We start from the raw sequence: 115343 nt of genomic DNA, 5'->3' as shown, positions 1-115343 counted from the left end.
CGAGCGAGCATGACGCGACGCCGACGCGCAGCCGCGCCATCGCCACCGCACTGGCCCCGGCCGATCGCACGCATCACTGGATCGACGTGCCCGCCGCCGACCGCCGCCTGTCCGGCGTGCGGATGGTCGAGCTGGCGACCCCGGCGGAGGAAGCACAGGCGATCGCCATCGCGCTGCGCGAGGCGCTGGAAACGCCGGGCCGTACCGCCGCGCTGGTCACGCCCGACCGTGCGCTGGCCCGCCGGGTCGCGGCGCATTGTGCGCGGTGGGACATTCGGGTCGACGATTCGGCGGGGCAGGCGCTGTCGGTGCTGGCGCCCGGCACGCTGTTGCTCGCGCTGGTCGAGGCGGCGGCACAGGGGTTCGCGCCGGTCGCGCTGCTGGCGCTGCTCAAGCATCCGCTGGTCCGCAGCGGCGACGCCCGCGTCGCATGGCTCGACGGCGTGCGGCGGCTGGACCGGGCGTTGCGCGGCCCGCGGCCCGCGCCGGGGCTGGCCGGGATCGACCGGCATCTGCGCGAAGGCGAGATGCGCGACGCGGCGGTGCGGGAACAGGCGCGGCCGTTCTGGGAGGAAGCGCGCGCGCTGCTCGAACCGCTGGCGGCAGGCTTTGCTGCGGGATCGCAGCCCCCCGCCGCCCTGCTGGCGCTGGTGCGGGAGACGGCGACCGCGCTGGCGGGCGATGCCGCATGGAGCCGGCCGGAAGGGCGCGCGGCAGCCGAATTGATCGCGACGCTGGAGGCCGAGTCCCCGGCGGGTCCGCCGAGCGTCGATCCGCAGAACCTGCCCGCGATGCTGCGCACGCTGCTGGACGAGGTCGCGGTGCGTCCGCCGCAGGGCGAGCATCCGCGCCTTGCGATCCTCGGCCTGCTGGAAGCACGGTTGCAGACCGCCGACCTGATGATTCTGGGCGGGCTGAACGAAGGCGTGTGGCCGGCATTGCCCGCGCCTGATCCGTGGCTCGCCCCGCGCATCCGGCAGGAACTGGGCCTGCCGGGGCTGGAGCGGCGCATCGGGCTGTCGGCGCATGATTTCGCCAGCGCGCTGGGCGGGCGGGAGGTCGTGCTGACGCGTGCGGCGCGCGACGCGACCGCACCGACGATCGCATCGCGGCTGTGGTTGCGGTTGCAGGCGCTGGACGACGGGCTGGAACGGGTCGGCAGCCTGCGCGACTGGGCGCGGGCGATCGATACGCCGGAGGCCTACCGTGCGGCGTCGCGGCCCGCGCCGAAACCGCCGGTGGCGTTGCGCCCGCGTCGCATCTCCGTGACCGAGGTCGACCGGCTGAAGGCCGATCCCTATGCTTTTTATGCACGGCGCATGTTGCGGCTGTCGCCGATGGATGCGGTCGATGCCGATCCGACCGCCGCGTGGCGCGGGACGGCGGTGCATGGCGTGCTGGAACGCTGGGCGGTCGAGGATGGGCTGGACCCGGTGAAGTTGCAGCGGCGGCTGGATGCATTGCGCGACGATCCACGCACGCATCCGTTGCTGCGCGCGCTGTGGGTGCCGCGCCTGCGCGAGGCGATCGACTGGGTCGCCGGTTTCACGCAGGAAAAGCTGGGGGAAGGGCGCAGCGTCATCGGCGTGGAGAGCGACGGCGTGTTGCAGATCGCCGGGGTCGAACTGCGCGGCAAGGCCGACCGGATCGATCGCGCTGCCGACGGGACGCTGGCGATCATCGATTACAAGACCGGCAAGGCACCGAGCGCCAAGGCGGTGGCGGCCGGGTACAGCCTGCAACTGGGGCTGCTGGGCCTGATCGCGGAGCGCGGCGGGTTCCCGGCGATCGCGGGTATTGCGGGGGCGTTCGAATATTGGTCGCTGACCAAGGATGGCGACAGTTTCGGCAAGATGACGACGCCGGTATCGCCCGACGGGTCGCGCGGCCGGGTGCCGACCGCCGAATTCGTCGCGCGCGCCAAGGCGCATTTCGAGGATGCGGTCGCGCGGTTCCTGACCGGGGACGAAGCCTTTACCGCCAAGCTGGTGCCCGAATACGCCCCCTATGCCGAGTATGACCAGTTGATGCGCCGCGACGAATGGTATGGCCGTGAGTGAGGTCCGCCCGCTCCAGCGGTTGAAGAACGATCAGGCGCTTGCCAGCGACCCCGCGCGGCATGTGTGGCTGTCGGCGTCGGCGGGGACCGGCAAGACGCACGTATTGTCGGCGCGGGTGTTCCGGCTGTTGCTGCGCGGCGTCGATCCGGCGGCGATCCTGTGCCTGACCTTTACCAAGGCGGGAGCGGCCGAAATGGCCGAACGCACCGCATCGCGGCTGGCGCGATGGGTGCGGTTGCCGCGCGACGACCTGAAACTGGACCTGTTCGCGCTGGGCGAGGATGTGAACGACGAGGCGCTGCTGGCACGCGCGCGCACCCTGTTCGCCCGCGTGCTCGACGCGCCGGGCGGCGGCGTGCGTATTCAGACGATCCACGGTTTCTGCCAAAGCCTGCTCGCCGGGTTCCCGGTCGAGGCAGGGCTGGTCCCCGGCTTCCGTCCGCTGGAGGCGCGCGAGGAAGCCGGCACCGCGCGCGAGGCGCTGGCCGAACTGCTGGTCGAGGAACAGCGCAACGGATCGACCCGCATCGGCGACGCCATCGCCGCGCTCAGCCTGCGCATGGGCGAAGGCGCGGCGGAGGCGTTCCTGCGCGAATGTGCGCGCAGTCCGCAGGCGATGACGGAGTTGCCCGCCGGGGTGCAGCCGTTCCTGCGCCGCGCATTCGACCTGCCGTCGGGCGATATCGAGGCGCGCATCGCCGACGAATGCGGCGACGATTCGTTCGATTGCGATGCGCTGGAACGGCTGGCGGCGGCGAACCGCGCATGGGGCACGGCGACGGGGCAGAAGCTGCACGACGCCATCATGGGCTGGCTGGCGGCGATCCCCGGCGACCGGGCGCGGCGGCTGGACGAATTGCGCGCGATGTTCTTCACGCAGAAGGATACGCTCAAGAAGGCGTCGGCCAAGCTGGTCGCCGCCGAACCGGACTATGACGAACTGGCCGACGCGGTCGGCACGCGCGCCGCCGAACTGATGGCCATCCGCGCGCACGCCGGATACGCCGATGCGCTGGCCGGGGCGCTGGAGGCGGGGCGGGCCTATGCCGATGCCTATGCGCGGGCCAAACGGCGTGCAGGCGCGGTCGATTTCGACGATCTGATCCGCGAGACGCTGCGGCTGCTGGCGCAACCGGGTATCGGCGACTGGGTACGGTTCAAGCTGGACCAGTCGACCGAACATGTCCTGATCGACGAGGCGCAGGACACCAATCCGCAGCAATGGAAAATCGTCCAGTCGCTGGTCGAAGAATTCTTCGCCGGCGACGCAGTACGCGCGGCGGGGGTGCGGACGCTGTTCGTCGTCGGCGATTACAAGCAGGCCATCTTTGGGTTTCAAAAGACCGATCCGATCTATTTCCGGGCCGCGCATATCAATTTCACCCGCCGCGCGGCGCTGCCGCCCGAATATCGCGGACCGGCGCGCGAGCTGGATACGCTGTCGCTGACGCACAGCTTTCGCACCACGCGCCCGGTGCTGGAATTCGTCGATGCCGCCATCGCCGCGCTGCCGGGCGACGGCATGGGCATCGAAGCCCCCGAAACGCATGACAGCGAGGTGCCCGGTCCCGGCACCGTCACGCTGTGGGCGCCGACCGTGGTCGAGGCGGCGGGCGAGGACGAGGAAGGCTGGGTCGACGATGCCACCCGGATGATCGCGCGCGATATCGCCCGCGCCATCAAGGGCTGGATCGGCACGCTGCCGCTGGAATCCAAGGGGCGGATGCTTGCAGCGGGCGATATCATGGTGCTGGTCAAGCGGCGCGGCGACCTGGCGTCGCTGGTCGTCGCGCGGCTCTATGCCGAAGGGGTGCCGGTCGCCGGCGTCGACCGGTTGCGGCTCGACGCGCCGCTGGCGGTGCAGGATCTGCTAGCCGCGATCCGGTTCGCGCTGCAACCCGACGACGACCTGTCGCTCGCCAATTTGCTGGTATCGCCGCTGATCGGGTGGACGCAGGAACGGTTGCTGGCCGGTGCGCTGCGTGAGGGCGGAAGCCTGTGGCGGCATCTGCGCCAGACGAACAGCGACGCGGTCGCCCCGCTGGCCACGATCCTGCGCCGCGCGGACTTCGCAACGCCATACCGCTTCCTCGAGGAAATCCTGTCGGGCGAACTCGACGGGCGGCGCAGGCTGATCGCGCGATTGGGCGAGGAAGCGCGCGATCCGATCGACGAACTGCTGGGCGCGGCGCTGTCGTTCGAGAATGTGGCGACGCCGTCGCTGCAACGCTTCGTCGAATGGTTCGACCGCGGCGAGGTGGAGATCAAGCGCGATGCGGGCGCGGCGGGCGGCGCGGTGCGCGTGATGACCGCCCACGGATCGAAGGGGTTGCAGGCGCCGCTGGTGCTGCTGGCCGATGCCGCGATCGATCCGGCCAACAGCCGCCGCGATATCGTCGACTGGGCACCCGAAGGGCATGGCGGCGAAGCGTTTCCGGTGTTCCGGCCGGGTGCGGCGGAAAAGGGGACGCCGGTCGATGATGCGATCGCGGCGGTCGACCGGCGTGAACTGGAGGAACATTGGCGGCTGTTCTACGTCGCGGCGACGCGCGCGGAAGAACGGCTGGTGATCGCGGGCGCACCATCGCCCAGATGCCAGGGCGTGCCGCCGCAATTGAGCTGGTACATGGCGGCATCGGCGGCGCTGGACGCGCTGGGCGTGCCGACGGGGGAGGGCGAGCGGGTGTTCACCGGACATCAGCCCGCAACGCCGGTCGCCGCGAGGGGGCGGCGGGCCGCGTCTGCCGTGTCGGTGGCCGCGACGCCCGACTGGCTCCGCCGATCCGCACCGGCCGAGGCGCGTCCGCCACGACCGCTCGCCCCGTCCGCGATCGGGGAGGACGAGGTGTCCGATCCGCCGCCGACGGCCGCGATGCGCGCCGCCGCCGAACGCGGGCGCTGGTTGCACCAGCTGTTCGAACGGCTGCCCGATCTGCCGCGCGACGCACGGGCGATGGCAGCGGAGCGGTGGCTGTCGGGTGCGGCGGGGGTAGCCGATCCGGCGCTGCGCGCGCGGGTGACGCGCGATGCGATGGCGATCCTCGACGATCCGGCGTTCGCCGACCTGTTCGGCCCCGATGCGTTGGCCGAAGCGCCGATCGCGGCGGTCGTCGGCGGCGAAGTGATCGCGGGAACGGTCGACCGGCTGTGCGTCGGCGAGACGCGTGTCCGGGTGGTCGATTTCAAGACGGGGCGGCGCGTGCCGCGTTCGGTCGACGAGATACCGGCCTATCACCTGCGCCAGATGGCCGCCTATGTCGCGGCGTTGCGCGTGGTTTTTCCCGATCGTCCGGTCGAAGCCGCGCTGCTCTATACCGCCGGACCGACGATGTTCGTGCTGCCGGACGACGTGATGCTACGGTACAAGCCGGGCTTGGGCGCGACGGAACAAAGCTTGGCCAGCGATGCTTGAGCAGCCACGACCGCGATCATAGATACGCCAGTATCAAGGAGATTATCATGCCGACCAAGACCGTCACCGATACCAGCTTTTCCGCCGACGTCCTGCAGTCCGACAAGCCGGTGCTGGTCGACTTCTGGGCCGACTGGTGCGGTCCGTGCAAGATGATCGCCCCCGCGCTGGAGGAGATTTCGGAAGAACTGGGTGACCGGCTGACGATCGCCAAGGTCGATATCATGGCCAATCCCGAGATCGCTGGGCAGATGGGCGTCCAGTCGATCCCGCTGCTCAAGCTGTTCAAGAACGGCCAGGCGGTTGCCGATCTGCTAGGCGCGCGGCCGAAGAGCCAGTTGAAGGCGTGGATCGAAGGCGAACTGGGCTGATGTTTCTGGCGGTGCTGTTGCTTCAGGCGGCGGCACCGCCACCCCGTTCGTTTCCGGCACCTGGTGACGATGCGGGATGCGATCGAAACGCCATCCGCTACACCGACGAGCGCGAATGGGACGGGGTCTGGATCAACGATTTCGAAGGGTCGGAATTCATCGAAGGTGCGACGTCGCTCGCCGGCCTTCGGCGGAATGTTGCCCGGGCGTGGTTCGATGACCGCGATCGTGCCGCGTTCGACGGCACCGAGTTCGTGCCCGGCCCCTTTGGCAAAGCCTATCGCATCCGCTTTATCGGGCGTCGCAGTATCGATGCTCCGCCCGGAAGCCGGTGCGGGTTCGGCCATATGGGCATGTCTACCGCAACGATCGTCGCCACTCGGATTACAGCGATGGAACCGCTAGGCGATATTCGCTGACCATCAACTCCGGTAATCGGCGTTGATCGAGATGTAGCCGTGCGTCAGGTCGCACGTCCACACCGTCGCCCGGCCTTCGCCCAGATGCAGGTCGACGCCGACCTCGACTTCCTGCCCCGTCAGATGCGCCGCGACCGGCGCTTCGTCATAGCCCGCGACCGCCAGCCCCGCTTCCGCTACCTGCGTCGTGCCGAAGCGGATCGACAGCCGGTCGCGCTCGGCGGGTTCGCCGGCCTTGCCGACCGCCATGACCACGCGGCCCCAATTGGCATCCTGTCCCGCGATGGCGGTCTTGACCAAGGGCGAGTTCGCGATGCTCATCGCGATGCGGTGGGCGCTGGCGTCCGATTCCGCGCCTTCGACCTGTATCGTGATGAATTTGCTGGCACCTTCGCCGTCGCGCACCACCAGATGCGCGAGTTGGCGGCACAGGTCGTGCAACGCCGCCGCGAACGAATCCGCGCCATCGTCGTCGAATGACGCGATCGGATCGTTGCCCGCCGCACCGGTGGCGAAGGCGAGAACCGTATCGCTGGTCGACGTGTCGCCGTCGACGGTGATGCAGGAAAAGGTGCGGCGATTGGCCGCCTCCAGCGCCGATTGCAGGAACGCCGGATCGACCGCCGCGTCGGTGAAGACGAAGCCGAGCATCGTCGCCATGTCCGGCGCGATCATGCCCGACCCCTTGATGATGCCGGCCAGCTTGACCGTATGCGCGCCGATCTTGGCGGTGACGAACGCGCCCTTGGCAAACGTGTCGGTGGTGCCGATCGTGTCGGCCGCCGCCTGCCAGTCGCAAGGTTCGGCGACGAACGCGGCGTCCAGCCCCGCTTCGGCGCGATCGATCGGCAGCGGTACGCCGATGACGCCGGTCGACGCGACGAACACGTCGGACGGCTGGCACCCGACCGCCTGCGCCGTGCGCGCCGCGATCGCTTCGACCGCCGCGCGGCCGCGATCGCCGGTGAACGCGTTGCTGTTGCCCGCATTGACCACCAGCGCCCGCGCCCGGCCGAGCACCAGCGCGCGGCGGCACCATTCGACTTCGGGCGAGGGACATTTGCTGTTGGTCAGCACGCCCGCCACCGCCGTACCCTCCGCCAGCGTCGCGAAGGTCAGGTCGAAGCGGTCCCAGTCCTTGTAGCGCGCGCGCGCGACGCGAAGCGTGACGCCCCCGATCGGCGGCAGCGCGGGGAACGGTGTGGCGAGGGGGGAAATGGTCGACATGGGGGCGGTGTCCGAATTGGCCCGGCCGGGCGAGGGGCAGGGAAAGAACGCTGGGACGGTTCCTACCCCCGGTACGCCCGGTTGCAACGCTTTGTTGCGACGACCCGCGATGTTGTGACGACCCGCGATCGGGCGGGAATGCGCGCCGGTCCGCCACGACTGGACGCCGCGCCGCCGCCGCCCTATGTCCTGCGGGCGAACGGTGGCTCGTTCTGCCGCCGAACCCTGTCGTCTGGACGTATCGCTTGCGCCTGTTGCTGTTTCTCTCCGCACTGTTGACGGGTCTGACCGGGTTGTTGCCCGGCACGGGGCCGGTCGGCGCGCGGCAGGTTGCACAGGCCCAGGCCGTGGCGGGCGCGATCGCCGTCGCCGTGGCCGAACGCGCAACGGCGGTGCGGGTAATCCCTGGGCAGCCGCTGGCCGAAACGCCGCCGCACCGCTTTCGCGCGGACGCGCCGCATGTCGACGTGCGCGCACGGATCGACAGCGCACGCGAATAGCGCGCCGCCGGCCTTCCCCTTCGACACTTTCCGACGCGGCCAGCGACTCCACGCGCCGCGTCCTTTTCAATCGCATCCAAGGAACCACGCATGTTCGGTGGCCTCGCCAAATCGCTTTTCGGGTCGTCCAACGACCGGTACGTCAAATCGCTCGGATCGATCGTCGACAAGATCAACGGTTTCGAGTCCGCGCTGACCGCGCTGGACGACACCGCGCTCGCCGCGCAGACCATCAAGTTCCGCGAGCGGCTGGCCAACGGCGCGAAGCTCGATTCGCTGCTGCCCGAAGCGTTCGCCACGGTGCGCGAAGCGTCGCGGCGCGTGCTGGGCATGCGCCATTTCGACGTGCAGATGGTCGGCGGGATCGTCCTTCATCGCGGTGAGATTGCCGAGATGCGCACCGGCGAGGGCAAGACGCTGGTGGCGACGCTGGCCTGTTACCTCAACGCCCTGCCGGGCGAAGGCGTGCATGTGGTGACCGTCAACGACTATCTGGCGCGGCGCGACGCCGAGCAGATGGGGCGCATCTATGGTTTCCTAGGCATGACGACCGGTGTGATCGTGCCGAATCTGGCCGATCACCAGCGTCGCGAGGCCTATGGCTCCGACATCACCTATGGCACGAACAACGAGTTCGGCTTCGATTACCTGCGCGACAACATGAAGTACGATCGCGCGTCGATGACGCAGCGGGCATTCAATTTCGCGATCGTCGACGAGGTCGATTCGATCCTGATCGACGAAGCGCGGACCCCGCTCATCATCTCCGGCCCGACCGACGACAAGTCGGACCTGTACCGGTCGGTGAACGAGGTCGTGCAGCGGCTGTCCGCCGACGATTACGAAAAGGACGAAAAGCAGAAGTCGATCATCCTGACCGAGGACGGGACGGAGAAGGTCGAGCGGATGCTGGAGGATGCCGGGCTGCTGATCGGCGCGAACCTGTACGATTTCGAAAATACGCAGGTCGTGCATCACGTGAACCAGGCGCTGCGCGCGAACATGATGTTCAAGCGCGATACCGATTACATCGTGAAGGACGGCAAGGTCGTCATCATCGACGAGTTCACCGGGCGCATGATGGACGGTCGCCGCTGGTCCGACGGCCTGCATCAGGCGACCGAGGCGAAGGAAGGCGTGACGATCGAGCCGGAAAACCAGACGTTGGCATCGATCACCTTCCAGAATTATTTCCGCATGTACCCGAAGCTGTCGGGCATGACCGGCACGGCGGCGACCGAAGCGCCCGAATTCTTCGACATCTACAAGATGAACGTCGTGTCGATTCCGACCAACGTTCAGGTCCGCCGCGTCGACGAGGAAGACGAGTTCTACAAGACGCTGGAGGACAAGTTCCGCGCGATCGCCAAGAAGATCCGCGAGCATGCCGGCAAGGGTCAGCCGGTGCTGGTCGGCACGGTGTCGATCGAGAAGTCGGAGCTGCTGTCCGAATTCCTGACGCAGGAACAGGTGCCACACAAGGTGCTGAACGCGCGCTACCACGAGATGGAGGCGCATATCGTGGCGCAGGCCGGCCGGCTGGGCGCGGTCACGATCGCGACCAACATGGCCGGACGCGGCACTGACATCCAGTTGGGCGGCAATCTGGAATTCCGCATGCTCGACGAGCATCCCGACCTGGTCGAGGGGACGGGCGAGTATGACGCGGTCGCCGCGCGCATCCGGGCGGAGATCATCGAGGAGAAGCAGGCCGTGCTGGCCGCGGGCGGGCTGTTCGTGCTGGGCACCGAACGGCATGAGAGCCGCCGCATCGACAACCAGTTGCGTGGTCGTTCGGGGCGGCAGGGCGATCCGGGCCTGTCGCGCTTCTATCTGTGCCTCGACGACGACCTGTTGCGCATCTTCGGGCCGGACACGCTGTTCGCCAAGATGATGCGCAACAATATCGAGGATGGCGAGGCGATCGGCAGTAAGTGGCTGAGCCGTGCGATCGAAACCGCGCAGAAGAAGGTCGAGGCGCGCAATTACGACGTCCGCAAGCAGGTCGTCGAATATGACGACGTGATGAACGATCAGCGCAAGGTCATCTATGAACAGCGCGCCGACGTGATGGATGCCGACACGGTCGGCGACGTCGTGATCGACATGCGCCATGCGACGGTCAATTCGATCGTCGGCGATGCGGTGCCGCCCGACAGCTATCCCGAACAGTGGAACGTCGCGGGGTTGCAGGAGCGCGCGCAGGAAATCCTGGGGGTCGACGCGCCGGTCGCCGACTGGGTGGCGAACGAGGATGGGCTGGACGCCGAAACGCTGGAAGAGCGTATCCGCACCGATGCCGACAGGCTGGTCGACGGCAAGGCGGCCGAACTCGACCCCGAAGGCTGGACGCAGATCGAGAAGTCGATCCTGCTCCAGACGCTCGACCATCACTGGAAAGAACATCTGGCGATGCTCGACGCGCTGCGGGCGGTCATCCACCTGCGCGCCTATGCCCAGAAGACGCCGATCAACGAATATAAGCAGGAAGCGTTCGCGCTGTTCGAACGGATGCTATCGAGCATCCGCGAGGATGTGACCCGGACGATGGCGCACGCCAACTTCAATTTCCAGATGCCGACCGACCTGCCCGAACTGCCGGACTTTCTGACGATGCATATCGACCCGCTGTCGGGGGAAGACGACACATGGGATATCGATGCCGGCACGCAGGGGCTGGTGACGACGCGCATGCCGATGCTGCAGATGCCGCAGGGCGATCCGCAGGCGATGGGCGAGGACCCGGCAAGCTGGGAAGGCGTGGTCAGCCGCAACTCGCCTTGCCCATGCGGGTCGGGGCGCAAGTACAAGCATTGCCACGGCGCACTGGGCTAGAGCGTTTTCCGACCAGTTTGAACCGCCGTCATCGCCCTTCTGGCGCCTGCTTGGCAGCGGGGCAATTTCGATCCGGGCCGGCGTTGCTCGTCGGTCACGATGCTTCAGCGTCGCTCCCTCCTCGCGCCTTGCCCCGAACCGAAATCACCGCCGTGCCGGTGATCCAGCCTGATCGGAAACCGCTCTAACGCCGCCCCGCGCCGAAGCGCGAACGAAGAAAAGGCCGCCGCCCGGACCCGGACGACGGCCTTTTTGCTGTCGGTATGCGTCCGTTCAGCGCGTGGCGGGACGCGAGTCCGGCGCCGTCACGCTCGGCCCGAGGCTCTGGAGCACCGAGCGCGCATCGAAGGCGCGGATATTGTCGCGCGGCTTTGCACCGCGACCCAGCACGATTTCCGCCATCGCTTCATATTTGTCGACGGTGCGGATATCGACCGACCGGTCGAAGAAGGGATCGCCCCAGAACGGGTCCCACCGACGCCAGCCGAAGCCCGCGCTGCGATAGCGCCATGCCGGACCCCAGCCACCGCCGCCCCATCCGAATCCGCCGCCGAACCCTGCGCCGCCCCATCCGGGCGTCGAATAGGTGCGGCTGCGCAGGTTGGTGTCGCGATCGGCGAGCACGAAATGGTCATAACCATGTTCCAGCGTGAGCTGGGCCGCGCGATAGAGCAGATAGCGTTCGACCGTTTCACGCGATGTCAGGCTGTTGCCCGAAAAGCTGACCTGATAGCGGTTCGGTTCGATCTGTTGGTCGCTATACCCGTTGCGGTAGAAACCCTGACCGCTGGCGGGCTGATAGGGGGTCGGCGTGGCGCAGGCGGCGAGCGCCAGTCCCCCGACGATGGTCGTGCCGATCACGCGAAGGCGGGCACGCGAGGCAAAGTGCAGCAACATCCGGATTCTCCAATGCCGCCACGGATTGCCCGATATCGGCGACGATCTGTCGCGATGAAACGATCGAGGTCGCCGAACGGGTCCGTGGCGCGGCACGACGAAAGGTGCCACAGCGAAGATTAGCCGAGGCTGAACGCCGGGTAAACGGCATTGCCATGGCGGGTCATACGGATTGTCGAGTGCGGGTCCGCATCGCGGAGGGTCGCTGGCTCCCTGAGTAGGATTCGAACCTACGGCCATTCGATTAACAGTCGAATGCTCTACCGCTGAGCTATCAGGGAACAACTGCGAGGCCGGGTCTTTACCAGCGGTTCGCGGTATTGCAACCCGTTTCGTGCACTTAAACCGTATAACCGTGGTTCAGCCGGCGAACTGTTCCATCGTGATCCGGTCGTCCAGCGCGTGTTCGGGATCGAACAGCAGCGTCAGGTCGCGGACATGGTCGATCGCCACGTCGACCCGCGCCACGTCGCGTACCTCGCGCTGGTCGGCGACCGCCGATACCGGACGCTTGTGGGGTTCGAGCACGCGCAACGAAATCCGCGCCTTGTCGGGCAGGATCGCGCCGCGCCACCGCCGGGGGCGGAACGGGCTGATCGGGGTCAGCGCCAGCATGGCCGATCCCATCGGCAGGATCGGGCCGTTCGCGGACAGGTTGTACGCGGTCGATCCGGCGGGCGTCGCGGCAAGGATGCCGTCGCACACCAGTTCGGGCATCACCACCCGGTCGTTGACCGATACTTCCAGCTTGGCGGTCTGGCGCGTTTCGCGCAGCAGCGACACCTCGTTGATCGCGGGCAGCACGCGGACCTCGCCGTCCATGGTCGTGGCCGTCATCGACAGCGGCGACACGCGGAACGGTTTCGCGCGGCCAAGGCGGTGTTCGATATCCTCGATCCGCCATTCGTTCATCAGAAACCCGACGGTGCCAAGGTTCATGCCGAACACCGGCACGGTCCGGCGCCGTTCGAGCAGGACGTGCAGCACCTGTAACAGGAACCCGTCGCCGCCCAGCGCGACGATGATATCGGCGTCCTCGATCCCGACCCAGTCATAGCGTTCGCGCAACGCCGTTTCGGCCGCGCGCGCGGGTGCGGTGGGCGACGCCAGCAACGCGCGACGCGTCGTCATCCGCCGGTCACGCTCATGTGGCGGGCGACGGCGGGGGCGCTGCCGGCTTCGATACGGAAATCATGCGCGGCGGGCTTCATCGGCAATGCACGGTCGAGCGCATCGTCGAGCGCGGCGATCCCGCCGGTGCGCAGCGCTTCCTTCAAGTCGACATGATCGTCATGGCCGAGACAGAGATACAGCTTGCCCTCCGTCGTCAGCCGCACGCGGTTGCACCCGCCGCAGAAATTCTCGGTCAGCGGGGAAATGAGGCCAAGGCGATTGCCATGTTCCCCCACGCGCCAGTAACGCGCGGGGCCGCCGGTACGATGCGTGTCGCGGGACAGCGCGAAGCGGGCGGAAAGCGTTTCGAACACGTGCGTCAACGGCACGAACCGGTCGGTGCGATCCTCGTCGATCGCGCCCATCGGCATCGTTTCGATCAGCGACAGGTCGTGCCCCTCGCGCCCGCACCAGTCGAGCATGTCGCCGACATGGTCTTCGTTCAGCCCCTTGAGCACGACCATGTTGATCTTGACCGTCAGCCCCGCCTCGCGCGCGGCGGCAATACCGTCCAGCACCTGTGCCACGTCGCCGTGGCGGGTGATGTGGCGGAACACGCCGGGATCGAGGCTGTCGAGGCTGACGTTGATGCGGCGGATGCCCGCATCCGCCAGCGCGGGCGCATGCAGGCGCAGCCGCGTGGCGTTGGTCGTCATGGTCAGTTCGTCCAGCCCGTGCCCGACCATCCGGCCCAGCCGGCGGACCAGATCGCCGACGTCGCGCCGCACCAGCGGCTCGCCGCCCGACAGGCGGATACGGTCGATCCCGCGCGCGACGAATCGTTCGGCGATGACCGCGATCTCTTCGAGTCCGAGCAGCCGGTCGCGCGGCAGGAACGTCATCGATTCGGCCATGCAATACCGACAGCGCAGATCGCAGCGATCGGTGACGGATATCCGTAGATAGCGGATGGTGCGACCATGCGCGTCGACGAGGGAGGGGGCGCACGTCATGAACCGCAAAGCTAGGGTGCGTTGCGAAGCCGTACAAGGTGTCCATTGCCGCTCGCCGCGTCGCGCCCTACCATCGTCCGTGATGGACGGGGGGCAAACCGGGTGGCGCGGCCACGACACCACGCGGGAGCGCGCATTGTTCGTATTGTCGTTCCGGCAATGCGACGAACTGGGCAGCCTGTTGTCGCGGGCCGGCTGGCGGGTCGTGTCCGCACGCCGCGCCGACGGCATCCGTCAGCGCGTCGCGGCCAGCGGTTCGGCGATCGCCGTGGTCGACGCGCGTGGATCGATCGAGGAGGGGATTGCCGCGACGGCCGAACTGGCGCGAGTGGCCAGCCATGGCGACGCGCTGCTGGTGCTGGTGTCGAAGGGGGATGCGGGGCGGCTGGGCGCGGTGTTCGATGCCGGCGCGACCCATTTCCTCGTCAGCCCGATCGCCGAGGACGAACTGATCCACGCCATCCGGTTCGCCGAGCGCCATGTCACGCGGATGGGCGGCGGCTGGCACGATCCGTTGACCGGTGGCGGCGCGCTGCTCGGCTGGCGGCACGATGCCCGGCGCGACGTGGTGCAGTTGACCCCGGCGCTGGCGGAGGCGACCGGGCTGCCCGAATCACTGCCGCCACGCGCGCTGTTGCGGCATGTCGGGCGCGACGGGCGGCGGACCGCGCTGGCGGCGATCCGCCGGCTCGAAACCGCCACGCCCGCCACCGCGTTCGCGCATGATCTGGCCGGGCTGGGCCGGGTGGTGCAGCATGTCGCGCGCGATGCGCATAGCGGTCGGCTGCACGCGCTGGTCGAACCGCTGGCGCGGATCGGCGATATCGGCGCGGTGGTGCGGGATGCGCTGGGCTCGGTCCGCGACCTGCCCGGCGCGATACGTTGGCTCGACCGCCGGATCGCGGCGGGCGATGCCCCGGTGGTGCGGGTGCTGGCGGTCGGCGGGGTCGATCCGGTCAACCGGCAACAGGGGCGGGCGGTCGGCGACGCGCTGCTCCGCGCGGTCGAACGCCGGTTCGAACGCACGATGCGCGAAACCGGCATCGCCCGGGCGGCGGTGGCGCGGCTGGGCGGCACTGAATTTGCCGTGCTGATCCCGCGCGCGGCGGACCGCGATCCGGCCGACGCGCTGTCGGAGGCGCTGGCCCGGCCGTTCGTGGCCGGAACCGCGATGGTCGCGCTGACGCTGCGTCAGGCGAGCGCGACCGCGCAATCGGGCGAGGGCGGCGGCGCGCTGATCCGGCGCGTACAGGCGCTGTTGCCCGGCGCACGGGCGGGCGACCCCGACCGTCCGGTCGCGCCCGACGATGCGCAGCGTCTGGCCGCCGACATCGCGCGCGCGATCGAACAGGGCGAAATCGCGATCCTGTTCCAGCCGCAGGTCGGCATGCACGACGGGCGCATCGTCGGTGTCGAGGCGCTGGCCCGCTGGCGGCATGGCCGCGACGGCGAACTGGGGGCCGAACTGCTGTTCGACGCCGCGACCCGCGCCGGGCTGGCCGGGCGGTTGTCGGCGCATGTCCAGGCCGAAGCGCTGCGGATCGCGGCGGGCTGGCCGGATGCGCTCTCTCATCTGCGCCTGTCGGTGAACGTCACGGCGGAGGACGTGGCACAGATCGACTTCGCCGACCAATTGCTGGCGCGCGCCGACGCTACTGGATTCCCGCGCGACCGGCTGACCGTCGAGATTACCGAAAACGGGCTGATCGCCGAACTGGGCGAGGCCGCGGGATTGCTGGCGCGGTTGCGCGCAGCGAAATGTCGCGTTGCCATCGACGATTTCGGGACCGGCTATTCCAGCCTCGCTTATCTGAAGGCATTGCCGCTCGACTATCTCAAGATTGACCGGCGGCTGGCGCAGGACATCGTCGGATCGCCGCGCGACCGGGTGGTGGTGCGCGGCGTGATCGACATGGCGCGCTCGCTGGGGCTGGCGGTAATTGCCGAGGGCGTCGAAACCGTCGATCAGCGCGATGCGCTCGCGGCGGAAGGATGCGAACTGTATCAGGGGTTTCTGTGCGCGGAGCCGCTGGAAGTACCCGCCCTCGTGGCGCTGATCGGCGGCGGCTGAACCGGGCGATTCGCCCCGTCCGAATCCTACCCCGCCGCCTTCGCCAGCCCGCGCGAAATCTGTAGCGCGGCGTTCAGTCGGGCCTGTGGATCGCCGAACGAGCGGCTGACGACCAGCTTCATGTCGGGACGCAGCTTGGCCGTGCCGTTGAGCTTTTCGACATAGGCGAGCAGCCCGTCGACGTTCGGAAACCTGTCCTCGTGAAAGCTGACGATCGCGCCCTTTGCGCCGACGTCGATCTTGGCGATGCACGCCTTCTTGGCGTTCAGCTTCGCCTCGATCAGTTGCAACAGGTTCTGCGTCGGCAGCGGCAGCTTGCCGAACCGGTCGATCAGCTCGGCGGCGAACGCATCGATGCCGCTACGGTCCTCGACGTCGTTCAGGCGGCGGTACAGCCCCATGCGCAGGTCGAGATCGGGGACGAAATCCTCCGGGATCAGGATCGGCGCATCGACGGTGATCGCGGGCGAGAAGTCCTTGGGACGGTCGGCGCGCAGGCCGCCGGCCTTGGCGTCCATGATCGCCTCTTCCAGCATCGACTGGTAGAGTTCGAAGCCGACTTCCTTGATATGCCCCGACTGTTCGTCGCCCAGCATGTTGCCGGCCCCCCGAATGTCCAGATCGTGACTGGCCAGCTGGAACCCGGCGCCCAGCGATTCGAGATCGGACAGCACCTTTAGCCGCTTTTCCGCCGCGTCGCTGACCATCCGTTCGGGCGGGGTGGTCATATAGGCATAGGCGCGCGTCTTCGACCGGCCGACCCGCCCGCGCAGCTGGTATAGCTGGGCAAGGCCGAACTTGTCGGCGCGGTTGATGATGAGCGTGTTGGCGGACGGAATGTCCAGCCCGCTTTCGACGATCGTGGTGGATACCAGCAGGTCGTAGCGCTTGTCGTAAAAGGCCGACATGCGTTCCTCGACCTCGCTCGGTGCCATCTGGCCATGCGCGACGACGTAGCGGATTTCGGGAATTTCCTCGGTCAGGAATTTCTCGATATCGGGCAGGTCGGCGACGCGCGGCGTGACGAAATAGGCCTGCCCGCCGCGATAATGTTCGCGCAGCAGCGCCTCGCGCAGCACCACCGGGTCCCACGGCATGATGTAGGTGCGCACCGCAAGCCGGTCGACCGGCGGAGTCTGGATCACCGACAGCTCGCGCAAGCCCGACATCGCCATCTGCAACGTGCGCGGAATCGGGGTGGCGGTCAGCGTCAGGACGTGGACGTCGGCCTTCATCGCCTTCAACCGTTCCTTGTGCGTGACGCCGAACCGCTGTTCCTCATCGACGATGACGAGGCCAAGACGCTTGAAATCGACCTGCTTGGACAGCACTGCATGGGTGCCGACCACGACGTCGATCGTCCCGGCGGCCAGCCCTTCGCGGACGGTCTTCGCCTCGGCCGCGGTGACCAGCCGCGACAGGCGACCGATCTCCATCGGGAATCCTTCGAACCGCGCCTTGAAATTATTGTAATGCTGGCGGGCGAGCAGCGTGGTGGGACACACGATCGCAACCTGCATGCCCGCCATCGCCGCGACGAACGCGGCGCGCAACGCGACCTCGGTCTTGCCGAAGCCGACATCGCCGACGACCAGCCGGTCCATCGGACGGCCGGCGGCAAGGTCTTCGAGCACGTCGCCGATCGCGCGCTCCTGATCCTCGGTCTCCTGATAGGGAAAGCGATCGACGAAGGCGGGGTATCCGCCACTGTCGGGTTCGGCGATATCGGCGGGGCGCATCGCGCGCTTGGCGGCGGTGACGATCAGTTCGCCCGCGATCTCGCGGATGCGATCCTTCATCTTCGCCTTGCGCCGCTGCCACGCCTCGCCGCCCAGCCGGTCGAGCGACGCGCCTTCCTCGCCCGATCCATAGCGGGAGAGGACTTCGAGATTCTCGACCGGCACGTACAGCTTGTCGCCGCCGGCATAGCTGAGCGCGACACAGTCGTGCGGCGCCTTCGCCACCGGAATCTGCGTCAGCCCCTCATACCGCCCGATGCCGTGGTCGGCATGGACGACCAGATCGCCCGGCGACAGCGTCGCCAGTTCCTGAAGGAACGCGTCGGTGTTCTTGCGCCGTTTGGCGCGCCGGACCAGCCGGTCGCCCAGCATGTCCTGTTCGGTCAGGACCGCGACGTTCGGCGCGGTGAAACCATGGTCGAGCGGCAGGACGACGAACGCCACGGTCGACGCCGCGCCGCCCAGCGCCTGCTGCCACGTATCGGCGGTGGTGATGCCGCGCAGTTCATGGTCGGTCAGCAGCCCGATCAGTCGTTCGCGCGCCCCTTCGGAATAGCTGGCGAGGATCGGCTTGCGCTTCTCCTTGCGCAGCCGTTCGATATGATCGACCACCGCTTCGTACACATTGACCTGCTGCGTGCGTTCGGGCGTGAAGTCGCGCGGGCCGTCGACGTCGAAATCCACCACCGTCGCGCTGTCTGGTTCGTGAAACGGCGTAACCTGATGCGCGGCCATGTCCGACAGGCGGTTGGTCCATTCGTCGGCCGACAGATACAGCGCGCCCGGCAACAGCGGGCGGTAACTGCCGGGATCGGCCGACTGCGCGCGGACGCGGTTGGTATGATAGTCGGTGATCGATTCGAACCGCTGCTCGGCGGCGGCGGGAACCCCGGCGTCGCGGACCAGCACCGTATCGGGGCCAAGATGGTCGAAAAACGTCTCCAGCCGGTCTTCGAAGAACGGCAGCCAATGCTCCATGCCCGACAGCCGGCGACCGTCGCTGATCGCCTGATAGATCGGATCGCCGGTCGCGGTCGCGCCGAACTTCTCGCGATATCGCGTGCGGAAGCGTTTGATCGATTCCTCGTCCAGCAACGCTTCGGACGCGGGCAGCAGCGTGAAACCATCGACGCGGCCGGTGGTGCGCTGATCTTCGGGTGCAAAGGTGCGGACGGTTTCGATCTCGTCGCCGAAGAAGTCGAGACGCAGGCCGACATCGGAACCCGACGGCCAAAGATCGACCAGCCCGCCGCGCACCGCGAATTCACCGGCATCATGGACGGTATCGACGCGGTTATACCCGTTGGCCTGCAACAGCGTCGACAGCCGTGGCAGCGAGATGCGCTCGCCGGGGGCCAGCCGCGCGACCAGTTGCCGGATGCGGAACGGGGTCAGCGTCCGCTGCGACGCCGCGTTGACCGTGGTGACGATCAGGCGCGGACCCTTGGCGGGGGTCTGGAGCAGGTGCAGCGCCGCCAGACGTTCGGCCATCGACCGCAGCGTCGGACTGGCACGGTCATAGGGCAGGCAGTCCCATGCCGGAAACTGGACGATCGCCAGATCGGGGGCGAAGAAGGGTGCCGTCGCCGCGACCGCCCGCATCGCCGCCTCGTCGGGGGCAAGATAGACCAGGTCGCCCTTGGTCCCACGCGCAAGGTCCGCGAGCAGCGACGGCAGGAACCCGGCGGGGACGCCGGCCAGCGTCAGCGATCGGGGGGCGGTCAGGATCTTCGACAGGTCGGGCATGGGGTTCCTGAACAGGGCCGGGCAGTCCGGTGTAGGTGACCGTTCGTCCTGAATACGAACGGGGTAACGCGTGGGTGGATCGACGGATCAGCGCGGGGCGACGGGCACGAAATCCATTGCGCGCATCGCGTGCAGCACGGGATGGTCGAACTGCGGCGGCACCGGCTGGACCTGCAGCGCCCACGCCATGATATCGACGTCCTGTTCCTCGATGAATTCTTCGTACCAGTCGATCTCCGCATCCGACCAGCGGTGCGAATGCGCGTCGAAATAGCCGCCGATCATCAGGTCGGCTTCCTTCGTTCCGCGATGCCAGCTGCGGAATTTCAGGCGTTTGAGGCGGGTATCGCGGTCCATGGGGCTCCAACGGCGATTGGCCGACTAACGCTGGAAGCGAAAGCCGGCTGGGGTATAGAGGCGACATAGTCATGCGTCCCGAAGTCCTCAACCCGCTGTTCGCCGAAGTCACCGCGCTCAAGGGCGTGGGGCCGGCGCTTGCCCGGCCGCTCGAACGGCTGAAACTGTCGCGCGTGGTCGACATGGCGTTCCACCTGCCGACCGGGTGGGTCGACCGGCTGAAGCGTACCGAACTGATGACGCAGGATGCCGGACGCGTGATCGCGATCCCGCTGACCGCCACCGATTACCGGGCGAGTGCGGGGCGGGGGCCGACGCGGGTCCGTGCCGCCGACGTTCATGGCAACATCGTCAGCCTCGTCTATTTCGGCGGATCGTCGGGCTGGGCGAAGAAGCTGTTCCCGCTGGGCGAGACCCGGCTGGTGTCGGGCAAGCTCGAAACCTATGGCCAGGAACTCCAGATGGTCCATCCCGACCATGTGCTGCCGGTCGAGGAAGGCGATTCCGTTCCCGAGCGCGAGGCGGTGTACCCGCTGTCCGAAGGGCTGACGTCGCGCCGGGTGGGACAATTGGCGGCGCAGGCGGTGGAGCGCGCGCCCGACCTGCCCGAATGGATCGAACCGAGCCTGCTGGCGAAGCACGAATGGCCGGCATGGCGTGCCGCGCTGGCGCGAGTGCATGCCGATCCGGCCGACATCGGCGCACGCAAACGACTGGCCTATGACGAGATGTTCGCCAACCAGCTCGCACTGCTGCTGGTGCGCGGCGAAGCGCGGGCGAAACGCGGGAGGGCCCTCAAAGGCGACGGGCGGCTGCGCGCGAAACTCGACCTGCCCTACAGCCCCACCGGTGCCCAGACGCGGACGATCGGCGAGATCGAGGGGGATCTGCAACAGGTGCAGCCGATGCTGCGGCTGCTGCAGGGCGATGTGGGGTCGGGCAAGACGCTGGTGGCGCTGATGGCGTTGCTGATCGCGGTGGAGGGCGGGGCGCAGGGCGCGCTGCTGGCCCCCACCGAAATCCTCGCGCGGCAACATTACGCGACGTTGCAGCGGCAGCTTGCCGGCACCGGCGTCACCGTCGCCGCGCTGACCGGGCGCGACAAGGGGCGGGTGCGCGAAGGCGTGCTGATGGGCATCGCCGACGGATCGATTGACATCCTGATCGGGACGCACGCAATCTTTCAGGAAGCGGTCGGCTATCGCGATCTGGGCCTCGTCGTGGTCGACGAACAGCATCGCTTCGGCGTGGCGCAGCGGATGATGTTGCAGGCCAAGGCGAAGGTGCCGCCGCACCTGCTGGTCATGACCGCGACGCCGATCCCGCGCACGCTGACGCTGGCGCAATATGGCGAAATGGACGTCAGCCGGCTGGACGAAATGCCACCGGGGCGCGAGCCGATCGAGACGCGGGTATTGTCCGAAGACCGACTGGACGAGGTGGTCGACGCGCTGGCCCGGCATTTGTCGGCGGGAAAACAGGCCTATTGGGTCTGTCCGCTGGTCGAGGAGAGCGAGAAATCGGATCTCGCCGCCGCCGAGGCGCGGGCGGAGGCGCTGCGGCTGCGCTTCGGGGAGCGCGTCGCATTGGTCCACGGCCGGATGAAGCCGCTGGAAAAGGACGCGGTGATGGCGGAATTCTCCGCCGCGCGTACCGGCGTGCTGGTGGCGACGACGGTGATCGAGGTCGGCGTCGACGTACCCAACGCGACGCTGATCGTCATCGAGGCGGCGGACCGCTTCGGTCTTGCCCAGTTGCACCAGTTGCGCGGGCGGGTCGGGCGCGGCGGCGGCAAGTCGGTGTGCCTGCTCCTGCGTGGCAACGCGTTGTCGGAAACGTCGCGCGCCCGGCTGGCGCTGATGCGGGAGAGCAACGACGGCTTCCGCATCGCCGAGGAGGATTTGCGGCTGCGCGGCGGCGGCGAACTGCTGGGCACGCGCCAGTCGGGCGAGGCGGGGTTCCGGCTGGCGACGCCCGAGATGCTGTCGGAGCTGTTGCCCGCCGCCAACGCAGACGCGCGGCTGCTGATCGATCGCGACGGCGGGCTGACCGGACCGCGCGGACAGGCGGCGCGGACCGCGCTATACCTGTTCGAACGCGATGCCGGGGTCGGGCGGCTCCGGTCGGGCTGAACGCGGCGGACGGTTGCCGCGGCGCGGCTTGCCTGCACGCGACGCTCGCGATAGCGCGGACCGCATGAACGCGCTGGCCCCTTTTATCGCCGCACTGCTCGCCGGGATCGGCCTTGCGGTACAGCCGCCGACCAATGCCGCGCTCGGCCGGAGCATCGGGTCGGTGCTGGTGGCCGCTTTGGTGTCGTTCGCGGTCGGGACGGTCGTGCTGTTCGCGGCATGGCTGATCGCCGACCGCACGCCGCTGTCCAACATCCGCGATGCGCGGCCGTGGATGTTCCTCGGCGGTGCATATGGCGCGTTCTTCGTGTCGGCGGCGGCGTTTGCGGCACCCCGGCTGGGGCTGGCGGCGATGCTGACGATCATGATCGCGACGCAACTGGTCGCCGCGCTGGTCATCGATCGCTACGGACTGATCGGCCTGCCGCGCACACCCGTCAGCGGCATGCGCATCGCGGGCGTCGCGCTGGTGCTGGCGGGCGTCGTGCTGGTGCGGCGGGGGTAGATGGGGCAAGTCCGCGCTGGAGCGGCCGACGATCGCTATGTCAGCATAGGCTGGCACCCCGGTCGGCTCGATCCAAGAGCCTCCCCATCGTGGCAGGAGACCCTAGCTTTCGCCGGGGTGACGAATCCCCGGTACGATCTCAGCCTGGCGTCAGCAGACCGTGATGCTTCTTTCCGGCCGATACGCGCACCGGTGCCGATACCGCGATCGTTGCGCCCTCGTCGGCCACACGCTCGCCATCGATCCGCGCGCCGCCGCCCTTGATGAGCCGCCGCGCTTCGCCCTTCGACGCCGCGAGGCCCAGCGCGACCAACGCGTCGACCACCGCGATCGTCCCGGTCACGGCATGCGTCGGCAGGTCGTCACCCGCCGCGCCTTCTTCAAAGGTGCGGCGCGCGGTTTCAGCCGCGTCGGCAGCGGCGGCTTCGCCCCGGCACAACGCGGTCGCGGCATCGGCCAGCACCTTCTTCGCATCGTTGATCTCGGCACCCTGCAACGCTTCCAGCCGGGCGATCTCGTCCAGCGGCAGGTCGGTAAACAGGCGCAGGAACCGGCCGACATCGCGATCGTCGGTGTTGCGCCAGAACTGCCAATATTCATATGCCGAAAGCTGGTCGGCGTTCAGCCACACCGCGCCCGACATGGTCTTGCCCATCTTGCCGCCATCAGCGGTCGTGATGAGCGGCGTCGTGATCCCGAACACCTCGGTCCCGTCCATGCGGCGGGCCAGTTCGATCCCGTTGACGATATTGCCCCACTGGTCCGATCCGCCCATCTGCAACCGGCACCCGGCGCGGCGCGACAGTTCCATGAAGTCGTACGCCTGCAGGATCATATAGTTGAATTCGAGGAACGAGAGCGACTGTTCGCGATCGAGCCGCAGCTTGACCGAATCGAAGCCGAGCATCCGGTTGACTGAGAAATGCTGCCCCACGTCGCGCAGGAACGGGATGTATTCCAGCTTGTCGAGCCACGTCGCGTTGTCGAGCATCACCGCGTCGGTCGGACCGTCGCCGAACGTCAGGAAGCGTTCGAACACGGTCTTGATCGATGCGACATTGTCCGCGATCACATCGTCGGTCAGCAACCGCCGCGCCTCGTCCTTGAAGCTTGGGTCGCCGATCTTGCCGGTCCCGCCGCCCATCAGCACGATCGGTTTGTGCCCCGATTGTTGCAGCCTTCGCAGCAGCATGATCTGGACCAGACTGCCTACGTGCAGCGACGGCGCGGTCGGATCGAACCCGATATAGCCCGGCACGACCTGTTTCGCGGCCAGCGCGTCGAGCCCGGCGGCGTCGGTCAACTGGTGGATATAGCCCCGCTCGGCAAGCAGGCGCAGCAGGTCGGACGAATAGGCGCTCATGGCGCTGTCCTTTAGCGCCGCGATCGTCCCGAAGTCCACGCATCTCGACTTTGCGCCCGCCGTGACGATAGGGTGGCGGTTCGTCGCAGGGGAAACACGCATGCTCGCAATCGGTCTGATGTCCGGGACCTCGCTCGACGGGATCGATGCCGCGCTGATCGAAACCGATGGCGAAGGCGCGGTGGAGCCGGTCGCGTTTGTTGGAACCGACTATACCGACGACGATCGTGCCGTGCTGGCGGCGGCGACCGAACTGGCGCTACTGTTCGACGATCCGGACGACCATCCGCTGATCGAACGGGCGGAGGCGCTGTTGACCCGCACCCACGCCGCCGCCGTCGCGGCGCTGCTCGACCGGGCGGGCGTCGGCGCGCGCGCGGTCGACGTGATCGGCTTTCACGGACAGACGGTCGCGCACCGCCCGGACAAGGGGTGGACGTGGCAGTTGGGGGACGGCGCGGCGCTGGCGCGGGCCACGGGGATCGACGTCGTCGCCGACCTGCGAACCGCCGATGTGCGCGCGGGCGGTCAGGGTGCGCCGCTGCTGCCCGTGTATCATGCCGCGCGCGCGGCGGGGATGGCGTTGCCGGTCGCGGTGCTCAATCTGGGCGGGGTCGGCAACATCACCTATATCGGGGCGAATGGCGATCTGATCGCGTTCGATACCGGCCCGGCCAACGGTCTGGTCGATAGCTGGGTCGAGGCGGAACGCGGCGCGCGGTTCGACGCGGACGGCGCGCTGGCGGCGACCGGCGCGGTGGACGAAGCGGTGCTGGCGGCAATGCTCGACCATCCGTGGTTCGACCTGCCGCCACCCAAATCGCTCGACCGGCACGACTTCACGATCCAGCCGGCACGCGGACTGTCGGCGGCGGACGGTGCCGCGACGCTGACGGCATTTACTGCCGCCAGCGTGGCGGAGGCGATCGACCGGCTGCCCGCGCGCCCGCTGCGCCTGCTGGTCGCGGGCGGCGGGCGGCGCAATCCGGTGATGCTGTCGATGATCGCGGCACGGACCGGCCTGACGTCCGAACCGACCGACGCACTGGGGTGGAACGGCGACGCGCTCGAGGCGGAAGGTTTCGCTTATCTGGCGGTGCGATCGCTGAACGGCCTGCCGATCAGCTTTCCGGGCACGACCGGCGTGCCGGTGCCGCTGACCGGCGGTACGCTGTACCGTGCGCCCCGTGCGGGGCTGGCGCTCGGCGCGATCAGCGCCTAACCGCACGCGATGCAGACCGGCCTGATCTTCGCGACAGAGGAAGCCGAACGACAGCCCGGCGTACTGGCCGCGACGCTGCCGTTCGGGGGCATGACGCTGATCGAATATCAGGCGCGCCTGCTGATCGGCGCCGGCGTCAGCCAGATACTGGTCGCCGCAGGGCGCGTGACGCCCGAACTGGCCGGCGCGGTCAGCCGGATCGGGCGGCGTGGCACGACGGTCGACCTCGTGCGATCGGCGGAGGATGCGAAGGCGAAGGCGCATCCGCTGGCGACGATCGTGGTGCTGGCCGACGGCCTCGTCACGACCGACGCGGTGGTCGCCGGCATGGCGCTGGAACCGGTCGATACCCTGCTGGTGACGCCGCGCGCCGACGGCACGTCGGTCGAACGGGTCGACGCCGATCATTGCTGGGCCGGCGTCGCGACGCTGTCGATCGAACGGTTGAACGACGCCGCGCGCCTTCCGCCCGAATATGATTTCCAGTCGACGCTGCTGCGCGTCGCGACCCAGGCGCGCGCGCGGCACGTGACGCTGCCGGCAAAGGCGGTGCGATCGGGACATGGCGTCGAACGCGACGCCGGGACGCTGGAGGTGCGCGGCAAGGACGTGCTGGCGTCGCTCGCGGATCAGCGGACCGGATGGATCGACCGGTTCGTGTTCACGCCGATGACCCGCGTCATCCTGCCGCTGCTGGTACGGCGCAAGGTACCCGATCTGGCGGTGGCGACCGTCGGCGGGCTGGTGGGGCTGGGCGGACTCGCCGCGATCCCGATGTGGAGCGCGGGCGGAGCCGCCGTGCTGTTGTTCGGCGCGATGGTGTTGTTGTCGGCCGGATCGTTGCTAAGCTGGCTGCGGGGGGAGGACGGCCATGCCGCATGGCAGGAACGCGGGCTGGCCGCGCTGGGGGTCGCGGGCGTGCTGGGCATCGGCACGATCCACTCGCTGGTCGTCCAGACCGGGACCGCCGCGACGCTTGCGGCGGCGGCGGTGGTCGCGACCGTCGTCGCGCGGCGGGTGCCGTTGCGTCCGCGTCCATGGTTCGCTACGCCCGCCAGCGCCATCGTCGCGCTGATGCCGTTCGCGTTGGCGGGGCAGGTCACGGCCGGACTGGCGGTGATCGCGCTCCACGGCGTCGTATCGCTTTCCATGGCGGTTGAGGCGATGCGGCCAAAGGCGTAGCATCGCGTTAACCGCAGCCGGTCTAGGTCTGAATCCATGTGGCACCATCCGGTCGACCCTCGCGAAGCCGATGCTTCCGCCGTGACGCTGCTCGACCATGTCGCTGCGGCGGAACGTGCGGGCCATCGGCGGCTGCGTATTGCGGCCGACCAATTCTATCGTACCGACGATGCCCGGATCGACGATCGTACCGCCGCCGGGCTGGACGGCATGATGCGCATGACGGTCGCGTCGGTCGAAACGGGCGTGCGCGATCATGCCGCGCGGCTGCTGGCGGCGCGCGGCGAACCGGCGCTGGCGAACGTGATGCGCGGGGCGCGCGGCTGTTTCGACCGGGTCCATGCCGCCGGCCTGTTCCGTGATCCGGCGCTGTTCGGGGAATTGTTCGCGCGGGTCCGGCTCGAATCGATCGCGCGGGCACTGCCGGTGCAACTGGCCGAAGGGCCGGAGCGCCCGACCATGGTCGCGCGGATGGCGCAGGCGAGCGACCGGCTGGTCGCCGCCGCCGCCGCCGCGATGCTGGTGGCGCAGGCGCGGCGCAGCGCGGCGGGCGATGTCGGCGCGGCGGTCGACCTGGTCCGTCCACTTCACGCGCGGATCGCATGGTGGGTCGCGGCGACCCTTCGCGAAACGGCGGGCGCGACGGCCGGCGACCGGATGACGACCGTCGATGCCGCGCTGACCGAATCGGTGCGGCGCGCGATCGATCCGGGCGGCCAACTGGTCCCGCTGGAAGTCGCTGCGATGCGGCTGGCGCAGGCGATCGACGCCCAGCCCGACGAACTGGCCCCGCTGCTCGGCGAAGCGATCGGCGACGGGCGGCTGGTGCTGTTCGTCGCGCTGGTCGCGCGTGCCGGCGGACTGGCGTTCGACCGCGTGCGCGATCTGGTGATCGATACCGATGGCGCGCGGCTGTGGGTCGTGCTGCGGGCGCTGGGGCTGGACCGGCCGACGATCGCGCGGATCGGCTTCGCGCTGGCCGAGGCCGAACCGGCGCGCGATATCGAATCCTTCGCCGACCGGATCGATACGATCATGGCGGTCGAACCGGCGGATGCGCGCGCGGCGCTCGCCCCGCTGGCGCTCGACCCCGACTATCATGCGGCGATGCTGGCGTTGGGCGGTCGAGCATGAACGCGTTCGACCAACTGCTTCCGCCCGCGATCGGACGGGTATCGGCCGATGGCTTGCTGCTGGATGCCGAACCGCGACTGGCCGACCTGAATCGCCGCGCCGGTGGCGCGCCCGGCCGGCCGGTGGCGGTGCCGCAGATCGCGGCGCTGGTCCGGCTGGTCCAGCGATTGGGCATCGCGCTGACCCGCACGATCGTCGCGGCCGATGCCGACGACGATCTTGAACTGACGGTGCGGGCCGAACCGGACGAGCTGGGCATCCGCATCGAAGTCGGTGGCTGGCGGGCGGGCGCCCCGTGGCAGGCGGCGGCGGACGAGGCATCGCGCGACGTCGATTTCCTGCGCAGCGACGCCGACTGGCTATGGTCGACCGACACCGCGCTGCATCTGAGGTCGCTGTCGGATCATGCGGCGACGATGCTGGGCATCGACGCGCAGGGGGTATTGGGCCTGCCGATCACGCGGCTGTTCGTGCTGAGCGACGACGGCGAAGGTGGCTTTCCGATCCTCGGCGCGGTGGCGTCGCAGGCGCGGTTCGACGGGCAGGAGGCGGGGGTGCGGGGCAGCGGCCACCGCGTGCGGCTGGCCGCCGTACCACGCGCCGACGCGGCCGGGCGCTTCGCGGGGTTCGATGGCGCGGCCTATATGCTGACCGCCGACGCGCCGGTTGCGGCGTCCGACGATCTTTCGGACAATTTCAGCCGGCGGGTGGGCCGTGCGCTGCGCGATCCGCTGGGCCGGATCATCGCCAACGCCGACAGCATTTCCGCGCAGACGGAGGGGCCGTTGCGCGAAGACTACGCTGCCTATGCCGCCGATATCGCCAGTGCGGGGCGGCATCTGCTGGCGCTGGTCGACGATCTGGAAGACCTGTCGGCGATCGAGCGGACGGACTTCGTGGTGGCGGCGGAAACGCTCGATCTGGCCGACGTGGCGCGACGCGCGGCGGGGCTGCTGGCGGTGCGCGCGACGCAGGGCAACGTGCGGATCGACCGGCCCTCGTTCGACGACTCGATGATCGCGACCGGGGAATTCCGCCGCGTGCTGCAGATTCTGGTGAATCTGATCGGAAATGCGGTCCGCTATTCGCCGCCGGGCGGCATGGTGTGGATCCGGCTGGAGCGCGAAGGCGAGCACGCCTGCGTCATCGTCGCCGATCAGGGCAAGGGGATTTTGCCCGAAAATCAGGAGCTTATCTTCACCAAGTTCGGCCGGGTCGATCCGGGTGAAGCCGGCGGAAGCGGGCTGGGCCTGTACATCGCGCGACGGCTGGCGCGGGCGATGGGTGGCGATATCATGGTCGACAGCGCACCGGGCCAAGGGGCACGGTTCGTACTGATGCTGCCCGCCGCCTAACGGCCGCCGGGCATCCCAACCTTACCGTCGCGGCAACCGCCGCGCGATCAGGACGAGCAACAGGCCGAGTGCACCGACGACCGAGCCGGTCACGACCCACAGATACTGATCGACCATGAACGAACTGGCGGGCCAGCGGATGATGCCCATCCCCTGACCCAGCCAGAACAGTCCGACGAACGCCAGGATCGCGCCAACGATCGACAGCACTCGCCGGACGATGCGCATCAGCGCTGACCGACCGGCAGATAGTCGCGCTGTGCCGGGCCGGTGTACAACTGGCGCGGACGACCGATCTTCTGCTCGGGATCGGAGATCATTTCGTTCCACTGCGCGACCCAGCCGACAGTGCGCGCCAGCGCGAACAGCGCGGTGAACATCGTCGTCGGGAAGCCGATCGCCGACAGGATGACGCCCGAATAGAAGTCGACGTTCGGGAACAGCTTCTTTTCGACGAAATAATCGTCGTTGAGTGCGATTTCCTCCAGCCGCAGCGCGGTTTCGAACACCGGATCGCTGACGCCCAGCGATTCGAACACTTCGCGCACCGTCTTCTGCATCACGGTCGCGCGCGGATCGTAATTCTTGTACACGCGGTGACCGAAGCCCATCAGGCGGAACGGATCGTCCTTGTTCTTCGCGCGGGCGATATATTCCGGGATACGCTCGGGCGTGCCGATCTCGCGCAGCATGTTGAGCGCGGCCTCGTTCGCGCCGCCATGCGCCGGACCCCACAGACAGGCGATGCCCGCCGCGATGCAGGCGAACGGGTTGGCGCCCGACGAACCGGCCAGACGGACGGTCGAGGTCGATGCGTTCTGTTCGTGATCGGCATGCAGGATGAAAATGCGGTCCAGCGCCTTTTCGACGACCGGGTTCACTTCATATTCCTCCGCGGGGACGCCGAAGGTCATGCGCAGGAAGTTGCCGGTGTAGCTGAGATCGTTCTGCGGATACACGAACGGCTGTCCGACGCTGTACTTGTACGCCATCGCCGCGATCGTCGGCATCTTCGCGATCAGCCGGTGCGACGCGATCATCCGCTGGTGCGGATCGGTGATGTCGGTCGAGTCGTGGTAGAAGGCCGATAGCGCGCCGACCACGCCGCACATCACCGCCATGGGGTGCGCGTCGCGACGGAAACCGCGATAGAAGCCCGCCAGCTGTTCGTGCAGCATGGTGTGGCGCGTGATGGTGTGGCTGAACTTGTCCAGTTCGCCGCCCGACGGCAGCTCGCCGTTGAGCAGTAGATACGCCACTTCCATGAAGCTCGACTGTTCGGCGAGCTGTCCGATCGGATAGCCGCGATGCAGCAGCACGCCTTCGTCGCCGTCGATATAGGTCAGCGCCGAATCGCAGCTTGCGGTCGACGTGAAGCCCGGATCGTAGGTGAAGGTGCCGGTCTGGGCATAATGCTTGCGGATGTCGATGACGTCCGGACCGATCGTTCCCGATCGCACCAGATATTGGACGTCCTTGCCTGCTACCTGCAGTTTCGCCTGTTCGGCCATGACGTCGTTCTCCTGTCTCATGCGGCCGGATCGGCCATTTGGTCCCGAATGCGGCCGAGGCTTTCGTCCCGGCCCAACAGGACCAGAACGTCGAAAATCCCCGGTGAGGTCCGCGAACCCGTCAGCGCGGCGCGAAGCGGTTGCGCAGCGGCACCCAGCTTCAACCCCGCCGCCTCCGCTACTTCGCGAACCGCAGCTTCGATCGCCTCCGTATCCCATGCTGCGAGTGCGTCAAGTGCGGCATGGAGCCGCGCCAGCGTCGCCCGTGCTTCGGGGGTCAGCAACGTCGTCGCGCCGTCGTCCATCGCCAGCGGGCGCTGGCGGAACAGGAACGCGGCGTTGGCGGCCAGTTCGTTGAGATCGGCGGCGCGAACCTTCAGTACCGGCATGGCGCGGTGCAGCAGGTCGCGGTCGACCGGCCCCGTCATCCGTGCGGCTACCAGATCGGTCAGACGGGCATCGTCGGCCTCGCGGATGTAATGGCCGTTGAGATGCAGCAGCTTTTTCGTGTCGAACCGCGAAGGAGAACGCCCGACGCCACCCAGCCCGAAAATGTCGATCGCACGGTCGCGGTCGATGATTTCCTCGTCGCCATGGCCCCAACCGAGCCGCAGCAGATAGTTGTTCAGCGCTTCGGGCAACACGCCCAGATCGTCGCGATACGCCTCTACGCCCAGCGCGCCGTGACGCTTCGACAGCTTCGCCCCGTCCGCGCCGTGGATCAACGGCACATGGGCATAGACGGGATCGGGCCAGCCGCCCTCGACCGCGTCCATCGCGCGGATCAGCGCGATCTGGCGAAACGCGTTGTTGAGGTGATCGTCGCCACGGATGACGTGCGTCACCCCCATGTCGTGATCGTCGACGACGACGGCGAGCATGTAGGTGGGCGTACCGTCGGAGCGCAGCAGCACGAAATCGTCGATTTCGGCATTGGCGACGGTCACATCGCCCTGCACCTGATCGGAAATGGTGACGCTGCCGTCCTTCGGTGCCTTGAGCCGGACGACGAACGGAGCGCCCGCCGGGGCGTCTTCGGGCGCACGGTCGCGCCAGCGGCCGTCGTAGCGGATCGGCTTGCCTGCCGCGCGCTGTTCTTCGCGCAGCGCGGTCAGCTCCTCCGGCGTCGCATAGCAGCGATAGGCGTGGCCGGCGTCGAGCAGTTGCCGCGCGACCGCCGCATGGCGATCCGCGCGTGCGAACTGGAACACGGCATCGCCATCCCAGTCGAGACCGAGCCAGCGCATGCCGTCGAGGATCGCGTCGATCGCGGGCTGCGTCGATCGCGCCCGGTCGGTATCCTCGATCCGCAGCAGGAACTTGCCGCCATGATGCCGGGCGTAAAGCCAGTTGAACAACGCGGTGCGCGCACCCCCGATATGGAGGAAGCCGGTCGGCGACGGCGCGAAACGGGTGACGACGGGTGTCGCGGAAGAAGTTGCGCCCAAGCGCCGATGCTCCCAGAGATGGGGTGGATACACATGGCCAGTACAGCCGCCAGCGCCTCTAGCATGCCGTCCGGCAGGCTTCAAACCGCCGGTCCCGGCGGGCGGTGGCTGATTCGCATCGAACATCGGCTGGAGGCGGAGCGGGCGCAGTTGCCGCTGTGGATGCCGGTCGCGCTGGGCGGGGGGATCGCGGCGTGGTTCGCGCTGCCCGATGCGCGCGGGTGGGCGGCGTTCCTGTGCGCCGCGCTGGCGGTCGCGCTGGCCGGCATGGTGTTGCCGGGACATACCCGGATCGGACGCGCGGTGGGCGTCGGTGCGCTGCTGGCGATGCTGGGGTGCATGCTGATCTGGTGGCGGGCCGAGCGCGTTGCCGCACCGGTGCTGGCGCGGCCGGCGGTAGTGCGCGTGACGGGGCGGGTCGAGCGGATCGAGCCGCTGCCGGCGCGCGAACTGGTGCGGCTGACGATCATGACCGACCCGGTTGCTTCCCTTCCGCGACGGAGTCCGGGGTCCGGTCGGGAAGGCGGGTCGGCAACAGGCGACGTTTCCCGGCTGGACTCCGATCCTCGCCAGAACAGGCAGGCTGCGGCGCTACCGCCGCGCGTGCGGGTGAACCTTGCTGTGCCCGACCTGCCCGCCGGTCTCGCCACCAGTGCCCGGATCGCGTTGCAGGCGCGGCTGATGCCGCCCGCATCGGCGGCGGTGCCGGGTGCGTACGACTTTGCACGGGTGGCGTGGTTCCAGCGGATCGGTGCGACCGGACGCGGATTTGCGCCGGTCGAGGTCGTCGCGCCCGGCGATCCGGGCAACGCAGGACTGCGCACGCGGCTGACGGGTCATATCGTGTCGCGACTGTCGGGTAGCGAGGCGGGCATCGCCGCCGCCTTCGTCACCGGGGATCGCGGATCGATTGCGGAGGACGATGCGGAGGCGATGCGGCGATCGGGCCTCGCGCACCTGTTGTCGATCAGCGGGCTGCACGTCACCGCCGTGGTCGTGGCGACGATGACGGTGGTGCTGAAGCTGCTGGCGATGTTCCCGCCGCTCGCGCTGCGCGTGCGGTTGCCGGTGGTGGCGGCAGGCGCGGGGGCGTGCGCCGCCGTCGGGTACACATGGCTGTCGGGGGCGGACGTACCGACCGTGCGGTCGTGCATCGCGGCGCTGCTGGTATTGGCCGCGCTGTCTATCGGGCGCGAGGCGATCACGTTGCGGATGATCGCGACCGGCGCGTTCCTCGTCCTGCTCGTGCTGCCCGAATCGCTGGCGGGGCCGAGTTTCCAACTGAGCTTCGCCGCCGTCACCGCGATCGTGGCGCTGCACGAACATCCCCGCGTGCGCGGCTGGTTCCTGAAACGCGACGAAGGCACCGCGCGACGCATGGCGCGCGGGCTGATGTCGCTGCTGCTGACCGGTGCGGTGGTCGAGGCGGCGTTGATGCCGATCGGCCTGTATCATTTCCACAAGGCGGGGCTGTACGGCGCGCTCGCCAATATCGTCGCGATCCCGCTGACGACGTTCGTGACGATGCCGCTGGAGGGATTGGCGCTGACGCTCGATGCGGTTGGACTGGGCGCACCGGCATGGTGGGCGGTCGAACGGTCGCTGTCGCTGCTGTTGTGGCTGGCGCGTAGCGTGGCGGCGGCACCGGGATCGGTCGCGGCGCTGCCGGCGATGCCGGACGGTGCGTTCGCCGCTATGGTCGCGGGCGGATTGTGGATCGCGTTGTGGCGCACGCCGATGCGGCGATGGGGGGCACTGCCGCTGATCGCGGGGGCGGTGTGGGCGCTGATGACGCCCGCACCCGACCTGCTCGTAACGGGCGACGGCCGGCATCTGGCGCTGCGCACGGTGGATGGCGGGATGGCGATCCTGCGCGACCGGGCGGGGGACTATGTCCGGTCGGTGCTTGGCGAAGGTGGCGGGGTGGAAGGGGAACTGCCGCCGCTGGAGGATCAGCCGGGCGTCGCGTGCAGCCCCGACCTGTGCGTGGCGCGCCGCGACGGGCGCACGATCGTCGCGACGCGCAGCGGCTACCCCGTGCCATGGAACGAACTGGTGGCGGCGTGCGCGAAGGCAGATATCGTCGTCAGCGACCGGCGGCTACCCGATGGATGCCGGCCACGCTGGCTGAAGCTCGATCGGGCGATGCTGGCGACGACCGGCGGGGTGGCGGTGTCGCTTCGCAGCGGACGGGTGGTAACGGCGAAGCGGGGCGGGCGGCATCCATGGGAAGTGCCGGAGACGATCGCGCCGCCGCGACCGCCCTATCGCGAGCGTCGGGTCGGGCGGAACGGCGGGGTTTCCGACGCGGCCCGGTGATCGTTGATCGCCACCCGGGCACAGACGAACCCCATCCACAGGATCCAGACCGCGCCGATCGCAAACGCCACTGGCAGCGGCAGCTTTGGCGCGACCAGCGCCAGCACCGGTAACATTGCGGAAAGGCGGACGACGGCGCTCCGCCCGGTCCAGTTGCGTCCGATCATGCCCGTCCTTGCCGTCACAGACGCGGCAGCGTCACCCCGCGCTGGCCCATATATTTGCCCGCGCGGTCGGCATAGCTGGTGCCGCATGGCTGGTCGCCCTTCAGGAACAGGAACTGGCACGCGCCCTCGTTCGCATAGATTTTCGCGGGCAGCGGCGTGGTGTTGGAAAACTCCAGCGTCACATGACCTTCCCATTCGGGTTCCAGCGGGGTCACGTTCACGATGATGCCGCAGCGGGCATAGGTCGATTTGCCGAGACAGATCACCAGAACGTCGCGCGGCACGCGAAAATATTCGACGGTCCGGGCCAGCGCGAAGCTGTTGGGCGGGATGATGCACACGTCGGTCTTGCGATCGACGAAGCTGTTCTGCGCGAAATCCTTTGGATCGACGACCGCCGAATCGACGTTGGTGAAGATCTTGAACTCGTCCGACACGCGCGCATCATAGCCGTAGGACGACAGGCCATAGCTGATGCAGCCCTCGCGCCGCTGCGATTCGACGAACGGTTCGATCATCCCCGTCGCCAGCGCGGTTTCGCGTATCCAGTGGTCCGACAGGATCGACATCAATTTCCCCCAATTCCCAGATTCGCCGGGCCGAACGCGTGCGGTAACAGGTCCGACAGGCGATAGGTCTCCACCGCGCCGCCCGCCAGCCCCGAACAATAGACCGCAAGGTCGCGCCCGCCGATCTGCGCCGCTTCGTTCAACACCTGCCGGCACCGGCCGCATGGCAGGATCGGCACACTGTCCGCCGAATCGATGCGCCCGCCGACGATGCCGACCGCGACGATGTGGGCCAGCCGGCCCGATGCGCTGGCGGTCGCGGTGGCGACGGTTTCGGCGCACAGCGACAGGCCATAGCTGGCGTTTTCGAAATTCGCGCCGGTCACCATGGTGCCGTCGTCCAGCAATAGCGCCGCGCCGACCGCGAAGCGCGAATAGGGGGCGTGGGCGTGGACGGCGGCGGTGCGCGCGGCGGTGATCAGGGCGGCGGGATCGGGGGTCATCGGGCGGCTGCACTCCATGCGACGGGACCGTCGACGCCATCGATGCGGCGACGCGTCGTCGCCTGCCACAGCCGCCACGGCCGCGCCAGATAGTCCGGTTCGAAGAAGTCGCGCTGCGCCCATAGCGGGCGCACGATCGCATCGCTGATGCGATATTCGTCCTCGAACGCGGCGGAGATGCGCAGGATCATCGGTTGCCCGTCATGATATTCGACGGGGCCGAGGAAACCGCGGATCGCGGTGAGCACCTGCGCGCGCGTCGGCCGCACCGCGCAACCGGGCGCGAAGTCCAGCCCCAGCGCGGCTGGCAACGCGTCCGGTTCGCGCGGCACCGTGGTCAGCCATGCGGTAACCTGCGCCGACGTGGGATCGCACAGCGAAAACACGTGCAGCGCGCCGTGGCGCAGCCCGGCATCGTGCGCGCCGTTCCAGTTCGTTTCGAACGCCGGATCGCGCGTCGCACCGGACGATGCGGCGACATAGGCGAAGTCCGCGCCCTGCGCCCGCACCATCGGCCAGTCGATCGTGCCATCGGCGGCGGACACGCTCAGCCCCTGTACCGCGAACCGGTCGGACGCCGGATGCCAGCCGATCGACCAGCGCCACGCGCCCATCGCGAACAGCGCCAGCACCGCCAGCGCAATCAGTATCCATCGTATGCGAATCATCCCTTGATATGCAGCACGCAGATCAGGGTGAACAGCCGCCGCGCGGTGGCGAAGTCGATCTCGACCTTCCCCTGCAACCGTTCCTGCAACGCTTCGGCGGCGTCGTTGTGGATGCCGCGCCGCGCCATGTCGATCGTCTCGATTTCGTGCGGGGTCGCGGCGCGGATCGCCTTGTAGTAACTGTCGCAGATCGCGAAATAATCGCGGATCGGACGCCGCAGCCGCGCCATGCCCAGCACCAGCGTTTCGATCGGCGAATCATCCTCGCGCCGGATCTCGATCGCCAGCCTGCCTTCCGGCACCGACAGCGCGATGCGGTACGGCCCGGCATAGCCGTCCTCCGGCATCCTTGCCGGCGCGAAGCGATTCGCCTCCAGCAGATCGAAGATCGCGATCCGCCGTTCCTGCTCGATATCCGCGCTGCGCCAAAGGATGGTGCGTTCGTCGAGGGTTACATCGATGATCCGGGGATCGGGCATCGCCGTCGTCTAGCGGCTTGTCACCCTTTTCCACAGCCCAATTCAACGCAAGCGGCTTGAGGTGCGGCGACGGGGGTGGGAGAAGGGGGGATGGCAACCAACATCCTGAGCATCAACGGGGGAACTCCCCCCGCACCCCCGCGCCTGCCGCAAAATATCGAGGCGGAGGCCGCGCTGCTCGGCGCGATGATGATCGACAACCGGCTGGCCGACGACATGGTCGAACGGCTGCAGGCGGAGCATTTCTTCGAACCCGTCCATGGCCGCATCTTCGAACGCATCCGCGACGTGCGCCGCACCGGCATGCTCGCCAATCCGGTGACGCTGCGCCCGATGTTCGAGGGCGACGCCGCGCTCGAACCGCTGGGCGGTGCCGGATATCTGGCGCAGCTGACCGGATCGGGCGCGGGACTGATCGGCGCGAAGCAGTTCGCGCAACAGATCTACGATCTGGCACAGCTGCGCGCGCTCATCACGGTCGGCCGCACGCTGGTGGAAAATGCCACCGATACCTCGACCGAAGTCGATCCGAAGAAACAGATCGAGGCAGCGGAAGAAGCGCTGTTCAAGGTCGCGGCGGAAGGCAATTCGACCAACGCGATCAAATCGTTCGCCCAGGCGACGACGATGGCGGTGCGCATGGCCGAGCGTGCGATGAACAGCGGCGGCGGCCTGTCTGGCGTGACCACCGGGCTGGATTCGGTCAACGGCCGGATCGGCGGCATGCACCACAGCGATCTCATCATCCTTGCCGGACGTCCCGGCATGGGCAAGACGTCGCTGGCGACCAACATCGCGTTCAACGCGGCGCAACGCTACATGGACGACCAGCGCGCGGGCATGGAAAAGGGCAAGTCGGTCGGCGCGAAGGTCGCGTTCTTCTCGCTCGAAATGTCCGCCGACCAGCTTGCGACGCGTATCCTTGCCGAACAGGCCGCGATCAGTTCCGAATCGCTGCGCATGGGCAAGATCCGCAAGGAGGATTTTACCCGCCTTGCCAACGCCGCCGCCGATCTGGAGCAGTTGCCGCTGTTCATCGACGATACCGCCGGCCTGACCATTTCCGGCCTGCATACCCGCGTACGGCGGCTGCACCGCAAGCTGGACGGCGAACTGGGGCTGGTGGTGGTCGATTACCTTCAGCTGTTGCAGGGGTCGGGCAAGGGATCCGACAACCGCGTGCAGGAAATTTCGGAGATTTCGCGCGGGTTAAAGACGCTGGCAAAGGATATCGGCGTGCCGGTCGTCGCGTTGTCGCAGCTGTCGCGCGCCGTGGAGCAGCGCGAGGACAAGCGTCCGCAACTGTCCGATCTGCGCGAATCGGGATCGATCGAGCAGGACGCCGACATGGTGTGGTTCGTGTACCGCGAGGATTATTACGTCGCCGCGAAGGAGCCGAAACGCCCGCGCGACGGCGACGACGCCCGCGCGTTCGAGGATCACGCCAAATGGGCAATGGACATGGAACGCGTCTATGGCCTTGCCGAACTGATCATTGCCAAGCAGCGCCACGGCGCTACGGGCAAGGTGACGCTGAAGTTCGAGCCGTCGATCACCAAGTTCAGCGATTATGCCGGCGGCGGGTTCAGCGGGCTGGACGAATAGGCCGACCGGCTGCCTGCCGACCGGACGGGGCGGCGCTACCCCGCCGCGGGGCGGAGGCCGAACAGGTGCAGCAGCGTCCCGGTAACGGCGTCCATGTCGTTGGCGGAGACGGTCACCGCCGCTTCCACGACCGGTTCGAAGCCGTTGTTCGGCCCCAGATTGGTCGACGGGGTCAGCGTGACGCCGTCGTCCGAAGCATCGATATCGACGCATCGGGCGTCGCGCATGAACGTCTTGAAATTCTTGACGTCGGCCGCGTCCTGAAACGGAATGAAGCGGCCTTTCCAATATGCTTCGTCCGGGTCGGGCAGGCCGTCCGCCGACTGCGCCAGCGCCTCGGCGATCGCCTGCGCCACGATCGCCTTCTTTGCCGAACGACCGAACCAGCGTGGCGCTCCGGCTAGCGCGTCGCCGCCGACGCTGCGCGACACGGGCGCGACGATCAGGCGGTTGTTGGTGAAATAGGCGATGGCGGATCGGGTCATGACCGCGCGTCTATCGCAATTTCGCGGCCGACTGAACCGCCCGCACGATCAGAAGGCGGGCAGGTTCGGATCGCCGTCGGGCAACGGCGTGTGGATGCCGCATTCGACCTTTTCCCATCCGGCCCAGCGGCCCGAACGGGGGTCTTCGCCCGGCTTTACCCGGTTGGTGCACGGCTGGCATCCGATCGAGGGAAAACCCTGTTCGACCAGCGGATGCCGGGGCAGGTCGTGCCGCGCGAAATACGCATCGATCTCCGCCGGCCCCCACGTGATGAGCGGATTGACCTTCAACCGCCCCGCCGCGTCCGACGTATCGAGTTCGAACCGTGGCAATGCAGTGCGCGTCGCCGACTGGAACGCCTTTCGCCCCGTAAAGCTGGCGTCGAATCCGGTCAGCGCGCGCGCCAGCGGCTCGACCTTGCGCAGGTCGCAGCACCCGTCGGGATCGTAGGACCAGCGCAGCCCGGTGCCGTCGCGCGCCGCCAGCCGCTCGGGATCGGGCGTCAGGTTGCGGAAATCGCGCAGGCCCAGCCGATCGACCAGCAGGTCGCGATAGGCGAGTGTTTCCGGGAAATGCTTGCCCGTCTCCAGGAACAGCACCGGCACCGACGGGTCGATCGTCGCGATGAGGTGAAGCAACACCGCCGATTCCGCACCGAACGACGACACCGCCGCGACATCGCCGAGCAACCGTTCGCGTAGCACGGCGGCGAGCATGTCCTGCGTCGTTGCATCGCGGAACCGGTCGTTCAGCCGTTGCGCATCGGCGGCTACGAAGCGCGGACCGGTGTCGATCCGATCGCGCAGCCGGAAGTCGACATCAGCCATGCCGCAGTTTCCAGACCGGCACGGCGGGGTCCGCCGCCGCCTGATACACATGGTCGTAGCGTTCGAGTGAGCGGGCGAGCACCTGCGCGTCGATCGGCGCCGACGGGGCGAAGCTGTCGAACCCGCAGCGACGCATCAACGGCACCTGATCGACCAGCACGTCGCCCTCCGCGCGTAGTTCGCCGGTATATCCCGCCTCGCGCAGGATACGCCCCGACGAATAGCCGCGCCCGTCGCGGAATTTGGGAAAGCTGACCTCGATCAGCGCGATCCGGTCAAGATGCGGGAGCAACAGGCGGGCATCGTCGCCCGCCTCGATCCGCACGGCGGTGGCGTTAGACTGGCCGAGGAACGCGTCGAGCGTGACGGCGGGTTCGTCATGCGCGGCGTCGGTGCGAAAGCGCAGCGGATCACCCATAGATCGCCTCCTTGAACGGTTCCATGCCGACCCGGCGATAGGTGTCGACGAAGCGTTCGCCGGCTTCGCGTTCGACCAGATACCGGTCGGTCACGCGCTCGATCGCATCGACCACGCCGTCTTCGGAAAAGCCCGGCCCGGTGATCTTGCCCAGCGACACGTCCTCCGCTCCCGATCCGCCCAGCAATAGCTGGTAGTTCTCGGTCCCCTTCCGGTCGACGCCGAGGATGCCGATGTGACCAGCATGATGGTGGCCGCAGGCGTTGATGCAGCCGCTGATCTTGAGCTTGAGTTCGCCCAGATCGCGCTGACGCAACGGATCGGCGAAGCGATCGGCGATCTTCTGTGCCAGCGGGATCGAACGGGCGTTGGCGAGGCTGCAATAATCCAGACCGGGGCACGCGATGATATCGGTGATGAGGTCCAGATTGGCCTCGGCCAGCCCGATCGCGACCAGCCGGTCCCACACCGCCTTCAGGTCGGTATCGCGGACGTGCGGCAGGACGATGTTCTGCGCGTGGGTGACGCGCAGTTCGTCGAAGCTGTAGCGTTCCGCCAGGTCGGCCATCGCGTCGATCTGGTCGGCCGACGCGTCGCCGGGGATGCCACCGGCGGGCTTCAGGCTGATCGTGACGATCGTATGCCCCGCGCGCTTATGGGCATGGGTATTCTGTTCCAGCCACCGGGCAAATGCGGGGTCGCTGCGGTCGACCGGCGGATCGCCGGCGGTGTCGGCAAAGGCCGGATCGGCGAAATGCGCGGCGATGCGGTCGAATTCCGCCACCGGCGGATCGATGCCCAGCGCCTTGACCGCGACGAATTCGTCGGCGACCTCCGCGCGGTATCTCTCGACGCCGATCTCGTGGATCAGGATCTTGATCCGCGCCTTGTACATATTGTCCCGCCGGCCATAGCGATTGTAGACGCGCAGGCACGCTTCCAGATAGCTCATCAGGTCGGGCAGCGGCACGAAATCGGCGACCAGCGGCGCGATCATCGGCGTGCGGCCCATGCCCCCGCCGACATAGACCGCTGCGCCAGCCACGCCGTCGCGTTCGAGGATGCGCAGGCCGATGTCGTGCAGCCGCATCGCCGCGCGATCTTCCTCCGCCGCGATCACCGCGATCTTGAACTTGCGCGGCAGATAGCTGAATTCGGGGTGGAAGCTGCTCCACTGCCGCAACAGCTCCGCCCATGGCCGCGGATCGGTCAGCTCGTCGGCGGCGGCACCGGCGAACTGGTCCGAACTGATGTTGCGGATGCAGTTGCCGCTGGTCTGGATGGCATGCATCTCGACCTTCGCCAATTGCTCAAGAATTTCAGGCGTGTCGGCCAGCTTGATCCAGTTGAACTGCAGGTTCTGCCGCGTCGTGAAATGCGCGTAACCGCGATCGTACCGCCGCGCGATGTCCGCCAGTGTCCGCATCTGTCGGCTATCCAGCGTGCCATAGGGGATGGCGACGCGCAGCATGTACGCATGCAGTTGCAAATACAGTCCGTTCATCAGCCTGAGCGGCTTGAACTGGTCCTCGGTCAGGTGGCCCGACAGGCGACGTTCCACCTGATCGCGGAACTCCGCGACCCGGGCATCGACGATCGACTGGTCGAAAGTGTCGTACTTGTACATGCTTCTTCCTAATTCCTCACCGCTGGGCGGGGAGGGGGACCATGCACCGCATGGCGGAGGGGGATCGCCGCGCAATCCAGCGGTGCAGGCGGCGGACGCTTTCCTGCACCATGTCGTGCCCGTTTGCGCGGGCTAGATCACCCATCCGCCTGCCGAGGGATCGGCGGGCTTGAGCGTCAGGTCGCTGCGCACCGTCGGTCCCAGCGCGCGAATCCGATCCTTGATATGCGCCGGGCGGGGGCCGTCCGGCGTCGCCACCGCGTCGATGACATAGGGGACGTTGACCCGTCGCGCCGCTTCCTCCGCCTGCGCGATGCGTTCGCCGTCCTCGCCGACATCCACCGCGTCCTCCACATGGCGGGACCAGTCGCGGCCGGTCCACCACGTCACGTCGCCGCTGGGCAGGTCGTTGCCGGTCAGCAGCTTCATGCCAGTGCCTCCGCCGCGATCGCCCAGCTGCCCAGCTTGTCCTCGGCATCGGCCAGCTGCACCACTTCGCCCACCACGATCACCGCGGGACTGGCGACCGCTTCGCGCGCGACCATCGGTCCCAGATCGGCCAGCAGCGTGCGCAGCGCACGGGCGTCGGCATAGGTGCCACGCTCCAGCACCGCGACGGGCATGTCGGGTGCGACGCCGTCGGCCATCAGCTTGTCGGCAATCGCGTCGGCGGTCGCGACGCCCATATAGATCACCAGCGTCCGTCCCTGTCCCGCAAGGCCCGACCAGTCCTGTTCGGACAGACCTTTGCACTGGCCTGCGACGAAGCTGACCGCCGACGACCAGTCGCGGTGCGTCAGCGGCAACATCGCGCCCGCCGCGCAGCCCAGCGCCGCCGACACGCCCGGAATGACCTCGACCGGCAGTCCGGCGGCGCGGACCGCCTCGACCTCTTCGCCGCCGCGCCCGAAGATGAACGGATCGCCGCCCTTCAGCCGCACGACGATCGCGCCGGTCTTTACATGCGCGACGATCAGCGCGTTGATCGCTTCCTGCGGCAGCGTGTGGCGCGCGCGCTGCTTCGCGACCGAGATGCGCTGTGCGGTCGCCGGGGCATGATTGAGCACGCGCGGGTCGATCAGCCCGTCATGCACGACGACGTCCGCCGATTGCAGCGCCGCCACGGCACGCACGGTCAGCAAGCCCGGATCGCCCGGACCTGCCCCCACGAGGATGACGCGCCCGCGCGCGGTCGGATCGAGTAGACTTGCCATGGAACATAGATGCGGGCGGGGCGGGATGCGCGCAACCGACGCTTGCTTGGGGCGGCGGTAGGGATTGTTTAGGCTCGGCAAGTTCGCGGACATCCGGCGAAGGCCGTATTCGGACGCTCGTCCGATCCGATGGCTTCCTGCGTCCGCTACGAGGACGGCAGGGGCGGAACACGCGGTACGCAGCCTGGACCCGCCCCCCGCAAACTACCCGATGGCTTCCATCGCCCGCGCCTGTTCCGCGACGATCGCCAGCGTCGATGCGTCGCTGTCGAACACCCCGTACCATCCCTGCGGTTCGTGCGGCGGATCGCCCATGTAGTTCAGGTCGCCGTCCTTGAACTTCCAGTCGGCGTTCTTCGTCCGCGCCTCGCCGTTCCATGCCCAGAAATTGGTGCCAGCGGTCGGCCCACCCGCCTGTGCGTCGGTCAGCGCGATGCGATGGAGCAGTTGGTAGAAACGGTCCTTGTAGACGATCGTCGCCTTGGGATCGTTGCTGCCGCCGTCGCGCGGATAGCCGAATTCCTCGATCACCATCGGCTTGTTCAGCTGGTTGGCGATCGCGATATGCTGACGGACATATTGCTCGACCAGTTGTTCGCCGCGCGCATAGGTGCCGGTCAGGTCGGTCTGCTGCACCCAGCCCCAGTTGTTCGGCCAGACATGGACGGTCAGATAATCGATCGACGGAAACTGGTGTTCGGCCAGCGCGATCGACGCCTGCTCAAGGCTGCCTTTCAGCCCCTCGCTGCCGGTCGACACCATGTGGTTGGGGTCGATCGACTTGATGAGCCGCGCCGTGCCGTCGACCCACCCGTAAAAGGCGGGAAGGTCGGCATGCGCCATGTCGCCCGCCGGGCGCGGTTCGTTGCACAACTGCCACGACAGGATCGACGGATCGTCGGCATAGCGCGCGCCGGTGACCGTATTGGTGCGCGACACGACCGCGCGGACGTAATCGTGATACAGTCCCACGGCCTTGGCATTGCCGTAGAAGCGGGCATTGGCGTTGGCGAACGCCGGCCACGGATGGGCCGGGTCGTTCATGTCGATATAGCGCCCCTCGACATAATAGAGATAGGTCATCATTCCGCCCGACCATTCCCAGAAGTTGGTCAGGCACAGCACGGCGGTCATCCCGCGCTTCGCAATCTCCGCCATCGCGAAGTCGAGCCCCTCGAGCATCGTGCGGCTATAGGTCGAGCTGGCATCGCGAAAGCCGGGCTTGATCGAGTTGTTGAGCGGACCTTCCTCGGCCGACGCCATGATCCGCAGGTTGGTGATGCCCGCCGCCTTCAGCGCGTCCAGTTCGCGCAGCAACCGCGCACGGTTGCCGAACGCGGCGTCGGCGCCCAGCCATGCGGCATACCATAGGTTCGCACCTGCGAAGCGATAGGGCCGACCGTCGCGCACGAACCGCTTGCCGTCGCGGCGCAGGAAAGTCGCGCTGCCCGAAGCCGGGGTCGGCGGGGTAATACCGGGAGCGACAGCGCAACCCGCCAGCGCGGCGGTCCCTGCCAGAATGGAACGGCGGTCGATCACGGCGGCTTCTCCCAACTTGTTTTGCTTATTCCCCGGCTATCCGAATTTTTGCGGGGGAGGGCAAGAGGAAGCGCGTCGTGCAGCCGTCGCTGCGTCCCGTGGCTATGTCCGTCCGGCATTCCCACGGGACGCGACGTCGTTCACACGGTCAGCACGTCGCCCGCCACCGGTTGCGCCAGCAACGCGTCGATGAACCGGCGACGCCACCAGATGACATCCTCGGTCACGACATTGTCGATCATCGCCTGCCACCGTTCGATCCGCTCGGCGCGCGGCATGCGCAGCGCCTTGTCGATCGCATCCGCCACATCCTCGGCACTGTACGGATTGACGAGCAGTGCACCGACGCCGAGCTGCGGCGCGGCACCCGCGAAGCGCGACAGTACCAGCACCCCCGGATCGCGCGGGTCCTGCGCGGCGACATATTCCTTCGCCACCAAGTTCATGCCGTCGCGCAACGGCGTCACCAGCCCGATCCGCGCCGCGCGATAGATGCCGGCCAGTACGTCGCGGGCATAGCCCTTGTTCACATAGCGGATCGGCACCCAGTCGGTATCGGCGAACGCGCCGTTGATCCGGCCCGACATCTGTTCCAGCGTGTTGCGGATATCGCGATAGGTCTGCACCGCCGTGCGCGACGGCGGTGCGATCTGCAGCAGATACACCAGCGCCCGTCGGTCTGGATGGTTCTGAAGGAAGCGTTCGTACCCCGAAAAGCGCTCCGGCAATCCCTTCGAATAATCCAGCCGGTCGACACCGACGATCAGGCTGCGCCCGACGCCGCTTTCGAGCTGCTGCAACTGCGCGGCGCGTGCCACCGGGCCGCCGGCTTCGGCGATGAAGTCCTTCGCCTCGATCCCGATCGGGCAGCTGATCGCGCGGATCGTGCGTCCGCCGACCGTCACCGCGCCATTCTCGCCGATCGAGCCGCCCATTTCCTCGGTCACGTAATTGCAGAAGCTGTCGAGCCATTCGTCGTTCTGGAACCCGACGACGTCGTACGCGAACAGTGCCTCGACCATCCGCCGGTGATCGGGCAGCGCGGTCAGCAACCGGCGCGGCGGCCACGGGATGTGGAGAAAGAACCCGATCCGGTTCGTCACCCCCTGTTGCCGCAGCACCCAGCCCAGCGGGATCATGTGATAATCATGCACCCACACCAGATCGTCGGGGCGGATGTGCGGGCCGATCCGTTCGCCGAACACGCGGTTGACGCGTTCATAGCCACCCTGGAAATCGCGTTCGAATTCGGTCAGGTCGAGCCGATAGTGGAACAGCGGCCACAGCGTCCGGTTGGCATAGCCGTCGTAATATTCCTCCACATCCTGTTCGGACAGGTCCATCACGGCGGAGGTGACGCCGGCATAGGTCTGGAACCGCAATTCGCGGTCGTCGCTGGTTTCGCCCGACCATCCGAACCAGATGCCGTCTTCCTCCGCCAGCGCGGCGTTGAGCGCGACGGCTAGGCCACCCTGCGCACCGCTGCCGACGTCGGGGGAGGGTGCCTGGACCCGGTTGGAAATGACGATCAGGCGACTCATCGGATAACGTTCCATGACTTGCTCAGCAGGACGGCCGAATTGATCATGCCGACCAACGAATAGGTTTGTGGATAATTGCCCCAAAGCTCGCCGGTCTCGGGATCGATATCCTCCGACAACAGCCCGGCGGGGGTACGGCGGTCGAGCATCTCCTCCAGCAATTCGCGCGCATCGTCGATCCGGCCGGTCGCGTGCAGCGCCTCGATCAGCCAGAACGTGCATACATTGAACGCGGTTTCGGGCAGGCCGAAATCGTCCGCGATGGCATAGCGCAGCATATGGCTGCCGCGTCGCAGCCCGGTCTCGACCGCTTCCAGCGTACCCAGGAACCGCGGATCGCTCGGCTCCAAGAAACGCAGGTCGAGCAACTGGATCAGGCTGGCGTCCAGATCGTCGCCGCCGAACGTCGCCGACAGCCGGTTGGTGTCGGGTCGCCATGCCTCGCGCTCGATCGTGGCGCGCATCGTATCCGCCCGGTCGCGCCAGAACACCACACGGTCGTCCAGCCCGAGCGTCGCGGCGACGTTGGCCAGCCGGTCGCATGCCGCCCAGCACATCGCCGCGCTATAGGTGTGGACGTGGCTTTTCGTCCGCAATTCCCACAGTCCGGCGTCGGGCTTGTCATACGCTTCCCATGCACGTTCGCCGATCGGCTCCAGCGCCTCGAAATCGGCGCGCTTGCCGACGCGGAAGAGCCGCTGGTCGAAAAACCCCTGCGCGTTCGACAGGATGATCTGGCCGTATGCGTCGTGCTGGACCTGTTCGTACGCCTGGTTGCCGACCCGCACCGGACCCATGCCGCGATAGCCGTCGAGGCCGCTGGCCTCGCGCTCGACCAGCGTCGCTTCGCCGCCGACGCCGTACAGCGGCTGGATCTGACCGTCGGCGGCATTGTCGACGATGTTGCGCAGATATTCGAGATATCCTTCGAGCACGTCGAGCGCACCGAGCCGGTTGAGCGCCTGCACCGTATAATAGGCGTCGCGGATCCAGCAGTAGCGATAGTCCCAGTTACGCCCGGAATTGGCGTGTTCGGGGATCGACGTGGTCAGCGCGGCGACGATCGCGCCGGTTTCCTCATGCTGGCACAGCTTCAACGTGATCGCGCTGCGGATCACCGCTTCCTGCCATTCTACCGGGGTGGCGAGGCCACGGACCCAGTGACGCCATTCGTCGATCGTGTTCTTCAGCATGCGCTCGATCGACGCCGGAATCTCGTCCGAAAAACTCTCATCCGGGCCAAGGAAGAAATGCAGCGTCCGTTCGACGCGGAACAGCCGTTCCTCCTCGACCCAGCCGACCGGCGCGCTGGTCGTCAGCCGGATCGCCTCCGCGTCCAGCAGATAGCGGACGTGGTTCGATCCCCGTGTGCGCGGGGCGGGGGCCGCGCCCCAGTCGATCGACGGGCGCAGCCGCACGCGGACGCGTGGACTCCCCTTCAGCGGACGGACGATCCGACAGAATGCCACCGGGCGATACATCCGGTCGTGGCGTTTGAAGCGGGGGCAGAAATCGATGACCTCGATCGCATTGCCCGCCGCATCCTCGTGCCGGGTCACCAGCACCGGCGTATTGCGGATATAGGACTGCGTCGTTTCAACCACGCCGTCCAGATCGATTTCCCAGAATCCGTACGCGCCATCCGACGCACGGCGGCGGTCGTCGAGCAGCGAGGAGAACGCCGGATCGCCGTCGACGCGCGGCAGGCATCCCCACACGAACCGCCCGTTGCGGTCGACCAGCGCCGATACCTGGCAATTTCCGATCGGCCACAGGTCCATCGTCGCGGTCACAGTTCGTTCTCCAGCCAGCTCAGAAAGGAAGCGACGTCGGGCAGGCGGTAGCGTGCGGCGCTGTCGCGCATCGCTCCGATCAATATGCCCGCGCCGCCATGATGCGCGGCCACGACCATGCCGGGTTCGTCGGTCAGGTCGTCGCCGACGAAAACGGGCGCGTGTCCCGCGAACGGCGCGGCCTCGCACAGCGTCGCGATCGCCGTTCCCTTGTCATGGCCGTCCATGCGCAGTTCGATCATCATTTTGCCCGCCTGTACCGCCAGCCCGTCGCGGGCGGCGAACGCCTCGACCATCGCATGCGCTTCCTGCGCGACTTCGGGTGCGCCGCGATAATGGATCGCGACGCCGAGCGTCTTGACCTCGATCACGATGCGGTCGTCCTCGCCGAACCGCCCGGCAAAGGCCCGCTCGGCAGCGACCAGCGCGGCTGGACGGTCGGGCAGCATCGCCTCGGCGCCAGCGCGGCGAATCTCCGCGCCATGGCTGCCGACCACCGCGAACGGTACGATCGCGTCGCCTAGGAACGCATCGAGCTGCGCGATCGATCGGCCGCTCACGATCGCCACCCGCCCGTCGAGCCGTTGGCCGAGCCGGGCGAGCAACCCCGTCAATTCCTGCCCGACCACGACCGCGTCGGGTCGTTCGGCCAGTTCGACCAGGGTGCCGTCGAAATCGAGGAAAAGGCCCGCCTCGGCGAGCAGGCCGGCGGGCGGGGGAGGGAGATCGGAATGCGCCATCGTCAGGGTGAACGCTGCGTCGCGGGAAATCGTTTCGCATATGCGAACTATTGTTTGCTCCGGCGCCGACGCCCGGTTGGTTCAAGGCGGAGCGGGAATGCGACGAACGGGGGCGAACGGATACGTACCACGCTGTCATCGAACCGGACTGGCGAACCGCACGCGCACCCGGTATGCGATCCGGCATGACAGCCCGGATCATCGACGGAAAAGCCTTTGCCGCCCGCCTGCGCGCGCGCGTCGCCACCCAAGCCGCTGCGTTCGCGGAGGCAGCGGGACGTCCCGCCGGCCTCGCGGTCGTACTGGTCGGGGAAGACGCGGCGTCATCGGTCTATGTCCGGTCGAAGGGCAAGGCGACGCGCGAGGCGGGCATGGCGGGGTTCGAACACCGCCTGTCGGCCGACGTGCGACAGGACGAATTGGTCGCGCTGGTCGAACGGCTGAATGCCGATCCGGCGGTGGACGGCATCCTCGTCCAGTTGCCGCTGCCGGCGCATCTCGATGCCGATGCCGTGTTGCTGACGATCGATCCTGACAAGGATGTCGACGGCTTTCACCCGGTCAATGCCGGGCGGCTGGCGACCGGCCTGCCCGGCATGGTGCCGTGCACGCCCTATGGCTGCCTGTTGCTGTTGCAGGACGAACTGGGCGACCTGTCGGGACTGGACGCGGTCGTCGTCGGGCGGTCGAATATCGTCGGCAAGCCGATGGCGGCGTTGCTGACCGCCGCCAGTTGCACCGTGACGATCGCCCATTCGCGTACGCGCGACCTGCCGGGCGTCATCGGCCGCGCGGATATCGTCGTCGCGGCGGTCGGTCGCGCGAACTTTGTGCAGGGGGCATGGCTGAAACCCGGCGCTGTCGTCATCGATGTCGGCATCAACCGTATCGATTCCGGGCTGGTCGGCGATGTCGACTTCGCCGCCGCGCTGCCGGTTGCGGCGGCGATCACCCCAGTGCCGGGGGGCGTCGGGCCGATGACGATCGCCTGCCTGCTGCGCAACACGCTGGTCGCCGCCCACCGTCGCGCCGGACTGGCGTTCGACGAGGGTCGGGCATGATCGAACTGTTCGTCTCGTCGCTCATCACCTTCTTCGTGGTGATCGATCCGCCGGGTTGCGCGCCGATCTATGCCGGGCTGACCACCGGCGCGTCGAACGCCCAGCGGCGCGCGATGGCGATCCGCGCCGTCGGCATCGCCACCCTGATCCTGCTGGCCTTCGCGCTGTTCGGGCAGGCGTTGCTCAAGGCACTGGGCATCAGCCTCGACAGTTTCCGCATCGCGGGCGGCATCATGCTGTTCCTGATCGCGCTGGAAATGGTGTTCGAGAAACGCACCCAGCGGCGCGAGGACCGGGCGCAGAAGATCATCGAGACGCCCGAGGTCGAGGACGTGTCGACCTTTCCCATGGCGATGCCGATGATCGCGGGACCGGGATCGATCGCGTCGGTGATGCTGCTGATGAGCCAGGTCGGTGATTGGTCGTCGCGTCTGGTCGTGCTCGGCGCATTGGCTGCGATCCTTGCGTTGACGCTGGCCGCATTGCTTGCGGCAGGACCAATCATGCGCCGGCTGGGTGTGCGGATCGAAGCGGTCATCACCCGCCTGTTGGGAGTGCTGCTGGCTGCGCTGGCGGCGCAGTTCGTCATCGACGGCCTGCGGGCGAGCTTTCTGTAAAGCGACAAGGCTCGACCTGCCCGGGGCGGAACTCTGCCAACCCCCGGGTCACTGGCGACCGGCGGCCGCAAGCGCCGCACGGCAAGCCGTTGACATCAAACCGCTGTTCCAACCGGACGTGCTGTGGCAGTTTGGTGACAGCGGATACAAAAGTTGTGAAATACGGCTAACCGTATTTACAATCAGTCGAAAGTCGCACGATACTCCGGGTGTTCGGACCAGCCAACGCGCGGTCCGTCGACTTGAGTGCCCCATCGCGGGCTAAAGGGGATTGCTGCTTCCATGATTGCTCTCTCGATGCGCACGTCGTTGCGCCAAGGTGCCGCTGTGTCCGCGATGATCGCCGGCCTGTTCGCCGTGCCGGTGTCCGCACAGGAAGTCCCGCAGGCAGGGCAGACCGTTCCGGTCGCCCCGGCCGCCGAAGAGGGTGACTCGCAGGACATCGTCGTCACCGGATCGATCCTGCGCGGTGCCGACAGCGGCATTTCGCCGGTCACGACCATCACGGCCGAGAACCTCGACGCGCGCGGCATCAATACGGTGCAGGACGCGATCCAGCTGCTGTCGTCCAACAACGGGCCGGCGCTGACCAACTCGTTCACCGCGAACGGCGCGTTTGCCGGCGGCGCTTCGGCCGTTTCGCTCCGCGGCCTGTCGACCAGCTCGACGCTGGTATTGTTCGACGGTCTGCGCGCCAGCTATTACCCGCTGGCGGACGACGGTTCGCGCAACTTCGTCGATCTGAACACGATCCCGGACGACATCGTCGACCGGATCGAAGTGCTGCGCGACGGCGCATCGTCGAGCTACGGCGCCGACGCGATTGCCGGCGTGGTCAACATCATCACGAAGCGCGCGTTCAACGGCGTGAGCGGCCGTGTCGAGGCCGGCATCTCCGAGGACGGCGTTGCTGCCAACCAGCGTCTCACGCTGACCGCCGGCACCGGCGACCTCGATGAAAAGGGTTACAACGCCTACATCAGCGGCTTCTTCTTCCGCAGCGAAGGCGTCAAGAACCGCGACCTGCCGGGCGTGTTCGCTACCGACGATCAGCGCAGCCTTGGCGAGGGTGCCCCGAACGGCATCCTGAACGGCCAGAACGCAGCCGGCGAACTGAACGGGTTCTCCGTCGGCAGCACCTTCTACGTCCGGCCGGGCACGACCGGGCGGTATCAGATCCTGAACCCCGCGGCAGGCTGCTTCGCCGGTCCGTCGGTGACGCCGACGGCGGCCGATCTGGCCCGGCTTAACGCAAATGGCGGGTTGGTGAATGGCGCGCTGCCGCTGTCCAACGTCTGTCAGGAAGATCTCACCTACAACTATGGTAACGTAACGCCCGACATCGAGCGTTTCGGCGGATCGGCGCGGTTTACCGCGAAGATCGGCGACACGTCGGAAGCCTATCTGGCCGTTAACTTCCAGCAGACGACGTCGAGCTACCAGGGCGCGACGGGCGTCATCCGTGGCAGCGCGCCGACCGGCATCCTGTTCCCGCAGTTCTCGACCGCATCGTCCGCAGCGAACTTCGCACCGGGTTCGGCCCCGCTTACCCTTCCGGTCTATGTTTGCGCCGCGCGTGTAAACTGCTCGGCGACGAACGGCACGCTGAACCCGAACAATCCGTTTGCGGCGGCAGGCCAAACGGCGCAGGTTCTCGGTCGTAACCAGGAACTGGTCTACAACGAAACGCGCAGCCGCGTGTATCGTGCGGCGTTCGGGATTTCCGGCACGTTCCTCAACGATTTCGACTACAACTTCAACGCTACCGCAATGCACACTGATCTGCAGCGCAAGCAGGACGGATATGTCTATATCCAGAACCTGCTGAACGTGATCGCCGACGGTACGTACAATTTCAACAACCCCAGCCAGAATTCGCAGGCGGTGCGCGACTATGTCACGCCGGTGAACATCACCGATGCATCGTCGGATCTGTATCAGGCGCAGTTGACCGTCAGCAAGGAACTGTTCGAACTGCCCGGCGGCCCGTTGCAGGTCGGCGTCGGCGGCTCGATCTTCTACGAAGCGGTCAATGCGCCCAGTGCCAACCCGGACACCAACGGTCCGTCGCAGCGCTACTTCACCATCAACGCCTTCGGCACCGAAGGTAACCGTACCGTCACTTCCGCGTTCGGCGAAATCCAGGCACCGGTACTCGACCAGCTCGACGTCAACCTGTCGGGACGCTATGATCGCTATTCGAGCGGCCAGAGCAACTTCTCGCCAAAGGCAGGCGCACGGTTCACGCCGTTCCGCCAGCTGACGATCCGCGGAACGTGGTCGCGCGGTTTCCGCATTCCGAGCTTCGCCGAAGCGAACGCGCTGCCGACCACCGGCTACGTGTCGCAGTCGATCACGGCGGTTCCGGCCAGCTTCCGTGCGCAATATGGCGCGGCCTGCGCCAACGATGCGACGGCGGCGACCGCCTGCCCGACCTATCTGACGGCTTATTCGATCGGGTCGACCACGCTCGCCTCGCCGGACCTGAAGCCGGAGAAGTCGCGCAGCTTCACTGCGGGTATCCAGGTCACGCCGATTTCGAACTTCACGCTGACGGTCGACTATTTCAACATCAAGAAGACCGGGGCGATCACCTCGCCGTCGAACGCTCCGGCCATCGCGGCCTATTATGCCGGTCAGGCAATCCCGGCAGGCTACAACGTCATTCCCGACGCGCCCGACGTCAACCTGCCAACCGGCCGTCCGCGCATCGGCTTCGTCGAATCGCAGCTCATCAACTCGGATACGATCTTCTCCGAAGGCATCGATTTCGGCGCAAGCGGCCGGGTTGATTTCGGCGCGTTCCAGTGGCGCACGAACCTCAATGCCAGCCTTCTGATCGAGCTGAGCACGACGTTCCCGGACGGCAGCAAGGAAACCTATGTCGACACGCTCGGCAACTTCAACTTGACCGCAGGCAACGGCACGTTCCGGTGGCGCGGCAACTGGAGCAACACGTTCGCGTTCGACAAGGTCGACGTGACCGGGACCGTGAACTACGTGTCGGGTTACGATCTGTCGGCACAGGACCAGGGCGACGACTATAGCGATTGCGGTCAGAACCCGGGCTATGTCGATTGCCGGGTAAAGAGCTACCTGACCGCCGATCTGAACGTCAGCTTCAACGTGAACGACCGGGTCAGCGTCTATGTCAACGCATTGAACCTGTTCGATCGCCTGCCTCCGATCGATCCGGTCACCTACGGTGCGCATCTGTACAACGCGGTGCAGGGCGGCAACGGTATCTTCGGCCGCAGCTTCCGCGCAGGCGCGAAGTTCGGCTTCTAGTCCTAGCCAGCGCAGTATGATTGGGCCGCTTCCTCACGGGGAAGCGGCCCTTTTTTTGTGATTTAGCTTCCAAGGACAGGCCTTGGGTACGCAGTTGCCGTTGGTATGGGATCCAGCATCGATCGCTGCAGCCGGCATGGTATCCCGCGATTTTCGGAACAGGATGGACCGCGTACTAAACCCCGGTGGGAACGGTCCAAATCAATACGCATGTAGTCAAAAATATGCTCGATATTTAGGCATTCCAAGAGAAAATGCTTAAAATTGGGGCAGATTCCCCCAAAAACTGTCGTAGTTTTACAACAAGGTTTCATATTCATGGACTTTTGACGAACGCCGGTTGCCCTCGGACTTCGGCTCTAGTTAGGCTTGCCGTCAGAAAGTCCGCTTGTGGCTTCAGCCAAATGAGGGTCGTGCATGAAAACCGAGTTCCGTAACCTGCTTCTGACGTCTACGTTGCTGATGGGCGTCGCTTCGCCCGCATTCGCGCAGGTCGCACCGACTCCTGAAGTCGAGGGCGCGTCCGAGGAAGGCAGCGAAGAGATTCTGGTTACGGGTTCGCGCATTGCGCGAGTGGAAATCGACTCCCCGGTTCCGGTCACCACGATCACCAGCACACAGTTGTTGCAGGATGCAGCGGCCAACGTTTCGGATATTCTGAACGAGTTGCCGCAGGTTGCGATCGGCTCGACCCGGACCAACACGAACTTCCTGACGTCGGGCACTGGTGTTTCTACCGTGAACCTGCGCGGTCTCGGATCGAACCGCACGCTGGTGCTGGTCAACGGTCGCCGGTTCGTCGGTGGCTTCGGCGGCGACACGGCCGTCGACATCAATAACATCCCGGTCGACCTGCTCGACCGCGTTGACAACATTACCGGTGGATCGTCGGCGGTATATGGTTCGGATGCAGTCGCGGGCGTCGTGAACTTCATAATGAAGACCAGCTTCGAAGGGCTTCAGGTCCGTGCGCAGGCTGGAACCACCGAACGTGGCGACAATGGCCGTTATCTGGTCAGCGTCACCGGCGGTACCAAATGGGGTGCGGATGATCGCGGCAACGCGATGGTCAACTTCTCGTACGACCGCGACGAGGGGCTGCTGTCGGCCGACCGCGCTATTTCGGCACAGGATTGCGCCGGATTGATCTGCGGACCGGGCGCCTACAGCTCGTTCGCACCGCAGGGCCAGTTCCAGCTGACCGGTGTGCCGACCAGCGCTACCGACTCTGGCATCAAGGCGGTCTTGCCGGGTAACAATTCGAACTTCTCGTACCGTCCGGACGGTTCGCTGGCGTTGTTGCCGGGCTACCAGACCGGAATCTACGGCTTCAACCGCAACGGCGTCCGCCGTATCGCCGTGCCGCTGGAACGGTATCTCGCCAACGGTATCTTCAACTACGAGATCAACGACTCGATCCAGGCCTATGCGGAAGTGACTTACGCCCGCACCAGCTCGAACGCGTCGCTTGAAGCGTTCGCATTGCAGACCGCCGACCTGGGCGACGGCATTCCGATCACCAACGCTTTCATCCCGACGTCGATCGCCGCCGCGATCGCCGCCGCCAATTCGGACGGCATCACCACCAACGACGTGACGGGCATCGGTTTCCGCCGCCGGCAGAACGAGGTGTTCGACCGCAGCAACCGTGCAGAGCGCAATACGTGGCGCGCCGTCGCCGGCCTGCGCGGCGATCTGGGGGCTAATTTCGACTTCGACCTCAGCTATGTCTACGGTCATCTGAACGACTTCAACGCCAGCCAGGATATCGATACCGCGCGCTATCGCCAGTCGCTTGACTCGATCCGCGTCGGCACGGGCAATGTCGTCGGCACCGATATCGTCTGCCGCGACGTAGCGGCACGCGCGGCCGGCTGCGTCCCGATCAACCTGTTCGGGCTGGGCACCGCCGATCCGCGCGCATCCGCCTATGTCCAGGCGGTCGTTCCCAAGTCGGAGGAAATCACGAACGAACAGCATGTCGTGACCGCAGTGGTGACGAATTCCTCGCTGTTCGATCTGGGGGCTGGCGGCGTCGGCATCTCGGCGGGTGTCGAATACCGGTATGAGTCGGTCTTCGACGATCTCGACATCCTGACCAACACCGGCGGCAATTCGGGCAATCAGATCCCCGATCTTACCGGCTCGCAGGATGTCAAGGAAGTGTTCGGCGAAGTGAACGTGCCACTGCTGGCCGATCGCCCGTTCTTCGAGTATCTCGGCGTCAACGGCGCGGTCCGCTACTCGGACTATTCGACCGTCGGCAGCGTGTTCAGCTGGAACGCGGGTGCGGAGTGGGAGCCGGTAAAGGGCCTGCGCTTCCGCGGTCGCTATGCCGTCGCCAACCGTGCACCGAACAATAGCGAGCTGTTCAGCGCACCGTCGGAAACCTTCGCGGCAGTGACCGATCCATGCGACGGCATCACGCGTACCTCGACCGGTGCTGCCGATGCGGCTTGCCGCGCCGTGCCCGGCATCGCAGCGTTCTTCGCCGCCAATCCCGGCGGCACGTTCGCCTACACGCTGGCCGACACGCAGAATGTGAACGGCTTCGTTGGCGGTAACGATGCGCTGAACGAGGAAAAGGCGAAGACGATCACCGCCGGTTTCGTCTTCACGCCGACGTTCCTGCCAGGGTTCCAGCTCACCGCCGACTATTTCGACATCAAGATCGATGGTGCGATCGACACGCTCGACCGTAGCGATACGATCGAAAAATGTCTGCTGACCGGCGATGCCGTGTTCTGCAACAACGTGATCCGTTCCGCCGCGACCGGCATTCTCCAGACCGTCAATGCGCAGCTCATCAACATCGCCGCGTACAAGGTGCGCGGGATCGACGTGACGATGCGCTACGGGCGGACCCTGGGCATCGCCACCGACGATCGTCTGACCGTGACCGCCAACTATACCTATCTGCTCGACAACAAGCGGCAGGACGATCCTGCCACGCCCGAGGAGGAGGATGCTGGCGGTTTCGGTCGTGGCGCCACGCTGCGTAGCGCCTATTCGACGCACAATCTGAACGCCCGTGCGACCTATACGGTCGAAGGGACCAGTCTGAGCTGGCAGACCAACTTCCTGAGCGGCGGTGATTTCATCCGCAACGGGTTCATCAGTAACGATCCTGCCATTCAGGCGCTGAACAGCGTCGACGATTACTGGCTGCATAACGTTCAGGTCAGCCAGGAAGTGGCGAAGAACTTCACCTTCTTCTTCAACGTTGACAATCTATTCGATACGCAGCCGCAATATCTGCCCGGCACGCCGTACGGCACGCCGACCGGTCTCGAAACGTCGGCCGATTTCGACCTGTTCGGTCGCCGCTTCACGGCGGGTGCGCGTTTCCGCTTCTGAGCGCTTCGATCGGACGGTCATCGGGGGGGGGAGTGGGACGGTCGTCCCGCTCCCCCTTTGCGTTTCACGCCACGCGCAACACCAACCGCCCGTCGCCCTCATCCACCGACACTGTCGATCCGTCCTTGACCTGTCCGCGCAGGATCAGGTCGGCCAGCGGGTCCTGCAGATAGCGCTGCACGGCGCGTTTCAGCGGGCGGGCGCCGTAGACCGGGTCGTAGCCGACACGGCCCAGCCACGTCCGGGCCGCGTCGCTCAGTTCGATCTTCACCTTGCGATCCGCCAGCAGCCGGCGGACGCGCCCGATCTGGATGTCGACGATCGGGGCCATGTGATCCGCCGCCAGCCGGTGGAACAGGATGATCTCGTCCAGCCGGTTCAGGAATTCCGGCCGGAAATGGGCACGCACTACGTCCATCACCTGCGGCTCGACCGCTTCTGCCGGCTGTCCGTCGGCAAGGTTGGTCAGATAGGCGGAGCCGAGGTTCGACGTCAGGATCACGATCGTGTTCGAAAAATCGACCGTGCGACCCTGTCCGTCGGTCAGGCGGCCGTCGTCCAGCACCTGCAACAGGATGTTGAACACGTCCGAATGCGCCTTCTCCACCTCGTCGAACAGGATCACCTGATACGGCCGGCGTCGGACGGCTTCGGTCAGCACGCCGCCTTCCTCATAGCCGACATAGCCCGGGGGCGCACCGATCAGCCGGGCGACGGCGTGCTTTTCCATGAACTCGCTCATGTCGATCCGCACCATCGCATTGGGATCGTCGAACAGGAATTCGGCCAGCGACTTGGTCAGCTCGGTCTTGCCGACGCCGGTCGGCCCAAGGAACAGGAACGACCCCAGCGGCCGGTTCGGGTCCTGCAACCCCGCGCGGCTGCGACGCACGGCGGTGGCGACGGCCCGGACCGCTTCCGCCTGTCCGATCACGCGCTTGCCCAGCGCCTCTTCCATCTGGAGCAGCTTTTCGCGCTCGCCCTCCAGCATCCGGTCGACCGGAATCCCGGTCCACCGGCTGACTACGCCCGCGATATCGTCGCCGGTCACTTCCTCGCGCAGCATCGCGCCGGTCGATGCGCCCTGCGCCGCCGCCAGCTGCTTTTCGAGCGTCGGCAGCGTGCCATAGGTCAGCTCGGACATCTTCGCGAGGTCGCCCGAACGCTGTGCCTGTTCCAGCGCCATGCGCGCCGCGTCGATCTGTTCCTTCAGCTTTGCCTCTGACGCGATCTTGTCGCGTTCCGCGTGCCAGCGGCTCGACAACTCGCCCAATTGCTGTTCGGCATTGGCCAGTTCGCCTTCGATCGTTTCCAGCCGGTCGGCGCTCGCGGCATCGCTTTCGCGGCGAAGCGCCTCGCGCTCGATCTTCATGCGCAGGATGCGGCGGTCGAGGCTCTCGATCTCCTCGGGCTTGCTCTCCACCTCCATGCGCAACCGGCTGGCGGCCTCGTCCATCAGGTCGATCGCCTTGTCGGGCAGGAACCGGTCGGTGATATACCGGTTCGACAGCGTCGCCGCCGACACCAATGCACCGTCGGTGATCCGAACGCCGTGATGCAGTTCGTATTTTTCCTTCAGGCCGCGCAGTATGCTGATCGTATCCTCGACGGTCGGTTCGCCGACGAACACTGGCTGGAACCGCCGCTGGAGCGCGGGGTCCTTTTCGACATGCTTGCGATATTCGTCGAGCGTCGTGGCGCCAATGCAGTGGAGTTCGCCGCGCGCCAGCGCGGGCTTGAGCAGGTTGCCGGCGTCCATCGCGCCTTCGGATTTTCCCGCGCCGATCAACGTGTGCATCTCGTCGATGAACAGGATGATCTGGCCATCGGCACCCTTCACCTCGTCCAGCACGCCCTTCAACCGTTCCTCGAACTCGCCGCGATATTTCGCGCCCGCGATCAACGATCCCATGTCGAGCGACATGAGCGCGCGGTCCTTCAACCCGTCGGGAACGTCGCCATTGGCGATGCGCAGCGCCAGCCCCTCGGCGATCGCGGTCTTGCCGACGCCGGGTTCGCCGATCAGGACGGGATTGTTCTTGGTGCGCCGCGCGAGGATCTGGATCGTGCGGCGGATTTCCTCGTCGCGCCCGATCACGGGGTCCAGCTTGCCGTCGCGCGCGGCGGCGGTCAGGTCGCGCGCGAACTTGCGCAACGCGTCATACCGGTCCTCCGCGCCGGCGGTATCGGCATTGCGCCCGCCGCGCAGCGTCTCGATCGCGGCGTTCAGTCCCTGTGCGGTGACACCGGCGGCGGCCAGCGCCTTGCCCGAAGCCCCGTTCGACAGGGTCAGCGCCAGCAGCATGCGCTCGACGGTGACATAGCTGTCGCCCGCCTTCGTCGCGATCTGTTCGGCTTGGTCGAGCAAGCGCACGGCATCGTTGTCGAGACCCGGTGCCGATTGCGCGCCCGATCCCGATACGCTCGGCAGTTTTGCCAGCGCGGCATCGGCTTCCGCATTCGCGCGGCGCGGATCGCCGCCGGCGGCGGTAATCAGGCCCGACGCCATCCCCTGATCGTCGTCGAGCAACGCTTTTAGGATATGGTCGGGGGTGATCCGCTGATGGCTGTTACGGATCGCCACGGTCTGCGCGGCCTGCAGGAAACCTTTGGCGCGGTCGGTGAATTTATCGAGGTTCATTCGTGTCCCCTATACTGTTGTCCGCGATATGGTGTGGTATTACGGCAACACAAGAGCGACGCTTGCGCGGAGCCAAGGTAACGGTTTAAGGGTTGCGCAATCGATTTGATCCGGCAACGACCGGGCACAGGAGAGTTGAATATGATGCTCGATTTCGGGCTGGGCGAGATGGCCGATACCATCCGCGACACCACGCAGCGCTTCGCCGCCGATCGGATCGCGCCGATCGCCGCCGCGATCGATGCGGAAGACCGTTTCCCCGTCGAGCTATGGCCTGAAATGGGTGCGCTGGGACTGCATGGCATTACCGTGGCGGAGGCGGACGGCGGTCTGGGCCTCGGCTATCTCGACCATGTCGTGGCGTGTGAGGAAGTGGCGCGGGCGTCCGCGTCGGTCGGCCTGTCCTACGGCGCGCATTCCAACCTGTGCATCAACCAGATCGCACGGTGGGGCAATGCGGAGCAGAAGGCGAAGTATCTGCCACCGCTGATCGCTGGCGAACATGTCGGCGCGCTGGCCATGTCCGAAGTTGCCGCTGGATCGGACGTGGTATCGATGGGGCTGCGCGCCGATCCGGTCGCGGGCGGATACCGGCTGAACGGCACGAAATTCTGGATCACCAACGCACCCTATGCCGCGACGCTGGTCGTCTATGCAAAGACCGACGCGACGGCCGGATCGCGCGGGATCACCGCCTTCCTCGTCGAAAAGGACTTCGCCGGTTTTTCGATCGGGCAGAAGATCGACAAGATGGGCATGCGCGGATCGCCGACCGCCGAACTGGTGTTCGATGATTGTTTCGTGCCCACCGAAAACGTCATGGGGCCGCTGAACGGCGGGGTCCGTGTGTTGATGAGCGGGCTGGATTACGAACGGGTCGTGCTGTCGGGCATTCAGCTTGGCATCATGCAGGCGTGCCTCGACACGGTATTGCCGTATGTGCGCGAACGTCGCCAGTTCGGCCGGCCGATCGGCGCGTTCCAGCTGATGCAGGGCAAGGTCGCCGACATGAGCGTCGCGCTCAATTCGGCCCGCGCCTATGTCTATGCGGTCGCACGGGCGTGCGACACCGGCCGCACGACCCGGCACGACGCGGCGGGCGCGATCCTGCTGGCGTCGGAAAGCGCCGTGCGCGTGGCGAACGATGCCGTGCAGGCGCTGGGCGGGGCGGGCTATACGAAGGACTGGCCGGTCGAACGCTATTACCGCGATGCCAAGCTGCTCGATATCGGCGCGGGCACCAACGAAGTCCGGCGGATGCTGATCGGCCGCGAACTCATCGGCGGCGAGGCACCGGGGGCACAGTGACGATCCTGCCGACCCTGATCGATCGCGGCACCGCCGCCTTCGCCGCCAATGCCGCGCACAACGACGCGCTGGTCGCCGAACTCCATGCGAAGGTCGCCGTGACCGCGCGCGGCGGATCGGATGCCAGCCGCGATCGCCATGTCGCGCGCGGCAAGTTGCTGCCGCGTGACCGCATCCACCGGCTGCTCGATCCCGGTTCGCCGTTTCTCGAAATCGGGGCGCTGGCGGCGGGCGGCATGTACGACGATGCCGCACCGGCGGCGGGCGTCATCGCCGGGATCGGGCGGGTGCATGGCCGGGAAGTCATGGTCGTCGCCAATGATCCCACGGTAAAGGGCGGCGCGTACTTCCCGATGACCGTCAAGAAACACCTGCGCGCACAGGAAATCGCGACCGAAAATCATCTGCCGTGCGTCTATCTCGTCGACAGCGGCGGAGCCAACCTGCCGCATCAGGCGGAGGTGTTTCCCGACCGCGACCATTTCGGCCGCATCTTTTTCAACCAGGCGCAACTGTCGGCGAAGGGCATCGCGCAGATCGCATGCGTCATGGGCAGTTGCACCGCCGGCGGCGCCTATGTCCCCGCCATGTCCGATGAAACCGTGATCGTGCGGGGGCAGGGGACGATCTTCCTTGCTGGACCGCCGCTGGTCAAGGCCGCGACGGGTGAGGTCATCTCTGCCGAGGAACTGGGCGGGGCCGATACCCATGGCCGCAAATCCGGCGTGGTCGATCATGTCGCCGACGACGATGAACACGCGTTGCTGATCGTGCGCGATATCGTCGCCACGCTGCCGCCGCCGCGCCGCGCCGATATCGGCATCGCCGATCCGCGCCCGCCGCGCCACGACCCTGCCGATCTGGCAGGGATCGTGCCGGTCGACGTCCGCGCACCCTATGACGTGCGCGAAGTGATCGCGCGGATCGTCGACGGATCGGAACTGCACGAATTCAAGCCGCTCTACGGCACGACCCTCGTCTGCGGGTTTGCCCGCATTTGGGGCATGCCGGTCGCGATCCTCGCCAATAACGGTGTGCTGTTCTCCGAAAGCGCGCAGAAGGGCGCGCACTTCATCGAACTGGCATGTCAGCGCCGCGTCCCGCTGCTGTTCCTCCAGAATATCTCCGGCTTCATGGTCGGCGGTAAGTATGAGGCGGAAGGCATTGCAAAACATGGCGCAAAGCTGGTGATGGCGGTCGCGACGGCGCAGGTGCCGAAGCTGACATTGCTGATCGGCGGCAGCTTTGGCGCGGGCAATTACGGCATGTGCGGTCGTGGCTATTCGCCCCGTTTTCTGTTCACATGGCCGAACAGCCGGATCGGGGTCATGGGCGGTGAACAGGCGGCCAGCGTGCTTGCCACCGTGCATCGCGACGCCGAACGCTGGACGCCGGAGGAAGCGGAAGCGTTCAAGGCCCCGGTCCGCGCGAAGTACGAGGCGGAGGGCAATCCCTATTACGCGACCGCGCGGCTGTGGGATGATGGCATCATCGAACCGGCGCAGACCCGCGACGTGCTGGGCCTCGCGCTGTCGGTCACGTTGAACGCGCCGATCCCCGATCGGGCGCAGTTCGGCGTATTTCGGATGTAGTCATATCGTTTGGCCCCGCATCCCCACCGGGACGGGCCGCACCATTCGGACAGGACCCTGCATGACCCGCGACCGCCTTTACCTTCTGCCCGCGACCTTCGCCGATCCGGCGCTGCCCGGTCGCGACTTTTATTGTCGTGACTGCATCACGATCGACGGGTTGCTGGCGCTGTTCCCCGAACGCGCGGCTGGGCTGGACGTGATCCGCATCGATTATCCCCGTCCGCGTACGGCGGTGATCGATGCGATCGGTGCGGAGAACCAGAATCTGCCGGTGCTGCTGCTGGGGGACGACGCCGATCCCACACTGGCGGACGGAACGCATGGCGGGCAGTATTTCGTCAGCGATCTGAAGCGCTTGCTGTACGCGCTTCACATCCGGCACGACTTCCCGGAGGCGCATCCATGATGCCGCTTTCCTACAGCATCCTCGCCATGGCATCTCCCGGTCGCGCGCTGCGGCTCGACGATCGCGGGGCTGCGGACGCGCAGTGGCGCACGGGTGTGACTCTCGTGACCTTTGGACTTCCCGCATGATCGAATCGCTGCTCATCGCCAACCGGGGCGAAATCGCGCGCCGCATCATCCGCACCGCGCGCGCGCTGGGTGTTCGGACGATCGCCGTCCATTCGGACGTGGATGCCGGACTGCCCTTCGTGCGGGAAGCGGATCAGGCCGTGTGTATCGGCCCCGCGCCCGCACGCGACAGCTATCTGGTCGCCGACCGTATCCTCGCGGCGGCGCACGCGACCGGCGCAGCCGCGATCCATCCCGGCTATGGCTTCCTGTCCGAAAATGCCGGGTTCGCCGAAGCGGTCGCCGCCGCCGGGCTCGTCTGGGTCGGTGCGCCGCCCGCCGCGATCCGCGCGATGGGGCTGAAGGACGCGGCGAAGGCGCGGATGATCGCTGCAGGCGTGCCGGTGACCCCCGGCTATCTGGGTGAGAACCAGTCGCCCGAACGGCTGCGCGCGGAAGCCGATGCGATCGGCTATCCGGTGCTCATCAAGGCGGTGGCGGGCGGTGGCGGGAAGGGGATGCGGCGCGTCGATGCCGGCGACGCCTTTGCCGACGCGCTGGGCAGTTGCCGGCGGGAAGCGGCGGCGGCGTTCGGCGACGACCGGGTGCTGATCGAAAAATACATCCTGTCGCCCCGCCATATCGAAGTGCAGGTGTTCGGCGATACGCACGGGTCGGTCGTCCACCTGTTCGAACGCGACTGTTCGTTGCAACGCCGCCATCAGAAGGTGATCGAGGAAGCACCTGCCCCCGGCATGGATGCCGCGACCCGCGCCTTCGTCTGCGACGCGGCGGTCCGCGCGGCGCATGCGGTCGGCTATGTCGGGGCGGGAACGATCGAATTCATCGCCGACGGGTCGGACGGCCTTCGCCCCGACCGTATCTGGTTCATGGAAATGAACACGCGGTTGCAGGTCGAACACCCGGTGACCGAAGCGATCACCGGCACCGATCTGGTCGAATGGCAGTTGCGCGTCGCGTCGGGCGAACCGTTGCCGTTGCGGCAGGACCAGTTGTCGATCACCGGCTGGGCGATGGAAGCGCGGCTCTATGCGGAAAATCCCGCGACCGGCTTCCTGCCGTCCACCGGGCCGCTGACGCATCTGCGCCTGCCGACCGATATCCGCGTCGACGCCGGGGTCGGCGAGGGCGACGAGGTCACGCCGCATTACGATCCGATGATCGCCAAGCTGATCGTCCATCGTCCAACCCGCGACGCGGCGGCGGGTGCGCTGGCGCAGGCGGCATCGTCGGTGGAGGTCTGGCCGGTCCGCACCAACGCCGCCTTCCTTGCCGCCTGTGCCGGGCATCCCGATTTCAGGGCGGCGCGGATCGATACCGGCTTCATCGAACGGCATCTGGACGTCCTCGTTCCCGAACCGCAGCCGTCGGAAGCGGTGATCGCAGCGGCGGCGGCGGCGCTGGTCCCGACCGACCCGGCCGGCGGGCCATGGGGTGCGCTTACCGGCTTCCGCACCAACGCCACCGCCGACCTGCGCGTGGCGGTCGCGATCGGCGGGAAGACCCACGTCGCCGTCGCCGAAGCCGGACCGCCGCCGGTCGCGATCGGCGAGGACCGCGTGATCTTCGCCGATGGCGAGGGCTGGGCCTTCGCCCCGCCGGTCGCGGGCGGCGGAGGCGGGGCGGCCGCGTCGGACGGCGCGATCCTGTCGCCGATGCCGGGCCGCGTCATCGCGGTCGATATCGCCATGGGCGACGTCGTGACTGCCGGTCAGCGTCTGCTGGTGCTGGAAGCGATGAAGATGGAACAGGCGCTGCTCGCCCCGTTCGACGGGACCGTGGAGGCGCTGACCATCGCCACGGGAGATCAGGTGGCCGAAGGCGTCGTCCTCGCCCGTATCGCAAAGGACGCCGCATGACCGGACGCTATTACGACGAATGGCAGATCGGCGACCGGATCGACCATCCGATCCGCCGGACGGTGACCGAAACCGACAATCTGCTGTTCTCGACCATGACGCATAACCCGCAGCCGCTGCACATCGATGCGGAGGCAGCGCGCGCGTCCGAATTCGGCCAGATTCTCGTCAACGGCACCTTCACCTTCGCGTTGATGGTCGGGCTGTCGGTCGGCGAAACGACGCTCGGCACGCTCGTCGCCAATCTCGGCTACGACAAGCTGCTCAGCCCGAAGCCGGTGTTCATCGGCGACACGTTGCGCGCCGAAACCGCGGTCGTGGCGCTGAAGGACAGCCGATCGCGCCCCGATGCCGGCATCGTGACGTTCGAACACGGCATGCGCAACCAGCGCGACGAACTGGTCTGCACCTGCCTGCGCACCGCGTTGCTGAAGCGTCGGCCATGAGGCTGCGGTCGCTGCTGTTCGTCCCCGGCGACCGGCCGGAACGCTTTGGAAAGGCGGCGGCCAGCGGTGCCGACGCCGTGATCCTCGATCTGGAGGACGCCGTCACCGCCGATGCGAAGCCGGCCGCGCGGGCGGCGGTGCGCGACTGGCTGGGCACCCCGGCTGGGGTCGCGCGCTTCGTACGGATCAATCCGATCGAAACACCGTTCGTCGCCGACGATCTTGATGCACTGGTGGGCGTGCTGCCCGATGCGATCATGGTGCCGAAGGCGGAGGGGGCGGCGACGATCACCCTCCTCGACGCGATGCTGCACGAACGCGGACTGGCAAACGTAAAGCTGCTGCCGATCGCCACTGAAACCCCGGCGGCGATGTTTCAGCTCGGCAGCTATGCCGCCGTCGCCGACCGGCTGACCGGCCTGACATGGGGGGCGGAAGATTTGCCTGCCGCGATCGGGGCCGCGACCTCGCGTAACGACGACGGCAGCTATACCGCGCCCTACGAACTCGCCCGATCGCTGACGCTGTTCGGCGCGGGCGCGGCGGGGGTGGCGGCGATCGATACCGTCTTTCCGGCGCTGAACGATGCCGCGGGGCTTGCCGCCTATGCCGCGCGCGCGGCGCGGGACGGGTTCACCGGCATGATGGCGCTGCATCCGTCACAGGTCGCACCGATCAACGCTGCCTTCACGCCCGATGCGGATGCGGTCGAACGGGCCCGCGCGATCGTCGCCGCCTTCGCCGCCAATCCGGGGGCGGGGGCGCTGCGGGTCGACGGACGCATGGTCGACGCACCGCACCTCAAACAGGCGCGGCGCATCCTGTCATTCGGCGGGTAGCGCGGGCGGCGGCGCGGCCAGCTTGCGCAGCGCCACCGCGCGTTCGCGCTCGACGGCGGCGCGGTCGACGCCCAGCCGCTTGTTGACCGCCATGTAATGCAGCGCGGCGCGATAATCCTCTTCGGCCATCAGCCGCATCGGCACCAGATCGGCGGCTTCCTCCAGCGCGGCGGGCGTTGGCGTCGGCGTCGCCTTGGGCAGCCCGGCATGCGCCTGCGACGCGATGTCGTACCAATGCGCCGCCGCGCGTGAAAAGGCGGGCAGCGCGGCGGCGGGCGCGTCATACCGTTCGACCGTTGCGGCATGGCGCACCAGCTCGGCTTCGATCGGGATCAGCGCCCGTTCGACCAGCAGCATGCGCAGCATCGCCGCGTCGCGCTCGAACCGGCTCCATGCCGCCTGGTTGAAGCCGTGCTGGCTGTGCTGCAACGCCAGCGCGCGCAACACCTCCGTCCGGCCCGGCCGCTGCCACAGCCACGCCAGCCCCTGCAGCGCGAACCAGCTCCACACGACCAGCGCGAATGCCGCCAGCGTCAGCAACACGATGCGCCATACCGGCTGCCCGTCCATCGCCGCAGCCGATCCGGCGATCGCCGCCGCGACGGTCGCCAGCGCGACCGCGATCCGCGGGTCGCGATACCATCCGTCGCGCATCATCTCGTCCTTCCCGATGGTTGGTCCCGCCGCCTGCCGGCATGATCGGGGGCGCGTGGTATCGCACGGCGCGTACCTGTCGCCAATCGTCTTGCGTACGTCACGTCGTTCATGCCGCGCGCCGCAACCGGTCGCGGCCGTCGGCCTTGGCACGATATAGCGCAAGGTCGGCGGCGTGCATCGCGGCTGCCGATCCCGACGCCGGGTCGATCGCCGCGATACCCGCGCTGACGGTCAGTTCGACCGTCCGGTCGCCCGCGCACAGTTGCGTTTCGGACAGCGTCGCGCGGATGCGTTCGCAGATGACGATCGCCTGTTCGATATCCGCGCCGGGCAGCAGGATGCCGAATTCCTCCCCGCCCAGCCGCGCGACCAGATCGTCGTCGCGCACCGCTCCGGTCGCAATCCGGCTGAACACGCGCAATGCCTTGTCGCCGATCTGATGGCCGTGCCGGTCGTTGACCCGTTTGAAATGGTCGAGGTCGAACAGCGCCACGCACCCCGCGAACCCGCCGGACGATGCGCCTTCGATCATCGCGTCCAGCGCCGAATCGAACGCGCGCCGGTTGGCAAGCCCCGTCAGCGAATCGGTCGCGGCGGCGCGTTCCAGCTTCGCTTCCAGCATTTTGCGGTGGGACACGTCCCGGACGACCGCCACGATGCCCGTCACATCGTCCCCGTCCATCACCGCGCGTGCATGCGCCTCCAGCCAGCGCAGCTTGCCACCCGCGTTGCGCGCGCGATGTTCGACGATCTGCGTACCCCGCGGATCGGTCAGCATGTCGCGATGCGCCTGTAGCACCAGATCACGATCGGTGTCGGTCGCCAGTCGCAAGGCCTTGGTCCCGATGAGGGCCGATGGGGCATAGCCCAGCAACTGCCGCACCGATGGCGAGATATAGGCAATGCGTCCGGCCGGATCGAGACGCAGCACGATGTCGGTCGAATTGTCCGCCAGCAGCCGATACGTCGCCTCGCTGTCGCGCAGCCGGCCGTAGATGGTGCGGCGACGGTCCAGATCGGCCGCGACGGGAAACGCGGTCAGCGCGGCGGACGCCAGATATAGTTCGAACAACTGGATCGGTACGTCGCCGGTGCTCAACGCCATCATCGCCGGTCCCGATCCGTTCAGCGTGGCATGGCCGCCGATCACCGCGATGATCAAGATGGTCGCCGCCGCTCCGACATGACCGGCGCGGAACGTGGTCAGGATCATCGGCAGGATCGGCAGGAACAGGAGCGGAAGATTATCCTGCGCAAAGACGCCGATCGTCATGCCGGCCGTCGCCGCCAGCAGCAGGGCGAATTCGACGATCTGCCGGCGCGAAGCACGCGCTGCCCAGCGCCGCGCCCCGCCCGATACGATCAGCGACAATACCGGCGTGAACGCCAGCGCGCTGAGCGCATGGCTGATATACCAGTGCAGCCACAGATTGCCGCCCGGCACGCCGGGCAACCAGACCGCAGCGGTCGCCGCGATCGTCGCGCCCATGGCGGGGCCGACAATCCCGACCGCCAGCACGAACCACCCCAGCCGAACGAAGGAATCGAGCGCGACCTTTCGCCCGCCGAACCGGTCGAACAGCACCACGGCGACATATGCTTCGGCGATGTTGGCGACGGCCATCGGCACGGCGGCGGCAATACCATGGCCGAACAGCCACGTTGCCGCGATGCTGCCGATCGCGCTGCATGCCATGATGAAGGGCCGTTGCGTCCGGTCACGGATCGTCAACAGCGCGACCAGCCATCCGGTGGCGGGCCACGGCCCTGCCGGTACGTGATCTGGTTGCGTCAGGATGGATAGCATCGCGATCGCGAAATACGCCAGACCGGCGACGGTGCCGATCATAAAACGGGTATTGCGCATATTCGCCATGGCCGGACTATAGCGTCATCGGGTTAATCGGCGGTTGCGTCCCGCCCGGCAATCATGTCGTCACATCGTGTTTATCGCGCTTGCGATGCCCGAACAGCATCTTGCGTTCAAGATGACCCCGCAACGCGGCATAATAGGCTTCAAGAAACGCCAGATCCGCTTCATCGTCACCGCGGCCGATCTTGCGACGGATCGCCGTGGCGACTGCATACATGTCCGCGCGATCGTTGCGGCGTAGCACGTCTTCGAGCCGTTGCAATTCGAATGCACCATAGGCGTCGAGTTCGGCCGGCGTGAACGGTGCGATCCGGCGCTGCTGGTTCGCATGCGCCGTCTGGATCAACAGGTCGTCGCCCAGCTTGCGGACGGCGCGTTCGACCACCCACGTGCCGGCCATCAGATCGCCCGCGCGCATCCGGTCGCGATTGAACAGCGGCAGGAACAGGAACAGCGCCGCCCATCCGAAGCCGAGGATCGCGGTCCAGCGCGACACCATCCCCTCCGCCGTAGCAAAGGCGAGGAACATCAGCGGCAGGACGATCTCGACCTCGCGCATCAGGTTGCGAGCCAGCACCGCCGACCCGGTCAGCCGCCCGCCGTCGCGCGACACGACGCGCAGCTTCAGCAGGCGCTTGCCCGGTGTGGCCGCGCGCCGCCCCGCCTCGAACAGCACGAAATAGAAGTTGCGCAGGACAAACGCGCCCAGCAGCCAGACGATCGCGTACAGCGACTCTCCGCCCGTCGGCCCGCCGATCGCGGCGAAGAAGATCAGCAACGTGGCGCCGATCAGCACCGCCAGCATGATGATCGCATCGATCAGGAACGCCGCCGCGCGCGCACCGCCCGATCCCAGCCGCAGGCGCAGCGTCACGCCTTCGGGCGTGACCAGATCGCGCTCCAGCGTGCGGGGCGTCCGTGCGACCCGGGCCGGTCGCGGTTTGCGGCGCAGCATCGCCATTCAGCCCTCCGCCTCGCTATCCACGATGGCGACCCCCCAGCGTGAAATAGACGATCCACAGCGTCAGCATCGCCCCGCCGATCGCCAGCCGTGCCGTATCGTCCCGGACCAGTTGCCGTGCGAATCCTTCCAGCAGGCCCGCGATCAACAGCATCAGGATGACGCCGATCATCACGATCGCGCCGCGGCGTCCGGCTTCGGCCGCGGCGGCCAGCCGACCGCGCTCGCCCGGAAACGCCACGCTGCGGCCGATATGGATGCCCGCCGCCGATGCGATCGCGATCGCCGACAATTCGGTCGTGCCATGGATCATCAGCCACGCGAAGAAACCCCAGCCCAGCCCGTGGGGGACGAACGCGGCGAACATCGCACCGCCCATCGCGCCGTTCTGGACGGCAAGGATCATCGTCGGGATGCCGAACGCGAACCCCAGCGCGAAGGCGAGGATGCTGACCTGCGAATTATGCGTGAACAGCGCGGTCGCGAAGATTTCCAGTCCGCCCTCGCGTGGTTCGCCGTACAGGCTTTCGCGCAGCGTCGCCGCACTTGCGGACATGTCGCGGCCATTGGCCAGTTCGGGCGACAGCATCGCGGCATACCATGCCGGTTCGGTGCGGACGAGGTGGTATGCGGCGACCGCGCTCAGGATCAGCAATGCGGCGGACAGCAGCAGTTCGGGCCACAGCGCGCGGACCGATCGTGGCCATGTCGTGGTAGAGAAGGCGCGGATCTGCTGCCCCCACGGTTCGCGACAGCCGTACAGCACGAAATAGGCGCGGGTCGACAATGCTTCGAGATAGCCGACCAGGCTGGCGTCGAGCGACGTCGCGCGGGCGACCGACAGCGCCGACAGCGTGGCACGGTACAGCCGGGGCAGGTCGGCCAGATCGTCGTCGGTCAGCTTGCGCGGGGATTTGCTTTCGATCCGGTCGAGCAGCGTTTCGAGCTGTGCCCAGTCGCTTTCGCGTTCGGCGCGGAAATGGCGGGTGGCGAAGGCGATCGTCATCGTGCGCGCTCCCGGTGCGATACATAGCGTTCGACCAGCGTCAGCGGCATCGCGTCGGCGGTCGTCTCGATGACGTCGATGCCCATGCGGCGCAACCGCTCGATCACGATCGCACGGTCGCGCAGCAACGAATGCGCGACGTTGGCGCGGACCAGATCGTCGGCGGTGACCGGCTCGGCATCGCGCAGTTCCTCCAGTTCGCCATCGCGGAACAGCACGAACAGCACCCGGTGGCGCTTGAGCATCCGTCCCGCCGCCGCCAGCATCAACTCGGCGCTGGTCGGATCGGTGAACTCGGTGAACAGCACGACCAGGCTGCGGCGGTCGAGCTTGCTGTCCAGCGTGACCAGCCCCAGCGTATAGTTGGTTTCTTCGGTCCCGTACTCGATGTCGGCGGCGGCATGGTGCAGCCGGGCAAAGCCGCGCGATCCCGTAATGCTGCCGCTGTCGACCTGCGGGCGCGCTGCGAATGAGAATATCCGCACCCGATCCCCCGACCGCAACGCCACAAACCCCGCCAAAAGTGCTGCGGAAACAGCGCGATCGACGCGGGGCATGTCGCCCAACGGGTCACTCATCGACCGCCCGGCATCGATCGCGAACACGATCGTGTTGTCGCGTTCGGTGTGAAACTCGCGGGCCAGTAGCGATGCGTGGCGGGCGGACGCCTTCCAGTCGATCGTGCGGCGTTCCATGCCCGGCTGGAAATCGGTCAGCACCTGAAAATCCTGCCCGTCGCCATTGTCGCGACGCAGGCGTGCTCCGGTGTTCACGCTGTCCAGATACTGGCGCATGCCCTGATCGCGCACCGGGCGGATATCGGGCAGGACGGCGATGGCGCGATCGGCTGCGACGCTGCGCTGCCGCCACGCAAGCCCCAGCGGCCCGGCGTGCCGCTGCCACAAACGACGCAGCCGTGCCTTGCCGCGTCGAACCGCACGATACTCCCCGGGCGCGATCCGTTCGATCGGGCCGTCGATCGCGACGACGCGGTCATCGCCGACGACGCGGAACGTCTCCCCTACATTCAACGTGACCGGCAGTTCGATCTCGGTCGCCGCCGGCCGGCGGGCCAGCGCGCCGTCCGCGACGACCAGCAACGCGATCGCGGCGATCCACACCGGCGCGGCGATCCACCCGGCCGGCGCCAGCACGCCCAGCGCCAGCGCGACCGGCGCGGCAAGCGCGGTCAGCTGGATCGCGCGGGGCGTGGGATAGATCACCGGGGCGCCTCGACCGAATCGATCAACGCGCGGACCACGTCGTCGACGCGACGCCCGTCGATTTCGGCCGAGGGAGACAGGATCAGGCGGTGCCGCAACATTGCGGGGGCCAGCGCCTTCACATCATCCGGGATGACATAGTCGCGCCCGTCGAGCGCCGCGCCGGCCCGTGCCGCCGCCGCCAGTGCCGATGCCGCGCGCGGCGATGCCCCGCTGGACAGATCGCCATGTTCACGCGTCGCACGGACCAGCCGGACGATATAGTCGATCACCTCGTCGACCAGCCGCACCCGGCCGACCGCGTCCAGCGCGGCGGCGATTGCACCGGCGTCGGCTACCTGCGCCACACCCGAATCCTGCGGGGCGGGGCTGCCGGTGCGCGTGCCATATTGCGCGACGATCGCGCGTTCAGCTTCCAGTGTCGGCCACGGGATCGCGATCTTGAACAGGAATCGGTCGAGTTGTGCTTCGGGCAGTGGATACACGCCCTGCTGCTCAATCGGGTTCTGCGTCGCGACGACGGTAAAGCGGTCGGACAGCGTCTCGGTACGCCCGTCGATCGTGATGCGACGTTCCTGCATCGCTTCCAGCAACGCGGCCTGCGTCTTGGGAGGGGTGCGGTTGATCTCGTCGGCCAGCAGCAATTCGCAGAACACCGGCCCGCGGGTCAGCGCGAACTGCGATGTCTGGAAATTGAACAGGTTGGACCCGATGATATCGCCCGGCATCAGATCGGGCGTGAACTGAATACGTCCGAATTGCAGCCCCAGCGTCCGGGCGAAACTTTGCGCAAGCAAGGTCTTGGCGGTGCCCGGTGGTCCTTCGAGCAGCACGTGCCCGGCGGAAAACAGCGCGATGGTCAGCAGGCGGACGGCATCCTGCTGCCCCACCACCGCCTTCGCGATTTCCCGGTCGATCGCCGATCCCAGCGACCGTACCTCATCCAGCGTCATGCGCCCGTTTCCTTTTTCCATGCATGCAGTCGCGTCGCCGCCGCCAGTGCTTCCCCCTCGGTACGGGCGTCGCGCAAGCTGCGGTCGATGTCGGAATAGCCCGGATGGATCGCGTCGAGCCGGTCGATCGCGGCGCCCGCGCCCAACCCCACCCGACGTCCGATCGTCTCCAGCATCGTGTCAGCATAGCGCGCGCCGGCGTTGCGGGTCCGTCCGGCCAGCCGGGTCAGCGATACGATATTGTCGATCAGGGCGCGCTTGCCTGCCGCGAGCGCCCGGTGTTCCCGTACGATCGGGCCGAACCGGTTGGCGGCGGCGATCCCCGCCAGGATCGCGGCCGCGATCAGCGCGAGCGTGACGCCGAGGAACGGCGGCAGGAACAATAGCTTCACCAGATTGCGGTCGCCCGCGCCGAAATGCAGTGAACGGTCGAACGTCGCCGCGCCGCCATGTTCGGGGTCGATCGCCCGCAACATCGCCAGCGCGGCCAACGCGTTGCGTTCGTCCGCCATCGCGCGGTTGTTGACCAGATCGGCATCGGCCAGCACGAACGTATCGCTGCCGTCGATCTGGCCCAGCACCGCCGCGCCGTCCCGTGCGCCGATCAGCGGGGTGATCGCCTTTCCCTTCACCGCCTGTACCGGGCCGACGACCGCGAACGGGCGCAGTCCGGTGAATACGGTGTCCGCCATCGGCCCAGTGTCGCGGACCTGCTCGCCGTGCCATTCGGCATTGGTCGGAATGAACTGCATCACCTTGAACGTGTCGGCCGATCCCGTGCGCTGAACCCGCGCGCCCTGCAACGGCAGTTTCGCGACCTGCCATTTGGGCAGGATGATCAGCGTGGCGTAGCGGGGCGGGGGGCCTTCGCTGTCCTCGCCGTCATCGTCTTCCGCTGCCGCTTCGGCCATCGCGATCCGACGGTCTACGATCGCCTTCACGTCCTGTGGTCGGGTGGTTTCGGACGGTGTCAGGATCAGGATCGGCGCAGCGCCTGCCGGGTCGCCATCGGCGGCGGCGGCGGGTTGAACCGTATCGACCAGCCGCCGGAACGCGTGATAGCCGGCGCCGTCCTTGCGATCCGCCGCCGGGGCATCGCCAACGATCCGCGCCACGTCGCCACCGAACCCCGACAACAGGATCGCGCCGAGCAGCAGCAATGCGCCGCCGATCACGAGAATCACGACCGTCCGTACCGCAAAGGGTGAGGATTCGTTCACCGCGCGCCCAGCGCGAAACCGGCATAGTCGGCACGCGCCCGGTGCCAGTCGGCGGCGTCCAGTCGTGCGCCTCCGAACAGGCTGCGTTCGACCGCCGCGACGATCCCGGCGAACACGCCCCGCGCGGCGGGCGGCAGTGCATCGGCGCGTGCGATGTCGCGACTGGTCAGCGCAGGCCGGACCAGATCGCCGCGCCATGCCGCGATGTCATCGATGCTGCGGAACAGCAGCAGATGGACCGCTTCGTCGAACCGCTCCCCCGCCGCCAGCGCGTCCGCGTCTTCCAACAGCGCCCGGGCCGCCGTCTCGCCGGGCACCCAGTCCGGTTCCGTCGCGGCGCCGCTGCGTCCGAAACGCTCGCGCAGCCAGTCGCGCAGGGCTGGAAAGAACGTCACCAGCAACACCATGGCGACGGTAAAGCCCAACCCCCACAACAGCACCCGCCACCCGCCGCCGACCCATTCGACAAAGTGCCCGATCCCCCGGAACAGCGGTTCGAGCCATGCGGGAGGCGGGTCGGGCGTCTCGACCGGCTTCACCGGCAGATCGAACTGGATCGAGCGATCAGCGCGGATCTGACCCCATGCGGCGGCGACGCGATCAGGGTCGAGCGGCGGCGGGGCCGCGCCCGGCGTTTCCGCCCCTGTCGTTGCGATCGTCCCCCGCGCCACATCAGCCCCTTTGCGGCGCTCTTGGAGCAAATCACCGATTTACATGCAACGCTTTTCGCTCCTACCTTCGATGGAGACGCGGGGGGCCGCGGCGGGGGACCGGATGATCGCGTTCGCAATTCTGATGCTGATGCTGCCGGTCGGGCTGTTGGTCGTCGCACCGATCGGCGCGTGGCTGGAAGGGCGGCGGTCCGAATGGCCGTTCGGCGTCGGGCAGGTCGTGTCGAACACCTTCGCCGGGATCGGCGGTGCGCCGCTGCTGTTTCTGGTCACCAGTTTCGTCCTGAACGCCTTGCCGCAGCTTGGAATGTCGAGCTTGGCCGGCGGAATGAACATGCTCGAAGTGCAAATGATGCAGTATCGATCCGGCAACCTGATGGTGGTTCAGGCACTGTTCGGCGTTCTCGCCTGGCCGCTTTGCCAGATGATCCTAATCGCGGCGGCGGTCACGACGCTCGACGGCCGGTCGGTCGTGCCGCGCGACGTGGCGATCCATGCGTTGCGCCGCACCCCGATCGCGATCGTCGTCACGATCCTGTTCGCGTTGGGCATGTTGCTCGGGCTTTCGGTGCTGATCGTACCCGGCCTTCTTCTGTTACTGACATGGTTCGTCGCGCTGCCCGCCGTCGCGGTCGAGGACGCGACGATATTGGGCAGTTTCGGGCGCAGCAGCGAATTGATGCGCGGCATGCGGTGGCGGCTGCTCGTGCTGCTGCTCCTGATCGGCATCCTCTGGATGGTGGTCAGCGTGCTGGCGGGCGTGCTCACGGTCGCGATGCGCGGCACCGGTCTGTTGGGGATGGCGGCGGCGAATCTGGTTTCGGCCACGCTGCTCGGCACGATTCCGCCCGCGCTGTTGGCCGCTGTCTATCACGAAGTGCGAACCGCCAAGGGGGGCATCGGCACCCGCGATCTGGAAGCGGTCTTCGCGTAGAATTGTTCAAGGTTTCGAAGGGGTATGGTGTGATCCGAACATTGACGATGCTGGCACTGGCCGGCGGACTGGCGGCGTGCAGCGAAGCGGGCGGCAAGGACGTGCGCTCCGCATCGTCCGAACCGGCCGGTCCGGGGAAGGGGCCGGGCGCGGGCAAGGGTTATGACCACGATCCGTTCCCGTCGACCTACCGGGCCTATCCGGGGCGGCCCACGCTGGTGACCAACGTCACGGTTCTCGATGGCGAAGGGGGCCGGATCGAGGGCGGATCGGTGCTGTTCCGCGACGGCAAGATCGTTGAGGTCGCGCAGACGATCGCCGCACCCGACGGCGCGAGCGTGATCGACGGACGGGGCAAATGGGTCACCCCTGGCATCATCGACGTCCACAGCCATCTGGGCGATTACCCCAGCCCGGGCGTGGAAGCCAATTCGGACGGCAACGAGATGACCGGCCCGGTGACGGCGGAAGTATGGGCCGAACACAGCGTCTGGCCGCAGGACCCCGGTTTCGGGCGCGCGCTGGCGAATGGCGGCGTGACGACGCTGCAGATCCTGCCCGGTTCGGCCAATCTGATGGGCGGGCGGTCGGTCACGCTCAAGAACGTCTATGGCCGGACGATGCAGGCGATGAAATTTCCCGGCGCGCCCTATGGCTTCAAGATGGCATGCGGCGAGAATCCGAAGCGCGTCTATGGATCGAAGGGGCGCATGCCGTCGACCCGGATGGGCAATGTCGCGGTAGACCGCACGACGTGGCTCCGCGCGAAGGAATATGACCGTAAGTGGGACAAATACGAGGCGGACGGCGGCGAAGCCCCGGCGCGTGACATCGGGATGGACACGCTGCGCGGCGTGCTCGACGGCGAAATACTGGTGCACAACCACTGCTATCGTGCCGACGAAATGGCCGTCGTCATGGATATGGCCAACGAGATGGGGTACAAGGTCACGGCGTTCCACCACGCCGTCGAAAGCTACAAGATCGCCGATCTGCTGAAGGCGCGTGGCGTCTGTTCGGCGGTCTGGGCCGACTGGTGGGGCTTCAAGATGGAAAGCTATGACGGGATCGGCGAGAATCTCGCGCTGCTCGACCGGCAGGGCGCGTGCGCGATGATTCATTCGGACGATGCCAACGGTATTCAGCGGCTCAATCAGGAAGTGGCCAAGGTCATCGGTTCCGCGCGTCGTGCCGGCATTCCGGTGACCAAGGAGCATGCGTGGACGTGGCTGGCCATCAATCCGGCCCGCGCGCTGGGCATCGATCGCGTCACAGGTTCGCTGAAGGCCGGCAAGATGGCCGACGTGGTATTGTGGAACGGAGATCCATTCAGCGTCTATACCCGACCGGAAAAGGTGTGGATCGACGGCGCGCTGCTGTACGACGCGAACGATCCACGATTGCGTCCGGTATCCGATTTCGAGCTGGGCCAGCCCGGCGAAGGGGATGTGAAGTGAAGCGCCTGATCCTTTCCGCCCTGCTTCTGGCCGGTGCCGTTTTCCCCGCCGCCGCGCAGGACGTCGTGGTCACGAACGCCAAACTGGTGATCGGCGACGGATCGGCCCCGGTCGAAGGCGGCACGGTCGTCATCCGCGCCGGTCGTGTGGTTGCCGCCGGGCGCGGCGTCGCGGTGCCCACCGGTGTTCGCAGCGTCGATGCCGGCGGACGGTTCGTCACGCCGGGGATCGTCGCAGGCTTCACCCGGCTGGGCGTGGTCGAGGTCGACGGCGTGTCCGAAACCAACGATGCCCGCGCCGGATCGTCGGTATTCAGCGCTGCGATCGACATCGCCTCTGCGGTCAATCCACGCGCGACGCCGCTCGCCATCAACCGCAGCGACGGGGTGACCCGTGCAGTCGTCGCACCGCAGGCGGCAGGTTCGGTCTTCGCCGGGCAGGGTGCCGTCATCGACCTTGCCAGCGACATGGACCCGATCACCCGCCCGCGCGCCTTCCAGTTCATGGAATGGGGCGAAACCGGCGGGCAACTCGCGGGCGGCAGCCGCCCGGCGGCGCTGGCGATGTTCCGCAACATCCTGTTCGAGGCGCAGGCTTACGGCCGGAACCCCGCAAGTTTCACCGATCGTGGGAAGGATTCGCTGCTCACCCGCGCCGATGCGCAGGCTTTGCAGGCCGTGCTGTCGGGACAGGTGCCGCTGCTGATCCATGTCGAGCGGGCGTCCGACATTCTGGGCGTGCTGGCGCTGCGGCGCGAGTTCGCGGGGCTGCGTCCGGTGCTGGTCGGCGCGACCGAAGGCTGGACCGTCGCGCGCGAAATCGCGGCGGCGGGAGTGCCAGTCATCGCGACCGCGCTCGCCGATCTGCCGGCCAGTTTTGAACAGCTTGCCGCTACGCAATCGAATATCGGGCGGATGAAAGCGGCGGGCGTTACCGTTGCGATCGGAATGATCAACGAGGACGAGGCGCGACAAGCCCGGCTGGTGCGCCAGTTCGCGGGCAATCTGGTGGCGTTGTCGAAGATTCCCGGCGCGGCCGGGCTGGACTGGAACGCGGCATTCGCGACGATCGCGTCGCTTCCGGCGCAGGCGATCGGCATGGGCGGCGAAATCGGGTCGCTGGCAGCCGGTCGCCGTGGCGACGTCGTGTTGTGGGACGGCGACCCGCTGGAGATCGGATCGATGCCGACGCAGGTGTTCATCGATGGCGTCGAGCAACCGCTGGGCAATCGCCAGCTTCGCCTGCGCGACCGGTATCTCGACGCGGCCGAGAAGGAACTGCCCAAGGCGTATCAACGCTGATTCAGGAACCGCCGGGCGCAGTCGATGATTGTCCTATCGACTGCGTCCGGCGCGATGCAACAGGAGACGGAATGATGCGTGGCTTGCCGTTGACGATGCTGGGATCGCTGATGCTCGCGGCCTGCGGCCCCAGCGCGCAGGAGCAGGCCGCCGCAAACGAAACGGCGGTCGCCAACCAGCGACAGGCGCAGGAAATGGCGACGAAGGTTGCCGCGCTGTCACCGGGCCAGCGCGAAGGCGTGTTCATTCGCGCCATCCGCGATGCGGGCCTGCCCTGTCAGGGCGTGACCGGTTCGGAGCCGGGCGAAAAGCCGGGAAGCTGGGTCGCCACCTGTCAGGAAGGGTCGCGTCATATCATCACGTTCGGGGCGAACGGCATGGCCAACGTCACGAGTTTTACGCCCCAACGATAGAGCCCGTTGGATGACCGTCGTCGATCGCTGACGACGTAGGCCATGAACTCAAACGATTCGAAACCGGAGAGTAAGCCTGGCAATTGCCGGGCTGATCGCACGCGGGTGCGATCCACCGGGTCGCCGACGACCGGATATCGCATGCTTTCAGCGCGTGTGATCCGGCTCGATACGATCCGCCGCACCGGCTGCGCGCTGTTGCGCAACCGCAGTGGCTGGCCGGGTCCCAATCTGCACCGTCGCAACGGAATCGATCGGCTTGGCTGCCCGAACTCCGTTCAACCCGCAGACTACGTCGGACGGCCCATCACCGGCTCACCGTTATGGGGTGTGTTGGCTGCTGTGTCGTTACGAACCCATCAACGGCACGCTTAACCGATTTCATCGGAAAAAGCTTCCCAACCTATAGCATCATGCGCGCCACATTAGTGGGAATTACCACAGCTACAGATGTAGTCATCCGCTAAGTCGTTGAAATTGCTAGACGTGAGAAACTGGCACGGTCGCTGCAATACTCTCTGCAAGTCCGGTTCGACGCCGGACAGCGCAGGGAGAAAGCACCATGACCATCCGTTTCGCCGCTTCGATCGTCCTCGGTTTCGTCGCCACCACGTCGGCCTACGCCGCCGAACCCACCGTTTCGCCGCCGAGCGACAACTCCACCGGGATCGTCGTCAACCTCGGTGCCCGTCAGGCTTCGGCCGAAACCCGCTACTGCCTCGTGATGAATCAGCCGGCATCGCGCCTGAAGAAGAGGATCTGCGACACCCGCAAGAATCTGACCGCAAAGGGCTACGACATCGACGCCGCGCTTGCCCGCCGCTGATCCCGCCCATCACCGCCAAGCCAACAGGAGTGTACCCGATGTTCCGTTCGATCGTTATCGCCGCCGCCGTGATCGCCACCGCAACGCCTGCCTTCGCCAATGCCGACCCGGCGAGGCCTGCAGCCGATACCGCAACCACGAAAGTCGCCGTCAGCCCCAACACCCGCTACTGCTACAAGGTTGAAACGACCGGTTCGCATCTGCGCCGCAAGATCTGCCACACCCGCGCCGAATGGCTGGCACGCGGTACCGACCCGCTCGAAACGTCGCGCGGACGTTGATCGCCGCACGGAATACTCCGCGACGCTTCAGGCCGGACCGGCCCGGAACGTCGCGGACTTACAGCGAGCGTTCGTAGAGCTGGTAGATCCGGTTCACCTTGCTGTCGATCGTCGTGGCGATGGCGTTCATGCCCTGATTGTCGTCGAGCACCCAGCCGATTTCGCCACGCGTCGCCCCGAACTTCGCCACCGCGTCGCGGCGGATATATTCGATCATCATGAAGGCAAGCTGGCTCGCCATCCGCGACGATTGCAGCTTCTGGACCACGCCCATCAGCGGCACCCGCATCGTCCGCGCCTTCGGCTTGCGCAGCCATAGCAACAGCTTCGCCCAATTGAACGGCAGCAGCGATCCGCCCATCGGCTTCAACGGTTCGTTGAGGTCGGGCAGGGTTATCATGAACGCCACCGGTTCGCCGTCCAGTTCCGCGATGCGGATCAGATCCTCGAACACGATCGGTTTCAGCTTCTTGCCCACGTCCGCGACTTCGGGTGGGGTAAGGGGTACGAACCCCCAGTTGTCGGACCATGCGTCGTTGAGGATGGAAAGGATGATCGCGGCCTCGTCCGCGAACTTCGCCTTGTTCACGCGACGGATGCGGATCCGCGGGTTCTTTTCACCCGCCGCGACGATCCGCTGAACAATCGGCGGAAAATCCTTCACGATATCAAGGTCGTAGGTCAGCAGCTGCTTGACCGGCGCATAGCCAGCACCCTCGATCCAGCCGCGATAGGCGGGAAGGTGGTGGCCCATCATCACGGTCGGGCTATGGTCATAGCCCTTAATGAGCAGACCCGGTTCTTCCCAGATCGACAGGCTGCACGGACCGATCGCGCGGGCCATGCCCTTGTCGCGCAGCCATTGCTCCGCCGTGTCGATCAGCAGCGCAGCGGTCGCCGCATCCTCCGCCTCGAACATCCCCCAAAATCCGGTGCCGGGACCGAAGCCCTTGTCGGCCGGCATGGTCAGCGCAAGCGTATCGAGATGGGCGGACACGCGACCAGTGACCACACCGCCACGTTCCACAAGGAACAATTGTGCCTCGGCGTGGCTGAACCACGCATTCTTTTTCGGATCGATCTGTCCCGCGACTTCCGATTTTAGCGGCGGCACCCAATGCGGATCCTTGGCATACAGCCGATAGGGAAGCGCGATGAATGCCTTGCGATCGGCGGCGGTGAGGACGGGACGGACCTTGAGCGACATGACTACCCCCGAAACGAAAGACGGGGCGGCAATGCGCCGCCCCGTCGGAAATTTCAAATGCCGTCTGGATCAGCCGCGATAGCGCGGATGCCCCTTCGCTACGCCGCCGGACAGTTCGGCTACCTTCGGATAACGCTTCGCGACATCCTCGGTATAGCCGAGGTTGAAGACGGTCGGGCTCTTTTCGGGGCGTTCCGACCGTTCGTAGTGCGTGCCGAAAATCTTGTCCCAGAAGAAGTTGGTGATGCCGAAATTGCCATGTTCGTCATGGAAATGATGCGCCATGTGCTTCCGCTTCCATGCCACCAGCAACTTGTTCTTGGGCTTATAGGCGAGATGCTGGATGCAATGGCAAAACTCATAGAAGCAGGTGGTCAGCAGCCCGGTCGCCAATGCCGCCATCGCGCCGCCGAACCCGCCGATCGCATATCCCACCGGTGCGGTCGCAACGGCGATCGCGGGCAGGGTGGTGTGGAGCGCGCCAAACAGCACTTCCAGGTGGTTGGGGTCCTGATGATGGTCGTAATGGATACGCTTCCAAGTTGCGGCCAGCGGCGCGAACTTGAACATCCAGTTGGAATGCAGCACCCAGCGATGCAGCACGTACCATACCAGCGGGTATGCGAACACGGCGACCGCAACGGCGGCAAGCGTCGGGACCAGCGGCGCGGGATTCCACGCGAACAGCCCCATCGCCACGACCGACAGCGCCAGATAGGCGATGATCGCGGGATACTGGAAAAACGCGACAACGAGTTCGCGGAACGTCATCTTGTCGAGATGGTGCGCCTTCTTCCAGAAGCCCTGCTTCTCGGTGATTGCGGTCATCGGCCCAACTTCCTTACTTCAAATCCCGATTTGGGCTAACACGCCCATCCTGATCCCACTGGCCGCGGTTTGCGGCCAAAGTGCGACGATTCCGTGCCAATTCCGGTCGTGCTATTCCTCGGTACGGATCAACACCGCTTCGCCGATCAGAAAGAACAGCAGGAACGGTGCCCATGCAGCAAGGAACGGCGGATAGGCGCCAAGGTTGCCCATCGCCAACGCAAAATTGTCTGCAACAAAGTAGGTAAAGCCCAGCGCCATTCCAATGACTGCGCGCACGAACAATTTCCCCGACCGCGCGACACCGAACGCCGCGACCGCCGCCAGCAGGGGCATCAGCACCGCCGACAACGGTCCCGACAGCTTGTGCCACAGCGAACCTTCCAGCGCCTTGGTCGGGCGGCCAGCTTCTTTCAAATCGGCAATGGCGGTCGATAACTGCGCAAAAGACAGGCCGTCGGCACTGACGTTCTGCAGCGTGAACTGGTCCGGGCGAACCCCGCCCGCGACACGGATCGCACCCAGATGCTGCCGTTTTCCCGTGGCGACGGTGAATTCGTCGACGCCATCCACCCGCCACGCACCACCGTCGCGTCGTCCGGTCTGCGCGGTCGCCAGCGTGCGCAACGTCGCGCCGTCGCGGGTATACACCGTGATACCGCGCAATTGCGTCGCCTCGCCCCGGCCGGATACCTCGCGAGCCTGGATCAGGTTCTCGCCGTCGCGTACCCACACGTTGGTGCGGTTGCCGCGGTCGACCGGCATCGGGCCGAAGTCCACATGCTGCCATGCGTCCAGCGTCGCAGTGGCGCGGGCGACGACGCGTTCGTTGAACGCAAACGATACCGCCGCCACGCCGAAGCTGGCGAGGATGAGCGGTGCCAGCACCTGATGCGCCGACAGTCCGCCGGCCTTCAGGCTGATGATCTCGCTGTTCTGATTGAGCTGGGTCAGCGTCAGGATCGTGCCGAGCAGCACCGAAAACGGGAGGAAACGGGCGATGATCTGCGGCGTGCGCAGCGAGACATATTGCAGCACCTGTGCCTGCCCGTTACCGGGCTGCGCAAGGATCTTGCCGCTTTCGCTGAGCAGGTCGAGCGCCTGCAACACCAGCACCAGCGCGAACAGGATCGCGAAGGTGCGCACGAGGAACAACCGCGCCATGTAGATCGCGACGGTGTTGGAGGGAAACAGACGACGCATCATGCGGCCTTCCGCCGACGGCCGGGCAGATAGCGGCCGATCAACTTGCCGACCCGGGCCGCGCCACGCTCCAGCCCGCCGATCGGTTCGCCGCCCGGAACATGCGCGATGACCCAATAGAGTCGCAGCACCAGCGCCGCGAACAACAGGAACGGCACCCAGAGTGCGATGATCGGGTCGATCCGCCCCAGGCCGCCCACGGCCTCGCCATATTCATTGACCTTGTGATAGGTCACAAGGATCACGATCGACAGGAACACGCCGAGCGCGGAGGAAGACCGTTTGGGCGGTACGCCCAGCGCCAGCGCGAGCAGCGGCAGTAGGAACATCGTCGCGACTTCCGCCAGCCGGAAATGAAAATTGGCACGCGCGCCGTCGCGATCCGATTCGCTCACGCCCGGATCATGGCCGGTGATCGCCAGTTGCGGCAACGTCTGTTCGAGATCGCGACCACCGCGTGGCCGGAAATTGCCGAATTTCGGCAGATCGATCGGCAGGTCGTGCGCGGTGAAGGTCAGCGTACGCGGCACCCGAAAACCGGGCGCGTCGTGGATCAGCGTGCCGTTGGTCAGGCGAAAGATGATGACGTTGGGATCGTCGGTCCGCAGGAACTGGCCGCGTTCGGCGCTGACCGCCAGCGCCTGTCCGTTGCGCTGGCTGGCCTGTACGAAAATGCCGCGCAGGTCGGCGCCGGATTTGCGGCTCTCTTCGATCCGCAACGTCATGCGGTCGCCCAGTTTGGTGAATTCACCGACCTTGATCGACGCGCCGAGCGCGCCGGTGCGCAATTCGAAGCGGAGCGCTTCGTAATTATACCGTGCCAGCGGCTGGACATAGCCGACGATCAACAGGTTCGCGGCGGCCAACACGGTGGCGTAGTAGAAGGGGACGCGCAGCAGTCGCCAGTAGCTCATGCCCACACCCAGCATGACGTCCAGCTCGGACGAAGTGGCCAGCTTGCGAAAGGCGAGCAGGATGCCCAGCATCAACCCGATCGGAATGCCCAGCCCCAGATATTCGGGCAGCAGGTTGGCGAGCATCCGCCACACGACACTGACCGGGCCACCCTCCGCCGCGACGAAATCGAACAGCCGCAGCATCCGGTCGAGAACCAGCAGCATCGCCGAGATGAGCAGCGTCGAGAACAGCGGCACCGCGATGAGCCGGGCCATGTAGCGATCGATCGATGGCATGGACGGTGGTCGGCTCGCGGGCTGGAGGAAGGCGACGTCGAAAGGTCGGACGCAGTTCGCGCGACGGGTGGCGATTGCAACGGCTAAGCGTGTTAGCGGTCTGGCGTCCTCTAGGAAAGTGCGCAGTTCCGGGGTGCACGCGGTCGGACCATGCCCACGCTACCGGGCGGGGGCATCGACCCGCCCCCGGCCAGCGCGGGAACACAGCCTTACAATACGCCTACTGCCTTGCCGGCCGCCTCGAACATGCCAAGGATCGTCTCGACCTGTTCGGATGTATGTTCCGCGCAGAGCGAACAGCGCAGCAGGAACGTTCCCGCAGGGGTCGCGGGCGGGCGGGCCATGTTGACGTACAGACCGCCGTCGAGCAGCGCCTGCCACATCGCCACCGCTTGGGTCTGATCCTTCAGGATGACCGCGATGATCGCGGATTGCGGCGTATCGGTGCCGAGCGTGAAGCCCAGATTCTTCAGACCGCCATGCAAGCGCCGCGAGTTGCGCCAAAGATGCGCGCGCTTTTCGCCCGCATGCATCAGCTTGCGGATCGACGCCGCAGCGGTCGCGACCACCGATGGCGGCAGCGACGCGGTAAAGACATAGGGGCGGCATACCAGCCGCATCACGTCGAACTTCGGATGGTTCGACACGCAAAACCCGCCGACCGTGCCCACTGATTTGGAAAAGGTGCCGACGACGAAGTCGACATCGTCCGAAACGCCCTGTTCCTCGTACACGCCACGTCCGTTCGGACCGAAAAAGCCCATGCCGTGCGCTTCATCGACCAGCACCATCGCGCCGTGCTTCTTCGCGACCGCGACCATTTCCGGCAGCGGGGCGATATCGCCCAGCATCGAATAGACGCCTTCGAGCACGACCAGCTTGCCCGGTTCCTTCGGCAGGCGGCCGAGCCGGCGATCGAGATCCTCGACCGAGTTGTGCCGGAAGCGCACGACTTCGGCATTGCCCAGCGCACAGCCGTCATAGATCGACGCATGGCTGTCGGCGTCGAGGATGATGTATTCGCCCTTGCCGACCAGCGTCGAGATGATGCCCAGATTTGCCTGATAGCCGGTCGAGAACACCATCGCGTGATCGGTGCCATAGAATTCGCGCAGCGCCGCTTCGCAATCCTTGTGCGGATCATAGGTGCCGTTGAGCACGCGGCTGCCGGTCGTGCCCGATCCGAACTGGTCCAGCGCCTTCTTGCCCGCAGCGATCACGTCGGGGTCGAAGGTCATGCCCATGTAATTGTACGTGCCGAGCAGGATCGTGTCCTGTCCGCGGATTACCGCCCGAGTCGGCGACGTCACCTCGTCCATCACGATCGCGAACGGATCGCGTACGCCGGTGGCCAACAACGCCTCGCGCTCCGCGATCAGCGGGTCGAATTTGCTCATCAGGTCGCGTTCGGGCGCGACCGGTTCGGAATCGGCGGGAAGGGCGTGGGCGGTGGCGGCGGCTTCGGTCATGATCTTCGCGTCCTCAAGCCGTCTGGTTGTTCAGTTTCCCGACCGCATCGGCCAACTGGCCCACGGTCTCGATCTCGGCTTGCATGTTCATCGTGATGACGATGTCGAATTCGTCCTCGACCGCCGCGACAAAATCCATAACGGTCAGACTGTCCCATTCGAGGTCGCCGGCAAAGGTCGTGCCTTCGGCCACGGCAACGCCCTTTTTGTTGAACGGTTCGATCAGGCCGGTGATGGTGGCGAGGGTGTCCGCGCGGTCGCTCATACGGGTCTTTCCAATACGGGTTCGGACCGCGCTATAGCAGACCATGCGCGCGATACCATGCCGCGGTGTCGGACAGCCCCTTCGCCAGATCGATCGATGGGGTCCATAATTCCGCCGGCGGGCGGCGCGCCGGGTCGGCGGTCCAGTCGGGATGCACCAGATAGCGGGCGCGGTCCGGCGTCAGCTTGGCACCGGCCCCGCGCAGCCGCCGGTCGATCCGTGCGCCCAGCGCGAGCAGCGCGGCGGGCAGGTGCAGCGGCATCACCCGCTGTCCCACCGCCCGGCCGATCAGCCGCGCCAGATCGGCATGCGTCAGCACCTGACCGTCGTCCACCTCGAACATCTCGCGATCAACCGCCCGATCGGCAAGGATCAGCAACAGCCGCGCCAGATCGTCGACCGCGATCAGCGACACCCGGCCGGGTGGTGGCAGCAGTGCCACTCCCCGCTGCGCCATGCGGAACATGTCGCGCATCTCCATGTCGCCCGGACCATAGACGCCGGACGGTCGCACGATGCTCCAGTCCAGCGGACTGTCGGCGACGACTTGTTCGCCGCCCAGCTTCGATGCGCCATAGGCCGACAGCTGCGGTTCGCGCGCCGAGAGCGACGAGACGTGGACGAAGCGGGCAATACCTTCCTGTAGCGTCGCGGCGACGATCGCGCGCGTGCCGTCGACGTTACCGGCGGTGAACGCGGCAGGGTCGATCGCGCTGACGATGCCGGCGACATGCACCACGACATCCGCCCCGCGCACCAGTTCCGCCAGCGCGTCGGGCTTGTCGAGCGCGCCCGCGATCCAGCGGACATTGGGTTCAGACGGCTGCGCCCGGCGGGTCAACGCGCGGACCTGATGCCCGTTGGACACGGCATGCGCGATCAGCCGCCGACCGACGAAGCCGGTCCCGCCGGTGATCGCGAGCGTCGTCACAGCAATGCCATGTGGTTGCGGTGGACCAGCGTCGTGCGCGGTGCATAGCCGAGCAGATCCGCCAGTTCGTCGCTGCGCCGCCCGATGATCCTTTGCGCATCGGCGGCGTCATATTCCGCCAGGCCGCGTGCGAGCGTCCGGCCGTCGGTATCGATCACACGGACCAGATCGCCGCGCGCGAAATCGCCGTCGACCGCGACGGCACCGGCGGGCAGCAGGCTGCGACCGCGCGCCAGTGCCGCCGCCGCACCGGCATCGACCCGGATCGTGCCGCGATCGGTCAGCCCGCCGGACAGCCATGCCTTTCGTGCTGGCGCCGATCCGGCGGCGGCGAAGACGGTGCCGTGGCCGGTCGACGCGAACGCGGATAGGGGGTGGTCGATCCGTCCGCTGGCGATGGCCAGATGCGCGCCCGCGCCGGTCGCGATCCGTGCCGCTTCGACCTTCGACACCATCCCGCCCGATCCCATGCCGGACGAGGATTTCGCGTCGGCCATGGCGGCGATCCGTGCATCGATCCGCGCGACATGCGGGATCAGCCGGGCGGTCGGGTCGCTATGCGGGTTGGCATCGTACAGCCCGTCGATATCCGACAGCAGGACGACGCCGTTCGCACGCGCCGCCGCACCGACCCGCGCCGCCAGCCGGTCGTTGTCGCCGAACCGGATTTCCTCGGTCGCGACGCTGTCGTTTTCGTTGACGACCGGTACAACGCCCAGCTTGAGCAACCGCCCCAGCGTCGCCGCGACGTTCAGATACCGCCGGCGGTCTTCGAGATCGTCGAGCGTGACGAGCAGTTGCGCGGCGGTGAGGCCGTGATCGCCCAGCAGTTCGGCCCAGATGCTCGACAGCGCGATCTGTCCGGTCGCGGCGGCGGCCTGCGCATCCTCAAGGCTGGCGCGGCCGCCCTTCGCGAGGCCCAGCCGGCGGGCGCCGAGCGCGATCGCGCCGGACGATACGACGATGACCTGCTGTCCGGCGGCAATCCGCACGGCGATATCGGCGGCGAGTCTGGCCAGCCAGTCGCGGCGGACGGTGCCGTCCGGCGCGACGAGCAGCGCGGAGCCGACCTTGACCACAAGGCGCGGGCAGGCGGCCGGCGCGAAAAGATCGTCGCCGCGAGGGGCAGGGTCGGCGGTTGCGCCCGGCAGTTCCCCTCCGGGTGCTCCGCCGGTTCCCTTGTCGGTATCGGGAAAGACGCCCAACGTGCCGTCCCCCCCGATCGTCACACCGGCGACCATGGTTCGGGTTCGTCGTCCCCGGTGTCCACGGCATGCATCTCGCTCGGCCCGATCGCCTCGATCAGGCGGTCGAGTACCTTTTCCAGCCCCTGACCGGTCGCGCCCGACAATGGCAGGACCAGCGCGCCGCTCGCTTCCTCCAGTTCCGCGATCAGCGCCGCAGTCAGTTCCTCGTCGAGCAGGTCGGCCTTGTTCAGCGCGATGACCTCCGGCTTTTCGGCAAGGTCCGCACCGTAATTTTCAAGTTCGCCGCGCACGATGCGGTACGCTGCGACCGGATCGTCGGCATGGCTGTCGATCAGGTGGAGCAGCACCCGGCACCGTTCGATGTGGCCGAGGAACCGGTCGCCGATCCCCGCGCCTTCGGCCGCCCCTTCGATCAGGCCGGGAATGTCGGCGACCACGAATTCCCGATGCTTGTGACTGACCACGCCCAGCTGCGGCCGGGTGGTGGTGAAGGCATAGGCACCGACCTTGGCGTTCGCATTGGTCACCGCGTTGATGAAGGTCGATTTGCCGGCATTCGGCAATCCGACCAGCCCGGCATCGGCCAGCAGTTTCAGCCGCAGCCACACCCACGCCTCGTCCCCCGGCCATCCGGTGCCATGCTGGCGCGGCGCACGGTTCGTCGACGTCTTGTAGCTCGCGTTGCCGCGTCCGCCATCGCCGCCGCGCAGGAATACCTCGCGCTGGCCCGCCTTGGTGAAGTCGGCGAGGACGGTTTCCTTGTCCTCCGACAACACCTGCGTTCCCACGGGCACGCGGATGACCAGATCGCGTCCGCCCGGACCGGTCCGGTTCTGGCCCGCGCCGCCGGCACCGCGCGGGGCGCGGAAATGCTGGGTATAGCGAAAGTCGATCAGGGTGTTCAGCCCCGGCACGGCTTCGAAGATGATATCGCCGCCCTTGCCGCCATGGCCGCCATCGGGGCCGCCATATTCCATGTATTTTTCACGGCGGAAACTGACGGCGCCGGGGCCGCCCCCGCCCGAACGGACGAAGATCTTGGCTTGATCGAGAAAATGCATGGATTTCGCTTAGTCGGAGTCGCGCCACGGGGGAAGGGCGTAGTTCCGCCGCTTTCGCTCCCGACGCACGCCGGAACGCCGCGTCAGGTCCGTCCGGCGACCAGTGCCCGCGCGGCCAGGTCGCGGGCCGTCCCGCGCGGCAGGCCAAGCGCTTTCGCCATCGGACCACCGAGCAGCGCATCGCCCAGCGCGGCCAGCACCAGTTGCAGCGTCGCGTCGGCCAGCGGCAGCTCGCTCAGCGACGCTTCCGATCGCAGCCGGTCGACCAGCGCATGGATCGCATCGAGGATCGGGTCGAGCGCGTCCTCGTTGCCCGACAATATCATCCAGCTTGCCAGCGCGCCCGCGCCTTCGCGGTCGAATGCATCGAAGGTCAGGTCGACGATCTCACGTGGATCGTGATCGCCGTCACGGGCGCGCAGCACCGCCGCGCCGATGGTCGCCGTGATCGTTTGTGCCATTCGTGCCGCCAGCGCGCGTTGCAGCCCCGATGCCGAGCCGAAATGATGCAGCAGATTGGCATGCGTCCGGCCGATCCGCGCCGCCACCGCCTTCAGCGTCACCGCCAGCGGTCCCGCCTCGATCAACAGGTCGCGTGCGGCGTCCAGTGCGGCATCGCGCGATGCCTCGGGCGACAGGCGGCGGGGGGTCAGCGACACGGACGGTGGCAGGGCGGGATGCGCATCGGGGCAGTTGGCGGATATCGGCGGCGAACGCAAAGCGTTCCGCGCGGCTTGCCACGGCGCCACCGACAGCCCATTCGACCGGGATGCGTACGGTTTCTGACGATGTCGCGGTGCGGCTCTATCATCTCGACAGCGACGGCGGGATCGCCACGACGATCCTGTACGGCACCTTGTCGCAGGCGCTGGCGACGGCAGCGGACGAGCCGGAGGATGTGCAGGCCGGCCTGTTTCTCCAGACCGACAACGACGTCGTGGCCTATCTGGACATGATCGAGGGGTAGCGGCCGGCCCGCAAACGCGCGCCGGCCGGCCGGGTCACTGATATCCGCCTTCTGCCTCACGTTCCTCGGCGGCTTCCTCCTGTACTTCTTCCATTTCCTCGGCTTCGTCGGGGATGTCGGGATCGGTCATGGCAGTCGCCTTTCGCCTTGAGGGTGAAGCGCTTCAACCATCGGTGATGGCGAGGCGTTCCAACGGGTTGGCGGTTGGTGCGACGACGGCGGGGGGCGCATCCAGCACGTCGAACGTCAACGGCGCTTCGCCCGCCAGCGCTCGCCGGTCCCGGACATATTCGACCGAATCCGTCGCACAGCCACGACCCGCCGAAAAGGTGGCGACGACTGCGCCGGTCGAGACGAAGCCCAGCCGCCGCAGCACCGCACCCGATGCGGGGTTGTCGATGAAATGCCCCGCCGTCACCCGTCGGATACCAAGCGTTTCGGCCAGCGCCAGCACCGCCTGCGCGGCTTCGGTCGCATAGCCGCGTCCCCAAGCCGCCGGAGTCAGCCAATAGCCCAGTTCGTGCGGCTCCTCACCGAACGGCCCGATGCCGATCCCGCCGACCAGGCGGTAGCCGACGTCATGCGCAAAGATCAGGAAGCCCGGACCCGGTTGCCCGGCGAAGCCACGTTCGATCGCGGCTTGCGCATCGGACAGGGTATAGGGCCATGGCGAGCGTGCAAGATTGCGCACGACCGATTCATGACCGATCGCAGCCGCCATTTCCGGCGCGTCCTCGATCCAGCCGGGACGCAGCGTCAGGCGTTCGGTACGGACGAACATCGGCTCTCTCCTCCATGCGCGGCACGACGTGCGTGCGGCGCTGCCTCATCGGGAGAGAGCAATAAAAAAAAGGGGAGCCGGGGTGACCCGCCTCCCTCTGTTGGCTGGTTCCGCTACCGGAACCCGGGTCTCCCTGGTGGGCGACCCGGTTGGTTGCCCGTTATTCGGCGGCCAGCGCCGGCAGTTCGACCATCGCAAATTTGCGGCCGAGCTTGCCTTCCTTGAACGCCACGCGGCCATCGACCAGCGCGAACAGCGTATGGTCCTTGCCCATGCCGACGTTCGTGCCGGGATAGAATTTGGTGCCGCGCTGACGCACGATGATGTTGCCCGCGACCACTTCCTGGCCACCGAACTTCTTCACGCCAAGACGACGACCGGCCGAGTCACGACCGTTGCGCGACGAACCGCCTGCTTTTTTATGTGCCATGGATCAAACTCCTCGTATTCGCTCGTGCGCTCAGGCGGCGGCGCTGTCGTCGGCGCGCGTGTCGCCGATCGCGGTGATCTTAAGGATCGTGTGCTGCTGCCGATGGCCGTTCTTGCGGCGATAGTTATGGCGGCGACGCTTCTTGAATACGATGACCTTTTCGGCCTTCGCCTGCGCGATGATCTCTGCCGACACGGTCAGTCCTTCGACCGACTGAAAGTCGCCACCGGTTCCGGCAAGGAGCACGTCGCCGAGCGTCACGCTGCTGCCAGCTTCACCGTCGAGCTTCTCGACGACGATCTTGTCTCCTGCGGCAACGCGATACTGCTTGCCGCCCGTGCGCACGATTGCGAACATGGCCCTTGCTTCTTTCCCAAATACATATGTCCGCGCGGAGATACCCCACGCGGCAAGTTGGTTTCGACTAGGCAAACCGGTCCGGGCTGTCAATGCCGAACGGCGATTCGCGATACGAAAGCCATGTTGCGGCGCGGCAACAGCATGATGACAAACCGGTTACACCCGTCCGAAGCCGCTTGAGTTCGGCACCGGCGCGACGGAGGCTGCCACGTAACGGCGGGAAGGGAAGCCCGTCCGGGGGAGATTTTGATGCGAAACGCTTTTTTTGCTGCACTGGTCCTGACGACGGCGATGGTTGCCGTACCTGCCGCCGCGCAGGTAGCCGATGCGCCGCCGCCGGCCGACGAAGTCGCGGCGGGCGAGGAAATTCTCGTCGTCGGCACCCGCGCACAGGGGCGCACCGTCGCTGAAAGCCCGGTGCCCGTCGACGTCATCACCGGCGATGCGCTGGTCAACGCCGGCTATACTGAAACCAACAAGCTGCTGAACCAGCTGGTCCCGTCGTTCAATTTCCCTCAGCCCGCCATCACCGACGGCACCGACGTGGTCCGCCCGGCGACGCTGCGCGGTCTGTCGCCCGACCAGACACTGGTGCTGGTCAACGGCAAACGGCGGCATACGACCGCGCTGCTCAACCTGAACGGATCGGTCGGACGTGGATCGGCGGCGGTCGACATGAATACCATTCCCAGCCTTGCGATCGAACGGATCGACGTGTTGCGGGACGGCGCGTCGTCGCAATATGGATCGGATGCGATCGCGGGCGTCATCAACGTCCAGCTTAAGCGCCGCGAGGGCGGCCGGGCGACGCTGACCTATGGCAAGTATATCTCGTCGATGGAGGACGTCGGGCAGGTGTCCGGCGTGGCGACGCAGGCCAATGGCCAGCCGCAGGTGCGCGCCGACGGCACCTATGTGCTGAACGAGACCGGCGAGGATCGCGACGTCAACGACGGACGCACCGTTACCTTCGCCGCGAACATGGGCCTGCCGCTGGGTGAAACGGCCTATCTGAACGTCACCGGCGAATATCGCGATCGTGATCCCACCAACCGGGCCGGGTTCGATCCGCGACGCAACTATCCGTTGCAGGCCGGCGGCACCGTCGATTCGCGCGAACTGGGCTTCGACCGGATCAATCATCGCTATGGCGATCCGAAGACCAGCGATCTCAACTTCTTCCTGAACGGCGGCGTCGATATCGGCGCATCTTCCGAACTCTATGTCTTCGGCAGCTACGGCATCCGCGACGGCGAGAGCGCTGCGTTCGCACGCCGCGCATCGGGCCGCGACGCGATCGGCAACATCCAGGATCTGCGCAACTGCGTCTGGACCGGCACCGGCACGACCGCGACCTGTACCCCTTTCTACGCCGACGGCTTCCTCCCGCTCATCACCAGCCAGATGGAGGACCTGTCGGCAGCAGTCGGCATGAAGGGCGAACTGGGCGGGTTCAACTATGACCTGTCTTACGTCTATGGCAGCAACGCGTTCGATTTCAGGATCGAGAACAGCTACAACACGTCGTTCGGCCTGCAATCGCAGCGCAATTTCGACGCGGGCGGCACGCGCTTCGGACAGCAGACCGTCAATCTCGATCTCCAGCGCGACATCACGGTCGGCTTCCTGTCGCAGCTGTCGTTGGCGCTGGGCGGCGAATACCGGAACGAGAACTACAAGATCGTGGCGGGCGAGCTGCAAAGCTATGCCGCCGGTCCGTTCGCCTTCACCAACGGTGCAGCGGCGGGCGCGCAGGGGTTCCCGGGCTTTTCACCCAGCACCGCGACCGACGTGTCGCGCGACAGCTTCGCCGGCTATGTCGAGCTGGACGGTAAGATCAGCGACGCGTTCAACGTCGTGGCCGCCGGACGCTACGAGCATTTCAGCGATTTCGGCGACACGGTAAACGGCAAGCTTGCGGCACGATTCGCACCGGTCGACTTCGCCGCGATCCGCGGGTCGATCTCCACCGGCTTCCGCGCGCCCGGGCTGGCGCAGCAATATTTCTCGTCCTTCGCGACGCAGAACATCAACGGCACGCTGGTCGAGGTGGGCACGTTCCGCGTCGGCGATCCGGTGGCGCAGGCGCTGGGATCGCGCCAGCTTGAGGCGGAAAAGTCGGTCAACATCGGCGGCGGCATCACGCTGACCCCGATCCGCGGGCTGACGCTGACCGCCGATTACTACAATATCAAGATCAACGATCGGGTCATCCTGTCGGAAAACCTTCAGGGGGCGGCGGTCGTCGCGGTGCTGCGTGCAGCAGGCATCCAGGACATCACCTCGGCACGCTTCTTCATCAACGGCGTCGATACGCGGACGCAGGGGGTCGAAGTCGTCGGCACCTATCGCGTGCCCGATCTGGGCATCGGCAGCGTGACGTTGTCGGCGGGGTATAATTACAACCAGACCGACATCACCGACCGTTCGACGCTGTCGCCGATTCCCGGCGTCACGCTGTTCGGCCGGCAGGAGACGCTGCGCCTGACGCAGGGTCAGCCGCGCAGCAAGGTGAATATCGGCGCGGACTGGTCGCAGGGCATTTTCGGCCTGACCGCGCGGACCAACCGGTTCGGCAACACGCTGTCACCCGGCGCGGCGGCGGCGACCGACGTGGTGCTGGAGCCGAAATGGCTGACCGACCTTGAAATCCGCGCGACCCCCGGACAGTTCGAACTGGCGATCGGTGCGAACAACCTGTTCGACGTATATCCGACGCGCAATCCGATCCTCGGCGCGGCGGCAATCAACAACTACTTCATCCCGTACAGCAGCTTTTCGCCGTTCGGGTTCAACGGTCGCTATCTGTATGCGCGCGCCGGCGTGAAGTTCTGATGCGACGGGCGGGCGGTGGCGGTGCCTTCGCCCGTTCGGGCTGCGAACGAAGACGTCGGGCTGATCCGCATTCAAAAGATGACGTGCCGAAAACGGTGGTTTTGCGAGACCCTGAGCGCAGCGTACTATCGGTACGTCAGCGCTGGAAGCACGCGAAACTGCCGTTTGCAGGCCATCAGGGCTGAATGCCGATCGGCTCCTAGTGGCGATGTTCGCGGCGCAGGCGGTAGCGCCCATCGGTATATTCGTCGAACAGCCCGGTGATTGCGGGATGATCGACCGGCTCCTCGCTATCGTCGACTACCAGATTCTGCTGGCTGACATAGGCGATGTACGACGCCTCCGCATTTTCCGCGAGCAGGTGGTAGAAGGGCTGGTCCTTGCGCGGACGTGCCTCCGACGGGATCGATTCATACCATTCGTCGCTGTTCGCGAAGACCGGATCGATATCGAACACGACGCCGCGAAAATCGAACAGCCGGTGGCGGACCACGTCGCCGATCGAGAAGCGAGCATGGGCGACCGGCGGCAACGGCGTGCCGGCGGCGAGGGGATGGGACGACGCTGCCTTCATACCCGGTAATCTAGGAGCGAAGCACGATTGCAGCAAGGAGGCGCTTGCAACCGATGAAACCTTCGGCTAACCGACCGCCTCGCTGACCGGCGCGCTGCTATCGAACGCAGCATGAAAGCGCCAGAACGCCTCGCGGAGAGGTGCCAGAGTGGTCGATTGGGACGGTCTCGAAAACCGTTGTGCCGCAAGGTACCGTGGGTTCGAATCCCACCCTCTCCGCCAAGGCGTCGTTTGCGCGCCATGGTCCGACATTGCGAGCTTGCTACGCGGGGGCGGCCGATAGCGGCGCAGCCATACGGGCCAATCGTAAGCGAGGACGGGAGGCAGCAAGCGCCCGCTTCGGTCATCATTGGATCGGATCGTCGAGCCGTCGTTCGTATCGTTTCGGCGATTCGTTTTCTGCCGTCCTGATCGGCGATCCGGGACAAATTTGGCCGGGCACGCGCTGTCCGATATATCTCGCAGCGGCCACGACGCTACCGTCGCCGGTTCGATCGATTCGAGAGGCATTGCCTTCGCGGCTCGGCGAACTCCGTCCGGCCCGCCGAAGCGGGGCCTGTGACGACGATATGCGGGGCAAGCTTCGTATGTAGCGACCTGATGGCACAGTCACCGCGGTGATCCTGATACTTCGCCAGAGCGGCGGAAGGTTCCCATTGTCAGGCCGGCGCGGAATCCCGGATCACCAACGCTACGGGCAGGGCCGCCGAGGGTGTATCGATGCCCTCCATCCGCTGAAACAGCAGATCGACCAGTCTTGCACCAACCGCAGCGACGTTCTGGCGCACGGTCGTCAGCGAGGGACGAGCCTGTAGCGCGACCTCGGTGTCGTCGAACCCGACGACCGCCACATCCGACGGACACATTAGTCCCGCCGCTTCGATCGCGCGGATCGCGGCCCACGCGATTCCGTCGGACGCTGCGAACACGGCATCGAACACCAGTCCGGAAGCGATCGCCGCCGTGACGCGGTCATACGCCTCGTCTCCGTTGAAATGAACGTCGAGCAGACATGCGGGATCGTACTCGATTCCGTGGTGGGCGAGTGTGTCGGTGTAGCCGATGAAGCGTCGATCGACCTGTGGCAGGGTGGCGGGGCCGACGAAGAGGATCCGCCGTCGACCGGTTCGCAGCAGGTGTTCGGTCGCGAGACGGCCCCCGGCATAATTGTCGGACCCGACAGAGCAGTACAGCTGGTCCGCCAGTTCGCTGCCGCCCACGACCATCGGCAGGAAGTTCGACGCGGCGAGGTTCAGGGCATCGTGCTGGTCGCTCTGTCCCACGATGATGTATCCGTCCGCCCGCTGCGATCGTATCAACCGTTGCAGCCACAGCGGATCGGGCGATGGTTCCCGGACCAGCAGGGTGTCGTGGCGACGCGATCCGATGGCGTCGGCCATATGACCGAACAGCCGCAGGAAGAACGGATCGGTCACGAGCTGGTCGCTTTCGTGACCGAGCGGCACCGCGACGCACACGGTTCTGGTAAGGCTCTGCCGCAGATTGCGGGCGGATCGGTTGATGACATAGCCATGCTCGTTCGCGATCGCTTCGATCGCCTCGCGCGTCTGTTCCGGAATCCGTGCGTTGCCGGCCAGCGCCCGCGACACGGTGGAGGCAGATACTCCCGCCAACCGGGCAATGTCCGCCATCTTTAAAGGGTTCTTGCGCATAGTATCCAGATTTTCGTCCGCCATGCGCTTCGCGCGCGCCCCCGTAAACCCCGGGCGCAATGCGCGGCACCGGGGTTCGACATGCCCGTCATCCGGCCGCCACGGGCGTATGGCGTTCGGACAGCCCGGCCAATACTTCCGCGTGTCGGGCGCGGGTCAGCCTGTATCGCCGCAGCAGGGGGATCGCGCCAAGGCACAGCATTGCCGACCCCGGTCCCCAGAGCAGCCCCATGCCGAGAGCCAGCGTCGCCGGGGCTGTGTCGCCGGCACTCGCCGAAAAACCGATCATCTGCAGGCCGACGCCCGCGACGAATGCGCCCAGCCCGGTGGCGGCCTTCGATCCGATCATCAATGCGGCGGCGTACAGCGCTTCGCGACGAACGCCGAACCGCAGGTCGTGTTCGTCCACCGCGTCGGCAATCATCGAATAGAAGCAGACGAAGCACATCGCGCCGCATGCGCCGAAGATCGCACCGTTGCCGATCACCAATACCGTGCTGACGAACGACCCCGGCACGATGAGACCGATCGCGGCGAGCAGGACGATCAAGGCGGGATAAAGCCCGATCACCAGCAGTGCGCCGACGACGCCATCGCGCTTTTCGATCCGGCCGAGCAACAGCCCCGCCGCAACCGTTCCGATCAGCATGCCGACGGGCTGGATCAGCAGCGGAAGCTGGATCATGCTGGCAGGCAGCTTCCAGAAATAGCGCAGCACGTGAAGCCCGATCGCGCTGGCCATGCCCTGTCCGACCAGCGCCAGCACCGCGCCGGCGAACAGCAGCACGAAGGACGAATTCCTGAACAGTTGCGCGATCTCGGCGAACAGGCTCGGGCCAACGTCGTGGTCGGGTGCGACGGGACGGGGCAGCGCCAGAACCGTCTTCGCGATGCCGGTCAGGCAGGTCATGCCGAACACGCCCAGCAGAATGGCGACCAGCAGGCCGAGCGATGGATAGCGGGCATGATCCTGCAATCCGTTCTCTCCGGCGAAGATCAGGCTGAACGCCGGCACCAGAATGGCGGCGAAGCCGACGACGATGAACAGCGCGCGAAACGTGCTGAGAACCGACCGCTCGCGATAGTCGTCGGTCAATTCCGCATTCAGTGCGGAATGCGGGAGCGCGAAGATCGAAAGGCCGATCCGCAGCATCAGGTTCAATATCAGCACGTATCCGAACAGAAAGGCTGGACCGATGCCGCGCGGCAGTGAGAACAGGAGAATTGCGGCGATCATCATCGGCGGCAGCGCGGCCGCCATGAACGGCAGGCGTCGACCCCAGCGCGACTGCCAACGATCGGAAAGCCGGCCGATGTAGGGATCGAGTATGCCGTCGATCGCAAGCGACAGGAGAAAAATCATCCCGGCGGCCGAACCGGACATGCCGCAGACGGCGGTAAGGTAGAACAGCAGGAACGTGTTGATCGCGCCGTCGACGATGGCGTTGATCGCCTGACCGCTGCCGTAGAACAGCTTGAGCGTCATCGGAGCGGATCGGTCCGCTGGCGGCGGTATCTTGGTCTTCATATGCCTCTCCCTGGCAGTGCCGGATCATGCCGGCCGAATTGCAGCAAGTCGCTTGACAGATGCGCAATCGATTGCCTATTACCGAGAAATCGATTGCGCATACAAGCGTAACTTTTGGCTGTCATCGGCCGCAAGGAGAGGGATAGAAGATGCTTCGCACCCATAAAGTCGTGCTCGCTGGCGTCGCCATGCACGCATTCGTCGTAAGCTCCGCCGCCCATGCGCAGGTTGCGACCCCGGTTCCGGTCGATTCTCCATCAGCAACGACCGGAAGCGACGCGGAGGCGGAAATCGTCGTAACCGGATCACGGCAGGGTGCGCAGGTGTTGCAGCGCGTGCCGTTGGCGATCCAGGCGTTCAGCGGCGACCAACTGGTCAATGGCGGCATCCGCGAAGTCACCGATCTGGTCAGCGCCGTGCCCGGTGCGTCGCAAGGCGAGCAGGTCGGATCGGTCATCAAGACCTTCAGCCTGCGCGGCGTCGGGGCAGCCGGCGGCGTGGGCGATTCGCCCATCGGCTATTACATCGACAACGTTCCCTTCGCGATTCCCAACACGCCGATCGCGCCGCCGATACGGTTCGTCGATCTCGATCGCGTCGAGGTGCTGCGTGGCCCGCAGGGCACGCTCTATGGTCAGGGATCTGCCGGCGGTACGATCATCTTCCACACCCGCGACCCCAATCTGAAGCGGATGGAAGCGCGGGGCGAGGCATCGATCTCGACGATGAGCGAGGCGGACAAGCCCGGCTATTCGGCGTCGGCGGCGGTGTCGGTCCCGTTGATCGAAGACAAGCTGGCGATCCGTATCAGCGGCGGGTACGACAAGCGCCCGGGCTATGTCGATATTTACAGCGGCACGCCCGCGACCGGCCCGCGAGTGGCGAAGGACGCCAACGTCATCACCAGCCGCGACGTCCGCGCCGTCGTCCTGTTCAAGCCGGTCGACGAACTGACGATCCGCGCACAGGCGGCGCATTACGAACCCCGGCAGGACTATACCCAGAGCATCAATTCGCTCAATCCGCCGCAGCAATGGTTCAGCGGTGGCGTGAAGGGGTCTGAGCAGGGCAATTTCGATATCTACAGCCTGTCGGTCGAATATAAGACCGGGTTCGCCAACCTGTCGTCGTCGACCAGTTATCTGAATGCCGATTTCAGCTATCTGAGCGGGCAGGATTTCGGGCCGCTGGGCTTCGGATCGCTGTTCAACGGCACGACCGCCGAAAGCCTGACGCAGGAGATTCAGCTCCGCTCGTCGGGGACGGGGCCGTTCCACTGGCTGGCCGGCGGCTTTTTCCAGAACGCGAAATCGACGTTCAGCTTCGATGCGAAGCTGACGCAACTGACGCTCGACGGTTTCAACACCACCCACAGCCGCAATTATTCGGCGTTCGGCGAAGTCAGCTACGATCTGTTCGGCGGCAAGGTCGTGCCGCTGTTCGGCCTGCGATACTTCAAGGACAACCGGACGCTTGAGGCCGCATCGGCGCTGACCGGCAGTGGTTTCGGGCGGACGCGGCCAGACAAGGTCACCTACCGCGCCAACATTTCCTACTTCCCTAACGACGATCTGACCGCGTTCGCGACGGTGAGCAGCGGGTTCCGCAGCGGTATCACTCAGACGCAGTTCCAGGCCGGCGTGCTTCAGCTGTCCGGCATTCCCGGCACGACGGCGTTGGCCCCCGATACGCTGACCAATTACGAGGTCGGGATGAAGGCCCGGCTGTTCGACGGCGCGCTTCAACTCGGGCTGAACCTGTACCGGATCGATTTCAAGGATCTGCAATTCGGCCTGACGCCGTTCGGCATCGCGGCGTTCGCCAATGTCGGCGAGGCGCGGACGACGGGAATCGATGCGGAGGTCCGCTGGCGCACGCCCGTTCGCGGGCTGACGCTGGGTGCGGTCGCGAACGTCAACGACAGCAAGTTTCAGGACATCCTGCCGATCGTGACCGCAAGCCTGCCGAACGTCGCCGATGGACGTCGCCTGAGCAACACCGCCGACTATAATTACCGCATCGACGCGACGTACGACCGGGAGGTCGGCAACGGCCTTCGCCTGATCGGCAATGCGTCGGCGGCGCGTACCGGCAGCCGGTTGATGTACGACGGGTACGATGTTCCGGCATATTCGCTGTACAATGCCAGCATCGGCGTACGCCGGGGGCCGATGGAGTTGTCGCTGTTCGGCGAGAATCTGGCCGACGAACGCGGGCCGAGCTTCGTCCGCAACAGCCTGCTGCTGGCCGGTCCGTTCCCGCGCACCGTCGGCCTCCGTTTGCGGGTCAATTACGAATGACCGGACCGATCTCCGCTCGACCGCCCAGCCTTTTCGCCGCCTGCCGGATATCGGGATAGTCATGAACGAAGCGACCCGTTGGAGCCCGACCCATGTCGACGCCATCGCCACACGGCCGTATCCGACGGCACCGGTGATCGCGGCGGCCGATATCGTTCCCGTCGCGGACGGGATCGGGGTGTGGGACGCATGGCCGGTGCAGACGATCGACGGCGCGATCCATCGCGCCGTCGACGGGACCGAATTGTGGCTGGCGCTGGCCACGCCACGGTTCGACAACCCGGACGACCGTCACGATCATGCCCGCATCCACCTGTTCCGTCGATCGGCGGATGCGTGGCAGCATGTCGGCCCGGCGATGCCCGACGGATTTTCGCCCGGCAGTCGCGAATGGTCCGGGTCCGCCGTGATCGACGCGGCGGAACGCGACGTGACGCTGTATTTCACCGCTGCCGGACGTCGGGGCGAGACCGTCGTGTCGTTCGAACAGAGGCTTTTCGCGGCCGAAGCGTCGGTGACGGGCGACGCGGGTGCACCGGTGCTGACCGACTGGCGCAACCTGCGCGAGGTCGTGCAGCGCGATCCTGACTTTTACCTGCCGACCGACACCGCGACCGGTCGGATCGGCAAGATCAAGGGCTTTCGCGATCCGGCGTTCTTCCGCGATCCGGCGGACGGATCGCGATACCTGCTGTTCACCGCGTCGGATGCCGCCGCGCGATCCGATCATAATGGCGTGATCGGCATCGCCCGCGAAGTCGACGGAGCGTGGCGGACCCTGCCGCCGATCATCACCGCCGATGGCCTGAACAACGAACTGGAACGGCCACACGTCATCCACCATGGCGGGCTATATTATCTGTTCTGGGTGACGCAGCGTCACGTCTTCGATCCGGCGGGGCCGAGCGGTCCGACCGGTCTGTACGGCATGGTGGCGGACAGCATGGCCGGGGATTGGCAACCGATCAACGGATCGGGCCTCGTCTTCGCCAACCCGGATACGGCACCGGCGCAGGCGTATAGCTGGTTCGTGTTTCCCGATCTGTCGGTGACCAGCTTCGTCGACGACTGGGGCGATGGCGCGGCGCGCCGCTTCGGCGGTACGTTCGCGCCGTTCCTTCACCTGCATCTTGACGGCCACCGCGCCTCGCTTCGCGGTTGTGCCACGGCGAAAGGCATCGGGGAATGACGATGGGATACAAGGTACATGGCTGGGCGGACCCTGCATTCTCAGGCTGCCTCGATGTATTTACGGACAATTTCGGCCGCGGCGGCGAATTGGGGGCGGCGTGCGCCATCTACCGGCACGGCGAACCCGTACTCGATGCGTGGGGCGGCATCGCGGATCGGCGGACCGGTACGCCTTGGACGCGCGACACCGCCGTGCCCGTGTTTTCGGTTACCAAGGGGATTGCAGCGCTCTGCGTGCTGATGCTGGTCGAACGCGGACTGATCGATCTCGACCGGCCCGTCGCCGCTTACTGGCCGGAGTTCGCCGCCGAGGGCAAGGATCGCGTCACAGTGCGGGAGGCGCTGGCCCATCGCGCCGGGGTGCCGGTGATCGAAGGACCGGTCGATCGCGCGCAACTGGTCGATCCGATCGGTATGGCGGCCCGCCTCGCGGCGGGAACGCCGTTGTTTGCGCCGGGATCGGCCCACGCCTATCACGCAATCACCATCGGCTGGATCACGTCCGAACTCACCCGTCGCGTGACCGGCCAGTCGATCGGCGCGTGGCTCCGCCAGCACGTCACCGGGCCGCGATCGCTCAACATCGCGATCGGGCGGACCGACGCAGACACCGGCCCCGTCGCCACCGTCGACGTGCCGCCCGAACACGACACGCCCGACATCGACCCGAACGATCCGATGGCGCGACCGATCAGCCTGAACGGCCTGATCGTACCGCGCATCAGCGGGGTAGCGGCGTTGGTGAACGACCCGGACATCCAGCGCGCCGAACTTGCCGGCGCGAATGCGATGGTCGATGCGACCTCGCTCGCCCGCCTCTATGCGGCGACGCTCGCCCCCGTCGACGGCGACCGGCTGCTGTCCGCCGCGACGATCGCCGATGCGTGCACCATCCTGTCGACCGGCGACCAATGGGGCGGCATGCCCGGCCCGAGCTGGGGTGCCGGGCTGATGCTGCCGGGCGGGGTGCAGCCGATGCTGGGCGACGGGTCCTATGGCCATGACGGCATGGGCGGATCGCTCGCCTTCGCGCACGCGCCGTCGGGCATCAGCTTCGCCTATATCCGCAATCGCGCCGGCCGACCCGGTGTGATCGATCCGATGGTCTATCGCGTCGTCGACCGTCTTGCCGAAGCAATCGGCATCCAGCGTCCCCAATTCTGAAAGGCCCCGATCATGTCGCTCGACCCCGTATTGCAGCACCTGCTGGACCAGATCCCGACCGCTCCGCCCGGTCCGGTGGACTATCCGGCATTGCGCCAGATGTCCGCCGCCTTCATCCCGATGCTCGCACCCCCGGAAAGCCTGTCCCCGATCGGGAGCATGGAGGAACGGACCATCGACGGCGCGGGCGGACCGGTCCCGCTGCGCATCTATCGTCCGGTGGGTGAGGCCGTGGGCATCGTCCATTACATGCATGGCGGCGGCTGGGCGCTGGGCGACCTGCCATCGGTGGATCATACCGCGCGGCGGTTCTGTCACGAACTGTCGATGGTGGTCGTCACCAGCACCTATCGACTGGCCCCGGAAAATCCGTTTCCCGCCGGGTTCGACGACAGCCTGCTCGCCGCCCGCTGGGTGCTGGCGCACCGCGCCGAACTGGGTGGGGAAGGGCTGCCCACCGCGATCGCCGGCGACAGTGCGGGCGGCAATCTGGCGGCGGCGATCGCACTGGCGATGCGCGATGCCGGAGGCGCGACCTTCGACGTCCAGGCGCTGTTGTATCCGGCGGTCGATCTGCGCGAAGGCGCGACCTACCCGTCGCGGAGCCGGAACGCCGATCCCACGCTGAATGCGGATCAGCTGGGCACCTATATCGACGATTATGCGGGCGGTTCGGACCTGTCCGATCCGCGCATCTCGCCGCTGGCGGCGGACAGCGTCGCGAACGTGCCGCCCGCGCTCATCGTCGTTCAGTCGGTCGATCCGCTGCGGGACGAGGCAGTGGCCTATGCTGATCGCCTGCGGGAAGCAGGGGTGCGGGTCGAGCTGATGGAGTTCGACAACATGACGCACGGCTTCGTTCATCTGTCCGCGCTCGTGCCCGCCGCGGCCGCCGCGACCGCGCAGGTTAGCGCGCGGTTGCGCGCGATGATGACCATGGCCGGATGACGGCATAGCGTGCGACCGGCCGTCGATGTTCCTGCACAGGATATGATGATGACACGATTTCGGGCATCGCCACAGGGGCAAGCGTTGCGGCAGGTCGCCGCGGGAACGTCGGTCGCGCGGGTGCGCGGTGCGGCTGGACGGAAATGCGGACGATGACGGGGCTGTCCTTTGCAGCCGGTCCGCTGTCGCCTGCCATTCCCGAAGGAACGATCGGGGCACGGCTGGACGCAGCGGCCGAACAGGCTTCCGACGGTCCGGCGATCGTCGTCCCGTGGCAGGAGGTCCGGTGGAGCTGGCGCGAACTGCGCGACCGGGTAGAGGCGGTTGCGAAAGGACTGCTGACGCTGGGGCTTCGGCCGGGCGACCGCGTCGGCATCTGTGCGCCCAATTGTGTCGAATGGGTGCTGGTTCAACTGGCGACGGCGCGGCTGGGGCTGGTGCTGGTATCGATCAACCCCGCCTATCGCTCGCATGAACTGGGGCATGCGCTGCGCCTGTCCGGTATCCGTGTGCTGGTCACCGCCTCGCGCTTCAAGACCACCGACTATATCGCGATGCTCGCCGAACTGATGCCGGCAATGACGGGACCGTCGCTGCCGCCGCTGTTTGACATGGCGTTGCCCGACCTGCGATATGTCATCGAGATCGGCGGCACCGTGGCGGACGCCCGGATCGGCTTCGATGCCATGGTGGCAGCCGGCGCGAACGCCGTCCTTCCGCCGCAACGGTGCGACGCGGACGCGCCGATCAATATCCAGTTCACCAGCGGCACCACCGGCGCGCCCAAAGGAGCGACGCTCAGCCATCGCAACCTGTTGCACAACGCCGTCAGTGCGGCGGCGGGCATGATGCTGACCGAACGCGACTCGCTGTGCATCCCGGTGCCGCTCTATCATTGTTTCGGCATGGTGCTGGGCGTGCTGGTCTGCCTCGTCACGCGCGCGACCATGGTCTTCCCGGGCGCGGCGTTCGACCCCGCGATGGTACTTGCCGCCGTCGAACGGGAGCGGTGCACCGCGTTGCACGGGGTGCCGACCATGTTCCTCGGCATGCTCGACCACCCGGATTTCGCACGGTTCGACCTGATTAGCCTCAGGACCGGCATCGCGGCAGGCGCGCCATGTCCGCCGCCGATGATGCGGCGGATGATCGATGACATGCACCTGCGCGATATCACGATCGGCTATGGCATGACCGAGACCAGCCCGCTGAGCACGCAGACGCAGGCGACGGCGGATATCGAGACGCGCACCGAGACCGTCGGGCAGATGTTGCCACATTTCGAGGGGCGGGTGATCGACGATTCCGGCGACATCGTCCCGCTGGGGCAGGTCGGCGAATATTGCTCGCGCGGGCCGGGGGTGATGCTGGGCTACTGGAACCAGCCGGAAGCGACGGCGGCGGCGATCCGCGATGGCTGGATGCATTCGGGCGACCTGGCGACGATGGACGGCGACGGCCGCCTTCGGATCGTGGGACGGATCAAGGACATGATCATCCGCGGCGGGGAGAACGTCTATCCTGCCGAAGTCGAGTTGTTTCTATTGACGCATCCCGATATCGTCGACGCGGCCGTGTTCGGCATTCCCGACGCTCGGTTCGGCGAACAGGTCTGCGCGTGGATCCGCGTGCGCGGCGACATCGATGGGGAAGCAGTCCGCGACTGGTGCCGTGGCAGGATCGCCCATCACAAGGTCCCGGCACAGATCCGCCTTGTCGACGCGTTCCCGATGACGGTGACCGGCAAGGTCCAGAAGTTCGTGATGCGGGACGCGATGGTATCGGGCTGTTGAGTGTGGACGATATCGACACCTGTCATACCCATAAGACGATCGCTGCGGGAAGGATGGCAGCCGGATCGTTGCGCGCTGCTCATCGATGTTCAAACGCCATCGCCCAAGCGGCCAGCCGCCGCTACGCCGACCCGAAGCATGGCAACCATCGCCACCCGTTTCCCCTGAAGTCGCGCGCCTCAGGAACTTGAGCCGGCACCGTCCGGCGTTCGATGGCCATGGCGTAGACGTCGTGCGCGCATCATCGTCGGGTGCGGCCCCCCGTCCCACTGCCCCTTCTCATCCAGCCGCGCGCTTTGCGGAACGTGATTTCATGCCGGGATAGTGCCATGCGGGTGGCGACCGCCGCCGGTGTCGTGGCGGTCACGGCGTTCCGTGCCGGGCTATAAGGGAACTGCCGTGAAGATCTGGTTCAATCAGTCGTTCTCGCTGCGTACGCTCGTTGCGGGCATGCGGCGTGCGCGCCCGGATGCGTCGCTGTGCGTCAGTGCGATCGATCCGGCGGCACCGGTGCGTGACGTTGCGCCCGAATTCTGGATCGAGCCGGCACGGGGTGCCGCGGACTATACCGACTGGGCGCTGGCGACCGCGATGGCGCGCGGCGTGACGACCCTCGTGCCGCAGCGGGGCAGGCGGGGCATCGCGCAGGCCGCCGACCGTTTCGCTGCGGCGGGCATCGCGTTGCACCTTGCCGCCGATCCCGCCACGCTCGAACTGCTCGACGACAAGGCTGCGTTCGCCGCATCGCTCGTCGACGATCCGTATCTGTGTCCGTCGATCCCGGTCACGACCGTCGCAGGCTTCGAAGCGGCGGTGGAGGCACTCGCCACCGGGGGAGCCGCCGCGTGCGTGAAGCCGGTGCGCGGAATCTATGGGGCGGGATACTGGACGCTCGACGCCGACGGCCCGCTCGCGCATCTCGCCGATCCCGACGCGCGGCGGATCACGCCCACCGCCTATGTCGCCGCCCTGCGCGCGGCAAAGCGAAGCGGCGAGGCGTTCGCGCTCCTCGTGATGGAGCATCTGCCGGGGCTGGAGGCATCGGTCGACATCGTCGCAGATCGCGGCGCGGTGATCGTCGCCGGTGTCCGCACCAAGCTCGACGCCACCCGTCAGCGGATCGAGACCCGCCATCCGCTGATCGCACACGCCGCCACGCTCGTCGCGCGGCATCTGCTCCACGGCGCGATCAATGTTCAGTACAAGCAGGATCGCGACGGCAACTGGCGTATTCTGGAGATCAACACGCGCCCCGCGGGCGGATCGCCCTATTGCGACGCTGTCGGCATCCCGTTCCTCGGCACGTGGATCGACGTCATCACCGGTAACGCTCGCCCGTTCGACGCGGTGATCGACCGGGAGATCGTCGCGGTGGTCCATGCCGAGCCGCGCCATCGCAACGGGTTGGCCGCCACAGGGCGGGAATAGGCTTCGGGATCCACCTCCGCGCGGCCGAACCGTCGGCAGGACCAGCCCCTCACGCGAACGGATCGCGTCGCGACACGACGTCGTCCCCGGTCCTTCCGAATTTCGCCGATCCTGTCCCGCCCCTTGCGGGATTACGTCAGCCGGTCATAATCGCCGGCGATAGTGCGTCGAACGTCGGCTCGTAACAGGAGTAATTCGCTTGGTCAGTCTTCAGAAGGGTCAGACCGTTCGGCTCGAAAAATCGGGCGGCGGTTCGTTGACCCGCGTGGCGATGGGCCTTGGCTGGGACGTGCGCAAGGCGAAGGGGCTGCTGGGGATGTTCGGCGGCGGTGGTGGCGGCGACGTCGATCTGGACGCGTCGTGCCTGACGTTCGATGCCGATCGCCGACAACTGGAGGAAGTCTGGTTCCGCAAGCTGGCCAGCGCCGACAACAGCATCGTGCACAGCGGCGACAACCGCACCGGCGCGGGTGATGGCGACGACGAGACGATCAACGTCGACCTCACGCGACTGCCGGCCAACGTCCGCACGCTGGTGTTCACCGTCAACAGCTTCACCGGCGACAGTTTCGACCGGATCGAGAATGCCTATTGCCGGCTGGTCGATTCGACCAACGGCAAGGAACTGGCACGCTACGACCTGTCCGGGTCCGGCCCGCACACCGGGCAGGTGATGGCCAAGCTGGTCCGCGTCGGCGACGGGTGGGAGATGAAGGCGCTGGGCGATCGCACCACCGGACGCACGTTTCAGGAAATGATGGGCGCGATCCTCGGCGCACTCTGAACGATACGGAACCTGAAATGACCGATCTGCAACAGGGTGGAAATGCGCCTGTGCCGGGCGAGACGCTGACGATCGCCTTCGATTGGACGGCGACGGGACGCGATGTGGAGGCGGATGCGTCGGCCTATCTGCTGACGGCGGCGGGCAAGGTGCGCGGCGACGCCGACATGGTGTTCTATAACCAGCCCGAGGGCGGGTCCGGCGGCATCCGCTTCGTGTCGGGCAGCGGCAAGGGCATGTTCGAGGTCGATCTGCCGCGCCTGCCCGGCGATGTCGAACGGATCGTGTTCTGCGTGACGATCCATGAAGCACAGGCGAAGCGACAGACGCTGGCGCTGCTCGACGGCGCGCGGATCACCGTCGCCCCGCGCGGCGGGTCGCCCGATTTGCACTTCCGGCCGTCGCTGGGCGGCGCGACCGAAGCGGCAATGACGTTCGGCGAATTGTACCGCCGCAACGGCCAGTGGAAGTTCCGCGCGGTGGGGCAGGGTTTCAACGGCGGCCTCGCCCCGCTCGCGCAATCGTTCGGCATCGACGTCGCGGCGGATGCACCGACGGCCCCTTTGGCTCCGGCTCCGGCGCCGGCTGCTCCTCCGCCACCGCCAACACCGCCGCCGAGGGTCAGCCTGAGCAAGGTGACGCTGGAAAAGCCGGGCCAGACGGTCAGTCTCGAAAAGCGTGGCAACAGCTTCGGCGAGATAACGGTCAACCTCAACTGGTCGCGGGGACGCAAGGGTATCTTCGGCGGCGGCACCGCGATCGATCTCGACCTCGGCTGCCTGTTCGAACTGGCGGACGGGCGCAAGGGCGTCGTGCAGGCGCTGGGCCGGGCGTTCGGCGCCTTCGCGCAGGCGCCGTTCATCGCGCTGTCGGGCGACGACCGCACCGGCGACGTGTCGCAGGGGGAAACGATGCGGATCAATGGTGCGCAATGGTCGGCGATCCGGCGCATCGCGATATTCGCCAACATCTATGACGGCGTGCCCAACTGGCAGCAGACCGATGGCGTGGTGCTGGTCACGATGCCCGATCAGCCACCGATCGAGGTGCGTATGACCGAAGGACGCAACGATCGCCGCCTGTGCGGGATCGTATTGATCGAAAACGACGCCGGTCGGCTGAAAGTGACGCGCATCGTCGATTACGTCCGCGATCAGCAGGTGCTCGACGAGCAACTCGGCTGGGGCCTGCGATGGGTCGCCGGCCGCAAGGATTGAGCAGCAACCGGGCCAGGACAACCGTCACCAGATTGCCGACAATGGCGGCGCGTCCCGCGTCGACCGGCCAACGGCACCATCTTTCGTAAGCAGGAGAGAATATATGTCGGTCAGTCTTTCCAAGGGTGGCAATGTCAGCCTTTCCAAGGAAGAACCCAACCTGACCCGGATCCTGATCGGGCTGGGCTGGGACACCCGTACCACCGACGGCGCGGACTTCGACCTCGACGCCAGCGCGTTCCTGCTTGCGGCGGGGGACCGGGTGCGCGGCGACAGCGATTTCATCTTCTACAACAACCTTAAATCCAGCGACGGCTCGCTCGAACACACCGGCGACAACCGCACCGGAGAGGGCGATGGCGACGACGAGGCGCTGAAGGTGGAGCTTGCCCGCGTTCCCGCCGACGTGCAGAAGATCGCGGTGGCCGTGACGATCCACGAGGGCGAGGCCCGGCGGCAGAGCTTCGGCATGGTCTCCAACGCCTTCATCCGCATCGTCAACGACGAGACGGGCCGCGAGCTGTCGCGTTACGACCTTGCCGAGGATGCTTCGACCGAAACCGCGATGATCTTCGGCGAAGTCTATCGCCACAACGGCGAATGGAAATTCCGTGCCGTGGGGCAGGGGTACAAGGGCGGGCTGGCCCCGCTGGCGAAGAATTTCGGCGTCAATATCGGCTGAACCAATCGAGAAGGAACGGATCATGGCAGTTTCACTTTCCAAGGGCGGCAACGTCAGCCTCAGCAAGGAGGCACCGGGCCTCAAGGCCGTACGTGTCGGTCTCGGCTGGGACACGCGCGTCACCGACGGCAGCGGCTTCGACCTCGACGCCAGCGTCTTTCTGCTGAACGAAGGCGGCAAGGTCCGCTCGGACGCCGACTTCGTCTTCTATAACAACAAGGAAGGCGGCAGCGGCTCGGTCGTCCATCAGGGCGACAACACGACCGGCGAAGGTAGCGGCGACGACGAAGTGGTCGCGGTTTCGCTCGATCAGGTGCCGACCGACATCGCCAAGATGAGCTTCGCCGTGACGATCCACGATGCGGACGGGCGCAAGCAGAATTTCGGCATGGTGTCGAACGCCTATATCCGCGTGCTCAACGCCGATGGCGGGACGGAGATCGCGCGGTACGACCTGTCGGAGGACGCATCGACCGAAACGGCGATGATCTTCGGCGACCTGTATCGACATAATGGCGAATGGAAGTTCAAGGCGATCGGGCAGGGCTTTGCCGGCGGGCTGGGACCGCTGGCGCGGTCGCTCGGCGTCAACGTCTGACCGTACGATAGCACCCGCGATGCGCGATCTCGTCGCGGGTGAACGTGCGCCCATCGCCGGCACGGCGCTGTTCGTGCTCGCCGCCGGCGGGGGCGATCCGCCGACCCTCGCGCTGATCGCGCTGGAGGCGGATCGCCGGGCGTCGCCGTCGTTTCCGCCGATTGATTCGATGACCCGCGAATTGCGTCCGGCTGCGCAGTTCGAGGATGCGGGACGATTGCGGATTGATACGGCGGATATGCCGGCGGTGGTCGAACGGCTGCTGCTGGTCGCGTTCGATCGTGGCGGTCGACCGATCGGGCGGCGCGTGACGATCGAAACCGGCGCTCTGCGCTTCTCGGTCGATCTGGCGGATAGGGCCGACGCGGCGGTGATCCTGATCGAATGCTATCGGCATCAGGGCGCGTGGCGGATCGCGGCCAACGGGCAGGGGTTCGCGATCGGGCTGGTCGCGATCGCGGCGGCGCACGGCATCGATCGCGCATGGGCGGAACGGCTGAACCCGCGACTGGAACCCGGCCGCGACGACCGGACCGATCACGGCGGCGACCGTCCGTCACGTAGCGGCGCATCCAGCGGCAGCGGCGTCGCGATCGAACGCAACCACATCCTGACCAACGCGCATGTCGTGGACGGTGCGCAATCGGTGCAGATTCAGGCCGGCGGCGGTCGGTCGCTGTCGGCGGAAACCGTTTTTGCGGACGCGCGCAACGATCTTGCGCTGCTGCGCATCGACACGCCGTTGCCCGGCATCGCGCAGTTTCGCGGCGAGATCGGACTGCATCTGGGGGAGGATGTCGTCGCGCTGGGCTTTCCGCTGCAAGGACTGCTCGGCACCGGTCCGCAGGCGAGCGCGGGCAACATCGCGGCGCTGTGCGGCATCGGCAACGACAGCAGCCTGTTCCAGTTCACCGCACCGATCGCGAGTGGTAACAGCGGGGGGCCGATCCTCGACATGAGCGGCCATCTGATCGGTCTGGTCTGTTCGTCGCTCAACCTCGATCACATCCGGCGGTCGGGCGGAAGCGCGGAAAACATCAATTTCGGCATCAAGGGTACGATGATTCTCAGTTTCCTCGATGCGTTCGGCATAGAGCCGCAGATGGCGCGCGACACCGCCGCGATCGGCCGCGCCGCCGTGGTGCGGCAGGCCCGTGAAGCGATCGTACGGATCACCTGCACGTGCTGACGACCACGACGAAATCGCGGGCCGTCGAACTGCCAACCGGTCGGCTCGACATCGTGGTCGAGGAATCCTGTTGGCCGCTCGACGACCTGTGTGCCTTTGCCGCGCGGGAAAATCCACGGCGCGGGTTTCTGGTCGTGTCGCGCGTCCTCGGTCGCCATTTGCCCACGACGCCGCAGACGATGCGCCGCAGCGTGCGCGATCTGGCGGCGCGTATTCCCGACGACCTGCCGGGACCGGTGATGGTGATCGGACTGGCCGAAACCGCGATCTGCCTCGGCCAGACGGTCCACGAGGAACTTCGACGGGCAAGTGGCCGCGACGATATCCACTTCCTTCATTCGACGCGGCAACTGCTCGACCATCCCTTGCTGTGCCGTTTCGAAGAACCGCACAGCCATGCGTCGGCGCATTTGATCTACCGCCCCGACCTGCCCGAACCACGATCGCTGGTGATCGTCGACGACGAGGTCTCGACCGGCACCACCCTGTCCAACCTCGCCAGCGCGCTGGCCGATGCGTGGCCGGGGATCGCGGCGATCGTCGTCGCGACGCTGACCGACTGGTCGGTCGGGCGCGACTGGCTGACGCGCATGCCTCGCCCGACGCGGATCGCCGCGCTGCTCCACGGTCGGCTCGACTGGACGCAAGGGGCTGTGGTCGCGGCGGACGCCGCGTTCGACATGGCCGCCGCGTCGCTCGGCCGGATGGCGACGCATCGCAACGTCGGCCGGTTGGGTATCGACGCACCCGTCGCGCCGCCGCCGGTAACGGTCGTGCCGCCGGTCGCCGGCCCGTTGCGCATCGTCGGCACCGGCGAATTCACCTATCTCCCCTTCCGCCTTGCCGAACAGCTTGCCGATGCCGGCGCCGACGTGGTGGTGCAGGCGACCAGCCGCAGCCCGGCACGACTTGGCGGAGCGATGGCGAGCAAGCTCTGCTTTGCGGACAATTATGGAACCGGCGTGCCCAATTACCTCTACAACGCCGATCCCGCCGACGGGCGGACCAACTGGATCGCGCACGAAACGGGGGCGGGGAGCATCGATCCCGCGCTGGTCGCCGCGCTGGGCGCGACGCTGATCGGATGGGCGGCATGATCCGCGCGATCGCGCTCGTCGATCTCGACGACACGCTGTTCCAGACGTTGCGCAAATGCCCGCCCGACGTGCCGGTCGAACGGCTGACCGCGCTGGGCTTTGCGGCGGACGGATCGCCGCTCAGCTATGCGACGCCGCGACAGATGCAGTTTCTGGACTGGCTGGCGGAGACGACGCATCTGGTGCCCGTCACCGCGCGCAGTCTCGACGCGTTGCGCCGTGCGCGGATTCCGTTCACCGCCGCGATCTGTGCGCATGGCGGGGTGATCCTCGACGATGCCGGTGAAGTGGACGACGGCTGGGCGACCATAATCGCCACGCGAGCCGCCGAACACGTCGAAATGCTTTCCGATCTGGTCGCCGCGATCGCCACCGAAGCGCGCGGACAGGGCGTCGCCATCAACGCGCGCGTCCTGAAGGAAGGCGATCTTTCGCTCTACACGCTGGCCAAGCACGCCGATGCCGATGCCGACGCGCTGTTCGCGGTGGTCGACGCGGCGGTGCCGTCGCTCCCCACCGGCTGGACCGATCACCGCAACGGTAACAATGTCGCGCTGATGCCGCCCTATCTGGGGAAGGCGCATGCGGTGGCGCACATCCTGCCCGAACTTCGCGCGCGCTTTCCCGATGCGCCGGTGATCGGGATCGGCGACAGCCTGACCGACGCGCCGTTCATGGGGCTGTGCGATTTCGCGATGATGCCGACGCGGTCGCAACTGGCGGGCGGAATGTTCGATGCCCGCTGAGGCCCGCGCCAGCGTCGCCATTCCCTTTTCGGGCAGCTACGATCCCGCCGACGTCACCTTCCTGCTCAGGCCGGTGACGATGGCGGCGACCTCGGTCGTGGAGAAGGAGGCGGCGATCCAGTCCGGCCGGCGGCATTATTCGGAGATGATCGCCCCCGAAACGCTGCCCGACGACGCGTATCTGGCACTCTACCACGCCGCACTGGCGCGCAATGGCGATCGGCTGGCGCTGGACGTTGCGAGCCTTGCCGCGCACCTCGCGGCTTCCCGGCCGGGCCGCGAGATCGTGATCGTATCGCTCGCGCGTGCCGGTACGCCGATCGGGGTGCTGCTCGCCCGGACCTTGCGCGCGCATGGCCATCGCGCGCATCATTATTCGATCAGCATCATTCGGGATCGCGGCATCGATCGCGTCGCGCTGGCGCATATCGCCGCCCGGCATGATCCGGCCGATGCGGTGTTCGTCGACGGATGGACCGGCAAGGGCGCGATCGCCGGTGAGCTGCGCGACGCGCTTGCCGACCGGCCGTTCGGCTTTGTCGCGCGCCTCGCGGTCATCGCCGATCCCGCCGGACAGGCGGACATCGCCGCCACCGACGACGACTATCTCATCGCATCGGGGCTGCTCAACGGCGTCGTCTCCGGGCTGGTCAGCCGGTCGATCCTCAACGCGAATGTCGTCGGGGAGGGTAATTTCCACGCCTGCGTCACCTATCCGCAATTTGCCCATGCCGATCTGTCGCAGGCGTTTGTCGACGCCATCGCGCCGCGCGCTGCGGTGGCAGTGCCGCTGTCGATTGCCGGTCACGCCGCGCGCCGTCCGGCCTTGAAAGCGGGCTGCGAGACGATGATGGGCAGCCTGCTCGCCCGCGCCGCGACCCGGGACCGCAACCGTATCAAGCCGGGTATTGCGGAAGCGACGCGCGCGCTGCTGCGCCGGATGCCCGAACGGCTGCTGGTGCGCGATCCATCGGATGCCGACGTCGCGCATCTGCTTCACCTTGCCGCCACCCACGACATTCCGGTGGAACCGCTCAGCGATGCGTCGCACTACCGCGCCGTCGCGATCATTCGCAGCCTCGGGCACGACGCATGACCATGACGGCACCTTCGGCACTGGCGCTCGGCGCGACGCTCTACATGCCCTGTACCCGCGACGACCTTGCCGGATCGCTGCTCGGGCCGCATCGGATCGCCGGCCTGCGCTCGGCGGTGCTGTGCCTGGAGGATGCGGTGCTCGAACGCGATCTGCCGGCGGCGCTCACCCGGCTTGCGGCGTTCCTGCGGACGCTCGCCGCACGCGATGCCAGTTCGGCCGATCCGCTGCTGTTCGTCCGTCCGCGCGACGCCGCGATGCTGGATCATGTGCTGTGCATGCCCGGTGCCGACCGGCTGGCGGGGTTCGTGATTCCGAAGGCGCATGCCGACAGCATGCCGGCCTATCTGGCGCTGCCGCTGCACGACCGTCACCGGTTGATGCCGACGCTGGAAACCCGCGAGGCGTGCGACCCGCACGAGATCCGCCGGCTGCGCGATCAGTTGCTGGCGGTGCAGGATCGCATCCTCGCGCTGCGCATCGGCGGCAACGACCTGCTGCAATCGATGGGGCTGCGTCGCGCGGCGGGGCGCACCGCCTATGCCGGACCGCTGGGCGGGATCATCGGCAATCTTGTCGCCAGCTTTGCGCCATGGGGGTTCGCACTCAGCGCGCCGGTGCTGGAACGGTTCGACGATCCGGGCCTGCTGCGCGCGGAGGTCGCGCTGGACATCGAACATGGGTTGCTGACCAAGACCGCGATCCACCCCGGTCAGATCGCGATCATTCAGGGTGCGCTCGCGGTGCCTGCCGCACAGGCGGAGGAGGCGCGGCTGATGCTCGCCGACGATGCCCCGGCGGTGTTCGCCCGCAACGGCGTGATGTGCGAACCTGCAACGCATCGCCTGTGGGCACGACGACTGCTCGATCGTGTCGCGCTGTACGGGATCGCCGATCCCGACCCCGCCGCCTTACGCCTCATTTCAGGAGCCGAACGATGACAGCATACCGCACGATGATCGACGGACAGGGAAGCGGCGGCGTCCGCTTCGAAGTCTATCAGTTCGTTCGCCAGAGCCATGTGCTGGCCAGCCCCGCGACCACCAGTGCAACCGCGTCCGCCGGCGCGACGACGCCGTCGATCCACCTGCATCCTCCGCATCCCACGACGGCGCGTCAGGTGCGGATCGTGCTGGAGGGCGGCGCGGCGCTGCTCGAACCCGGCGCGCTGCAATATGCGCATGGCAAGCTGCAGGTGGATGTGCAGAAGAATGCGGGCGCGGGCGGTT

Annotated in this window: 99 protein-coding genes and 2 tRNA genes (2 of these 101 running past the window's edge); 50 read left to right on the top strand and 51 right to left on the bottom strand. The window is 66.7% G+C overall.

The annotated features are described in order from the left end of the window. The 4 genes in view from addB to IFT55_RS03550 are tightly spaced (at most 47 nt apart) and all read left to right on the top strand, a layout consistent with a single transcriptional unit that may run on beyond the window. Window positions 1-2060: the 3' portion of a double-strand break repair protein AddB gene (addB, locus tag IFT55_RS03565; RefSeq protein ID WP_192089133.1), read on the top strand. 967 nt of this gene lie to the left of the window's left edge; the window shows 2060 of its 3027 coding nt (coding positions 968-3027); its start codon lies beyond the left edge, outside the window; its stop codon occupies window positions 2058-2060. Further along, a complete protein-coding gene (addA, locus tag IFT55_RS03560; RefSeq protein WP_192089132.1) occupies window positions 2047-5472 on the top strand; it encodes a double-strand break repair helicase AddA in 3426 nt (1141 codons plus the stop codon). Before addB ends, addA begins: the two co-directional genes overlap by 14 nt. A 47-nt stretch (window positions 5473-5519) precedes the next feature. Next, the gene (gene trxA / locus IFT55_RS03555; RefSeq protein WP_192089130.1) at window positions 5520-5843 is read left to right on the top strand and encodes a thioredoxin; all 324 of its coding nucleotides are present in this window, start codon (window positions 5520-5522) and stop codon (window positions 5841-5843) included. Beyond that, the gene (locus IFT55_RS03550) at window positions 5843-6262 is read left to right on the top strand and encodes a hypothetical protein (protein ID WP_192089129.1); all 420 of its coding nucleotides are present in this window, start codon (window positions 5843-5845) and stop codon (window positions 6260-6262) included. Before trxA ends, IFT55_RS03550 begins: the two co-directional genes overlap by 1 nt. 3 nt (window positions 6263-6265) lie before the next feature. Here the strand turns inward: IFT55_RS03550 and argJ are convergent, their stop codons facing one another. Beyond that, the gene (gene argJ / locus IFT55_RS03545; protein WP_192089127.1) at window positions 6266-7489 is read right to left on the bottom strand and encodes a bifunctional glutamate N-acetyltransferase/amino-acid acetyltransferase ArgJ; all 1224 of its coding nucleotides are present in this window, start codon (window positions 7487-7489) and stop codon (window positions 6266-6268) included. Window positions 7490-7734: 245 nt separating this feature from the next. Between argJ and IFT55_RS03540 the strand changes: the two genes are divergently transcribed. Next, window positions 7735-7989: a hypothetical protein gene (locus IFT55_RS03540; RefSeq protein ID WP_192089126.1), complete on the top strand. Its 255-nt coding sequence runs from the start codon at window positions 7735-7737 to the stop codon at window positions 7987-7989. Between the two features lie 90 nt (window positions 7990-8079). Beyond that, complete coding sequence (secA, locus tag IFT55_RS03535; protein ID WP_192089124.1) at window positions 8080-10824, top strand: preprotein translocase subunit SecA; 2745 nt, start codon at window positions 8080-8082, stop codon at window positions 10822-10824. Between the two features lie 273 nt (window positions 10825-11097). Here secA and IFT55_RS03530 read toward each other — a convergent pair whose 3' ends face one another. From IFT55_RS03530 to moaA, 4 genes are all read right to left on the bottom strand, one after another. Then, complete coding sequence (locus IFT55_RS03530; RefSeq protein ID WP_249403541.1) at window positions 11098-11721, bottom strand: CC0125/CC1285 family lipoprotein; 624 nt, start codon at window positions 11719-11721, stop codon at window positions 11098-11100. A 206-nt stretch (window positions 11722-11927) separates the two neighbouring features. Then, window positions 11928-12002, bottom strand: a tRNA-Asn gene (locus tag IFT55_RS03525). 79 nt (window positions 12003-12081) lie between these two features. After that, window positions 12082-12852 carry an NAD kinase gene (locus IFT55_RS03520; protein ID WP_192089122.1) on the bottom strand — a complete coding sequence of 257 codons (771 nt, stop codon included), beginning with the start codon at window positions 12850-12852 and terminating at the stop codon, window positions 12082-12084. Further along, window positions 12849-13847, bottom strand: coding sequence for a GTP 3',8-cyclase MoaA (moaA, locus tag IFT55_RS03515; protein ID WP_192089121.1), 999 nt, complete (start codon window positions 13845-13847; stop codon window positions 12849-12851). Before moaA ends, IFT55_RS03520 begins: the two co-directional genes overlap by 4 nt. 82 nt (window positions 13848-13929) lie before the next feature. On the opposite strand from moaA, the gene IFT55_RS03510 reads away from it, so the two are divergent. Further along, a complete protein-coding gene (locus IFT55_RS03510) occupies window positions 13930-15918 on the top strand; it encodes an EAL domain-containing protein (RefSeq protein WP_192089119.1) in 1989 nt (662 codons plus the stop codon). A 26-nt stretch (window positions 15919-15944) separates the two neighbouring features. Here the strand turns inward: IFT55_RS03510 and mfd are convergent, their stop codons facing one another. Together mfd and IFT55_RS03500 are read right to left on the bottom strand one after the other, a co-directional pair. After that, window positions 15945-19403, bottom strand: coding sequence for a transcription-repair coupling factor (mfd, locus tag IFT55_RS03505; protein ID WP_192089117.1), 3459 nt, complete (start codon window positions 19401-19403; stop codon window positions 15945-15947). An 87-nt stretch (window positions 19404-19490) separates the two neighbouring features. Beyond that, window positions 19491-19760 (bottom strand): FAD assembly factor SdhE, encoded by a 270-nt coding sequence (locus tag IFT55_RS03500; protein ID WP_192089115.1) that lies wholly within the window; start codon window positions 19758-19760, stop codon window positions 19491-19493. A 71-nt stretch (window positions 19761-19831) separates the two neighbouring features. Here IFT55_RS03500 and recG point away from each other — a divergent pair, with 71 nt between their 5' ends. Together recG and IFT55_RS03490 are read left to right on the top strand one after the other, a co-directional pair. After that, a complete protein-coding gene (gene recG / locus IFT55_RS03495; protein WP_192089113.1) occupies window positions 19832-21892 on the top strand; it encodes an ATP-dependent DNA helicase RecG in 2061 nt (686 codons plus the stop codon). Window positions 21893-21956: 64 nt separating this feature from the next. Beyond that, a complete protein-coding gene (locus IFT55_RS03490; protein ID WP_192089112.1) occupies window positions 21957-22397 on the top strand; it encodes a DMT family transporter in 441 nt (146 codons plus the stop codon). A 139-nt stretch (window positions 22398-22536) separates the two neighbouring features. On the opposite strand, the gene tyrS is transcribed toward IFT55_RS03490, so the two are convergent. After that, window positions 22537-23760 (bottom strand): tyrosine--tRNA ligase, encoded by a 1224-nt coding sequence (tyrS, locus tag IFT55_RS03485; protein WP_192089110.1) that lies wholly within the window; start codon window positions 23758-23760, stop codon window positions 22537-22539. A 100-nt stretch (window positions 23761-23860) separates the two neighbouring features. On the opposite strand from tyrS, the gene IFT55_RS03480 reads away from it, so the two are divergent. Genes IFT55_RS03480 through IFT55_RS03465 form a run of 4 tightly spaced genes read left to right on the top strand, consistent with a single transcriptional unit; the run spans window position 23861 to window position 28653 of the window. Then, the gene (locus IFT55_RS03480) at window positions 23861-24982 is read left to right on the top strand and encodes an anhydro-N-acetylmuramic acid kinase (RefSeq protein ID WP_192089108.1); all 1122 of its coding nucleotides are present in this window, start codon (window positions 23861-23863) and stop codon (window positions 24980-24982) included. A gap of 9 nt (window positions 24983-24991) precedes the next feature. Further along, window positions 24992-26164, top strand: coding sequence for a hypothetical protein (locus IFT55_RS03475; protein ID WP_192089106.1), 1173 nt, complete (start codon window positions 24992-24994; stop codon window positions 26162-26164). A 36-nt stretch (window positions 26165-26200) separates the two neighbouring features. Beyond that, a complete protein-coding gene (locus IFT55_RS03470) occupies window positions 26201-27298 on the top strand; it encodes a DUF2336 domain-containing protein (protein ID WP_192089104.1) in 1098 nt (365 codons plus the stop codon). Next, window positions 27295-28653, top strand: a complete 1359-nt coding sequence (locus IFT55_RS03465; RefSeq protein WP_192089103.1) for a sensor histidine kinase — start codon at window positions 27295-27297, stop codon at window positions 28651-28653. The genes IFT55_RS03470 and IFT55_RS03465 overlap by 4 nt, the downstream gene beginning before the upstream one ends. 21 nt (window positions 28654-28674) lie before the next feature. Here IFT55_RS03465 and IFT55_RS03460 read toward each other — a convergent pair whose 3' ends face one another. Genes IFT55_RS03460 through gltX form a run of 3 tightly spaced genes read right to left on the bottom strand, consistent with a single transcriptional unit; the run spans window position 28675 to window position 31612 of the window. Next, complete coding sequence (locus IFT55_RS03460) at window positions 28675-28881, bottom strand: hypothetical protein (RefSeq protein WP_192089101.1); 207 nt, start codon at window positions 28879-28881, stop codon at window positions 28675-28677. Further along, window positions 28881-30164: a citrate synthase gene (gene gltA / locus IFT55_RS03455; protein WP_192089707.1), complete on the bottom strand. Its 1284-nt coding sequence runs from the start codon at window positions 30162-30164 to the stop codon at window positions 28881-28883. Before gltA ends, IFT55_RS03460 begins: the two co-directional genes overlap by 1 nt. 17 nt (window positions 30165-30181) lie before the next feature. Continuing rightward, window positions 30182-31612: a glutamate--tRNA ligase gene (gltX, locus tag IFT55_RS03450; RefSeq protein ID WP_249403540.1), complete on the bottom strand. Its 1431-nt coding sequence runs from the start codon at window positions 31610-31612 to the stop codon at window positions 30182-30184. 33 nt (window positions 31613-31645) lie between these two features. Between gltX and IFT55_RS03445 the strand changes: the two genes are divergently transcribed. Then, window positions 31646-33931 (top strand): ComEC/Rec2 family competence protein, encoded by a 2286-nt coding sequence (locus IFT55_RS03445; RefSeq protein WP_446740698.1) that lies wholly within the window; start codon window positions 31646-31648, stop codon window positions 33929-33931. Here the strand turns inward: IFT55_RS03445 and IFT55_RS03440 are convergent. Genes IFT55_RS03440 through IFT55_RS03420 form a run of 5 tightly spaced genes read right to left on the bottom strand, consistent with a single transcriptional unit; the run spans window position 33877 to window position 36257 of the window. Then, a complete protein-coding gene (locus tag IFT55_RS03440; RefSeq protein WP_192089095.1) occupies window positions 33877-34098 on the bottom strand; it encodes a hypothetical protein in 222 nt (73 codons plus the stop codon). The genes IFT55_RS03445 and IFT55_RS03440 overlap by 55 nt on opposite strands. Window positions 34099-34112: 14 nt before the next feature. Further along, the gene (gene dcd / locus IFT55_RS03435) at window positions 34113-34667 is read right to left on the bottom strand and encodes a dCTP deaminase (protein ID WP_055760544.1); all 555 of its coding nucleotides are present in this window, start codon (window positions 34665-34667) and stop codon (window positions 34113-34115) included. Beyond that, window positions 34667-35110 carry a cytidine deaminase gene (locus IFT55_RS03430; protein WP_192089093.1) on the bottom strand — a complete coding sequence of 148 codons (444 nt, stop codon included), beginning with the start codon at window positions 35108-35110 and terminating at the stop codon, window positions 34667-34669. Before IFT55_RS03430 ends, dcd begins: the two co-directional genes overlap by 1 nt. Beyond that, a complete protein-coding gene (locus IFT55_RS03425; RefSeq protein WP_192089092.1) occupies window positions 35107-35778 on the bottom strand; it encodes a GH25 family lysozyme in 672 nt (223 codons plus the stop codon). Before IFT55_RS03425 ends, IFT55_RS03430 begins: the two co-directional genes overlap by 4 nt. Next, on the bottom strand, window positions 35775-36257 hold the full coding sequence (locus tag IFT55_RS03420) for a UPF0262 family protein (protein ID WP_192089091.1): 483 nt from the start codon (window positions 36255-36257) through the stop codon (window positions 35775-35777). Before IFT55_RS03420 ends, IFT55_RS03425 begins: the two co-directional genes overlap by 4 nt. 90 nt (window positions 36258-36347) lie before the next feature. Here IFT55_RS03420 and IFT55_RS03415 point away from each other — a divergent pair, with 90 nt between their 5' ends. Further along, window positions 36348-37862, top strand: coding sequence for a replicative DNA helicase (locus tag IFT55_RS03415; RefSeq protein ID WP_192089090.1), 1515 nt, complete (start codon window positions 36348-36350; stop codon window positions 37860-37862). Window positions 37863-37897: 35 nt separating this feature from the next. Here IFT55_RS03415 and IFT55_RS03410 read toward each other — a convergent pair whose 3' ends face one another. The 10 genes from IFT55_RS03410 to otsB all read right to left on the bottom strand — a co-directional run bounded on the left by IFT55_RS03410 (window position 37898) and on the right by otsB (window position 48047). After that, entirely contained in the window at window positions 37898-38347 is a 450-nt protein-coding gene (locus IFT55_RS03410; RefSeq protein WP_192089089.1) for a hypothetical protein, read from the bottom strand. 48 nt (window positions 38348-38395) lie between these two features. Then, complete coding sequence (locus tag IFT55_RS03405) at window positions 38396-39175, bottom strand: phosphoadenylyl-sulfate reductase (RefSeq protein WP_192089088.1); 780 nt, start codon at window positions 39173-39175, stop codon at window positions 38396-38398. Next, window positions 39168-39593, bottom strand: coding sequence for a DUF934 domain-containing protein (locus IFT55_RS03400; RefSeq protein WP_192089087.1), 426 nt, complete (start codon window positions 39591-39593; stop codon window positions 39168-39170). The genes IFT55_RS03405 and IFT55_RS03400 overlap by 8 nt, the downstream gene beginning before the upstream one ends. Beyond that, a complete protein-coding gene (locus tag IFT55_RS03395; protein ID WP_192089086.1) occupies window positions 39586-41220 on the bottom strand; it encodes a nitrite/sulfite reductase in 1635 nt (544 codons plus the stop codon). Before IFT55_RS03395 ends, IFT55_RS03400 begins: the two co-directional genes overlap by 8 nt. A gap of 132 nt (window positions 41221-41352) precedes the next feature. After that, complete coding sequence (locus IFT55_RS03390) at window positions 41353-41649, bottom strand: DUF2849 domain-containing protein (protein WP_192089085.1); 297 nt, start codon at window positions 41647-41649, stop codon at window positions 41353-41355. After that, window positions 41646-42434, bottom strand: coding sequence for a uroporphyrinogen-III C-methyltransferase (cobA, locus tag IFT55_RS03385; RefSeq protein ID WP_192089084.1), 789 nt, complete (start codon window positions 42432-42434; stop codon window positions 41646-41648). Before cobA ends, IFT55_RS03390 begins: the two co-directional genes overlap by 4 nt. Before the next feature lie 204 nt (window positions 42435-42638). Next, window positions 42639-43973, bottom strand: coding sequence for a cellulase family glycosylhydrolase (locus IFT55_RS03380; RefSeq protein WP_192089081.1), 1335 nt, complete (start codon window positions 43971-43973; stop codon window positions 42639-42641). 140 nt (window positions 43974-44113) lie between these two features. Continuing rightward, the gene (locus tag IFT55_RS03375; protein ID WP_192089080.1) at window positions 44114-45514 is read right to left on the bottom strand and encodes an alpha,alpha-trehalose-phosphate synthase (UDP-forming); all 1401 of its coding nucleotides are present in this window, start codon (window positions 45512-45514) and stop codon (window positions 44114-44116) included. Then, a complete protein-coding gene (locus tag IFT55_RS03370) occupies window positions 45511-47307 on the bottom strand; it encodes a glycoside hydrolase family 15 protein (protein ID WP_192089078.1) in 1797 nt (598 codons plus the stop codon). Before IFT55_RS03370 ends, IFT55_RS03375 begins: the two co-directional genes overlap by 4 nt. Then, window positions 47304-48047 carry a trehalose-phosphatase gene (otsB, locus tag IFT55_RS03365; RefSeq protein WP_192089076.1) on the bottom strand — a complete coding sequence of 248 codons (744 nt, stop codon included), beginning with the start codon at window positions 48045-48047 and terminating at the stop codon, window positions 47304-47306. The genes IFT55_RS03370 and otsB overlap by 4 nt, the downstream gene beginning before the upstream one ends. A gap of 185 nt (window positions 48048-48232) precedes the next feature. Here otsB and folD point away from each other — a divergent pair, with 185 nt between their 5' ends. From folD to IFT55_RS03345, 4 genes are all read left to right on the top strand, one after another. Beyond that, window positions 48233-49108: a bifunctional methylenetetrahydrofolate dehydrogenase/methenyltetrahydrofolate cyclohydrolase FolD gene (gene folD / locus IFT55_RS03360; RefSeq protein ID WP_192089074.1), complete on the top strand. Its 876-nt coding sequence runs from the start codon at window positions 48233-48235 to the stop codon at window positions 49106-49108. After that, on the top strand, window positions 49105-49725 hold the full coding sequence (locus tag IFT55_RS03355; protein ID WP_192089072.1) for a MarC family protein: 621 nt from the start codon (window positions 49105-49107) through the stop codon (window positions 49723-49725). The genes folD and IFT55_RS03355 overlap by 4 nt, the downstream gene beginning before the upstream one ends. 336 nt (window positions 49726-50061) lie before the next feature. Beyond that, complete coding sequence (locus IFT55_RS03350; RefSeq protein WP_249403596.1) at window positions 50062-53013, top strand: TonB-dependent receptor domain-containing protein; 2952 nt, start codon at window positions 50062-50064, stop codon at window positions 53011-53013. 417 nt (window positions 53014-53430) lie between these two features. Continuing rightward, entirely contained in the window at window positions 53431-56370 is a 2940-nt protein-coding gene (locus tag IFT55_RS03345; RefSeq protein WP_192089070.1) for a TonB-dependent receptor domain-containing protein, read from the top strand. 64 nt (window positions 56371-56434) lie between these two features. On the opposite strand, the gene clpB is transcribed toward IFT55_RS03345, so the two are convergent. Further along, window positions 56435-59011, bottom strand: a complete 2577-nt coding sequence (gene clpB, locus IFT55_RS03340) for an ATP-dependent chaperone ClpB (RefSeq protein WP_192089068.1) — start codon at window positions 59009-59011, stop codon at window positions 56435-56437. Between the two features lie 141 nt (window positions 59012-59152). Here clpB and IFT55_RS03335 point away from each other — a divergent pair, with 141 nt between their 5' ends. The 6 genes from IFT55_RS03335 to IFT55_RS03310 all read left to right on the top strand — a co-directional run bounded on the left by IFT55_RS03335 (window position 59153) and on the right by IFT55_RS03310 (window position 65592). Beyond that, window positions 59153-60319 carry an acyl-CoA dehydrogenase family protein gene (locus IFT55_RS03335; protein WP_192089065.1) on the top strand — a complete coding sequence of 389 codons (1167 nt, stop codon included), beginning with the start codon at window positions 59153-59155 and terminating at the stop codon, window positions 60317-60319. After that, a complete protein-coding gene (locus IFT55_RS03330) occupies window positions 60316-61911 on the top strand; it encodes a carboxyl transferase domain-containing protein (protein WP_342029218.1) in 1596 nt (531 codons plus the stop codon). Before IFT55_RS03335 ends, IFT55_RS03330 begins: the two co-directional genes overlap by 4 nt. Before the next feature lie 61 nt (window positions 61912-61972). Continuing rightward, the gene (locus tag IFT55_RS03325) at window positions 61973-62320 is read left to right on the top strand and encodes a DUF3088 domain-containing protein (RefSeq protein ID WP_192089063.1); all 348 of its coding nucleotides are present in this window, start codon (window positions 61973-61975) and stop codon (window positions 62318-62320) included. 124 nt (window positions 62321-62444) lie between these two features. Continuing rightward, window positions 62445-64307 (top strand): acetyl/propionyl/methylcrotonyl-CoA carboxylase subunit alpha, encoded by a 1863-nt coding sequence (locus tag IFT55_RS03320; protein ID WP_192089061.1) that lies wholly within the window; start codon window positions 62445-62447, stop codon window positions 64305-64307. Beyond that, a complete protein-coding gene (locus IFT55_RS03315) occupies window positions 64304-64753 on the top strand; it encodes a MaoC family dehydratase (RefSeq protein WP_192089059.1) in 450 nt (149 codons plus the stop codon). The genes IFT55_RS03320 and IFT55_RS03315 overlap by 4 nt, the downstream gene beginning before the upstream one ends. Continuing rightward, a complete protein-coding gene (locus IFT55_RS03310; protein ID WP_192089057.1) occupies window positions 64750-65592 on the top strand; it encodes an HpcH/HpaI aldolase/citrate lyase family protein in 843 nt (280 codons plus the stop codon). The genes IFT55_RS03315 and IFT55_RS03310 overlap by 4 nt, the downstream gene beginning before the upstream one ends. Here the strand turns inward: IFT55_RS03310 and IFT55_RS03305 are convergent. From IFT55_RS03305 to IFT55_RS03270, 8 genes are all read right to left on the bottom strand, one after another. Further along, window positions 65578-66246: a hypothetical protein gene (locus tag IFT55_RS03305; protein ID WP_192089055.1), complete on the bottom strand. Its 669-nt coding sequence runs from the start codon at window positions 66244-66246 to the stop codon at window positions 65578-65580. The two genes, IFT55_RS03310 and IFT55_RS03305, sit on opposite strands and share 15 nt — an antisense overlap. Before the next feature lie 109 nt (window positions 66247-66355). Further along, the gene (locus IFT55_RS03300) at window positions 66356-68125 is read right to left on the bottom strand and encodes a sensor domain-containing diguanylate cyclase (protein WP_192089053.1); all 1770 of its coding nucleotides are present in this window, start codon (window positions 68123-68125) and stop codon (window positions 66356-66358) included. A 52-nt stretch (window positions 68126-68177) separates the two neighbouring features. Then, window positions 68178-69083 carry an RDD family protein gene (locus tag IFT55_RS03295; RefSeq protein ID WP_192089050.1) on the bottom strand — a complete coding sequence of 302 codons (906 nt, stop codon included), beginning with the start codon at window positions 69081-69083 and terminating at the stop codon, window positions 68178-68180. Between the two features lie 16 nt (window positions 69084-69099). Then, window positions 69100-70089: a stage II sporulation protein M gene (locus IFT55_RS03290; protein ID WP_192089049.1), complete on the bottom strand. Its 990-nt coding sequence runs from the start codon at window positions 70087-70089 to the stop codon at window positions 69100-69102. Then, on the bottom strand, window positions 70086-71312 hold the full coding sequence (locus IFT55_RS03285; RefSeq protein WP_192089048.1) for a DUF58 domain-containing protein: 1227 nt from the start codon (window positions 71310-71312) through the stop codon (window positions 70086-70088). Before IFT55_RS03285 ends, IFT55_RS03290 begins: the two co-directional genes overlap by 4 nt. Next, window positions 71309-72265 (bottom strand): AAA family ATPase, encoded by a 957-nt coding sequence (locus IFT55_RS03280; protein WP_192089046.1) that lies wholly within the window; start codon window positions 72263-72265, stop codon window positions 71309-71311. The genes IFT55_RS03285 and IFT55_RS03280 overlap by 4 nt, the downstream gene beginning before the upstream one ends. Further along, the gene (locus IFT55_RS03275; protein WP_192089045.1) at window positions 72262-73449 is read right to left on the bottom strand and encodes a hypothetical protein; all 1188 of its coding nucleotides are present in this window, start codon (window positions 73447-73449) and stop codon (window positions 72262-72264) included. Before IFT55_RS03275 ends, IFT55_RS03280 begins: the two co-directional genes overlap by 4 nt. 32 nt (window positions 73450-73481) lie before the next feature. Next, window positions 73482-74156 carry a DUF4129 domain-containing protein gene (locus IFT55_RS03270; protein WP_197976279.1) on the bottom strand — a complete coding sequence of 225 codons (675 nt, stop codon included), beginning with the start codon at window positions 74154-74156 and terminating at the stop codon, window positions 73482-73484. Between the two features lie 103 nt (window positions 74157-74259). On the opposite strand from IFT55_RS03270, the gene IFT55_RS03265 reads away from it, so the two are divergent. The 6 genes from IFT55_RS03265 to IFT55_RS03240 all read left to right on the top strand — a co-directional run bounded on the left by IFT55_RS03265 (window position 74260) and on the right by IFT55_RS03240 (window position 79368). Continuing rightward, a complete protein-coding gene (locus IFT55_RS03265) occupies window positions 74260-75090 on the top strand; it encodes a hypothetical protein (RefSeq protein ID WP_192089043.1) in 831 nt (276 codons plus the stop codon). Window positions 75091-75137: 47 nt separating this feature from the next. Then, complete coding sequence (locus IFT55_RS03260) at window positions 75138-76547, top strand: amidohydrolase (protein WP_192089699.1); 1410 nt, start codon at window positions 75138-75140, stop codon at window positions 76545-76547. Continuing rightward, window positions 76544-77848, top strand: a complete 1305-nt coding sequence (locus IFT55_RS03255) for an amidohydrolase family protein (protein WP_192089041.1) — start codon at window positions 76544-76546, stop codon at window positions 77846-77848. The genes IFT55_RS03260 and IFT55_RS03255 overlap by 4 nt, the downstream gene beginning before the upstream one ends. A 71-nt stretch (window positions 77849-77919) precedes the next feature. Then, complete coding sequence (locus tag IFT55_RS03250) at window positions 77920-78261, top strand: hypothetical protein (protein ID WP_192089037.1); 342 nt, start codon at window positions 77920-77922, stop codon at window positions 78259-78261. 562 nt (window positions 78262-78823) lie between these two features. Beyond that, the gene (locus IFT55_RS03245; RefSeq protein WP_192089035.1) at window positions 78824-79087 is read left to right on the top strand and encodes a hypothetical protein; all 264 of its coding nucleotides are present in this window, start codon (window positions 78824-78826) and stop codon (window positions 79085-79087) included. A gap of 38 nt (window positions 79088-79125) precedes the next feature. After that, complete coding sequence (locus tag IFT55_RS03240; RefSeq protein WP_192089033.1) at window positions 79126-79368, top strand: hypothetical protein; 243 nt, start codon at window positions 79126-79128, stop codon at window positions 79366-79368. A 58-nt stretch (window positions 79369-79426) separates the two neighbouring features. On the opposite strand, the gene IFT55_RS03235 is transcribed toward IFT55_RS03240, so the two are convergent. The 10 genes from IFT55_RS03235 to IFT55_RS03190 all read right to left on the bottom strand — a co-directional run bounded on the left by IFT55_RS03235 (window position 79427) and on the right by IFT55_RS03190 (window position 89392). Beyond that, window positions 79427-80575, bottom strand: a complete 1149-nt coding sequence (locus IFT55_RS03235) for an N-acetyltransferase (RefSeq protein WP_192089031.1) — start codon at window positions 80573-80575, stop codon at window positions 79427-79429. Window positions 80576-80644: 69 nt separating this feature from the next. Then, on the bottom strand, window positions 80645-81403 hold the full coding sequence (locus IFT55_RS03230) for a sterol desaturase family protein (RefSeq protein ID WP_192089028.1): 759 nt from the start codon (window positions 81401-81403) through the stop codon (window positions 80645-80647). Between the two features lie 111 nt (window positions 81404-81514). Then, window positions 81515-82606 (bottom strand): LPS export ABC transporter permease LptG, encoded by a 1092-nt coding sequence (gene lptG / locus IFT55_RS03225; protein WP_192089697.1) that lies wholly within the window; start codon window positions 82604-82606, stop codon window positions 81515-81517. After that, on the bottom strand, window positions 82606-83778 hold the full coding sequence (locus tag IFT55_RS03220; RefSeq protein ID WP_249403538.1) for an LptF/LptG family permease: 1173 nt from the start codon (window positions 83776-83778) through the stop codon (window positions 82606-82608). Before IFT55_RS03220 ends, lptG begins: the two co-directional genes overlap by 1 nt. 230 nt (window positions 83779-84008) lie before the next feature. Then, window positions 84009-85268, bottom strand: a complete 1260-nt coding sequence (gene spt, locus IFT55_RS03215; RefSeq protein ID WP_192089024.1) for a serine palmitoyltransferase — start codon at window positions 85266-85268, stop codon at window positions 84009-84011. A gap of 13 nt (window positions 85269-85281) precedes the next feature. Then, a complete protein-coding gene (locus IFT55_RS03210) occupies window positions 85282-85533 on the bottom strand; it encodes an acyl carrier protein (RefSeq protein WP_192089022.1) in 252 nt (83 codons plus the stop codon). A 31-nt stretch (window positions 85534-85564) separates the two neighbouring features. Beyond that, a complete protein-coding gene (locus IFT55_RS03205; RefSeq protein ID WP_192089020.1) occupies window positions 85565-86464 on the bottom strand; it encodes an NAD-dependent epimerase/dehydratase family protein in 900 nt (299 codons plus the stop codon). After that, entirely contained in the window at window positions 86461-87705 is a 1245-nt protein-coding gene (proB, locus tag IFT55_RS03200) for a glutamate 5-kinase (protein WP_192089019.1), read from the bottom strand. Before proB ends, IFT55_RS03205 begins: the two co-directional genes overlap by 4 nt. Then, window positions 87690-88733, bottom strand: coding sequence for a GTPase ObgE (gene obgE, locus IFT55_RS03195; protein ID WP_192089017.1), 1044 nt, complete (start codon window positions 88731-88733; stop codon window positions 87690-87692). Before obgE ends, proB begins: the two co-directional genes overlap by 16 nt. Window positions 88734-88816: 83 nt before the next feature. Continuing rightward, complete coding sequence (locus IFT55_RS03190; protein WP_192089016.1) at window positions 88817-89392, bottom strand: TetR family transcriptional regulator; 576 nt, start codon at window positions 89390-89392, stop codon at window positions 88817-88819. Between the two features lie 110 nt (window positions 89393-89502). On the opposite strand from IFT55_RS03190, the gene IFT55_RS03185 reads away from it, so the two are divergent. Continuing rightward, window positions 89503-89700, top strand: coding sequence for a hypothetical protein (locus IFT55_RS03185; protein ID WP_192089014.1), 198 nt, complete (start codon window positions 89503-89505; stop codon window positions 89698-89700). 163 nt (window positions 89701-89863) lie between these two features. Here the strand turns inward: IFT55_RS03185 and IFT55_RS03180 are convergent, their stop codons facing one another. From IFT55_RS03180 to rplU, 3 genes are all read right to left on the bottom strand, one after another. Beyond that, window positions 89864-90481, bottom strand: a complete 618-nt coding sequence (locus tag IFT55_RS03180; RefSeq protein WP_192089012.1) for a GNAT family N-acetyltransferase — start codon at window positions 90479-90481, stop codon at window positions 89864-89866. Window positions 90482-90641: 160 nt separating this feature from the next. Beyond that, window positions 90642-90911, bottom strand: coding sequence for a 50S ribosomal protein L27 (gene rpmA, locus IFT55_RS03175; RefSeq protein WP_192089010.1), 270 nt, complete (start codon window positions 90909-90911; stop codon window positions 90642-90644). A 30-nt stretch (window positions 90912-90941) separates the two neighbouring features. Then, window positions 90942-91268 (bottom strand): 50S ribosomal protein L21, encoded by a 327-nt coding sequence (gene rplU / locus IFT55_RS03170; protein ID WP_192089008.1) that lies wholly within the window; start codon window positions 91266-91268, stop codon window positions 90942-90944. Between the two features lie 252 nt (window positions 91269-91520). Here rplU and IFT55_RS03165 point away from each other — a divergent pair, with 252 nt between their 5' ends. Then, window positions 91521-94106, top strand: coding sequence for a TonB-dependent receptor plug domain-containing protein (locus tag IFT55_RS03165; protein WP_192089006.1), 2586 nt, complete (start codon window positions 91521-91523; stop codon window positions 94104-94106). Between the two features lie 199 nt (window positions 94107-94305). On the opposite strand, the gene hspQ is transcribed toward IFT55_RS03165, so the two are convergent. After that, window positions 94306-94680, bottom strand: coding sequence for a heat shock protein HspQ (gene hspQ / locus IFT55_RS03160; RefSeq protein WP_192089004.1), 375 nt, complete (start codon window positions 94678-94680; stop codon window positions 94306-94308). Window positions 94681-94814: 134 nt separating this feature from the next. On the opposite strand from hspQ, the gene IFT55_RS03155 reads away from it, so the two are divergent. Further along, window positions 94815-94902 (top strand) — tRNA-Ser (locus tag IFT55_RS03155). Between the two features lie 437 nt (window positions 94903-95339). On the opposite strand, the gene IFT55_RS03150 is transcribed toward IFT55_RS03155, so the two are convergent. Beyond that, a complete protein-coding gene (locus IFT55_RS03150) occupies window positions 95340-96377 on the bottom strand; it encodes a LacI family DNA-binding transcriptional regulator (RefSeq protein ID WP_197976278.1) in 1038 nt (345 codons plus the stop codon). Window positions 96378-96441: 64 nt separating this feature from the next. Then, window positions 96442-97881: an MFS transporter gene (locus tag IFT55_RS03145; RefSeq protein ID WP_192089000.1), complete on the bottom strand. Its 1440-nt coding sequence runs from the start codon at window positions 97879-97881 to the stop codon at window positions 96442-96444. Between the two features lie 149 nt (window positions 97882-98030). Here IFT55_RS03145 and IFT55_RS03140 point away from each other — a divergent pair, with 149 nt between their 5' ends. From IFT55_RS03140 to IFT55_RS03065, 16 genes are all read left to right on the top strand, one after another. Continuing rightward, window positions 98031-100181: a TonB-dependent receptor gene (locus IFT55_RS03140; RefSeq protein ID WP_192088999.1), complete on the top strand. Its 2151-nt coding sequence runs from the start codon at window positions 98031-98033 to the stop codon at window positions 100179-100181. Window positions 100182-100242: 61 nt separating this feature from the next. Beyond that, complete coding sequence (locus IFT55_RS03135) at window positions 100243-101370, top strand: glycoside hydrolase family 68 protein (RefSeq protein WP_192088998.1); 1128 nt, start codon at window positions 100243-100245, stop codon at window positions 101368-101370. Further along, window positions 101367-102536: a serine hydrolase domain-containing protein gene (locus IFT55_RS03130; RefSeq protein WP_192088996.1), complete on the top strand. Its 1170-nt coding sequence runs from the start codon at window positions 101367-101369 to the stop codon at window positions 102534-102536. The genes IFT55_RS03135 and IFT55_RS03130 overlap by 4 nt, the downstream gene beginning before the upstream one ends. Before the next feature lie 12 nt (window positions 102537-102548). After that, on the top strand, window positions 102549-103484 hold the full coding sequence (locus tag IFT55_RS03125; protein ID WP_192088994.1) for an alpha/beta hydrolase: 936 nt from the start codon (window positions 102549-102551) through the stop codon (window positions 103482-103484). Between the two features lie 152 nt (window positions 103485-103636). Beyond that, window positions 103637-105277 (top strand): AMP-binding protein, encoded by a 1641-nt coding sequence (locus IFT55_RS03120; protein ID WP_192088992.1) that lies wholly within the window; start codon window positions 103637-103639, stop codon window positions 105275-105277. Between the two features lie 399 nt (window positions 105278-105676). Continuing rightward, window positions 105677-106705 (top strand): ATP-grasp domain-containing protein, encoded by a 1029-nt coding sequence (locus IFT55_RS17665; protein WP_192088990.1) that lies wholly within the window; start codon window positions 105677-105679, stop codon window positions 106703-106705. Window positions 106706-106904: 199 nt separating this feature from the next. Beyond that, on the top strand, window positions 106905-107489 hold the full coding sequence (locus tag IFT55_RS03110) for a TerD family protein (protein ID WP_192088988.1): 585 nt from the start codon (window positions 106905-106907) through the stop codon (window positions 107487-107489). Between the two features lie 17 nt (window positions 107490-107506). Further along, window positions 107507-108706, top strand: a complete 1200-nt coding sequence (locus tag IFT55_RS03105; RefSeq protein ID WP_192088985.1) for a TerD family protein — start codon at window positions 107507-107509, stop codon at window positions 108704-108706. 103 nt (window positions 108707-108809) lie between these two features. Next, window positions 108810-109388: a TerD family protein gene (locus IFT55_RS03100; protein WP_192088983.1), complete on the top strand. Its 579-nt coding sequence runs from the start codon at window positions 108810-108812 to the stop codon at window positions 109386-109388. 22 nt (window positions 109389-109410) lie between these two features. Then, a complete protein-coding gene (locus tag IFT55_RS03095; protein WP_192088981.1) occupies window positions 109411-109986 on the top strand; it encodes a TerD family protein in 576 nt (191 codons plus the stop codon). Window positions 109987-110005: 19 nt separating this feature from the next. Further along, a complete protein-coding gene (locus tag IFT55_RS03090; RefSeq protein ID WP_192088979.1) occupies window positions 110006-111175 on the top strand; it encodes a trypsin-like peptidase domain-containing protein in 1170 nt (389 codons plus the stop codon). Beyond that, window positions 111169-112272, top strand: a complete 1104-nt coding sequence (locus tag IFT55_RS03085) for a phosphoribosyltransferase domain-containing protein (RefSeq protein ID WP_192088977.1) — start codon at window positions 111169-111171, stop codon at window positions 112270-112272. Before IFT55_RS03090 ends, IFT55_RS03085 begins: the two co-directional genes overlap by 7 nt. Next, window positions 112269-113018 carry a hypothetical protein gene (locus tag IFT55_RS03080; RefSeq protein ID WP_192088975.1) on the top strand — a complete coding sequence of 250 codons (750 nt, stop codon included), beginning with the start codon at window positions 112269-112271 and terminating at the stop codon, window positions 113016-113018. The genes IFT55_RS03085 and IFT55_RS03080 overlap by 4 nt, the downstream gene beginning before the upstream one ends. After that, entirely contained in the window at window positions 113008-114114 is a 1107-nt protein-coding gene (locus IFT55_RS03075) for a cysteine protease StiP domain-containing protein (protein ID WP_192088973.1), read from the top strand. The genes IFT55_RS03080 and IFT55_RS03075 overlap by 11 nt, the downstream gene beginning before the upstream one ends. 2 nt (window positions 114115-114116) lie before the next feature. After that, window positions 114117-115055 (top strand): HpcH/HpaI aldolase/citrate lyase family protein, encoded by a 939-nt coding sequence (locus IFT55_RS03070; protein ID WP_192088971.1) that lies wholly within the window; start codon window positions 114117-114119, stop codon window positions 115053-115055. Then, window positions 115052-115343, top strand: the 5' end (the start) of a protein-coding gene (locus IFT55_RS03065) for an AIM24 family protein (RefSeq protein ID WP_192088969.1). The gene runs 503 nt beyond the window's last position; 292 of the gene's 795 nt are visible here — the first part of the coding sequence; the start codon lies at window positions 115052-115054; its stop codon lies off the right edge, out of view. The genes IFT55_RS03070 and IFT55_RS03065 overlap by 4 nt, the downstream gene beginning before the upstream one ends.

This window comes from Sphingomonas sp. CFBP 13720, from assembly GCF_014842075.1.
Classification (GTDB): Bacteria; Pseudomonadota; Alphaproteobacteria; order Sphingomonadales; family Sphingomonadaceae; genus Sphingomonas.
The sequence above is the reverse complement of the archived record's forward strand: the minus strand, read 5'-3'. Positions and strand labels throughout refer to the sequence as shown.

Bases quoted from the DNA above. Each gene is read 5' to 3' on its own strand.
- addA (WP_192089132.1), top strand. From the start codon at position 2,047: ATGGCCGTGAGTGAGGTCCGCCCGCTCCAGCGGTTGAAGAACGATCAG.
- trxA (WP_192089130.1), top strand. From the start codon at position 5,520: ATGCCGACCAAGACCGTCACCGATACCAGCTTTTCCGCCGACGTCCTG.
- IFT55_RS03550 (WP_192089129.1), top strand. From the start codon at position 5,843: ATGTTTCTGGCGGTGCTGTTGCTTCAGGCGGCGGCACCGCCACCCCGT.
- argJ (WP_192089127.1), bottom strand. From the start codon at position 7,489: ATGTCGACCATTTCCCCCCTCGCCACACCGTTCCCCGCGCTGCCGCCG.
- secA (WP_192089124.1), top strand. From the start codon at position 8,080: ATGTTCGGTGGCCTCGCCAAATCGCTTTTCGGGTCGTCCAACGACCGG.
- IFT55_RS03530 (WP_249403541.1), bottom strand. From the start codon at position 11,721: ATGTTGCTGCACTTTGCCTCGCGTGCCCGCCTTCGCGTGATCGGCACG.
- IFT55_RS03520 (WP_192089122.1), bottom strand. From the start codon at position 12,852: ATGACGACGCGTCGCGCGTTGCTGGCGTCGCCCACCGCACCCGCGCGC.
- moaA (WP_192089121.1), bottom strand. From the start codon at position 13,847: ATGACGTGCGCCCCCTCCCTCGTCGACGCGCATGGTCGCACCATCCGC.
- IFT55_RS03510 (WP_192089119.1), top strand. From the start codon at position 13,930: ATGGACGGGGGGCAAACCGGGTGGCGCGGCCACGACACCACGCGGGAG.
- mfd (WP_192089117.1), bottom strand. From the start codon at position 19,403: ATGCCCGACCTGTCGAAGATCCTGACCGCCCCCCGATCGCTGACGCTG.
- IFT55_RS03500 (WP_192089115.1), bottom strand. From the start codon at position 19,760: ATGGACCGCGATACCCGCCTCAAACGCCTGAAATTCCGCAGCTGGCAT.
- recG (WP_192089113.1), top strand. From the start codon at position 19,832: ATGCGTCCCGAAGTCCTCAACCCGCTGTTCGCCGAAGTCACCGCGCTC.
- IFT55_RS03490 (WP_192089112.1), top strand. From the start codon at position 21,957: ATGAACGCGCTGGCCCCTTTTATCGCCGCACTGCTCGCCGGGATCGGC.
- tyrS (WP_192089110.1), bottom strand. From the start codon at position 23,760: ATGAGCGCCTATTCGTCCGACCTGCTGCGCCTGCTTGCCGAGCGGGGC.
- IFT55_RS03480 (WP_192089108.1), top strand. From the start codon at position 23,861: ATGCTCGCAATCGGTCTGATGTCCGGGACCTCGCTCGACGGGATCGAT.
- IFT55_RS03475 (WP_192089106.1), top strand. From the start codon at position 24,992: ATGCAGACCGGCCTGATCTTCGCGACAGAGGAAGCCGAACGACAGCCC.
- IFT55_RS03470 (WP_192089104.1), top strand. From the start codon at position 26,201: ATGTGGCACCATCCGGTCGACCCTCGCGAAGCCGATGCTTCCGCCGTG.
- IFT55_RS03465 (WP_192089103.1), top strand. From the start codon at position 27,295: ATGAACGCGTTCGACCAACTGCTTCCGCCCGCGATCGGACGGGTATCG.
- IFT55_RS03460 (WP_192089101.1), bottom strand. From the start codon at position 28,881: ATGCGCATCGTCCGGCGAGTGCTGTCGATCGTTGGCGCGATCCTGGCG.
- gltA (WP_192089707.1), bottom strand. From the start codon at position 30,164: ATGGCCGAACAGGCGAAACTGCAGGTAGCAGGCAAGGACGTCCAATAT.
- IFT55_RS03445 (WP_446740698.1), top strand. From the start codon at position 31,646: ATGGCCAGTACAGCCGCCAGCGCCTCTAGCATGCCGTCCGGCAGGCTT.
- IFT55_RS03440 (WP_192089095.1), bottom strand. From the start codon at position 34,098: ATGATCGGACGCAACTGGACCGGGCGGAGCGCCGTCGTCCGCCTTTCC.
- dcd (WP_055760544.1), bottom strand. From the start codon at position 34,667: ATGTCGATCCTGTCGGACCACTGGATACGCGAAACCGCGCTGGCGACG.
- IFT55_RS03430 (WP_192089093.1), bottom strand. From the start codon at position 35,110: ATGACCCCCGATCCCGCCGCCCTGATCACCGCCGCGCGCACCGCCGCC.
- IFT55_RS03425 (WP_192089092.1), bottom strand. From the start codon at position 35,778: ATGATTCGCATACGATGGATACTGATTGCGCTGGCGGTGCTGGCGCTG.
- IFT55_RS03420 (WP_192089091.1), bottom strand. From the start codon at position 36,257: ATGCCCGATCCCCGGATCATCGATGTAACCCTCGACGAACGCACCATC.
- IFT55_RS03415 (WP_192089090.1), top strand. From the start codon at position 36,348: ATGGCAACCAACATCCTGAGCATCAACGGGGGAACTCCCCCCGCACCC.
- IFT55_RS03410 (WP_192089089.1), bottom strand. From the start codon at position 38,347: ATGACCCGATCCGCCATCGCCTATTTCACCAACAACCGCCTGATCGTC.
- IFT55_RS03405 (WP_192089088.1), bottom strand. From the start codon at position 39,175: ATGGCTGATGTCGACTTCCGGCTGCGCGATCGGATCGACACCGGTCCG.
- IFT55_RS03400 (WP_192089087.1), bottom strand. From the start codon at position 39,593: ATGGGTGATCCGCTGCGCTTTCGCACCGACGCCGCGCATGACGAACCC.
- IFT55_RS03395 (WP_192089086.1), bottom strand. From the start codon at position 41,220: ATGTACAAGTACGACACTTTCGACCAGTCGATCGTCGATGCCCGGGTC.
- IFT55_RS03390 (WP_192089085.1), bottom strand. From the start codon at position 41,649: ATGAAGCTGCTGACCGGCAACGACCTGCCCAGCGGCGACGTGACGTGG.
- cobA (WP_192089084.1), bottom strand. From the start codon at position 42,434: ATGGCAAGTCTACTCGATCCGACCGCGCGCGGGCGCGTCATCCTCGTG.
- IFT55_RS03375 (WP_192089080.1), bottom strand. From the start codon at position 45,514: ATGAGTCGCCTGATCGTCATTTCCAACCGGGTCCAGGCACCCTCCCCC.
- otsB (WP_192089076.1), bottom strand. From the start codon at position 48,047: ATGGCGCATTCCGATCTCCCTCCCCCGCCCGCCGGCCTGCTCGCCGAG.
- folD (WP_192089074.1), top strand. From the start codon at position 48,233: ATGACAGCCCGGATCATCGACGGAAAAGCCTTTGCCGCCCGCCTGCGC.
- IFT55_RS03355 (WP_192089072.1), top strand. From the start codon at position 49,105: ATGATCGAACTGTTCGTCTCGTCGCTCATCACCTTCTTCGTGGTGATC.
- IFT55_RS03350 (WP_249403596.1), top strand. From the start codon at position 50,062: ATGATCGCCGGCCTGTTCGCCGTGCCGGTGTCCGCACAGGAAGTCCCG.
- IFT55_RS03345 (WP_192089070.1), top strand. From the start codon at position 53,431: ATGAAAACCGAGTTCCGTAACCTGCTTCTGACGTCTACGTTGCTGATG.
- clpB (WP_192089068.1), bottom strand. From the start codon at position 59,011: ATGAACCTCGATAAATTCACCGACCGCGCCAAAGGTTTCCTGCAGGCC.
- IFT55_RS03335 (WP_192089065.1), top strand. From the start codon at position 59,153: ATGATGCTCGATTTCGGGCTGGGCGAGATGGCCGATACCATCCGCGAC.
- IFT55_RS03325 (WP_192089063.1), top strand. From the start codon at position 61,973: ATGACCCGCGACCGCCTTTACCTTCTGCCCGCGACCTTCGCCGATCCG.
- IFT55_RS03320 (WP_192089061.1), top strand. From the start codon at position 62,445: ATGATCGAATCGCTGCTCATCGCCAACCGGGGCGAAATCGCGCGCCGC.
- IFT55_RS03315 (WP_192089059.1), top strand. From the start codon at position 64,304: ATGACCGGACGCTATTACGACGAATGGCAGATCGGCGACCGGATCGAC.
- IFT55_RS03310 (WP_192089057.1), top strand. From the start codon at position 64,750: ATGAGGCTGCGGTCGCTGCTGTTCGTCCCCGGCGACCGGCCGGAACGC.
- IFT55_RS03305 (WP_192089055.1), bottom strand. From the start codon at position 66,246: ATGCGCGACGGATGGTATCGCGACCCGCGGATCGCGGTCGCGCTGGCG.
- IFT55_RS03300 (WP_192089053.1), bottom strand. From the start codon at position 68,125: ATGGCGAATATGCGCAATACCCGTTTTATGATCGGCACCGTCGCCGGT.
- IFT55_RS03295 (WP_192089050.1), bottom strand. From the start codon at position 69,083: ATGGCGATGCTGCGCCGCAAACCGCGACCGGCCCGGGTCGCACGGACG.
- IFT55_RS03290 (WP_192089049.1), bottom strand. From the start codon at position 70,089: ATGACGATCGCCTTCGCCACCCGCCATTTCCGCGCCGAACGCGAAAGC.
- IFT55_RS03280 (WP_192089046.1), bottom strand. From the start codon at position 72,265: ATGACGCTGGATGAGGTACGGTCGCTGGGATCGGCGATCGACCGGGAA.
- IFT55_RS03265 (WP_192089043.1), top strand. From the start codon at position 74,260: ATGATCGCGTTCGCAATTCTGATGCTGATGCTGCCGGTCGGGCTGTTG.
- IFT55_RS03260 (WP_192089699.1), top strand. From the start codon at position 75,138: ATGCTGGCACTGGCCGGCGGACTGGCGGCGTGCAGCGAAGCGGGCGGC.
- IFT55_RS03250 (WP_192089037.1), top strand. From the start codon at position 77,920: ATGATGCGTGGCTTGCCGTTGACGATGCTGGGATCGCTGATGCTCGCG.
- IFT55_RS03245 (WP_192089035.1), top strand. From the start codon at position 78,824: ATGACCATCCGTTTCGCCGCTTCGATCGTCCTCGGTTTCGTCGCCACC.
- IFT55_RS03240 (WP_192089033.1), top strand. From the start codon at position 79,126: ATGTTCCGTTCGATCGTTATCGCCGCCGCCGTGATCGCCACCGCAACG.
- IFT55_RS03235 (WP_192089031.1), bottom strand. From the start codon at position 80,575: ATGTCGCTCAAGGTCCGTCCCGTCCTCACCGCCGCCGATCGCAAGGCA.
- IFT55_RS03230 (WP_192089028.1), bottom strand. From the start codon at position 81,403: ATGACCGCAATCACCGAGAAGCAGGGCTTCTGGAAGAAGGCGCACCAT.
- lptG (WP_192089697.1), bottom strand. From the start codon at position 82,606: ATGCGTCGTCTGTTTCCCTCCAACACCGTCGCGATCTACATGGCGCGG.
- IFT55_RS03220 (WP_249403538.1), bottom strand. From the start codon at position 83,778: ATGGCCCGGCTCATCGCGGTGCCGCTGTTCTCGACGCTGCTCATCTCG.
- spt (WP_192089024.1), bottom strand. From the start codon at position 85,268: ATGACCGAAGCCGCCGCCACCGCCCACGCCCTTCCCGCCGATTCCGAA.
- IFT55_RS03210 (WP_192089022.1), bottom strand. From the start codon at position 85,533: ATGAGCGACCGCGCGGACACCCTCGCCACCATCACCGGCCTGATCGAA.
- proB (WP_192089019.1), bottom strand. From the start codon at position 87,705: ATGGTCGCCGGTGTGACGATCGGGGGGGACGGCACGTTGGGCGTCTTT.
- obgE (WP_192089017.1), bottom strand. From the start codon at position 88,733: ATGCATTTTCTCGATCAAGCCAAGATCTTCGTCCGTTCGGGCGGGGGC.
- IFT55_RS03185 (WP_192089014.1), top strand. From the start codon at position 89,503: ATGCGTACGGTTTCTGACGATGTCGCGGTGCGGCTCTATCATCTCGAC.
- IFT55_RS03180 (WP_192089012.1), bottom strand. From the start codon at position 90,481: ATGTTCGTCCGTACCGAACGCCTGACGCTGCGTCCCGGCTGGATCGAG.
- rpmA (WP_192089010.1), bottom strand. From the start codon at position 90,911: ATGGCACATAAAAAAGCAGGCGGTTCGTCGCGCAACGGTCGTGACTCG.
- rplU (WP_192089008.1), bottom strand. From the start codon at position 91,268: ATGTTCGCAATCGTGCGCACGGGCGGCAAGCAGTATCGCGTTGCCGCA.
- IFT55_RS03165 (WP_192089006.1), top strand. From the start codon at position 91,521: ATGCGAAACGCTTTTTTTGCTGCACTGGTCCTGACGACGGCGATGGTT.
- hspQ (WP_192089004.1), bottom strand. From the start codon at position 94,680: ATGAAGGCAGCGTCGTCCCATCCCCTCGCCGCCGGCACGCCGTTGCCG.
- IFT55_RS03150 (WP_197976278.1), bottom strand. From the start codon at position 96,377: ATGGCGGACGAAAATCTGGATACTATGCGCAAGAACCCTTTAAAGATG.
- IFT55_RS03145 (WP_192089000.1), bottom strand. From the start codon at position 97,881: ATGAAGACCAAGATACCGCCGCCAGCGGACCGATCCGCTCCGATGACG.
- IFT55_RS03140 (WP_192088999.1), top strand. From the start codon at position 98,031: ATGCTTCGCACCCATAAAGTCGTGCTCGCTGGCGTCGCCATGCACGCA.
- IFT55_RS03135 (WP_192088998.1), top strand. From the start codon at position 100,243: ATGAACGAAGCGACCCGTTGGAGCCCGACCCATGTCGACGCCATCGCC.
- IFT55_RS03130 (WP_192088996.1), top strand. From the start codon at position 101,367: ATGACGATGGGATACAAGGTACATGGCTGGGCGGACCCTGCATTCTCA.
- IFT55_RS03125 (WP_192088994.1), top strand. From the start codon at position 102,549: ATGTCGCTCGACCCCGTATTGCAGCACCTGCTGGACCAGATCCCGACC.
- IFT55_RS03120 (WP_192088992.1), top strand. From the start codon at position 103,637: ATGACGGGGCTGTCCTTTGCAGCCGGTCCGCTGTCGCCTGCCATTCCC.
- IFT55_RS03105 (WP_192088985.1), top strand. From the start codon at position 107,507: ATGACCGATCTGCAACAGGGTGGAAATGCGCCTGTGCCGGGCGAGACG.
- IFT55_RS03100 (WP_192088983.1), top strand. From the start codon at position 108,810: ATGTCGGTCAGTCTTTCCAAGGGTGGCAATGTCAGCCTTTCCAAGGAA.
- IFT55_RS03095 (WP_192088981.1), top strand. From the start codon at position 109,411: ATGGCAGTTTCACTTTCCAAGGGCGGCAACGTCAGCCTCAGCAAGGAG.
- IFT55_RS03090 (WP_192088979.1), top strand. From the start codon at position 110,006: ATGCGCGATCTCGTCGCGGGTGAACGTGCGCCCATCGCCGGCACGGCG.
- IFT55_RS03080 (WP_192088975.1), top strand. From the start codon at position 112,269: ATGATCCGCGCGATCGCGCTCGTCGATCTCGACGACACGCTGTTCCAG.
- IFT55_RS03075 (WP_192088973.1), top strand. From the start codon at position 113,008: ATGCCCGCTGAGGCCCGCGCCAGCGTCGCCATTCCCTTTTCGGGCAGC.
- IFT55_RS03070 (WP_192088971.1), top strand. From the start codon at position 114,117: ATGACGGCACCTTCGGCACTGGCGCTCGGCGCGACGCTCTACATGCCC.